Below are 113,732 nucleotides of genomic sequence, written 5' to 3'. Positions count from 1 at the left end.
CCTCGGCGGCGCCGACGTGCACGCCGAGACCTCCGGCGTCGCGCACTTCGCGTACGACGACGAGGAGACCTGCATCTCCGAGGTGCGCTACCTCATCTCGATGCTGCCCTCCAACAACCGCGAGAACCCGCCCGTCCACGAGACGAGCGACCCGGCGGACCGCCGCAGCGACGTCCTGCTGGACCTGGTCCCCGCGGACGGCAACCGTCCGTACGACATGCACAAGGTCATCGAGGAGCTCGTCGACGACGGCGACGTCCTGGAGGTCCACGAGCGCTGGGCCCGCAACATCATCTGCGCCTTGGCGCGCATGGACGGACAGGTCGTCGGCATCGTCGCCAACCAGCCCGCCCACCTCGCCGGCGTCCTCGACATCGAGGCCTCCGAGAAGTCCGCGCGCTTCGTCCAGATGTGCGACGCCTTCAACATCCCGATCATCACGCTGCTGGACGTCCCCGGCTTCCTGCCGGGCGTCGACCAGGAGCACGGCGGCATCATCCGCCACGGCGCCAAGCTGCTGTACGCGTACTGCAACGCCACCGTCCCGCGGATCTCGCTGATCCTGCGCAAGGCCTACGGCGGCGCGTACATCGTCATGGACTCCCAGTCCATCGGCGCCGACCTGACCTACGCCTGGCCCACCAACGAGATCGCCGTGATGGGCGCCGAGGGCGCGGCCAACGTCATCTTCCGCAAGCAGATCGCGGACGCCGAGGACCCCGAGGCCATGCGCGTGCGCATGGTCAAGGAGTACAAGGCCGAGCTGATGCACCCGTACTACGCGGCCGAGCGCGGCCTCGTCGACGACGTCATCGACCCCGCCGAGACCCGAGAGGTGCTCGTCAGCGCCCTCTCGATGCTCCGCAACAAGCACGCCGATCTGCCGTCCCGCAAGCACGGCAACCCGCCGCAGTAACCGCGAAGGAGATCTGCCACCCCATGACCCACGCCTCTGACACCCTGCTCCGCGTCGAGAAGGGCAACGCCGAGCCCGAGGAGCTGGCCGCGATCACCGCGATCCTGCTCGCCCGCGCCGCCGCCACGCCCCAGGACACCACGGTCCGCCTGCCGCGCCAGGCCGGCTGGCGCCGTCTGGAGCGCACCCCGGGCTTCCGCGCCCCGCACAGCTGGCAGGGCTGAGCCCCCGAGGCTCCCGCACGCACCGAAGGCCCCGCACCCGTCCAGGGTGCGGGGCCTTCGGTGCGTACGGCCCGGCCCTACGGATGCCGGCCGGGGGCCCGCCCGGCCCGCATCCGCCCGACCCGCCCAAGGCGAAGGCCCCCGCGTCGTGGACACAGGGGCCTGTCTCGTGCGGCTGCGGCGCCGCGTCCTACCGCAGGCGCGCCATGAGGGCGTGCTCGACGAGCGTGATGAGCGCGCTCTTGGCGTCCGCGCGGTGGCGGGCGTCCGTGGTGATGATGGGGGCGTCCGGGCCGATCTGCAGGGCCTCGCGGACTTCTTCCGGCGTGTAGGGCTGGTGCCCGTCGAAGCCGTTGAGGGCGATGACGAAGGGCAGTCCGCTGTTCTCGAAGTAGTCGACGGCGGGGAAGCAGTCGGCGAGACGGCGGGTGTCGACGAGCACGACGGCGCCGATGGCGCCGCGGACCAGGTCGTCCCACATGAACCAGAAGCGGTCCTGACCGGGGGTGCCGAAGAGGTACAGGATCAGGTCCTGGTCGAGCGTGATGCGGCCGAAGTCCATGGCGACCGTCGTGGTCGTCTTGTCACCGGTGTGGGTGAGGTCGTCGATGCCCGCGCTCGCGGACGTCATGACGGCTTCGGTGCGCAGCGGGTTGATCTCGGACACGGCTCCGACGAACGTGGTCTTGCCCACGCCGAAGCCGCCCGCCACCACGATCTTCGCGGAGGTGGTGGAGCGGGGAGCCGCTCCGCCGTTAGAGCTTGCGAAGTCCACTGAGCACCCTTTCGAGCAGTGTCACGTCTGGCTGGCCACCGGCAGACTCGTCGCCGCCGGGCTGGTGAATGGCGACAAGGCCCGCCTCCGCCAGGTCGGCTACGAGGATGCGGGCGACACCAAGAGGAATGGAGAGGAGTGCCGAGATCTCCGCGACGGATTTGATCTCCTGGCACAGGCGGCAGATGCGCTGGTGCTCGGGCAACTGCCCTTGCAGGCGCGCGGGATCCGCCGTGGTACTGACCAGCGCCTCGATGGCGAGCTGGTAGCGCGGCCGCGTACGGCCGCCGGTCATCGCGTACGGGCGCACCAGCGGGTTGTGGGCCTTCGGCGCCGGCTGCCGCGCGGCACGCGGAGGCGGCTGCGGAGGCATCTGGGGCTGCTGGGGCTGGCCGTACTGCTGGTAGTGGTTCTGCTCCGGGACGGGCCGGCTCGGCGCGGAGGGGAAGTTGAAGCGGTTCTGGTCGTGCCCACCCTGCGGCTGCTGCGCGCCGCCATAAGGATGTCCTCCGGGTGTTGTCACGTCTCCTCCTCCGACTCCAAGAACGCAGTACTCCCTGTGGAACCGCGCCACCGCACCCTACGGTGCGATGGCGCGAAACGCACTGCCTGTTTGCTAGTTGAGAAGGCTTCCCTGCAGTTCGGCGCGCAGGTCCGGGGTCAGGACACTGCCCGCGCGATCCACCAGAAGAGCCATCTCGTAGCCCACGAGGCCGATGTCGCACTCCGGGTGCGCCAGCACCGCGAGGGACGATCCGTCCGAGACGGACATGAGGAAGAGGAATCCCCGGTCCATCTCGACCACGGTCTGGTTGACGGCGCCACCCTCGAAGATGCGGGAGGCACCGGCGGTCAGCGAGGTCAGTCCGGAGGCCACGGCCGCCAGCTGATCGGCGCGGTCCCGCGGAAATCCGTCGGACATCGCCAGAAGAAGGCCGTCGGCGGAGACCACCACCGTGTGCGACACCCCGGGGGTGTTGTCCACGAAGTTGGTGATCAACCAGTTCAGGTTCTGTGCCGCCTGGCTCATCGGGCTCACACTAACGCTCCTGGTCATAGCTGTTACTTGACTGCTCAGTACCCGCGCTGCGTCCCTGCTGGACACCTCGCCGCAGGTTGCTCAACCTGCCGCGGACGTCCTCCGGAGCGCGGGAGACCTGGGGGCCGCCCTGCGGGGTCGTCTCCGCTGCGCCCTCGACCAGGTTGGCCTTGGGCACGCGCCGAGGGAGACCGGACGGGGTGACCCCGCCCGCCTTCGGCTCACGGAGTTTGGCGGCCTGCTGCCAGCGCTCGTCGTTGCCCGAGCGCCACGCCGTGCCACCGTCCTGGTCCTGCTCCGGCGCCGCGGCCTGCCGCTGACGCTGCGGCCGCTGCTCGAAGAGGGACCCGGAGGACTCCGCTTCCTGCTGTGCCGGCTGCCACTGCTGCTGGCTGCCGCGTCGCGGCAGGCCCGCTCCGGTCATTTGGTGACCGGTGTCGGCAGCGGCGCCCGGACGGTCGAAGCCTACGCGCTCCGCGGCCGGTTCGGGGACGGCCTGGGATTCCGATTCAGTCCCGTAATCCTGCTGGTAGGCAGCCGGATACGTGTTCTGTTCGGGCCACTCGGCCTGTCCCGACTGGGCTTCGTACCCGCCGTCGTAGCCCTGAGTGCTCGACTGCTGGTCCGCGTAGCCGTCTTCCGTATACGCGTAGTCCTGCTGCGGGTACGCCTCGTACCCCTGCTCCGCGCGCTGTCCGTCGTACGCGGGTTCGTAACCCTGCTCGGACTGCTGCTCGTAGCCCTGGTACGGCTGGTAGCCGTGCTCAGGCTGAGGTTCCGGATAGTCCTGGCCGAGCGGGGCGCCCTGGCCGTTCCGGTCGTTCTGGCCTGCGAAGCCCTGCTGCTCCTGCGAGTGGCCGACCTGGGCCTCCAGCGCCGCACGGCGCTCCTCGCGGCCGAGGGAACGGCCCACGGGGTCCATGCCGGGTCCGTCGCCCGCCTGCTCGTAGCGCGAGTCGTCGAAGCCGAGCTCCGCCGCCGTTCGCATCGGGGCGGCCTGCTGGGTCTTCTGCTCCGGAATGATCTGGGAGACCGTGAAGTCGTCGTCCGGGATGCCCTCGCCACCGCCACCGTGCGTGATGGCGTCGGGGAGCATGATGAGCGAGGTGGTGCCGGCCGCCTCGCCCGACGGGCGGAGCTGGACGCGGATGCTGTGGCGGTCCGCCAGCCGGCCGACCACGAACAGACCCATGCGCTGCGAGATCGCGGCGTCCACGGTCGGCGGGTTGGCGAGCTTGTGGTTGATGTCCGCGAAGTCCTCGGCGGTGAGGCCGATGCCCTTGTCGTGGATCTCGATCATCACGCGGCCGTCGGGCAGACGCGTGGCGTTGACACGCACCTTGGTCTGCGGGGAGGAGAACGTGGTGGCGTTCTCCAGCAGCTCGGCGAGCAGGTGCACGAGGTCGGTCACGGCCTGGCCGTGGATCTCGGCCTCGGAGACGCCGGAGAAGCTCGATGCGCTCGTACTGCTCCACCTCGGAGGAGGCGGCGCGGAGCACGTCGACGAGGGGCACGGGCTGGTCCCAGCGGCGGCCCGGCTCCTCACCCGCGAGGATGAGGAGGTTCTCGCCGTTGCGGCGCATGCGGGTGGCCAGGTGGTCCAGGCGGAAGAGGTTCTCCAGCTGGTCCGGATCGGCCTCGTTGTTCTCCAGGTCGGTGATGAGGGTCAGCTGGCCCTCGATCAGCGACTGGTTGCGCATGGAGAGGTTCGTGAAGATCGCGTTGACGTTCCCTCGCAGGAGCGCCTGCTCGGCGGCGAGCCGGACCGCTTCCCGGTGGACCTGGTCGAACGCGCGGGCGACCTCGCCGATCTCGTCCTGGGAGTCGATCGGGATCGGGTGGACCCGGGTGTCGACCTTGCCCGGGTCGGTGCGCGAGAGCTGGTCGACGAGCGACGGCAGGCGCTGCTCGGCGATGTCGAAGGCGGCGGTGCGCAGCCGGCTCATCGCACGGCCCATCTGGCGGGCCATCATGCCGGCCAGGATGAAGGCGGCGAGCAGGGCCACGACCACGATGGCGCCGTTGGTGATGGCGTCGGTACGGGCGTCGTCGGAGACCGCCACGGCGTCGTTGACGGCCTTCTCGAGGAGTTCCTTCTCGACCTCGTCGTAGCCGTCGAACTTCGAGGTGGCGGCGAACTGCCAGGCCGCCGGAGTGGTGCCGCCCTCGATGACCTTCTTCTTGGGCTCGCCGCTGGCGATCGCCTCGGTCATGCCGGTGAGGATCGACTTGTTGATCGGCGAGACCGGCGGGGACTTGAAGGGGGTGCCTGCCTGTTCGGCGGCGCCCTTGGCCTCGGCGAGCTTGGCCGCGCCCTCCTCGGCCTTCTTGGCCATGACCGTCTTCAGCCGGGTCACGTCCTCCTCGGTGCCCGCCGCGACGTACTCGCCGATGGCGATTTCCTCGAGGTAGGCGTAGGAGGAGAAGGCGACGAGCTGGGCCTTGCGGGTGTTCTCGTCGTTGCTCGGGCGCACCAGGAGGTGCGTGCCGACGGAGCGCTGCAGCGAGTTCGCCGCCTTGGCGAGCTGGATCGCGTAGACCATGCGGCCGTACGAGGTCACGTTGCCGGTGCCGAGACCGAGCTCGTTGGCGAACTGCATGAGGTAGTGCTGGACCGTGACGTAGCCCTCTTCGGTCGGGATGGGACCGAAGGAGGACGGCGGGTTCTTCTTGGGACTCTCGATCCCCGCCTGGTACGCGGTCTGACGGACGTCCGTCAGCTTGGGCTCCTCCGTGCGGAAGAGCTCCAGACGCCGTTCCATGCCCTGGTTCTTGGGCATGTCCTGGACGACCTTGTCGAAGTTCTCCTTCGCGGCGGTGGTCGCCGCGTAGGCCTTGTTGACCCGCTCGTCCTTGGTCTGGCCGTTCAGGAGCGGCTCGGCCGTGAGGTCACGCTCGTTGAGCAGTGCCTGGCTGTATTCCGAGGCCGCCTGAACGACCCGGGCTATCTGCTCGGCGTCCTGGGCCTCGTTCCACGTGTCGATGGAGCCCTTCACCTGGAAGCCGCCCATGACCAGGCCCACGAGGGCCGGGACGAGGAGGATGGCGTTCAGGCGGGTCGGCACGCGCCAGTTGCGGGGGGAGAGCCGACTGCTGCTCCCGCTCTTCACAGGCGGTTCCACGGGCACGTCGGCGGGCGACGCGGCCGCTCGCGGCGGCGGGGTGAAGTTGCCGCGCGCGGGTTCATCCGCGGGGCTTGCGTTGCTTCGCCTCACTCGACCAACAACCTCTCGGCGGTGCTACTAGCTAGTTCGTTGAATTCCAGCACGGTTGGCGGCCCTGTTCCAAACAGTTGAAATATGCCGCGCCCAGAGACTTATGCCTCACATAAAACGGACATAAAGAGCGTCCCGCTGCAAAAACCGGGGCAGTTGTGAGCACAGCGGTACCGACCGAACGCAACCCGTTGCCAAACGGCTTCAATTCTCTGTCGAAACGTTATGAACGACAGGGGCGGGCCGTGTCATACGACACAGCCCGCCCCTCCCGTGCGGCAGTTGGAGCCGCTCCGCTACTTGAGCCGCGCCATGAGGGCGTGCTCGACGAGCGTGATGAGCGCGCTCTTGGCGTCCGCGCGGTGGCGGGCGTCCGTGGTGATGATGGGAGCGCCCGGACCGATCTGGAGCGCCTCGCGGACCTCTTCCGGCGTGTAGGGCTGGTGACCCTCGAAGCCGTTGAGCGCCACGACGAAGGGCAGTCCGCTGTTCTCGAAGTAGTCGACGGCGGGGAAGCAGTCGGCGAGACGGCGGGTGTCGACGAGCACGATCGCACCGATGGCGCCGCGGACCAGGTCGTCCCACATGAACCAGAAGCGGTCCTGGCCCGGCGTACCGAAGAGGTACAGGATCAGGTCCTGGTCCAGAGTGATGCGGCCGAAGTCCATGGCGACCGTCGTGGTCGTCTTGTCACCGGTGTGCGTGAGGTCGTCGATGCCGGCGGAGGCGCTGGTCATGACGGCTTCGGTGCGCAGCGGGTTGATCTCGGACACGGCTCCGACGAACGTGGTCTTGCCCACGCCGAAGCCGCCCGCCACCACGATCTTCGCGGAGGTGGTGGAGCGGGGAGCCGCTCCGCTAGATGTTCCGAAGGCCACTGAGCACCCTTTCGAGCAGCGTTACATCCGGCGTGCCGCCGGCCTCTCCATTGCCCGGCTGGTGGATGGCCACCATGCCGGCCTCCGCCAGGTCGGCGACGAGGATGCGCGCCACGCCGAGGGGCATGGACAGCAGCGCGGAGACCTCGGCGACCGACTTGACCTCGCGGCACAGGGTGCAGATGCGCTGGTGCTCGGGGAGCAGGCCGGACAGGTGCATCGGATCGGCGGTGGTGCTGACCAGCGCCTCGATGGCGAGCTGGTAGCGGGGCCGGGTCCGGCCGCCGGTCATCGCGTAGGGACGCACCAGCGGCTGATCGCCTTCCGAGTACGAGTCTCCGTACGCATCGGGGTAGGCGGGGGGCGGGGTCATTGATCCTCCGGGCTGGACAGCAGTGGTCAGCGTGCCGTCTGACGGGGCGGCCGGTGGGGGGAACGGTATGACGGCCTGGCGGTGGTACTGGATTCCGGGGCGTGGGCCCCGGTCTCCCGGCCGGTAGTACCGTCCGGCCGGGAGCTGGGAAGTCAGCCGAGCAGGCTTCCCTGCAGTTCGGCGCGCAGGTCCGGGGTCAGGACACTGCCCGCGCGATCCACCAGAAGAGCCATCTCGTAGCCCACGAGGCCGATGTCGCACTCCGGGTGCGCGAGAACGGCCAGCGAGGATCCGTCCGAGACGGACATGAGGAAGAGGAATCCCCGGTCCATCTCGACCACGGTCTGGTTGACGGCGCCACCCTCGAAGATGCGGGAGGCACCGGCGGTCAGCGAGGTCAGTCCGGAGGCCACGGCCGCCAGCTGATCGGCGCGGTCCCGCGGAAATCCGTCGGACATCGCCAGAAGAAGGCCGTCGGCGGAGACCACCACCGTGTGCGACACCCCGGGGGTGTTGTCCACGAAGTTGGTGATCAACCAGTTCAGGTTCTGTGCCGCCTGGCTCATCGAACTCAACTATCGCTCCTGCTGGTAAGTGGGGTCGATGTGGTAACTGCCGGTCGTCTGGCTGTTGTTGCCAGCCTGACGGCCCTGCTGGATACCGCGTCGGAGGTTGGTCAGACGGCCGCGGACATCGTCCGGCGCCCGGGAGACCTGCGGACCCGCCTGGGCGTCCGACTGCTGCTGCGCGGTGCCGGCCACGAGGTTCGCCCGCGGGACCCGGCGGGGCAGCCCCGACGTCGTGATGCCGCCGGCGGCGGGCTGGCGCACGCGCTCGGCCTGGCGCATCAGCTCGTCGTTCGGCGAGGACTTCCAGCTGACGGTCGGCATGGCGCCGGTCGTCGCCGCGGCGGGCTCGGCCGCCTGCTCCTGGCCGCGCTGCGGCAGCGGCTGCTGCGGGGCCGGGGGAGCGGACTGCTGCGGCTGCTGGGGTACGGCCGGGACCTGCGCGGGGGGCTGCTGCCCCTCCTCGCGGAACCAGTTCGACTCCAGGGTGTCGAAGATCGGGCTTCGGGCGTCGCCCGGGCTCTGGGCCGGCGGCAGCGCCTCGGGCCGGTGGCCCTGCGGCAGCCGCGGCGCCTCGGGCCGCGCGGACGGCACGGGCGCGTACTCGCCGCCCGGCTGCTGCGCCTGCGGCTGCATCTCCTGCGGCTGGGGCTGCTGCGGGGCCTGGGGCCGGCGGGCGAACCCGCCGACACCGGGGCCACCGGGCCGCTGGGGCTGGTAGCCCGGGCGCTCGAACTGGCCGGTGGTGGACGGGTCGACGGGGCCCCGTACGTCCGGACGCTCGAACTGACCGGTGGTGCTGCCCGCGCCGTCGCCCTGGGGCATCGGCGCGTTGAAGTCCGGGCGGGCGAACTCGGCCGTCGAGCCGGGGCCCGAGAGCTCGTCGTGGCCGCGGGCCTGGTCCGAACCCCAGCTGGTGGTCTGCGGGCCGGGCAGTTCCGGACGGACGCCGGCGCCACCGCGCGGCGGCAGCTGAGGCCGGGGACCGCCCGGGGCGGCGGGACCGGTCGGCTGCTGGGGCTGCTGGTGCTGGGCCTGCTGCGGACGCTCGAAGCCGTTGCCCTGCGGGAACCCGGGCTGGCCGGTCGCGGGACGGGCCTGCGGGCCACCGCCGAAGCCGACGCTGGGGACCGGACCACGGGTCGGCAGCGGGCCGCCGGCGCCGAAGCCGCCCTGACCCTGGCCCGCGGTGGTCGGACCGCCCTGCTGCGGACGGGCACCGGGGGCACCGGGGCCGCCCTGAGGCCGTCCGCCCTGCGGACGCTGCTGACCGGGGGCGCCGTCACGGCCCGGCAGGGCGGTGCGCTGGCCACCTCCCGCGACCTGACCGCGCTGCGGGCCCGCGCCCACGGGAGGGCGTCCGCCCGGACCGGGTACGGAGGCCTGGGAACCGGGAGCGCCCTGGGCACCGCCCTGGCCGCCCTGACCCGGCGTCGGGCCCGGCTTCTTGCCGCCCTGGGCGACGTCCACCGGCAGCATGACGAGGGCCGTCGTACCGCCCGAGTCGGACGGGCGCAGCTGGATGCGGATGCCGTGGCGCAGGGACAGGCGGCCGACCACGAACAGACCCATGCGCCGGGAGACGGAGACGTCCACGGTCGGCGGCGAGGCGAGCCGCTCGTTGATCGCGGCGAGGTCCTCCGGGGAGAGACCGATGCCGGTGTCGTGGATCTCGACGAGCACGCGGCCGTCGGGCAGCGCGTGACCGGTGACCTTGACCTTGGTCTGCGGGGAGGAGAACGAGGTGGCGTTCTCCAGCAGCTCGGCGAGGACGTGCACGAGGTCGTTGACGACGCGGCCGGCGACGTCGGTGCCGGGCACCGAGGCCAGCTCGACGCGCTCGTACTGCTCCACCTCGGACGCGGCGGCGCGGAGCACGTCGACCAGCGGGACGGGGCGGGTCCACCGGCGGCCCGGTTCCTCGCCCGCGAGGACGAGGAGGTTTTCGCCGTTACGGCGCATGCGGGTCGCGAGGTGGTCGAGCTTGAAGAGGGAGGAGAGCTGGTCAGGGTCGGCCTCGCGCGACTCCAGTTCGGAGATGAGCGAGAGCTGACGCTGGATGAGGCCCTGCGAGCGGCGCGAGAGGTTGGTGAACATCGCGTTGACGTTGCCCCGCAGGAGGGCCTGCTCGGCGGCGAGGCGGACGGCCTCGCGGTGCACGTCGTCGAATGCCGCGGCCACCTGGCCGATCTCGTCGCGGGTGTGCACGCCGACGGACTCCACGGACGTGTCGACGTCCTGCGGGTCGGACTCGGACAGCTGCTTGACGAGCTCGGGCAGACGGTCCTGGGCGACGCGCGTCGCGGTGTCCTGCAGGCGGCGCAGCGAGCGGATCATGGACCGGGCCATGACGAAGGCGCCGACGAGCGAGACGCCGAGGACGAGGAGGATCAGCGCACCGTTGATGATGGCGTCCTGCTGGGCCTCGTTCTTCAGCTCACGGGCCTTCTGCTCCATCTCCTCGAGCAGGGTCAGCTCGATGACCTTCATCGCCTGGAGCTTGGTGCCGTCCGCGTCGTACCAGTCCAGCCAGGACCGGTTCTTCTCGCGGAGGAAGGCGTCCTGGCTGGCCAGCACGCGGCGTGCGTAGTGGTCGGCGCTGGAGATCTCGGAGTTGCTGTCGCCCAGACCCGCGAGGAGTTCCTCGGTGCGGCCCTGGTAGACGAGCTCGAAGGTGGTCTTGGCCTGCTGCTCGCCCTTCTGCGCGGAGAGGGCGTAGAGCCGGTCGTTCTCCTGCAGCTTGCCCTGCTTCTCGTTGGTGTCGGGAAGCGAGGCGGCGATGATCGCGCGCTGGATGGAGGCGTACTCCTTGGCGGCGGAGAACGCCGCCAGGGCACGCGTGCGCTTGATCATCTCCGGGTTGGAGGTGGCCTGCGCCATGTCCTGGGAGAGCGAGAGCAGCGAGACGATCATCGCGTTGTACTCGCTGACGGTCTGCTGGGCGCCGGTTGAGTACGCCTTGATGCGGATCGTCTCGATGTTCGTGAGCTGACGGCCGATCTGCAGGACGTTGTTGCGGATCGACTTGAGGGTGTCGTCCTTCTTGCCCGTGCTGTCGACGCGGTCGGTCGCGGCGTTGAAGGCCTTCGCGGCGATGTCGGTCTGCGCGCGGGCACTGTCGACCTGGCTGTTGCTCTTGCCGCCGGAGAGGGAGAGCGGACCCGCGGAGAGGTCGCGCTCCTCCTGGAGCATGGCGGCCAGGTTGGTGGCCTGTCGCGTCATCGTCGTCAGCAGCTGCATGTGTTCGAGCTGCGCGATGTCGTTGAGCGAGTCGTTGATGCGGAAGCCACCGAGCGTGGTGGCGGCGACGACCGGCAGGGTCAGCAGCGACACCAGTCGCGTGCTGATGCGCCAGTTCTGCATGGCGAGGCGGGATCCGGGCCCACTGGGGGCCTTCGGTATCGCCGCGTCCTGCTCGGTCGGGCCGGCCTTGTCCTTGGACTTGGCCTTCAGGCTCTTCGAGCGGCCCTTCGCCTTCACCGCGGCGGAGGCGTCGGGGCCTGCGCCTTCGACAGCCGGCCCGCGGTTCTGGGCGTGCTGGGGCGAGGAGCCACGGTCGGTCCCGCCGCGCGGCTCCTGCTCCGCCGCAGCGCTGCCATCCCTCTTGAATCGTCCCTGCACTAGCGTCGCAACCTCTGGACCAGGCGTCCCGCCGGGCGACCGGCGGAACGGTGTCGAGTCGTGGGGCACTTTCGGCCCCATGGTGGTCGTCGGTGACCGGCGCGTCTCCCTTTCTTTCCGCCGCACGGCGCTGAGTCGCGCCACCTGCGCGCCGGACGTAGTCCCGCGGCGGTCCCGCGAATTCCAGCACAGTGGCGGATCTCCAACAAGGTGCGCGTGTCGCCCCGGAGAGTCGGTCACGGCACGTGATCGCTGCATTACGCGATGTGCGACCGCATTCGGTCGAAATCGGACTTACGCCATCCAAACAGCGCGGCTGGCAAGGTGTCCCAGTCGCGATGATCAGGAGCGGAATGGCGCATTCAGTAGCGCAATGTCCGTTTCGGTGGGTCTCGTTGACTGACCGTTATGGCGGAAATGTCGGGTCACGGGTGAGCAAACTCACATAGTCATGGCCATTACTTCCTGGTTCGGCAGGGGATTCAGATGTTTAGCCTTGCCCCTTAAAGGGTTGGCGCCAGGGCTGGTGCGGGCGCCGGCCGACATCCACAGACCGAACCGAGGGCCCCGAACTCCGATGAAGACGACGACGATGTTCCGCAACATAGCCAACCCCCGCCGCACCACCCTCGCGCACCTCAAGGACGCCGAGGAGCTGCAGGCGGCCCCGGCCACCCCGGAGCACGCCGTCGAGCTGCCGACGCAGACCGCCAACCCCCGGCGCACGGTCCTGATGGACGCGCCGGTCGCCGTCGCCGCGCAGTAAGCCGCCCCGCACGGAACGTGAAGCGCCGCCGCCCGCCGCGTTAGCCTGGGGAACGCAGACTCCAGCCAGCGGAAACAGAGGGGCAGACGCAACACGTGCGCATCGCCAGGTTCTCCATCGACGGCAATGTCGCGTTCGGCGCGGTCGAGGGCGACCCCGCCCCCGGCAACGAAGCGTCGCTCGTGCTCGACATCATCAAGGGCATCCCGTTCGCGGACTTCGAGCTCTCCGGTACGAAGGTCCCGCTGAGCAAGGTCCGGCTGCTGCCGCCCGTGCTCCCGAACAAGGTCGTGGCCATCGGCCGCAACTACGCGGAGCACGCGGCGGAGCTCGGCAACGCCATCTTCGACGATCAAGGCCGTCCGGACGCCCCGATCACCTTCTTCAAGCCGTCCACCTCCGTGGTCGGACCGGGTGATCCGATCACCTACCCCTCCTTCTCCCAGGACCTCCACCACGAGGCGGAGCTCGCCGTGGTCATCGGCCGCATGTGCCGCGAGGTCCCGAAGGAGCGCGTCAAGGACGTCATCCTGGGCTACACGTGCGCCAACGACGTCACGGCGCGCGACGTCCAGCAGCGGGAGAAGCAGTGGGCACGGGCCAAGGGCTTCGACAGCTCCTGCCCCCTCGGCCCCTGGATCGAGACCGACCTGGACCCGGCGGACCTGACCATCCAGTGCACGGTCAACGGCCAGCAGCGCCAGCTGGGCCGCACCAGTGACATGGTGCGTTCCATCGAGGACCTGGTCGTCCACATCACCGAGGCCATGACGCTGCTCCCCGGCGACGTCATCCTCACGGGGACCCCGGCCGGAGTCGGCCCCCTCAACGTCGGCGACGAGGTCGCCGTCACCATCGAAGGCATCGGCACTCTCACCAACAAGGTGATCAAGCGTGGCTAACGGACCCGTCCGCGTACGTTTCTGTCCCTCCCCGACCGGCAACCCCCACGTGGGCCTGGTCCGCACCGCCCTCTTCAACTGGGCGTTCGCCCGCCACCACGGCGGTACGTTCGTCTTCCGCATCGAGGACACCGACGCGGCCCGGGACTCCGAGGAGTCCTACGGCCAGCTGCTCGACTCGCTGCGCTGGCTCGGCTTCACCTGGGACGAGGGCCCCGAGGTCGGCGGCCCGCACGCCCCGTACCGCCAGTCCGAGCGCATGGACATCTACAAGGACGTCGCGCAGAAGCTCCTCGACGGCGGCCACGCCTACCACTGCTACTGCAGCACCGAGGAGCTCGACGCCCGCCGCGCCGCCGCCCGCGCCGCCGGCAAGCCCTCCGGCTACGACGGCCACTGCCGCGAGCTCACCCCCGTGCAGATCGAGGCGTACCAGGGCGAGAACCGCCCCGCGATCGTCCGCTTCCGGATGCCCGACGAGCCCATCACCTTCACCGACCTGGTGCGCGGCGAGCTGACCTTCACCCCGGAGAACGTGCCGGACTTCGGCATCGTCCGGGCCAACGGCGCCCCGCTCTACACCCTGGTCAACCCGGTCGACGACGCGCTGATGGAGATCACGCACGTCCTCCGGGGCGAGGACCTCCTCTCGTCGACCCCCCGCCAGATCGCCCTCTACGGGGCACTGATCGAGCTGGGCGTCGCCAAGAGCACCCCCGCCTTCGGCCACCTGCCGTACGTGATGGGCGAGGGCAACAAGAAGCTCTCCAAGCGCGACCCCGAGGCCTCGCTCAACCTGTACCGCGAGCGCGGCTTCCTGCCCGAGGGCCTGCTGAACTACCTCTCGCTCCTCGGCTGGTCCTTCTCCAAGGACCAGGACGTCTTCTCGATCGAGGAGATGGTCCAGAAGTTCGACATCGACGGCGTGAACGCCAACCCCGCGCGCTTCGACCTGAAGAAGGCCGAGTCGATCAACGGCGACCACATCCGCCTGCTCGACCCGAAGGTCTTCGCGGACCGCTGCGCCCCCTGGCTGCAGGCCCCGCACGCCAACTGGGCCCCCGAGGACTTCGACGCCGAGGCCTGGGAGCGCATCGCGCCGTACGCCCAGACCCGCGTCGCCGTCCTGTCGGAGATCACCGCCAACGTGGACTTCCTGTTCCGCAAGGAGCCCGTCGAGGACCAGGCCTCCTGGGATAAGGCGATGAAGGGCGAGCCGGCGGCGCTGCTGACCACCGCCCGCGAGAAGCTGGCCGACGCCGACTGGTCGGACCCCGAGTCCCTCAAGCAGGCCGTCCTGACCGCCGGCGAGGCCCACGGCCTCAAGCTCGGCAAGGCCCAGGCCCCGGTCCGTGTCGCCGTCACCGGCCGCACGGTCGGCCTGCCGCTCTTCGAGTCCCTGGAGATCCTGGGCAAGGAGCGCTCCCTGGCCCGCATCGACGCGGCACTGGCCAAGCTGGCCGGCTGACCCGCAGACGGACCCCCACCGCAGGGGGCGGCCGCCCGCACCCCGGGCAGCCGCCCCCTGCGGCGTGCGGCGTCGTCACGGGCCGTGCGGCCTGGTCTGCGCGGCCGGCCGCAGGACCCCGCCCCGCAGGTGCCCCGGCGCGGCTGCTCCCGGTCCGTCACGCGGGGTTCCGCGTTCGCCCACCGGGACGCGGGGGCCGGGCGTAGGCTCGGCCGTATGCCGATCCGTGCCGTGCTGTGGGACATCGACGACACCCTCTTCGACTACACGGGGGCGGACGCGGCCGGACTCACGGCGCAACTGCGGGCCGTCCGGCTCGCGGAGAGGTACGGAACCCCCGCGCAGGCCCTCGCGCGCTGGCGGGAGATCACCGACCGGCACTGGGCGCGCTTCGCCGCCGGGGTCGGCACCTTCCAGGGCCAGCGCCAGGAGCGGGTACGCGAGTTCCTCGACCAGCCCCTGATGACAGCGGCCGAGGCCGACGCCTGGTTCGACAGCTACGTCGAGCACTACAAGGCCGCCTGGACCGTCTTCCCCGACGTCGTCCCGGCGCTCGACGCCCTCGCGGCCGACTACCGGCACGGAGTGCTCTCGAACTCCTCCACCGCCAACCAGGACCCCAAACTGCGTCACCTCGGGCTGCGTGAGCGCTTCGAGGTGCTGGTCTGCGCCGTGGAACTCGGCGTCAGCAAGCCCGAGGCGCAGGCGTTCCTCGCCGCGTGCGAGGCGCTCGGACTGCCGCCCGCCGAGGTGGCGTACGTGGGGGACCAGCCCGAGATCGACGCGCGCGGCGCCCGCGACGCGGGCCTGCTGGCCGTCTGGATCGACCGGGACGGCCTGCGGGGGCCCGGCCCCGAGGGGGCGCACCGGATCGAGGGCCTTGACCGGCTGCCGGAGCTGCTGGCACGGGATACCCGTTTTGGAGCACGGTCAGGCATCCGGTAATGTTCTTTCTGCGCCGCCGGAGCGGGCCGAAAGGCCGGACGGAGGCGCCACTCGAAAGAAAGACTCCCAGGGGCTTGACTTTCGGTGGGGTATAGTGTAATTGGCAACACGAGGGTTTCTGGTTCCCTTATTCTAGGTTCGAGTCCTGGTACCCCAGCGCAGTGCAGTAGTGACGCAGTGCTTTGCCCCCGTTGTGTAGCGGCCTAGCACGCCGCCCTCTCAAGGCGGTAGCGCCGGTTCGAATCCGGTCGGGGGTACAGATCCTTCCCGCAAGATCTCCATTGGGTAGCTCCCGGACGTCTTGATGCAGGATCGCTAGGGCCCCCGTTGTGTAGCGGCCTAGCACGCCGCCCTCTCAAGGCGGTAGCGCCGGTTCGAATCCGGTCGGGGGTACTGGTCTGGTATAGACCACATTGGGCTATGGTGTAATTGGCAACACGAAGGTTTCTGGTTCCTTTGTTCTAGGTTCGAGTCCTGGTAGCCCAGCGCAGTACAAGCAAGCCCCCGTTGTGTAGCGGCCTAGCACGCCGCCCTCTCAAGGCGGTAGCGCCGGTTCGAATCCGGTCGGGGGTACGCACAGAGGAGGCCCTCCGCGTTCGTCGCGGAGGGCCTCTTCGCTGTGCTCCGACGGGCTCGTGCCGCGGCGAGGGCGCGTGGGGCGAGCGACATAAGTACGGGCCCGGAGGCGCGTGTTCGGACGTGTGCGGCGTCGAACGCGCCCCCGGGCCCGGGGGTGAACGGTGGGATCGGGCGTCAGCCGGAGCGGCGCAGCGCCTCCGTGAGCCGGGCGGCCGCGTCGATGACGGCCTGGGCGTGCATCCGGCCCGGGTGGCGGGTCAGCCGCTCGATCGGCCCGGAGACCGACACGGAGGCCACCACGCGGTTCGACGGCCCGCGCACCGGCGCCGAGACGGACGCCACGCCGGGCTCCCGCTCGCCGATCGACTGCGCCCAGCCGCGGCGTCGTACGCCCGAGAGCGCCGTCGCCGTGAAGCGCGCGCCCTGGAGGCCGCGGTGGAGCCGCTCGGGCTCCTCCCAGGCCATCAGGATCTGCGCGGCCGAACCGGCCTTCATCGGCAGGGTCGAGCCCACCGGGACGGTGTCCCGAAGGCCGGACAGCCGCTCCGCGGCCGCCACGCAGATGCGCATGTCTCCCTGACGGCGGTAGAGCTGCGCGCTCTCGCCCGTCACGTCGCGGAGGTGGGTGAGAACCGGTCCCGCCGTGGCCAGCAGGCGGTCCTCGCCGGCCGCGGCGGCGAGCTCCGCCAGCCGCGGACCGAGGATGAACCGGCCCTGCATGTCCCTCGCCACCATCCGGTGGTGTTCCAGTGCCACGGCGAGGCGATGTGCCGTGGGTCGTGCGAGCCCTGTCGCCGCGACCAGCCCGGCGAGGGTGGCCGGACCGGACTCCAGTGCGCTCAATACCAGAGCTGCCTTGTCGAGAACGCCGACGCCGCTAGAGTTGTCCATGAAACGATATTCGCGTCTCACACTGTGAAACGCAAGTTCAATTTTTCCAAGAACCAGCGAGTCTGTATGTGCGGGTCCACGAACCACTGGGTCCGAGCCGTCGTCCGGGACGTGGGGTACGGGCGTCAGGCGCACGAATCTCTATGAAGCGCCGGCACGACCCGCCGGCCGGAGGGAAAGCGATGGGTAGGACACTCGCGGAGAAGGTCTGGGACGACCATGTCGTCCGGCGCGCCGAGGGCGAGCCCGACCTCCTCTTCATCGATCTGCACCTGCTGCACGAGGTGACCAGCCCGCAGGCCTTCGAAGGACTGCGCCAGGCCGGCCGCAAGGTCCGACGCCTCGACCTCACCATCGCGACCGAGGACCACAACACCCCCACCCTCGACATCGACAAGCCGATCGCGGACCCGGTCTCCCGGGCCCAGCTGGAGACGCTGCGCAAGAACTGCGCCGAGTTCGGCGTCCGCCTGCATCCGCTGGGCGACGTCGAGCAGGGTGTCGTCCACGTCGTGGGACCGCAGCTCGGACTGACCCAGCCCGGCACCACCGTGGTCTGCGGCGACTCGCACACCTCCACGCACGGCGCCTTCGGCGCGCTGGCCTTCGGCATCGGCACCAGCCAGGTCGAGCACGTGCTGGCGACCCAGACCCTGCCGCTGGCCCGCCCGAAGACGATGGCGATCACCGTCACCGGCGAGCTGGCCGAGGGCGTCACCGCCAAGGACCTGATCCTGGCGATCATCGCCAGGATCGGCACCGGCGGCGGCCAGGGCTACATCCTGGAATACCGCGGCGAGGCCGTCGAGCGGCTCTCGATGGAAGCCCGCATGACCATCTGCAACATGTCGATCGAGGCCGGCGCCCGGGCGGGCATGATCGCCCCCGACCAGACCACCTTCGACTACCTCCGGGGCCGGGACCACGCTCCCGTGGGCGAGGACTGGGACGCGGCCGTCGCGTACTGGAAGACCCTGCGCACCGACGAGGACGCCGTCTTCGACGCGGAGGTCGTCATCGACGGCGCCGCCCTCTCGCCGTTCGTCACTTGGGGCACCAACCCGGGTCAGGGCGCGCCGCTGTCGGCGAACGTCCCCGACCCGGCTTCGTACGAGGACGCTTCGGAGCGCCTCGCGGCCGAAAAGGCCCTGGAGTACATGGGGTTGACCGCCGGACAGCCGCTGCGCGACATCAAGGTCGACACCGTCTTCGTAGGTTCCTGCACCAACGGCCGCATCGAGGACCTGCGCGCCGTCGCCGGGATCATCGAGGGCCGCAAAGTTGCCGACGGCGTACGGATGCTGGTCGTCCCCGGCTCGGTCCGCGTCGCCCTCCAGGCCGTGGAAGAGGGCCTGGACACGGTCTTCAAGGAGGCCGGCGCCGAATGGCGGCACGCGGGCTGTTCGATGTGCCTGGGCATGAACCCCGACCAACTGGCGCCCGGCGAACGCTCCGCGTCCACCTCCAACCGCAACTTCGAGGGCCGGCAGGGCAAGGGCGGGCGCACCCACCTGGTCTCCCCGCAGGTGGCCGCCGCCACCGCGGTGCTGGGCCATCTGGCCTCGCCCGCCGACCTGTCCGCCGCCGACGCGACCGCCGGAGTCTGAACCATGGAAGCCTTCACCGTCCACACCGGCCGGGCCGTTCCGCTGCGCCGCAGCAACGTCGACACCGACCAGATCATCCCGGCCCACTGGCTCAAGAAGATCACCCGCGACGGGTTCGAGGACGGGCTCTTCGAGGCCTGGCGCAAGGACCCGGAGTTCGTCACGAACCGCCCCGAGCGCGCCGGCGCGACGGTGCTCGTGGCCGGCCCCGACTTCGGCACCGGCTCCTCCCGCGAGCACGCCGTCTGGGCCCTGCAGAACTTCGGCTTCAAGACGGTCATCTCCTCCCGCTTCGCCGACATCTTCCGCGGGAACTCGCTGAAGAACGGCCTGCTGACCGTCGTGCTCCCGCAGGAGACCGTCGAGCAGCTGTGGCAGCTCACCGAGGCCGACCCCACCGCCGAGATCACCGTCGACCTGGTCGACCGCCAGGTGCGCGCGGAAGGCGTCGTGGCCGAGTTCGAACTCGACGACAACGCCCGCTGGCGTCTGCTGGAAGGCCTGGACGACATCTCGCTCACCCTTCAGAACGAAGCGGACATCGCCACCTACGAAAGCGCCCGCCCGGCCTTCAAGCCGCGCACCATTCAGGCCTGATTCCTGCCTGATCAGCGCTTATTCACCCTCGGGTGATCAGAACGACAACACCGTGCCCCCCGCCCTCCGGCGGGGGGCACAGCCGTTTGTTGAGGCCCCGTGAGGCGACAACTCGCCCCAGATGGCACAATCTGTGCATGGAACGCGACAGTCAACTCGAGCTCTACGAACTCGTCGCGGACCGGCTGAAAGAAGCACACACACGGGTGCGCTCACTGCAAGTCCCGGAGGGCGTAAGGATGGCGCTGTCCCGGAAGCTGTTGGTCGTCACAGCCGCGGCGAAGCACGATCTCGCCGATGCGGCAAGGCGCCTGGACAGGTTGATGAAGGACCTCGACGAGGGTCGATTCCCTGAAGGCGACTGATGCGAAGGAACTCCGTAACCGCCTCCGGCGTTGCGGCACTAGGGTGATTAGCCCGTTTCGTGTTTGATTTGCGGTATATATCCGCCTAACGTGCGAAATAAGCTTGAACACATTCGTTCTGGCGATGTCTCCGAAGGGGAAGACGTGAACAAGGCGCAGCTCGTAGAAGCGATTGCCGACAAGCTGGGCGGCCGCCAGCAGGCCGCGGACGCTGTCGACGCGGTACTGGACGCGATCGTCCGCGCTACCGTCGCGGGCGACCGGGTCTCGGTCACGGGCTTCGGCTCGTTCGAGAAGGTCGACCGTCCGGCCCGTTACGCCCGCAACCCGCAGACGGGTGAGCGCGTCCGGGTCAAGAAGACCTCCGTGCCCCGTTTCCGCGCCGGCCAGGGCTTCAAGGACCTGGTCAGCGGCACCAAGAAGCTGCCCAAGGGCGGCGAGGTGTCGGTGAAGAAGGCGCCGAAGGGCAGCCTCACCGGCGGCGCCTCCGCCACGGTCAAGAAGGCCGCGGCGAAGAAGGCCACCACCGCCAAGAAGGCCGCGGCGAAGACCGCGGTCGCAAAGAAGACCACGGCGAAGAAGACCACCGCGACCGCCAAGAAGGCGGCCGTGAAGAGCACCGCCACGGCGAAGAAGGCGACGGCCACCGCCAAGAAGGCGAGCACCGCCAAGAAGGCCGCGCCCACGGCGAAGAAGACCACCGCCGCCGCGAAGAAGACCGCCCCGGCGGCCAAGAAGGCCACCGCAGCGACGAAGGCGCCGGCCAAGAAGACGGCGACCCGCAAGGCCACCGCGAAGAAGACCACCGCCCGCAAGAAGTAGGGCCACGAGTCACACACGCCGGGCCGGCTTCCCCCTGCGGGGAAGCCGGCCCGCGGTGCGTTCCGGGGCCGGCGCCCGCCCTGCGGGCGCCGCGGCCGGCCGGTCGGTTCAGAAGGTCTGCAGCGTGATCAGGGTGATCCGCAGGCCCGCGCCCTTGCCGTCCGTCTCGATCCGGACCCGTTGCCCCGGACGCAGCAGCCGCAGGCCGCCCGCGTCGAACGCCGGGGCCTCGAAGGACACCGGGGTGCCGTCGTCCAGCAGCACGCTGCCGCTGCGGGTCTGGGAGTCGTACGTGTACGCGGTCGCCTGCATACCCGCACTGTATCGGGCGGTGTGACGCCCCACACCGAGGGCGAGCGCCGTGCGCAGGTCGGCCGCGGTGTCCACGTCCCGGCGCACGCTGTCCACGTCCGTCAGCGCGATTTCCACCGCTCCCGAGGCGGAATGCCGGGCCCGCGACGGCCCTCCGAAGGACGGGGCCAATTCCACGTCCGGCGCGGCGGAAAGCAAGGTCGTCCCGATTCCGGCCGCATCCGCCAGAAATGCCCGCGGAAATACCGAGGCGTTTTCGAGCACGCGTAGCAATTCGGGGGGCCGCAGTGCCGGCAGGTCCGCGTTCATCGCCGCGACCGCGGTGCCGGGCCGTCCCGCACGCGCCACCCGCGCGCCGTGCGCCAGCGCCGCGTTGAGCCCCGCCGCCGGGACGTCCGGGACGATCCGCGCCCCCAGCCCGGCCAGTTCCGCACCCGCCCGGGCGTCGTCCGTGACGACCACCACATCCGCGACCGCGGCGCAGGCCAGCGCCCCCGCGACCGTGTCCAGCGCGAAGGCCAGAGCGAGTCCCGGACGCGAGGCCCCCACGGCGGCGGCGAGACGGCTCTTGGCCACCGACAGCGGTTTGAGGGGGACCACCAGACTCCAGACGGCGTTCGTGACGGACCCCTTCCCTGCGGTGCGCTCCGGCCCCTCCCGGGCCAAGGCATGGTCATGGCCGGGTCATGTGTCGCCCCATTGTCGCCCCGCCCGGGCAGCCCGGGAGCCCGGCGGCCTGAGCGGGGCGTACGGTGTTCTCGACAGAGACCGGGCCCGGGGTGACACTTGTCCGGCCGACGACGAGGTGCCCCGGCCGCGCTCCGGTCCTAGAGGAAGGTGTCCGAGTGTCCCGCCGCAGAATCGGCTTCTGGTACCGCCTGGCGGCGGTCATCGCAAAACCGCCGCTGGTAGTGCTGTTCAAGCGGGACTGGCGGGGAATGGAGCACATTCCGGCCGAGGGCGGCTTCATCACCGCCGTCAATCACAACTCGTACCTGGACCCGCTGTCGTACGCGCACTTCCAGTACAACACCGGCCGGGTGCCCCGCCTGCTCGCCAAGGCCGCCCTCTTCAAAGTCCCCTTCGTCGGGTCGATCCTGCGCGGCAGCGGGCAGATCCCCGTCTACCGGGAGAGCACCAACGCCCTGGACGCGTTCCGGGCCGCCGTCGACGCCATCGAACGCGGCGAATGCGTGGCCTTCTACCCCGAAGGCACCCTGACCCGGGACCCCGACATGTGGCCGATGGCCGGCAAGACCGGCGTCGCCCGCGTCGCGCTGATCACCAGGGCTCCCGTCATTCCGGTGGCCCAGTGGGGCGCCAACCTGGCGATGCCGCCGTACGCCAAGGAGAACAAGGTCCGGCTGTTCCCGCGCAAGACCCTCCAGGTGCTCGCCGGACCGCCCGTGGACCTCTCGGCCTACTACGACCGGGAGCCCACCCCGGACGTCCTCAGGGAGGCCACCGAGGCCATCATGGCGGCCGTCACCGGCCTCCTGGAGGAGGTGCGGGGGGAGCGCGCGCCCGAGCAGCCGTACGACCATCGCAACGCCAGGGCGGAACAGCGGCGCAAGGCCGCGGGGGAGGGCAAGAAGTGACACGTCCCATGAAGGCGACCGTCTTCGGAACAGGCTCCTGGGGCACGGCCTTCGCCATCGTGCTCGCCGACGCCGGCTGCGAGGTGACCCTCTGGGGCCGCCGCCGCGCCGTCGTCGACGCCATCAACACGGGCCGGACCAACCCGGACTACTTCCCGGACGTCGAACTCCCCGCGACCATCCGGGCCACCGACGACCCGGCCGAGGCCGCGGCGGGCGCCGACTTCACCGTCCTGGCCGTCCCCTCCCAGACCCTGCGCGACAACCTCGCCGCCTGGGCCCCGCTGCTGGCCCCCGACACGGTGCTCGTCTCCCTGATGAAGGGCATCGAACTCGGCACCGCCAAGCGCATGAGCGAGGTCATCGAGGAGGTGGCCAAGGTCCCCGCCGAGCGGATCGCCGTCGTCACCGGCCCCAACCTGGCCGCCGAGATCGCCGCCCGCCAGCCCGCGGCCTCCGTCGTCGCCTGCGTGGACGAGGGCGTGGCCCAGCGCCTCCAGGCCGCCTGCCACACCCCGTACTTCCGCCCGTACACCAGCACCGACGTCATCGGCTGCGAACTCGGCGGTGCCGTCAAGAACGTCATCGGCCTCGCCGTCGGCATCGCGGACGGCATGGGCCTCGGTGACAACACCAAGGGCTCGCTCATCACCCGCGGCCTCGCCGAAGCGACCCGCCTGGGCGTGGCCATGGGCGCCGACCCGCTCACCTTCTCCGGCCTCGCGGGCCTCGGCGACCTCGTCGCCACCTGCTCCTCACCGCTCTCCCGGAACCACACCTTCGGCACCAACCTGGGCCGCGGGATGACCCTGGAGGAGACCATCGCGGTCACCAAGCAGACCGCCGAGGGGGTCAAGTCCTGCCAGTCGGTGGCCGATCTGGCGGGCCGGCACGGGGTGGACATGCCGATCACCGAGACCGTGGTGGACATCGTCCACCACGGCAAGCCCACCCTCGTGGCCCTGAAGGAGCTGATGGGCCGCAGCGCCAAACCGGAACGTCGCTAACTCCTTTCCGGACGCATGAGCGGGTACTCTCATGCCGATATGAGCAGCGAGAACCTCCCCCAGACCCCTGAGCAGCAGGGCCGCAAGCCCCGCGTGGCCGTCGTGTTCGGCGGCCGCAGCTCGGAACACGCCATCTCGGTCGTCACGGCGGGCGCCGTACTGCGCTCCATCGACCGGTCCAAGTACGAGGTGCTGCCCATCGGCATCACCACGGACGGCCGGTGGGCGCTGACCGCCGACGAGCCCGCGCGGATGGCCATCGCGGACCGCAGGCTCCCGAGCGTCGAGGAGCTCGCCGAGTCCGAGGACGGCGCCGTCGTGCTCTCGGTCGACCCGGCCAGCCGCCAGGTCGTCTACACCGAGCCCGGCGCCGTGCCCAAGGCCCTGGGCGAGGTCGACGTCGTCTTCCCCGTGCTGCACGGCCCCTACGGCGAGGACGGCACCCTCCAGGGCCTCCTGGAGCTCTCCGGCATCCCGTACGTCGGCTCGGGCGTCCTCGCCTCGGCCGTCGGCCAGGACAAGGACTACATGAAGCGCGTGTTCACGTCCTTCGGGCTGAGCGTCGGCCCGTACGTGACCATCCGCCCCCGCGAGTGGGAAGCCGACCGGGACGCCGCCACGGCCAGGATCCTGGACTTCGCCGCCGAACACGGCTGGCCGCTCTTCGTGAAGCCCGCCCGCGCCGGCTCCTCCATCGGCATCACCAAGGTCGACGACGCCTCCGGCCTGGAGGCCGCGGTCAGGGAAGCCCGCCGCCACGACCCGAAGATCATCGTGGAGGCGCTGCTGCGCGGCCGCGAGATCGAGTGCGGCGTCCTGGAGTTCGAGGACGGGCCCCGCGCCAGCGTCCCCGCCGAGATCCCGCCGGTGTCCAGCCACGACTTCTACGACTTCGAGGCGAAGTACATCGACTCCGCCTCCGGGATCGTGCCCGCCCCGCTCACCCCGGAGCAGACCGCCGAGGTCCAGCGGCTCGCGGTCGAGGCCTTCGAGGCCGCGTCGTGCGAGGGGCTCGTGCGCGCCGACTTCTTCCTCACCGAGGACGGCGAGTTCGTCATCAACGAGATCAACACGATGCCCGGTTTCACGCCGATCTCGATGTACCCGCTGATGTGGGAGAAGACGGGCATCGCCTACCCCGAGCTGGTGGACCGCCTGATCCAGGCCGCCCTGCGCCGCTCCACGGGGCTGCGCTAGCGCCACGTACAGCCGCCCGCCGGCCGCCCTTCACGGGGGCGGCCGGCGGGCGGCGGTGTGCCGGAGCTGCAGTAGGAGGCGATGCCCTCGGGCACGGTCGCGGCGATCGCCGCGGACAGACCGACGAGCATTCCCGCGTCCGTGGCATGCTCCTTGTCGACCCGGACCTCCGTGTAAGCCAGCCGCATGCCGGTGGTGAAACGGAATCCGCCGTCGCCGCCCTTCTCCAGCAGCCAGGCCACGTCGTTCACATGGACGCCCTCCTGCTTCGGATCCAGCATCCGGGGGGGCTTGGCGATACCGCACCGCAGTACGATCGCCGAGCCGCCCCACGAGGCGGTCAGGTCGGACTCCGGTTCGGTCCGGGTCCGCGCCAGGCCACCCACCGTCTCCGGGAGCTCCTTGTGCAGTGCCGCACAGAACCCCGCGACGTCGGTCGGAGGCGCGGGCGGGGGTTCCACCCGGGCCTCGGAACCGCCCGGTGAGCATGCCGCCAGCACGGCGGACGCGGCCAGGGCGGCGGGCATGGCCAGGACACGGAGGGGCCGGCGGTGGAGGGACATCACCGGCCAAGAGTAGACGGGGGCTACAGATGGACCACCGGGCAGGTCAGGGTGCGGGTGATCCCCTCCACCTGCTGGACCTTGGCGACGACCATGCGGCCGAGCTCGTCCACGGTGTCGGCCTGGGCGCGCACGATCACGTCGTACGGACCCGTCACGTCCTCGGCCTGGATCACCCCCGGGATCTGGCCGATGGACTCGGCGACGAACGACGCCTTGCCCACTTCGGTCTGAATGAGGATGTACGCCTGTACCACGGAACCTCCAGGGCGGCCACGAGGGTCATTTCCCCTAATCTTCGGGTGGACCCCACACGATGGACAGGGCCGGGGGAAGAAGGGACGCCACGGTACCGCGTCGCCGTGCGCCACGGGGAGACCTGCGGGCCCGGCGCCACGCACAGCGGGGCGTACGGAGAGCAGAAGTTGACGTATCTGTTGACGGTACCCAGAGCTGTGACGGCTCGCGACCGCAAGCGGACTGGGCAAGAAGGGGCACAGCGATGAAGGGCACTGTCGGCGAGCTGGGGGAGTTCGGGCTGATCAGGGAGCTCACCTCACGTCTCACCACCACCCCGGCGGTCCGGCTGGGACCCGGCGACGACGCCGCCGTGGTGTCGGCCCCCGACCGGCGGGTCGTGGCGAGCACCGACATCCTGCTGGAGGGCCGGCACTTCCGGCGCGACTGGTCCACGGCCTACGACGTCGGCCGCAAGGCCGCCGCTCAGAACCTGGCGGACATCGCGGCCATGGGAGCCGTGCCGACCGCGCTGCTCCTCGGCCTCGTCGTACCCGCCGAACTCCCGGTCACCTGGCCCACCGAGCTGATGGACGGCATCCGCGACGAGTGCCAGGTCGCCGGCGCCGCCGTGGTCGGCGGCGACGTCGTCCGCGGGGACACCATCACCGTCTCCATCACCGCCCTCGGCGACCTGCGCAACCACGAGCCGGTCCTGCGCTCCGGCGCCCAGCCCGGCGACGTCGTCGCCGTCACCGGCTGGCTCGGATGGTCAGCGGCCGGCTTCGCCGTGCTCTCGCGCGGGTTCCGCTCCCCGCGCGCGTTCGTGGAGGCCCACCGCCGCCCCGAGCCGCCCTACCACGCCGGTCCCGCGGCCGCCGGGCTCGGCGCCAGCGCCATGACCGACGTCAGCGACGGTCTGATCGCCGACCTCGGGCACATCGCCGAGGCCAGCAAGGTCCGCATCGACCTCCGCTCGTCCGCCGTCGACATCCCGACGCAGATGCACGACATCGGGCAGGCCGTCGGCGTGGACCCGCTGCAGTGGGTGCTCACCGGGGGAGAGGACCACGCGATCGTGGCGACCTTCCCGCCCGACGTGAAGCTGCCGGCCCGCTGGAAGGTCATCGGCGAAGTGCTCAACCGCTCCGCGCTGCCCCAGGTGACCGTGGACGGCGCCCCCTGGACCAGCACCGGCGGCTGGGACCACTTCGGCGCCGAACCGGCCGGCCAGGACGGCACGCAGTGAACACCGCGCCGCCGCTGTGCCTGACCGTCGCCGGATCGGACTCCGGCGGCGGAGCGGGCATCCAGGCCGACCTCAAGACCATGATGGCCCTCGGCGTGCACGGCATGAGCGTGGTGACCGCCGTGACCGCGCAGAACTCCCTCGGGGTACGGGGAGCCTGGGAGCTGCCCGCCGAAGCCGTCACGGCCCAGTACCGGGCCGTCGTGGACGACATCGGCGTGCACGCGGTGAAGACCGGGATGCTGTCCTCCGCGGCACTGGTGGAGACCGTCGCCGCGCTGCTGGCCGACACCGCGGCCCCGGCCGTCGTGGACCCCGTCGGCGTCTCCAAGCACGGGGACGCGCTGCTCGCCGCCTCGGCGCTGGACGCCGTACGCGGCGAACTGCTGCCGCGGGCCACCGTGGCCACGCCCAACCTGGACGAGGTCACCCGGCTCACCGGCATCGTCGTGGAGTCCGAGGACCACATGCGGCGGGCCGCCGACGCCATCCTCGGCCACGGCCCCCGCTGGGCCCTGATCAAGGGCGGGCACCTCGCGGCGCACGGCGACGAGGCCGTGGACCTGCTCACCGACGGCGCCGAGGAGCGGTGGCTGCGCGCCCCGCGCCATTCCAACCGGCACACCCACGGCACCGGCTGCACCCTCGCCAGCGCCATCGCGGCCGGGCTGGCCAAGGGGCTGACCGTCCCGGAGGCCGTCACGGCCGCCAAGGAGTACGTGACCGGCGGCATCGCCGCCGGCTTCGCGCTCGGCGGCGGCATCGGCCCGGTGGACCACGCCTGGCGTCAGCGCTGACGGGCTCCGGCCCCGGCGACGGGGCCGGACAAGGCAAAAGGCCGGCCCACCAGAGGTGGACCGGCCTTCTTGGCAACCGGAAGGGGCTGCGCTACGACGGGCGTCAGCGCGAGACCTTGCCGGCCTTGATGCACGAGGTGCAGGCGTTGAGGCGCTTCGGCGTCCCATTGACCACGGCACGGACACGCTGGATGTTCGGGTTCCAGCGACGCGAGGTGCGGCGGTGCGAGTGGGAGATGTTGTTGCCGAAGCTCGGCCCCTTGGCGCAAACGTCGCAGTTGGCAGCCACAGGTCACTCCAAAGACTTCAGATGCAATTACAGTGAAACCGGCGCACCGGTTCAGAGGTCTGAAGTGGTTTGCCGGGGAAAAGGCCCGACTTCCATCGGGCAACCGGAGCAGCATACAACGACTGCGCCCGTCCTGAAAAACTACCACGGAGCCCGGCGGCCCCGCCCCACGGTCCGGACCCCACGGCCGCGGTCCTTCGTTACCCTGCGGTGAACCCTGGCCCGCACGAGGAGGAACGCCCGGTGCCGCACGAGGCTCAGCCGCAGCCCGCCGACGAGCTCGACGCCGAAGCCGTACGCACCTGGAGCTCGCTCGCCCTCGCCGCACTGGGCCGGGCCCGCGAGGACATCGACGCGATCAACGTCTACCCGGTCGCCGACGCCGACACCGGCACCAACCTCTACCTCACCGCCGAGTCCGCCGACCGGGCGCTCACCGAGACCTTCGACAACGCCGCCCCCGCGGACGCGACCGGCGCCACGGAGCCGACCTCCCTGTCCGAGGCCGTACGGGCCTGGGCGCACGGCGCGCTCGTCGGCGCCCGCGGCAACTCCGGCACGATCCTCGCGCAGCTGCTGCGCGGCGTGGCCGACGTACTCGGCGCCGAGCCCGAAGCCCGGCGCACGGGCCCCGGGGGACTGCTGGCCCAGGCCCTCACCCGGGCCGCCGAGGAGGCGTACGCGGCCGTCGCGCACCCGGTGGAGGGCACCATGCTCACCGTCGCGGGCGCCGCCGCACGGGCCGGCGAAGCCGCCTCGGCGGCCGCCGGCACCGCGTCCGACGTGGCCCGCGCCGCCTACGACGGCGCCCGCGCCGCACTCGCCGAGACCCCCGGGCAGCTCGCCGCGCTGGGCCGGGCCGGGGTGGTCGACGCCGGCGGCTGCGGGCTGGTCGCCGTGCTCGGCGCGCTCTGGCAGGCACTGTCCGGCCAGGAGCCGGCCGCCGAACCGCCGCCCGGCGGGGCCGTGGTCCCGGCGGCACCCCCTGCCGACCCCTGCGCACAGGACGAGGACGGGCCCGCGTACGAGGTGATCTACCTCCTGGAGGCCTCCGAGGCGGCGGTCGCGGAACTGCGCGCGCGCCTCGACGGACTCGGCGACTCCCTGGTCGTGGTCGGCGGCGACGGGCTCTGGAACGTCCACGTCCACGTCGACGACCCCGGCGCGGCCGTGGAAGCCGGGGTCGTCGCCGGGCGCCCCTACCGGATCCGGATCACGCACTTCGGCGACGAGCGCCGCCGGGGCCGCGGCGAACGCGCCCAGCGGGCCGTCGTCGCCGTGGTCCCCGGCGAGGGACTGGCGGGCCTGTGCGCCGAGGCCGGCGCGACCCCCGTGCTCGTGCGCCCCGGCGAGGTCCCGGCCACGGCCGAACTCCTCGACGCCGTCCGCCGCGCCCACGCCCGCGAGGTGGTGCTCCTGCCGGGCGGCGCCGAACTGCGCGCCGCCGCGGCCACCGCGGCCGAGCAGGCACGCGCCGAGGGCGTGCGGGTGGCCGTGATCCCCACCCGGTCCGCCGTCCAGGGCCTGGCCGCCCTCGCCGTCCACGACCCGGACGGCAGCTTCGACGAGGACGTGGTGGCCATGACCGCCGCGGCCGGCGCCACCCGGTACGGGGAACTGGCCGTCGCCGAACGCCGGTCCTTCACCTCGGCCGGCATCTGCCAGGCCGGCGACGTGCTCGGCCTCATCGACGGCGACGTCGCCGTGATCGGCGCGGGCCTGCCCGAGACCGCCGAGGCCGTCCTGGACCGGATGCTGGGCTCCGGCGGCGAACTCGTCACCCTGGTCCTCGGACCCGAGGTGCCGGACACCGTCGCCGACCGCCTGGAGGCCTACGTGCAGTCCGGCCACCTGGCCGTGGACACCGTCACCTACCGGGGCGGCCGGTACTCGGCGCCGCTCCTCATCGGGGTGGAATAGCCGGCTTGTCAGCGCCATGGTGTGCAATGGAACACGTGCCCGCGCTCGACGAAGACCTCAAGAAGACGCTCGGACCCGCCACCGCCAAGGTGCTGGCCGAGCAGCTCGGCCTGCACACGGCCCTGGATCTGCTCCACCACTACCCCAGGCGGTACGCCGAGCGCGGCGAGCTGACCTCGCTTGCCGAGCTGGCCGACCAGATCGACGAGCACGTCACGGTCGTCGCGCAGGTCGCCGACGCCCGCGTCCTCACCTTCAACGGCGGCCGGGGCAAGCGGCTGGAGGTGACCATCACCGACGGCAGCGGCCGGCTCCAGCTGGTCTTCTTCGGCGCCGGGGTCCACAAACCGCACAAGGAACTCCTGCCCGGCAGCCGCGCGATGTTCGCCGGCAAGGTCTCCAGGTTCAACCACAAGCTCCAGCTCGCGCACCCGGCGTACGAGCCGCTCGGCGCCGACGCCTCCGACCGGGACGCCGCCACCGCCTTCGCCAACCAGCTGATCCCGATCTACCCGGCCTGCGCCAAGCTGGAGTCCTGGAAGATCGCCAAGTGCGTGGACGCCGTACTGCCCAGCGCCCAGGAGGCCGTGGACCCGCTGCCGCCCGCCCTGCGCGAGGGGCGCGGCCTGGTCCCGCTCACCGAGGCACTGCTGAAGATCCACCGGCCGGGCACCAAGACCGACATCGAGGACGCCCGGCAGCGCCTGAAGTGGGACGAGGCCTTCGTCCTGCAGGTCGCCCTGGCCCGCCGCCGACACGCCGACGCCCAGCTTCCGGCCGTCCCGCGCCGCCCCGCCCCCGGCGGCCTGCTCGACTCCTTCGACGCCAAGCTGCCCTTCACCCTCACCGAGGGCCAGCAGAAGGTCTCGAAGGAGATCTTCGACGACCTCGCGACCAGCCACCCCATGCACCGCCTCCTCCAGGGAGAGGTGGGCAGCGGTAAGACGATGGTGGCCCTGCGGGCCATGCTGGCCGTCGTCGACTCCGGCGGGCAGGCCGCGATGCTCGCGCCCACCGAGGTGCTCGCCCAGCAGCACCACCGCTCCGTCGTGGAGATGATGGGCGAGCTGGCCGAGGGCGGCATGCTCGGCGGCTCCGACCAGGGCACCAAGGTCGTGCTCCTCACCGGCTCGATGGGGACGGCCGCGCGCCGCCAGGCCCTGCTCGACCTGGTCACCGGGGAGGCCGGGATCGTCATCGGCACCCACGCGCTGATCGAGGACAAGGTGCAGTTCCACGACCTCGGCCTGGTCGTCGTCGACGAACAGCACCGCTTCGGCGTGGAGCAGCGCGACGCCCTGCGCTCCAAGGGCAAGCAGCCCCCGCACCTGCTGGTCATGACCGCCACCCCCATCCCGCGCACCGTCGCCATGACCGTCTTCGGCGACCTGGAGACCTCCGTCCTCGACCAGCTGCCCGCGGGCCGCTCGCCGATCGCCACCCACGTCGTGCCGGCCAAGGACAAGCCGCACTTCCTCGCCCGGGCCTGGGAGCGGGTCCGCGAGGAGGTCGAGAAGGGACACCAGGCGTACGTGGTCTGCCCGCGCATCGGCGACGGGGAGGACGATCCGAAGAAGAAGCAGGCCGCGGAGGAGGCCGACAAGCGGCCCCCGCTCGCGGTCCTGGAGATCGCCGAGCAGCTCGGCCGCGGTCCGCTGGCCGGACTGAGCGTCGAGGTGCTGCACGGCCGGATGGACCCGGCCGACAAGGACGACGTCATGCGCCGGTTCGCGGCCGGCGAGGTCAAGGTGCTGGTGGCCACCACCGTCATCGAGGTCGGCGTGAACGTGCCGAACTCCACCGTCATGGTGATCATGGACGCCGACCGCTTCGGCGTCTCCCAGCTGCACCAGCTGCGCGGCCGCGTCGGCCGCGGCTCCGCCCCGGGCCTGTGCCTGCTGGTCAGCGAGATGCACGAGGCGAGCCCCGCCCGGGCCCGGCTCGCCGCCGTCGCCGCCACCCTCGACGGCTTCGAGCTCTCCCGGATCGACCTGGAACAGCGCCGCGAGGGCGACGTCCTGGGCCAGGCCCAGTCCGGAGTGCGCTCCTCGCTGCGCATGCTCGCCGTCATCGAGGACGAGGAGGTCATCGCCCAGGCCCGGGAGGAGGCCACCCGCGTCGTGGCCGAGGACCCGGCGCTGGAGCGGCTGCCGGGCCTGCGGACCGCGCTGGACGCCCTGCTCGACACCGAGCGCGAGCAGTACCTGGAGAAGGGCTGAGCGGCACGACCTATCGTTGGAGTGCCGCGGCAGACCGCCGCGCGCCCCCTACCGCCGTACCGAAGGACCCCAGATGACCCGCGTGATCGCCGGCAGCGCCGGCGGGCGACGGCTGGCCGTGCCCCCCGGCACCGGCACCCGGCCGACCTCGGACCGGATGCGCGAAGGCCTCTTCTCCACCTGGGAGTCCCTGCACGGGGTCGAAGGCGCCCGGGTCCTCGACCTGTACGGCGGCTCCGGCGCCGTCGGCCTGGAGGCCCTCTCCCGGGGCGCGTCCCACGCCCTGCTCGTCGAGGCCGACGCCAAGGCCGCCAAGGCGATCCGGGACAACATCAGGACCCTGGGCCTGCCCGGGGCCGAGTTCCGCGCCGGCAAGGCCGAGCAGATCGTGGCCGCCCGCGCGTCCGGGGACCCGTACGACGTCGTCTTCCTGGACCCGCCGTACGCCGTGGACAGCGCGGACCTGCGGGAGATCCTCCTCACACTCCGGTCCAATGGCTGGATCACGGACGACGCGCTCGTCACCGTGGAGCGCAGCACCAGGAGCGGCGCCTTCCCGTGGCCCGAGGGCTTCGAGCCGCTCCGGTCGCGCAAGTACGGCGAGGGCACCCTGTGGTACGGCCGCGCCGACTGCACCAGCGAAGACTCATGAACGAGGGAGTTCAGTTGCGCCGCGCCGTCTGTCCGGGGTCCTTCGACCCCATCCACAACGGACACCTCGACATCATCGGACGCGCCTCCAGGCTCTACGACGTCGTGCACGTCGCCGTGATGATCAACAAGTCGAAGCAGAGCCTGTTCACCGTCGAGGAGCGGGTCGAGCTGATCCGCGAGGCGACGGCCGACTACGGCAACATCCAGGTCGAGGCCTTCCACGGCCTCCTCGTCGACTTCTGCAAGCAGCGGGACATCCCGGCGATCGTCAAGGGTCTGCGCGCGGTCAGCGACTTCGACTACGAGTTGCAGATGGCGCAGATGAACCTGGGCCTGTCGGGCGTCGAGACGCTGTTCGTCCCGACCATCCCCACCTACAGCTTCCTGTCCTCCTCCCTGGTCAAGGAGGTCGCGACCTGGGGCGGCGACGTGGCCCACCTGCTGCCGGAGCCCGTCCACGCGGCGCTCCTGGAGCGGCTGCGCAACCGCTGACCGGCTGATGGGGCATCAGGCGGTGTCGGGGTCCCGCCCGGTGGCCTTACAGTCGTCCCGTCCGTCTCAGGAACCGCCCGAGGCCGAGAGAGTGCGAGCCCCCATGGACGTGCAGAAGAAGCTCGACGAGATCGTCGCGGCCGTCGGCGGCGCCCGGTCCATGCCCATGTCGGCCTCCTGCGTGATCAACCGCGCCGAGCTGCTCGCCCAGCTCGAAGAGGTCCGCCAGGCGCTCCCCGGCTCGCTCGCCCAGGCGCAGGAGCTCATCGGCGGCCGGGAGCAGATGGTCGAGGACGCCCGCCGGGAGGCGGAGCGGATCATCGGCGCCGCCCACGACCAGCGCGGTTCGCTGATCGCCGACACCGAGATCGCGAGGCGCTCCCAGGCCGAGGCGGACCGGATCCTCGACGAGGCCCGCCGGGAGGCCGAGGAGATCCGGGCCGAGGCCGACGACTACGTCGACAGCAAGCTCGCGAACTTCGAGGTCGTGCTGACCAAGACGATCGGCTCGGTGGACCGCGGCCGGGAGAAGCTGCTGGGTCGCGGCCCGGGCCTGGACGAGGACGGCTACCCGGACGAGGACGCCCCCGAGCGCAGCCACGACCCCGAGACGCAGCGGCAGCAGGCGGACGCCTACGTCGACACCAAGCTGGCGACCTTCGAGGCGGTGCTCTCCAAGACCCTGGAGGCCGTGGGCCGGGGCCGCCAGAAGCTGCTCGGCCGGGTCCCGACCGACGACCTGGGCGTGCACATGGCGGCCCAGGACGCGGCCGGCGGCCAGGGCTCCCGCTCGGCGAGCGACTCCGACTTCCTGGCCGGCCTCGCGGAGCCGGAGCCCCCGCACGCACCGGCGCAGCTCCCCGCCCGGCCGGAGCCGCTGTACGACTCGTACGCCTACCAGCAGCCGGCCGCCCAGCAGCACGACGCGTACTCCTACCAGGACCCGTACGCGGGCTACCAGCAGCAGCCGGACCCGTACTCCGGTGCGGGCACCGGCTCCACCGGAGCGGCTTACGCCGCGCACTACGACGCGCAGCAGCCCGATCCGTACGCGGCCTACCAGCAGCCGCAGCAGACCCAGCAGGCGCAGCACGCGCCGCAGGCCCAGCAGCCCTCGCTCGACGAGACCAGCTTCTTCGACACGAGCATGATCAACCTGGACCAGCTGCGCCAGTACGAACAGGGGCGCTGAACCCGGATTGGGCTCAGAGCGAAGCGCCGGGTATCCTGGCTCTTCGGTCGCGCGTATGCGCCGCGATCCGTGCTGCCCGTACGTGCGGGACATACGCAGCATTCTTCGATCTTCAGCGATCTGTGAAAGCAGGAACGGCCCTGAACACCCGCCTCGACCACCGCAACCCCCTCGTGTTCGACACGCACGAGCTGGGTCGGCGTCCTGGTGCCATGCAGCGGCTGTCCCGCGAGATCGACGCACCGGCGGACCTCGGTCTCGTCGGCGTGATCGGGGTGCCGGAAGGCGCCCCGGTGAAGCTCAACCTCCGCCTGGAGTCGGTCATGGAAGGGGTGCTTGTCACAGGCACCGTCCGTGCATCGGCGACGGGGGAGTGCGTAAGGTGTCTGGAGGCCGTCGAGCGTGAGCTCAAGGCGGACTTCCAGGAGATGTTCTCGTACCCTGACGCCGACGACCGGGGCCGCGGCAAAGCGGAGCCGGCCGACGACGCCGAGGACGACGAGGACACGCTCTTCCTCGAGGACGGTTTGTTCGACCTCGAACCCGTGCTGCGCGATGCGGTGGTGCTCGCACTGCCGATGCAGCCGGTGTGCCGGGAGGACTGTCTCGGACTGTGCCCCGACTGCGGGGTCAGCCTGAACGACGACCCGGACCACCACCACGACGCCGTCGACATCCGTTGGGCGGCATTGCAGGGACTCGTCACCGATCAGGGCGATGAGAAGGACAACATGAGCGGCACTGCGTCTGACGGAGTTCAGAGCGCCGCCGAGAAGCAGGAGAAGTAGCCGTGGCTGTTCCGAAGCGGAAGATGTCGCGCAGCAACACGCGCCACCGCCGGTCGCAGTGGAAGGCTGCGGTCCCCACCCTGGTTTCGTGTGAGCGTTGCCAGGAGCCGAAGCTCCAGCACATCGCGTGCCCGAGCTGCGGCACCTACAACAAGCGCCAGGTCCTCGAGGTCTGAGCGGCTGGTGAGAGGCGCAATGTCTGAGCTGTCCAACGCTGAGAAGCAGGCAGACAGTAACAACGCGGCCTCGTCCCACACGCTTCTGGAAGGGCGGCTCGGGTACCGACTCGAGACCGCCCTTCTGGTGCGTGCGCTGACCCACCGCTCGTACGCGTACGAGAACGGCGGTCTGCCCACCAACGAACGCCTGGAGTTCCTCGGGGACTCCGTGCTGGGACTGGTGGTCACGGACACGCTGTACACGACCCACCCGGACCTCCCCGAAGGCCAGCTGGCCAAGCTTCGGGCCGCGGTGGTCAACTCGCGCGCACTGGCGGAGGTCGGGCGCGGCCTCGACCTCGGCTCCTTCATCCGGCTCGGCCGGGGCGAAGAGGGCACGGGTGGCCGGGACAAGGCCTCCATCCTCGCCGACACCCTTGAAGCGGTCATCGGCGCGGTCTACCTCGACCAGGGCCTCGACGCGGCCTCGGAGCTGGTCCACCGGCTCTTCGACCCGCTCATCGAGAAGTCCTCGAACCTCGGGGCCGGCCTGGACTGGAAGACCAGTCTCCAGGAGCTGACGGCGGCCGAAGGTCTTGGCGTACCGGAATACCTGGTCACCGAGACCGGTCCGGACCACGAGAAGACCTTCACTGCTGCCGCCCGCGTCGGTGGTGTCTCGTACGGCACCGGCACCGGCCGCAGCAAGAAGGAAGCGGAACAGCAGGCCGCGGAGTCCGCATGGCGCGGGATCCGCGCCGCGGCGGACGAGCGGACCGCGGCGGCAGCCCCGGCGGCCGCCGCTCCGGCAGAGGTCCCGGCTTCGGCCGAGGCCGCGGACGGCGGGGTGCCGACGCCCGCCGAACCGGCGCCGGACGCCTGACCTTCCTTCGGGCACTGCCTTCGGGCATCCCTTCGCCCGCCCCTGCACCGCAGGGGCGGGCGAAGCCGTTTCCGGGCGGCCGGTACGCTCGCGGCAGCGCCCAGATCCGCACCCGACGGAGGTATCCCGTGCCCGAGCTGCCCGAAGTGGAAGTCGTACGTCGGGGACTGGAGCGCTGGGTCGCCGGACGGACCGTCGAGGCCGTCGAGGTCCTGCACCCGCGCGCGGTGAGGCGCCACCCCGGCGGCGGGGCCGACTTCGCGGCGCGGCTGCGGGGGGAGACCCTCGGGGCGCCGCAGCGTCGCGGGAAGTACCTGTGGCTGCCCCTGGCGGACCGGGACCTGTCGGTCCTCGGACACCTGGGCATGAGCGGGCAGCTGCTCGTGCAGCCCGAGGACGCCCCCGACGAGAAGCACCTGCGGATCCGGGTGCGCTTCGGCGACGACACCGGCACGGAGCTGCGCTTCGTGGACCAGCGGACCTTCGGCGGGCTCTCGCTGCACGAGACCGTCGCCGACAGCGCCGAGGGGCTGCCCGACGTCATCGCGCACATCGCGCGGGACCCCCTGGACCCCCTGTTCGACGAGGCGGCCTACCACCTCGCGCTGCGTGCCAAGCGGACCACCGTCAAGCGGGCGCTGCTCGACCAGTCACTGATCAGCGGGGTCGGCAACATCTACGCCGACGAGGCGCTGTGGCGCGCGAAGCTGCACTACGAGCGCCCCACGGGGCAGCTCGCGCGCCCCCGGAGCGCGGAACTCCTCGGCCACGTCCGGGACGTGATGAACGCGGCCCTCGCCGTGGGCGGCACGAGCTTCGACAGCCTGTACGTCAACGTGAACGGGGAGTCGGGGTACTTCGACCGTTCGCTCGACGCCTACGGGCGCGAGGACGAGCCGTGCCGCCGTTGCGGGACGCCGATGCGGCGCCGGCCGTGGATGAACCGGTCGAGCTACTTCTGCCCGCGCTGTCAGCGGCCGCCGCGCGCCGCGTCGTAGGTCTCCCGGGCGGACAGGACCGCCGTCATGCTCCCCTCCAGGTGATGGATCAGCGCGAGGAGCCGGTCCGCGACCTCGATGCCGAGGGGGGTCAGTTCGTAGTCGACGCGCGGCGGGTTGGTCGGCTGTGCCTCACGGTGGACGATGCCGTCGCGCTCCAGCGCGTGCAGTGTCTGCGAGAGCATCTTCTCGCTGACGCCCTCCACCCGGCGGCGCAGCTCGTTGAACCGGCACGGGCCCTCGCGCAGGGCGCCCACGGTCAGGCTGCCCCAGCGGCCGGTGACGTGCTCCAGCGTTTCGCGGGACGGGCAGGCGCGCGCGAAGACGTCGAACGGCTGCTCGGACTCGGAGGCATCGGTACAGACAGGGGTCTCCATAGAACAAGCGTACTCCCAGGCAGCGCTAACTCGGAGCTTGCGCTTTCGAAAAGTTAGTGGTTCTCTTTTCTCGTCGCACCACGCTCCGTGCTGCGAGGGAGTCTTCCCGAGGGAGAGATCAGCCTTGTCCGGTATCACGCACACCCCCGTCGTCTCGATCGCCTACCACTCCGGCTACGGCCACACCGCCGTCGTCGCCGAGGCGGTCCGCAACGGCGCCGCGGACGCGGGCGCGACCGTCCACCTGATCAAGGTCGACGAGATCGACGACGCCCAGTGGGAGCTGCTCGACGCCTCCGACGCGATCGTCTTCGGCTCCCCGACGTACATGGGCACGGCCTCGGGCGCCTTCCATGTCTTCGCCGAGGCCTCCTCGAAGCGCTGGTTCGGCGACGCCTGGCAGGACAAGGTCGCGGCCGGCTTCACCAACTCCGCCTCGAAGAGCGGCGACAAGCTGCACACCCTGCAGTTCTTCCAGGTCCTGGCCGCGCAGCACGGGATGAACTGGGTCAACCTGGGCCTGAAGCCGGGCTGGAACTCCAGCACGGCCTCCGAGAACGACCTCAACCGCCTGGGCTTCTTCTCCGGCGCCGCCGCCCAGTCCAACTCCGACGAGGGCGCGGACGCGGTCCACAAGGCCGACATCGCGACGGCCGAGCACCTGGGCCGCCGCGTCGCCGAGCACACCCGCGTCGTCGTCGCGGGCCGCGCGGCCCTGGCCGCCGCCGCGGTCTGATTCCCCCGGCCGCCGCTCCCGGCGGCGGCCGACAGGAGTGTCAGAAGCCGAAGTCCTGGGTCCACCAGGGGCCGCCGGCGGCGAAGTGGACGCCGACGCCCAGGGTGCGGAACTCGCAGTTGAGGATGTTCGCCCTGTCGCCCGGGCTGTTCATCCAGGCCTTCATCACGGACTCGGCGTCGCCCTGGCCGCGGGCTGTGTTCTCGCCGCCGAGGCCCGAGAGGCCGGCTCGGGCCGCGCGGTCCCAGGGGCTGTTGCCGTCGGGGTCGTCGTGGCCGAAGAAGCCGCGGGTGGCCATGTCCTTGCTGAAGGCGCCGGCCAGCGCGGCCAGCGGCGGGTTGGCGCGGACCGGGCCGCAGCCCGCCATGGCGCGCTCCTGGTTCACCAGGGTGACCACGGCCGCCTCCTCCGCGGAGTGACCGTCCAGGCTCGGCCGGGTTGCGGACGCGGTGGGGGCCGGCGTCGTGGGAGCCGGTGTCGTGGGAGCCGGGGTGGTGGGCGCAGGCGTCGTGGGGGCCGGGGTGCCGGGGGCCGGGGTCGTGGGCTCCGGTGTCGTGGGCTGCGGGGCCCCGGTCTTCCGCGGGGCCTCGGGCGAGGGGGCGGGCGCGGCCGGGCGCTCCGTGCTCTGCGCCACCTCGGGTGCGGCGGGGGGAGCGGAGGAGGTCGGCGGGGCCGACGGGGACGGGGAGCTCGACGGGGTGGGCGAGGCCGGCGGAGTCGCGGGGGTCGAAGGGGTCGACGGGGCCGGCTTGGCCGGGGCGGGCGCGGATGCGCTCGGCGTACCGGTCTGCGTCGTGCCGCGGCCCGACAGGCTCGCGAGTCCGCCCTGCTTCTGCAGCAAGGAATCACCCGGGCCGGGGGTGGCCCCGACCCCGGTCTTCGCGGCGGTGGTCTCCGTACCGCTGACGCCCACATAGGGGAACGAGTCGCCGACCGGCACCATGCCGGTGGTGACGGCCGCCGTGCCGAGGGCGACGGCCACCGAGACCCCGAGCAGGCCGGTGCGCAGGGCGGTGCCGTGCGGGCCGCCGCGGCGCGGCGGGGCGGGGAGCCGGTGACGTCCCATCGGTGTCGTGCCTTCCTGACCGGAGCAAGATCATCCCTAACCCACCCAAATGGGTGAGTTCATCGGTGCGCGACTGTACGGCATGGGGCCCTGGGGCGATGTGACCGAAAAGTGGCCGCCCGGATAGCGTTCACGCATGAATGAAGACGTCCGTCTGACCGCCTGGGTGCGCGGTCGTGTGCAGGGAGTGGGCTTCCGCTGGTTCACCAGGGAGAACGCCCTGGAGATCGGCGGGGTGGTCGGCTTCGCCCTCAACCTCGACGACGGGCGAGTGCAGGTGGTCGCCGAAGGTCAACGTGAGAATTGCCACCGGCTGCTCGACTGGCTGCGGTCCGCCGACACGCCCGGCCGGGTGGACGGAGTGACAGAGATCTGGGGGACACCGCGCGGTGGCTACGAGGGTTTCGGGATGCGGTGAGCGATCGACTGATCATGGACTCATCACATCTCCGAGCGTCCGGACCCGGTCGGAACTGGGCATTCGTCGTCGACGCGTTGCCGCGGCGGTCGATCCGTGGAAGGCTCGGAGACGAGGATGATCTCCACGCCCCTCGCGGGGGCCGGGGTGCCCGCCGATACGGGGCGTGATCGTGTTGACCGTCAAACTTTTTGGTGAGACGCTGGAAGCCCCGCGCACCCGAGCTGTTTGGCAGTGCTGGCAGTAGTAAGCGCAGTGACTGACAGTCGCTGCCGGACATCCGCGGGTGCGATTCCCTCACGACCCACACCGCTTCGGTCGGTCACTCAGTGTGGAGGACCATCCATCATGGCAAAGGCGCTTCTCGGTTACGTCGGCGGTTCCGACCCGCGACTCCTCGCCGAGATGCGACGGCTTCAGCAGCGCGTCCAGGACCTCGAGTCCGAGCTCGTACGGATTCAGTCCGAAAATGACGCGCTGAACGCGGCCGCCGCTCAGCACGACGGAGACTCGCTGCTGGACAGCATCGACATCGACGTACCCCAGGCGGAGCCTGCGCTCACCTGATCCGCGCTCATTCGTCGCTCGAATCCAGCCCCGCTTGATCTGCAAGGGACGCTCCGGCGTCCCTTCTTTCTTTGGACTCGCATCAGGGCCCACAGGGCCAGGTGGGGGTCCTGATGCCTTTGACGTCGATCGTGCCCTGCACCTTCATGGGTGAAACCGAACGTGAAAGGTAGAGTCCGGCGGCGTGCACCTCAAGTCCCTGACCCTGCGTGGCTTCAAGTCCTTCGCCTCCGCCACGACCCTGCGCTTCGAACCCGGCATCACCTGCGTCGTGGGTCCGAACGGCTCGGGCAAGTCCAACGTCGTCGACGCGCTGTCCTGGGTCATGGGCGAACAAGGGGCCAAGTCCCTGCGCGGCGGGAAGATGGAGGACGTCATCTTCGCCGGGACCACCGGACGCCCGCCGCTCGGGCGTGCCGAGGTCTCCCTGACGATCGACAACTCTGACGGCGCGCTCCCCATCGACTATGCCGAAGTCACCATCACCCGGATCATGTTCCGCGGCGGCAGCAGCGAGTACCAGATCAACGGTGACACCTGCCGGCTGCTCGACATCCAGGAACTGCTCTCGGACTCCGGCATCGGCCGCGAGATGCACGTCATCGTCGGCCAGGGCCAGCTGGACTCCGTCCTGCACGCCGACCCCATGGGCCGCCGCGCCTTCATCGAGGAGGCGGCCGGCGTACTGAAGCACCGCAAGCGCAAGGAGAAGGCGCTGCGGAAGCTCGACGCGATGCAGGCCAACCTCGCCCGCGTACAGGACCTCGGCGACGAGCTGCGCCGGCAGCTCAAACCCCTTGGCCGGCAGGCCGCGGTCGCCCGGCGGGCGGCCGTGATCCAGGCCGACCTGCGTGACGCGCGGCTCCGCCTGCTCGCCGACGACCTGGTCGCCCTGCGGCGCGCGCTCGACGCGGAGATCGCCGACGAGGCCGCCCTGAAGGAGCGCAAGGAGGACGCCGAAGCCCGGCTCGCGCAGGCGCTGCGGCGCGAGGCCGAGCTGGAGCAGGCCGTACGGGAACTCGCGCCGCGGCTCCAGCGGGCGCAGCAGACCTGGTACGAGCTGTCGCAGCTCGCCGAGCGCGTACGCGGCACCGCCTCCCTGGCGGAGGCGCGGGTCAAGAGCGCGACGGCCCCGGCGGAGGAGGTGCGCAGGGGCCGCGACCCCGAGGACATGGAGCGGGAGGCCGAGCGGATCCGCGAGCAGGAGGCGGAGCTGACGGCCGCCCTGGAAGCGGCCTCCCGCGCCCTGGAGGACACCACCGGGCACCGCGCGGAGCTGGAACGCGAGCTGGAGCAGGAGGAACGCCGGCTCCGGGACGCCGCGCGGGCCATCGCCGACCGGCGCGAGGGGCTGGCCCGGCTGACGGGACGGCTCGGCGCGGCCCGCTCCCGCGCCGGAGCGGCCCAGGCGGAGATCGACCGGCTCGACCTGGCGCGGGACCAGGCGCAGACCCGGGCCGAGGCCGCGCAGGCCGAGTACGAGGCGCTGGCGGAGGAGGTCGGCGGACTCGACGACCCGTCGGCGGAGTCGGACCACGAGGCCGCACGGGCGGAGCTGAGGGAGGCCGAGGCCGGCCTGGGCGCCGCCCGGGAGGCGCTGGCGGCGGCGGAGCGTGAGCGGGCGGCGGTGTCGGCCCGCCGCGACGCGCTGGCACTGGGGCTGCGCCGCAAGGACGGTACGGGGGCGCTGCTCGCGGCCCGCGAACGGCTGGCGGGCCTGCTCGGACCGGCCGCGGAACGCCTGTCGGTCAGCGCCGGGTACGAGGCCGCCGTGGCCGCCGCGCTGGGCTCGGCGGCGGACGCGCTGGCGGTGGCCTCCCCGTCGGCGGCGGCCGGAGCCATCCGCCACCTGCGCGAGGCGGACGCGGGCCGGGCCACCCTCCTGATCACCCCGCCGGCGCCCACCGTGCTCCCGGGCGGTGATACGGCTGCCGCGGCGCCGCTGCCCGGCCAGGGCTCCGGACCCGATGCCGCTCCGGGCCGGCCGGGCACCGCCGCCGAGGGCCGCGCCACGGGTGGCCCGGCCGTCCTGCCGGGACCGGCAGCGGTGCCCGGGCCGGCGGATCCCGCGGCCGGGCCGGGCGCATCGGCCGCGACGGACGCCGTCCCGTCCAGCAGGAGCGCGTACCAGGCAGACGCGGCCGCCCGGACGGACGGGGCCCCCGCGTGCCCCGAGGCGGTCGCGGCGTCGGTGTCCGCCGGGGACGCGGCGCCTCCTGCTCGGACCGCCGAGCCCGGGGCGTCCCGGGTCCCGGCGGTGCCGGGCGGCGCCGTCGCGGCCGGCGCCGTGGCGGCGAGTGCGGTGGCGCCCGCCGGCAGCGCGGCGCCCGGACCGGCCGGCGGGGCCGGGGGAGGCGTCCCCCACCCGGCCCCCGCTTCCGGTGGGACGGCCCCGCCCGTACCCGTCGTGGCGCTGGTGGACGGGGACGGCGAGGTGCTGCGCGCCCTGGCGTGGGTGCTGCGCGACCACGTCGTCGTCGGCACCCTCGACGAGGCCGAGGCGCTCGTCGCGCGGCGCCCGGACGCCGTGGCCGTGACCGTCGAGGGCGACCTCCTCGGTGCCCACCTCGCGCACGGCGGATCCGCCGGGGCGCCCAGCCTGATCGAGGTGCAGGCCGCCGTCGACGAGGCCGCGGCGGAGCTGACCCGGCTGGGCGCGCGGTGCGCGGAACTGACCGAGGCCCAGGGGGCCGCCCAGGCCCGGCGCCGTGACGCGGCCGCCCTGGTGGAGGAGCTGGCCGAGCGGCGGCGCGCCGCCGAGCAGGCCCGCGCCGGGGTCGCCCAGCAGCTCGGCCGCCTGGCCGGGCAGGCGAAGGGGGCCGCCGGTGAGGCCGAGCGCGGCGCCGCCGCCGCGGCGAAGGCCCGGGACGCCCTGGAACAGGCGCTCGCCGAGGTCGAGGAGTGCGCGGAGCGGCTCGCCGTCGCCGAGGAGATGCCGGTGGAGGAGGAGCCGGACAGCTCCCGCCGCGACCGGCTCGCGGCCGACGGGGCCAACGCCCGCCAGACCGAGATGGAGGCGCGGCTCCAGCTGCGGACCCACGAGGAGCGGGTCAAGGGGCTCGCCGGACGGGCGGATTCCCTCGACCGGGCGGCCCGGGCGGAACGCGAGGCCCGCTCCCGGGCCGAGCCGCCGCGCCCGCCGGCGGCACGAGGCGGAGGTGGCCCGCGCGGTGGCCGACGGCGCCCGGCAGCTCCTCGCGCACGTGGAGGTCTCGCTCGGCAGGGCCGACGAGGAGCGGGTGAGCGCCGAACGGGCCAAGGGGCTGCGCGAACGCGAGCTCGCCGACGCGCGCAACAGCGGCCGCGACCTGAAGGGGGAGCTGGACAAGCTCACCGACTCCGTCCACCGGGGCGAGGTGCTCGGCGCCGAACAGCGGCTGCGCATCGAGGCGCTGGAGGCCCGGGCGCTGGAGGAGTTCGGCATGGAGCCCCGCGCGCTCGTCGCCGAGTACGGCCCGGACCAGCCGGTACCGCCGTCCCCGCCGGCCGACGGCGAGGAGCTGCCGCAGGACCCCGAGCACCCGCGCAACCGGCCCGGCCCCTTCGTACGGGCGCAGCAGGAGAAGCGGTTCAAGGCGGCCGAACGGGCCTACCAGCAGCTCGGCAAGGTCAATCCGCTCGCCCTGGAGGAGTTCGCCGCACTCGAAGAGCGTCACAAGTTCCTCAGCGAGCAGTTGGAGGATCTCCGCAAGACGAGGGCCGATCTCCTTCAAGTGGTGAAGGAGGTCGACGAGCGGGTCGAGCAGGTGTTCACCGAGGCGTACCGGGACACGGCGCGGGAGTTCGAGGGCGTCTTCTCCCGGCTGTTCCCCGGCGGCGAGGGGCGGCTGGTCCTCACCGATCCGGACAACATGCTGACCACCGGGGTCGACGTCGAGGCCCGCCCGCCGGGCAAGAAGGTCAAGCGGCTGTCGCTGCTGTCGGGCGGCGAGCGCTCGCTGACCGCGGTGGCCATGCTGGTGTCCATCTTCAAAGCGCGCCCCAGCCCGTTCTACGTGATGGACGAGGTCGAGGCCGCGCTCGACGACACCAACCTGCAGCGGCTGATCCGGATCATGAAGGAGCTCCAGGAGAGCTCGCAGCTGATCGTGATCACGCACCAGAAGCGGACCATGGAGGTCGCGGACGCCCTCTACGGCGTTTCCATGCAGGGCGACGGGGTATCGAAGGTCATCAGCCAACGTCTCCGCTGAGGCATACAACTTCAAGAAGTGAATTCAAGGGTGCCGGTCTCTGCGGTAGTGCGAACTCAGCCCCAGCTCTTGACTTCAGAAATTGAACGCATAGGCTCGCTCCGCTGTCCCCCGGCTTCGAGTGGTGCCCGATCTTGAACTGTGCGCCACTGTGAAGACGGACGAAACCCCCACGGAGCACACCTTGACCAGCAGCACATCGCGGGCCTCGGCGCCCGGCGGCGGAGCCTCGCCCCAGCCCGACCACCTCGGCCACGTCATCTTCATCACCGCGGCCGCTGCCATGGGCGGCTTCCTCTTCGGGTACGACAGCTCCGTCATCAACGGCGCCGTCGTCGCGATCCGCGAGCGGTTCGACGTCGGCTCGGAGGCGCTCGCCCAGGTGATCGCAGCCGCGCTGATCGGCTGCGCCATCGGCGCCGCCACCGCGGGCCGGCTCGCCGACCGGATCGGCCGAATCCGCTGCATGCAGATCGCGGCCGTCCTCTTCACCGCCAGCGCCATCGGTTCGGCCCTGCCGTTCGCGCTCTGGGACCTCGCGATGTGGCGCGTGATCGGCGGCTTCGGCATCGGCATGGCCTCCGTCATCGGCCCCGCCTACATCGCCGAGGTGTCACCGCCCGCCTACCGCGGCCGCCTCGCCTCCTTCCAGCAGGCCGCCATCGTGATCGGCATCGCGGTCTCCCAGCTCGTCAACTGGGGCATCCTCAACCTCGCCGACGGCGACCAGCGCGGCGAGATCGGCGGCCTGGAGGCCTGGCAGTGGATGCTGGGCGTCATGGTCGTCCCGGCCGTGCTCTACGGGCTGCTGTCCTTCGTCATCCCGGAGTCCCCGCGCTTCCTGGTCTCCGCCGGCCGCACCGACGAGGCCAAGAAGGTGCTGGCCGAGGTCGAGGGTTCCAAGGTCGACCTGGACGGGCGCGTCCGCGAGATCGAGCACGCGATGCACTCCGAGACCAAGTCCACCTTCAAGGACCTGCTCGGCGGCCGCTTCGGTTTCCTGCCCATCGTCTGGGTCGGCATCGGGCTCTCGGTCTTCCAGCAGCTCGTCGGCATCAACGTGATCTTCTACTACAGCTCCTCGCTGTGGCAGTCCGTCGGCATCGACCCGACCAGCTCGTTCCTCTACTCCTTCACCACGTCGATCATCAACATCGTCGGCACGGTGATCGCGATGATCTTCGTCGACCGGATCGGCCGCAAGCCCCTCGCCCTCATCGGCTCCGCGGGCATGGCCGTCTCCCTCAGCCTGTGCGCGTGGGCGTTCTCCTTCACGTCCGGCACCGGCGACGACATCACCATGCCCGACGCCCAGGCCACGGTGGCCCTGGTCGCCGCGCACACCTTCGTGCTCTTCTTCGCCCTGTCCTGGGGCGTGGTGGTCTGGGTGCTGCTCGGCGAGATGTTCCCGAACCGCATCCGGGCCGCGGCGCTCGGCGTGGCCGCCTCGGCCCAGTGGATCGCCAACTGGGTCATCACCGTCTCGTTCCCGTCCCTGTCGGACTGGAGCCTGTCCGGCGCCTACGTGATCTACACCGTCTTCGCACTGCTCTCGATCCCGTTCGTCCTCAAGTGGGTGCCGGAGACCAAGGGCAAGGCGCTGGAGGAGATGGGGTAACCATCCCCGCCACCACCCCGTCTCCTCGGTACTGCCCCGGCTCAGCCCTTGAGCCGGGGCAGTACCCGTTCGCACAGCAGGTGCAGGCTGCGCCAGCCCTCGTCCAGCGGCATCCCGCCGCACAGCGGGTGCAGCACCAGGTTCCCCGCCTCACCCGCGCCCCGGCCGTACGCCACCGCCTCCTCCGGCGTGAGGACCCGGTAGACGCCCTCCGCGCGCAGCTCCGCCACTGAGCGCGCGGACGACCGTACGGCGCTGCGGATGTCCTTGGACTGCCAGGACGCGTACATCCCTGCCTCGTGGAGGAAGTGCTCCCCGTACTGCGCCCAGACCCGGTCCGGGTCCTCCGCGATGTGCAGCAGCGGGGTCTCGGCCGCGGGCATCATGCAGAAGCCCTCCGTGCCGTACTCCGCCAGCCGCGCCGTGTAGTACGCCTCCAGCTCCGGCAGGTGCGCGCTGGGGAAGAAGGGCAGCCCCAGCCGGGCCGCGCGCCGCGCCGCCGCCTGCGAGCTGCCGCCCACCAGCAGCAGCGGGTGCGGCCGGGTGAACGGCGTCGGGGTCACCCGTACCGTGCGGCCGCGGAACTCGAAGGGCTCGCCCGTCCACGCCTTCAGCAGGGTCTCCAGCAGCTCGTCCTGGAGCCGGCCGCGCCGGCCCCACTCCACGCCGTGCTGCTCGTACTCCTCGGGCCGGTAGCCGATCCCCGCGACCGTGACCAGGCGCCCGCCGCTCAGCAGGTCGAGGACGGCGATGTCCTCGGCGACCTTCAGCGGGTCGTACAGCGGGCCGATGATCGCCGACACGGTGACGGCGATGCGGCGGGTCGCGCCGAAGACCGCCCCCGCGAAGGCGAAGGGGGAGGGCAGCCAGTTGTTGTCCGTGCCGTGGTGCTCCTCGGTCTGGACGGTGTCGATCCCGCGGTCGTCCGCGTAGCGCGCCATCTCCAGCGCCGCCTTGTAGCGGGCCGAGAGGGACTCGGGGGTGCCGCCGGGGTCGACGAGATTGAACCGGGCCACGGTGATGGGCATGGAGGAGTCCCCCTTCGCCGGATGGGGTGGGCTGGCGAAGGGGGACGTTAGCTGACGCAGCGTCAGTTGGACAGGGATCCGGCGCGCTCCCGCTCCCGCTGCGGCGCGGGGGCCGGGCCGGCCGGAGCCGTGCGCGGCAGTACGGCGTACAGCACGCCGGAGGTCACGATGCCGGCCACCCAGCCGAGGCCGTTCTGCCCGATCCAGGTGGTGGCCAGCGGCCCGGCGAACCAGTCCACCTCGGTGAAGAGCAGGCCCACCACCAGGGCGAGCGCCCACGCCGTCATGGCCTGCCAGGCGAAACCGCCCTTGTACCAGTAGGCACTGGTCCGCGTGGTGTCCAGCAGCGCGGGCCCGTCGTAGTCCTTGCGGCGCAGCATGTCCACGCCGAAGACGCCGATCCACGCGGAGAAGGCCACGGCCAGCAGGGTCAGGAAGGAGATGAAGGAACCGAAGAAGCTGGTCGCCACCACCATCAGCAGGAAACCGAACACCAGGCTGATGGCCGCGTTGACGCTGACCGCCCAGGCACGCGGGACCTTGATGCCGAGGGTCTGGGCGGTGAAGCCCGCCGAGTACATGGACATCGAATTGATCAGCAGCATGCCGACGAGCGCGATCAGCAGGTACGGGACCGCGATCCAGGTGGGCAGGAGCTCGCCGATGAAGGAGACCGGGTCCTGGGCGGTGGCCAGGTCCGGGGTGCCGACGGCCATGACCGCACCCATCAGGACCATCGGGAGCACGACGATGCCGGCGCCGCCGACCGTGGCGCCGACCAGGCCCTTGGAGGAGGCGGTGCGCGGCAGGTAGCGGGTGAAGTCGGGGCCCGAGGGCACCCAGCTGATGCCGCCGGCCGCGATGGTGCCGATGCCCGCGACCATCATCGCGGTGGAGCCGGCGGGCTTGTCGAAGACGGCCGGCCAGTCGGTGGTGAAGAGCAGGTAGCCCAGGACGAGCACGCTGAAGGCGCCGAACAGGTACGTCGACCACTTCGAGCAGACCCGCAGGGCACCGATGCCCAGACCCGAGACCACGAAGGTGCAGCCCACGAAGAACAGCAGGGTGACCACGATCAGGGGGGTGTTGCTCCTGATCCCGAAGAGCAGGTCGAGCACGGTCAGCACGGCATAGGCGCCGCTGACCGCGTTGATGGTCTCCCAGCCCCAGCGGGCCACCCAGATCAGCGCGCCCGGGAAGAGGTTGCCGCGCTGCCCGAACACCGCCCGCGACAGCGCCATGCCGGGAGCGCCGCCGCGCTTTCCGGCGATCGAGATCAGGCCGACGATCCCGTACGAGACGACCGGTGCCACGGCCGCGACGACGAGCACCTGCCAGATGTTGAGCCCGTTGAAGATCACCAGACCCGCGCCCATGGTCAGCAGCAGCACGCTGATGTTGGCGGCGACCCAGGTCGGGACGAGCTCGCGGACCCGGCCGCCCCGCTCGCCGTCCGGGACGGGCTCCAGGCCGCGGGTCTCCATCGCGGAATCGGTCGTGCCGTCGGCGGGCTCGGCAGGCATGCGGCTGCTCCCTGGGAGGTCTGAGGGGAAGTCGCCCATCATCGTAGATGTGCTGCTAAAACGACAAACAGAGGCTTACGTCCCGGTGGGTGCGCCCGGGTCCCCGGCTCCGAGGTGGCCGTAACCGATACTGGTGGGGTTATGGACATCCTCATCCTTGCTGTAGTCATCGCCCTGGTCGCGGTCGGTGCGATCAGCGGGCTCGTGGTCAGCAGCCGCAAGAAGAAGCAGCTGCCGCCCCCGGCACCGCCGAGCACGCCGACCATCACTGCCCCGCCTGCCGAGCCGCAGGTGGGGGAGGACGCCGTAGAGACGGCGGAAGAGCCGCGCCGCACGATCGAGGAGGTCGGACTCCCGGGGGCCGAGGCTCCCGCCGCGGCGCCCGTGGTCGTCGAGCCCGAGGTCCCGGCCGCGCCCGAGATCGAGGTGCCCGAGCCCACCGCGGGCCGTCTGGTCCGGCTGCGCGCCCGTCTCGCCCGGTCGCAGAACTCCCTCGGCAAGGGGCTGCTCACGCTGCTCTCGCGCGAGCACCTCGACGAGGACACCTGGGAGGAGATCGAGGAGACCCTCCTCGTCGCCGACGTCGGCGTCGTCCCCACCCAGGAGCTCGTCGAGCGCCTCCGTGAGCGGGTCAAGGTCCTCGGCACCCGCACCCCGGCGGACCTGCGCACCCTGCTCAAGGAGGAGCTGCTGACCCTGGTCGGCACCGACTTCGACCGCGCCGTGAAGACCGAGAGCGGCGAGGACACCCCCGGCGTGATCATGGTCGTCGGCGTCAACGGCACCGGCAAGACCACCACCACGGGCAAGCTGGCGCGGGTGCTCGTCGCCGACGGCCGCAGCGTGGTGCTCGGCGCGGCCGACACCTTCCGCGCCGCCGCCGCCGACCAGCTGCAGACGTGGGGCGAGCGCGTCGGCGCCCGTACGGTGCGCGGCCCCGAGGGCGGCGACCCGGCGTCGATCGCCTACGACGCGGTCAAGGAGGGCATCGCCGAGGGCGCCGACGTCGTGCTCATCGACACCGCCGGCCGCCTGCACACCAAGACCGGTCTCATGGACGAGCTCGGCAAGGTCAAGCGCGTCGTCGAGAAGCACGGCCCGCTGGACGAGATCCTGCTGGTCCTGGACGCCACCACCGGGCAGAACGGCCTCACCCAGGCACGCGTCTTCGCCGAGGTCGTGGACATCACCGGCATCGTGCTGACCAAGCTCGACGGCACGGCCAAGGGCGGCATCGTCGTCGCCGTCCAGCGCGAGCTGGGCGTTCCGGTCAAGCTCATCGGTCTCGGCGAGGGCGCCGACGACCTGGCGCCGTTCGAGCCCGAGGCGTTCGTGGACGCCCTGATCGGCGACTGAGCAGGACCCGCGATCACGCCGGTGCCCCCGCCTTCCGCACGGAACGCGGGGGCACCGGCGTGATCGGGCGCCTCAGCGGCGGAACCGGTGGCAGATGTACGCCAGGGTGCCCAGCAGCAGCCGGGCCTGCGGCGGGCCGCCGGCGGAGTCGAGCGCGGGCGGCCGCAGCCAGCCGGCCTGGCCGAGCCCGGCCCGGTCCGAGGGCGGGGCGGTCACGAAGGACCCCGGGCCCAGGGCGCGCAGGTCCAGGTCGGCGTCGTCCCAGCCCATCCGGTACAGCAGCTGCGGCAGCTCCGCCGCCGCGCCGGGGGCCACGAAGAACTGCGCCCGGCCGTCCGCGGTGACGATGACCGGGCCGAGCGGCAGCCCCATCCGCTCCAGCCGCACCAGGGCGCGCCGCCCGGCCTCCTCGGAGACCTCGATGACGTCGAAGGCGCGGCCCACCGGGAGCAGGACCGCGGCGCCCGGGTGCTCGCCCCAGGCCTCGGTGACCTCGTCCAGGGTGGCGCCGGCCGGGACCGTCGGGGCGAAGGCCAGCGGATGCGCACCGGGCGCCGCGCACCGGGCGTCCCCGCAGGAGCAGTCGCGCGAGGGGGCCGCGGCGCGGGCCCCGGGGACCACGTCCCAGCCCCACAGTCCGGTGTACTCCGCCACCGCCGTGCACTCCGAGGTCCGGCCGCGGCGCCGGGTGCCGGAACGGAACTCCCTGGTGCCGCGGCTGCCGCCGATCGTGAAGCCCATGCCCATGCCCATGCCCCCTCCAACGGGTCGGACGTGCCGGTGGTTACGACGCCTCGGTGGGGACGCCGGCGGAGCCCGCCACCGTGGCCGCGCGGCGGTCCGCCGCGGGGCCGCCGGGGAGTGCCCGCCGCTGCCGCCCGGCGCACTCCTCGCCGCGCGCGCCCCGAGCGCACTCCAGTCCAACCGGTCCGTTTCACCTTGGTGTCAAGTGAATCGCGCCTGGCCGGTGGCGAGTTCATTCGAAGGGGTGGCGAATGGTGGCGTTTCTGGAAACGACCTCGCGGCAGGGGTGATCGTAGGATTACTTTCGGTACACGAACCCCGAGGCGGGCCCGTGCGTGGGTATGCCGGAGGCAATGCGTGAAGGACCTGTGAAGGTCCGTGGTGACGCTCGGCGTACCGGCCAGGGTTTCGTGTGGAAGAGGCTGAGCGGATGGGGGCGTTCCAGTGAGCGGCAACGGCGCAAGCGGAACGATCGACGGTGCTGCTGCGCGCAACGAACAGCTGACCTCGTGGTTCGTCCGCAGCGGATGGTCGAAGGGCGAACTCGCCCGTCAGGTCAACCGCCGGGCCCGGCAGATGGGCGCCCACCACATCAGCACCGACACCTCCCGGGTGCGCCGCTGGCTGGACGGCGAACAGCCCCGCGAACCCGTACCGCGCATCCTGGCCGAGCTGTTCTCCGAGCGGTTCGGCTCCGTCGTCGCCATCGAGCAGCTCGGCCTGCGCACCGCCCACCAGACCCCCTCCGTCTCCGGGGTCGACCTGCCCTGGGCCGGCCCGCAGACCGTCGAACTCCTCGGGGAGTTCTCCCGCAGCGACCTGATGCTGGCCCGGCGCGGCTTCCTCGGGACCTCGCTCGCCCTCTCCGCCGGTCCCGCCCTCATCGAGCCCATGCAGCGCTGGCTCGTCCCGGCCCCGGCCGCCGACCCGGGAGCGCGCGGGACGGGGCCGACGGGAGCCCTCGGCGGGCACCGCCCGCCCCGGCTCTCCGAACCGGAACTGGACCTCCTCGACGCCACCACCGTGATGTTCCGCCAGTGGGACGCCCAGTGCGGGGGCGGCCTGCGCCGCAAGGCCGTCGTGGGCCAGCTCCACGAGGTCACCGACCTGCTCCAGGAGAACCACCCCGCCCCCGTCATGAAGCGGCTCTTCAAGGTCGCCGCGGAACTGGCCGAGCTGGCCGGCTGGATGAGCTACGACATCGGCCTGCACCCCACCGCGCAGAAGTACTTCGTCCTCGCGCTGCACGCCGCCAAGGAGGCCGGGGACAAGCCCCTCGGCTCGTACATCCTGTCCGGCATGAGCCGCCAGATGATCCACCTGGGCCGGCCCGAGGACGCCCTCGAACTCGTCCACCTCGCGCAGTACGGCAGCCGCGACTGCGCCGGCCCGCGCACCCAGGCCATGCTGTATGCGATGGAGGCCCGCGCCTACGCCAACATGGGCCAGCCCAGCCGCTGCAAGCGGGCCGTGCGCATGGCCGAGGACACCTTCTCCGACGTCGGCTTCGCCGACGAGCCGGAGCCGGACTGGATCCGCTTCTTCTCCGAGGCCGAGCTGAACGGCGAGAACTCCCACTCCTACCGGGACCTGGCCTACGTCGCCGGGCGCAGCCCCATGTACGCCTCCCTCGCCGAGCCGGTCATGGAGCGTGCCGTCGAGCTCTTCGAGAAGGACCAGGAGCACCAGCGCTCCTACGCCCTCAACCTCATCGGCATGGCGACCGTCCACCTCCTCCAGCGCGAACCCGAGCAGGCCGCCACCCTCGTCGACCGGGCGCTCGACGTGGCGGGAAAGGTGCGCTCCGAACGGGTGAACACCCGCCTGCGCAAGACCGTGGACAGCGCCGCCCGTGAATACGGCGACGTCGCCGACGTGGTCCGGCTCACCGACCACCTCGCCTCCCGGCTCCCCGAAGCCGCGGAGGCCGTCTGACGGCCCCGTAGGCCGTTCCCCGAGGCCCCGGCCGCGGCAGTCACCCCGAGAAGCCCGATCAGGCTCCCCCAGCCAGGACGTCCGGGTCACTGCCGCGGTCGGCCATCCCCCGCGCGCCTGGACCGGCGCCGCTCCCGGGGCGGGCGCTGCCCGCCCTGGGGTCCGCCCCGTGTGCGCTCGCCGTGTTCATCGCTGCGTAACAGCACGGACCTCTTCGTCACGGCGGCGAAACATCGTGTGGCGCCGCCGGAAACCGGCCTGCGCGAATCTCATGGCCAATAACCGGCCAGTTCCTTCTGCCGCCGCTCAGGTTTTCACGGTCGCCCGCACGCGAACGTACCGACGACGAGGAGACGCCGATGGCATCAGCCATCACGACCCTCGCTGCAGACGCCCCCACGCTGTCTGCCGCGAACACCGGGTTCATGCTCATCTGCTCCGCCCTGGTCATGCTGATGACCCCGGGACTCGCCTTCTTCTACGGAGGCATGGTCCGCGTCAAGAGCAGCCTCAACATGCTGATGATGAGCTTCATCAGCCTCGGGATCGTCACGATCCTGTGGGTCCTCTACGGCTTCAGCCTCGCCTTCGGCACCGACTCCGGCTCCCTCATCGGCTGGAACTCCGACTACGTGGGCCTCAGCGGCATCGGCATCACCGAGCTCTGGGACGGCTACACCATCCCGGTCTACGTCTTCGCCGTCTTCCAGCTGATGTTCGCCGTCATCACCCCGGCCCTGATCAGCGGCGCCCTCGCCGACCGCGTGAAGTTCAGCGCCTGGGTCCTCTTCACCGCCCTGTGGGTCACCGTCGTCTACTTCCCCGTCGCCCACTGGGTCTGGGGCGCCGGCGGCTGGCTCTTCGAGATGGGCGTCATCGACTTCGCCGGCGGCACCGCCGTCCACATCAACGCCGGCGCCGCCGCCCTCGGCGTGATCCTCGTCATCGGCAAGCGCGTCGGCTTCAAGAAGGACCCGATGCGCCCGCACAGCCTGCCCCTGGTGATGCTGGGCGCCGGTCTCCTCTGGTTCGGCTGGTTCGGATTCAACGCGGGCTCCTGGCTCGGCAACGACGACGGCGTCGGCGCGGTCATGTTCGTCAACACCCAGGTCGCCACCGCCGCCGCCATGCTGGCCTGGCTCGCCTACGAGAAGCTGCGGCACGGCTCCTTCACCACCCTCGGCGCCGCCTCCGGCGCGGTCGCCGGCCTCGTCGCCATCACCCCCGCCGGCGGCGCGGTCAGCCCCCTCGGGGCGATCGCCGTCGGCGCCATCGCCGGTGTCCTGTGCGCCATGGCCGTGGGCCTGAAGTACAGGTTCGGCTACGACGACTCCCTCGACGTCGTCGGTGTCCACCTCGTCGGCGGCATCGCCGGCTCCCTGCTCGTCGGCCTCTTCGCCACCGGCGGGGTCCAGTCCGACGTGGCCGGCCTCTTCTACGGCGGCGGTCTGGAGCAGCTCGGCAAGCAGGCCGTCGGCGTCTTCTCCGTCCTCGCCTACTCTCTGGTGGCATCCGCGGTGCTCGCCTTCCTCCTCGACCGGACGATCGGGATGCGCGTCGCCGAAGACGTCGAGGTCGCCGGCATCGACCAGAGCGAACACGCCGAGACCGCCTACGACTTCAGCGGCGCCGGTGGCGGAGCCGCCGCGCGGAGCACCGCCGCCCCCCTCCCCACCGCCGCGAGCAAGAAGGTTGACGCATGAAGCTGATCACCGCGATCGTCAAGCCGCACAAGCTGGACGAGATCAAGGAAGCCCTCCAGGCCTTCGGAGTGCAGGGCCTCACGGTCAGCGAAGCCAGCGGCTACGGCCGCCAGCGCGGCCACACCGAGGTCTACCGCGGTGCCGAGTACCAGGTCGACCTCGTCCCCAAGATCCGCATCGAGGTGCTGGTCGAGGACTCCGACGCCGAAGAACTCATCCGGGTCGTCGTCAGCGCCGCGTCCACCGGCAAGATCGGCGACGGCAAGGTGTGGAGCGTCCCCGTGGACTCCGTCGTCCGGGTCCGCACCGGCGAGCGCGGCGCCGACGCGCTCTGAGGCTGACGGGAGCCCCTGGGTGACGAGCACCGAAGACACCACGGACCACACGGCCGACTCGGGACCCAGCGGATACGCCGCGGCCCGGCTGCGACTCCTCCAGGAGGAGTCGCGGTCCGGGCCCGCGCGGCGTTCCGCCCTGGCCGCACTGACCGACGCATGGCTGAACGACCTCTTCGCCACCGCCGTACGCGAGAGCGGGGTCCGCGGCGCCACCCTCGTGGCCGTGGGCGGCTACGGCAGGGCCGAACTCTCCCCGCGCAGCGACCTCGACCTCCTGCTGCTGCACGACGGCCGGGCCGAGCCCCGGGCGCTCGCCGCACTCGCCGACCGCCTCTGGTACCCGGTGTGGGACCTCGGCATCGCCCTCGACCATTCGGTGCGCACCCCCGCCGAGGCCCGCAGGACCGCCGCCGAGGACCTCAAGGTGCACCTGGGCCTGCTGGACGCCCGTACCGTCGCCGGCGACGCCGGCCTCCTCGCCGGACTGCGCACCTCCGTCCTGGCCGACTGGCGCAACCAGGCGCGCGAACGGCTCCCGCAACTGCACTCCCTCTGCCGCGAGCGGGCCGAGCGGGCCGGAGAACTGCGCTTCCTGCTCGAACCCGACCTCAAGGAGGCCCGCGGCGGGCTCCGCGACGCCACCGCCCTGCGGGCGGTCGCCGCCTCCTGGCTCGCCGACGCCCCGCGCGAAGGCCTCGCAGAGGCCCGCCGGCGGCTCCTGGACGCGCGTGACGCCCTCCACCTCGTCACCGGCCGGGCCACCGACCGGCTCTCCCTGCAGGAACAGGACCAGGTCGCGGCGCAGCTCGGGCTGCTCGACGCCGACGCGCTGCTGCGGGAGGTCTACGAGGCCGCACGCGTGGTCGCGTACGCCGCGGACGTGACCTGGCGCGAGGTCGGACGGGTCCTGCGGGCCCGCGCCGCCCGGCCCCGGCTGCGCGGACTGCTCGGCGGCCGCGGTGCCACCGCCGCCGCCCGGGCGCCCCTGGCCGAAGGCGTGGTGGAGTCCGACGGGGAGGCCGTCCTGGCCCTGGCCGCCCGCCCGGACCGCGATGCCGTCCTGGGCCTGCGGCTGGCCGCCGCGGCCGCTCAGGCGGGACTGCCCGTCTCCCCGCACGCCGTACGCCGGATCGCGCAGCAGGGCAGGGCGCTGCCGGTGCCCTGGCCGGCCGAGGCCCGCGAGCAGCTGCTGACGCTCCTGGGCGCGGGCGAGCCGACGGTGGCCGTCTGGGAGGCCATGGAGGCGGAAGGGCTGATCACCCGGCTGCTCCCCGACTGGGAGCGGGTGCACTGCCGCCCCCAGCGCAACCCCGTCCACACCTGGACCGTCGACCGGCACCTGATCGAGACCGCCGTGCGCGCGGCGGCCCTCACCCGTCGGGTGGGCCGCCCCGACCTGCTGCTGATGGCCGCGCTGCTGCACGACATCGGCAAGGGCTGGCCCGGCGACCACTCCGTCGCCGGGGAGACCATCGCCCGCGACGTCGCCGCCCGCGTGGGCTTCGACACCGGTGACGTCGCCGTGCTGGGGGCCCTCGTGCGCCACCACCTGCTGCTGATCGACACCGCGACCCGCCGTGACCTCGACGACCCGGCCACCGTCCGGTCCGTCGCCGAGGCCGTCGGATCCGTGGGCACGCTGGAGATACTGCACGCCCTCACCGAGGCCGACGCCCTGGCCACCGGGCCGGCCGCGTGGAGCGCCTGGCGGGGCTCCCTCGTGGCGGACCTCGTCGCGCGCGTCGCCGCCGTGCTGCGCGGCGCGACCCCGGCCGAACGGGAACCGGAGATCCCGAGCGCCGAGCAGGAACGACTGGCCGTGGAGGCACTGCGCACGCGCGAGCCGGTCGTGGCGCTGCGCGCCCGGGAGGAGGAAGAGGACGCGGTCGGCGTCGAGCTCGTGGTGGCGGTCCCCGACCAGCCCGGGGTCCTGCCCGCCGCGGCCGGCGTACTGGCCCTGCACCGGCTCACCGTACGGGCGGCGGACCTGCGCTCCGTGGAACTCCCGGACCGGCTGGGGGAGGTCCTGGTCCTGCGGTGGCGGGTGGCGGCCGAGTACGGGGCGCTGCCCGAGGCCGCCCGGCTGCGCACCGACCTGGTCCGTGCCCTCGACGGCTCGCTCGACGTGCCGGCGAAGCTGGCGGACCGCGAGGCCGCCTACCCCCGCCGGCGGGGCGTCGTCCCGCCGCCGCCCCGGGTCACGGTGGTCCCGGACGTCTCCTCGCTGGCCACGGTGCTGGAGGTGCGCGCCCCCGACGCCGTCGGCCTGCTGCACCGCGTCGGGCGGGCCCTGGAGACCGGCGGGGTCCGGGTGCGCAGCGCGCACGTCTCCACCCTGGGCGCCAACGCGGTGGACACCCTGTACGTGACGACCCCGGAGGGCAAACCCCTGGACGCCGCCGACGCCGCCGCCCTCGCCGCCGCCGTGGCGGCCGCCCTCGCGTAGCCGCGTGCGCCGCCGCTGCCCGGGCTCCCGAGCAGCGGCGGACCGTACCGGGTGCAGGCAGGTCCCCGGACGGGGGAAGCGCCCGATACCCTGGGGGACGACCACAACGCCCCCGACCCGAGGAATCGCGACCACCGTGTTCGATACGCTCTCCGACCGCTTGGCGAATACCTTCAAGGGCCTGCGCGGCAAAGGCCGGCTGTCCGAGGCTGACATCGACGCCGCGGCCCGGGAAATCCGTATCGCGCTCCTCGAGGCCGACGTCGCCCTCCCGGTCGTCCGCTCCTTCATCGCGAACGTCAAGGAACGCGCGCGCGGTGAAGAGGTCAGCAAGGCCCTGAACCCGGGCCAGCAGGTCCTGAAGATCGTCAACGACGAACTCGTCACCATCCTCGGCGGCGAGACCCGGCGGCTGCGCTTCGCCAAGACCGCCCCCACCGTGATCATGCTGGCCGGTCTCCAGGGTGCGGGTAAGACCACCCTCGCCGGAAAGCTCGGCCTCTGGCTGAAGGGGCAGGGCCACGCCCCGCTCCTCGTCGCCTGCGACCTGCAGCGCCCCAACGCCGTCAACCAGCTGAGCGTGGTCGCCGAGCGCGCCGGCGTCGCCGTGTACGCGCCCCAGCCCGGAAACGGCGTCGGCGACCCGGTCCAGGTCGCGAAGGACTCCGTCGAGTACGCGCGGACCAAGCAGTTCGACATCGTCATCGTCGACACCGCCGGCCGCCTCGGCATCGACGCCGAGCTGATGCAGCAGGCCGCGGACATCCGCGACGCCGTCAGCCCGGACGAGATCCTCTTCGTCGTCGACGCCATGATCGGCCAGGACGCGGTCAACACCGCCGAGGCCTTCCGCGACGGTGTCGGCTTCGACGGCGTGGTGCTCTCCAAGCTCGACGGCGACGCCCGCGGTGGTGCCGCGCTCTCCATCGCGCACGTCACCGGCAAGCAGATCATGTTCGCCTCGAACGGCGAGAAGCTCGACGACTTCGACGCCTTCCACCCCGACCGCATGGCGGGCCGGATCCTCGACATGGGTGACATGCTCACCCTCATCGAGCAGGCCGAGAAGACCTTCTCGCAGGCCGAGGCCGAGAAGATGGCGGCCAAGCTCGCCAAGGGCCCCAAGGAGTTCACGCTCGACGACTTCCTTGCCCAGATGGAGCAGGTCCGCAAGATGGGCTCCATCTCCAAGCTGCTCGGCATGCTGCCCGGCATGGGGCAGATCAAGGACCAGATCAACAACATCGACGAGCGCGACGTCGACCGCACCGCCGCGATCATCAAGTCGATGACCCCGGCCGAGCGCCAGGACCCGACGATCATCAACGGCTCGCGCCGCGCCCGTATCGCCAAGGGCTCCGGCACCGAGGTCAGCGCCGTCAAGTCGCTGGTCGAGCGGTTCTTCGACGCGCGCAAGATGATGTCCCGCATGGCCCAGGGCGGCGGGATGCCGGGCATGCCGGGCATCCCCGGGATGGGCGGCGGCCCGGGCCGGCAGAAGAAGCAGGTCAAGCAGGCCAAGGGCAAGCGCAAGAGCGGCAACCCGATGAAGCGCAAGGAAGAGGAGGCCGCAGCCGCGGCCCGCCGTGAGCAGGGCCCGCAGGCGGCCGACCCGGCGGCGGCTTCCAACTCGTTCGGCCTGCCCACCGGCGGTCAGGGCGGTCAGGAATTCGACCTCCCGGACGAGTTCAAGAAGTTCATGAAGTAGGACGCGGACAGCCGCGACGAGGGCCCCGGCCGGGAGGTGAGCAGCAGCTCACCGGTCGGGGCCCTTCCGTTCACCGGCGTGCCGCTCCTCCCCGCCCCGAAGCTCCGGGAAGCCGTTACGCCACCCGGGCGATGACGTACCGGAAGATGTTCGGCAGCCAGACGGTGCCGTCGGCTCGCTCGAAGGGGTGAAGCGCCTCGGCCAGCTCCTTCTCCGCGAGCGCGGCGTCCGACGCCCCGTCGTACAGCCCGGTCGACACGAGCCCCCGGACCGCGCTGTCGACGTCCGCGTAGCCGAACGGGCAGAACACCCGCCCCGAGCCGTCCGGCCGCAGCCCGGCCCGCTCCACCACCGCGTCCAGGTCCCCGGGCGCCGGACCGCCGCCCAGCACCGAGGGCACCGTGCAGCGTTCGGCCGGACCCCAGCCGGCGAGCACCACGGCCCCGCCGCGTCTGACCGCGGGCAGCGCCGAGGCCAGGGCCGCCGGTGCGGGGGAGAAGGCCAGCAGGGCGTCGTAGGGACGGGGCGGCGAGGGCGCCGCCGGCGGGGCCGGCAGCACCTCCAGCAGCCGTTCGCGGGCCAGCGCCCGGCGGGCCGGATCGGCCTCCACCCCCGTGGCCGCGGCTCCCCGCGCGGTCGCCAGCAGCAGGGCCAGGCCGGCCCCGCAGTCGAGGCCCAGCAGCCGGTCGCCCGGCCCGACCTCCAGCCGGTCGTAGACCGCCTCGTACAGCGGTACCAGCATCCGTTCCTGGATCTCCGCCCAGTCCCGGGCGACGAGCGTCGCGGTCGGCGTCGGTGTCATCGAAGAAGCGCTCCTGATTCCGTGTCGCCCCCCAGCCCCCGTTGCCAGGGAACTCCCCATTCGCCCCCGCGTCCAGAGGAGCGAGGCACCCGATTCACGCATCCCGTGCCCGGCGCCGTACGATTCGCGGCATGGCAAAGGCACCCGTTCTCACCCCGCAGGCGGAGGATTTCCCCCGCTGGTACCAGGATCTGATCAACAAGGCCGAGCTGGCCGACAACGGTCCGGTCCGCGGCACCATGGTCATCCGACCGTACGGCTACGGCCTGTGGGAGCGGATGCAGCAGGAGATGGACGCCCGCATCAAGGACCAGGGCGCCCAGAACGCGTACTTCCCCCTCTTCATCCCCCAGTCGTACCTGACGCGCGAGGCCGAGCACGTCGAGGGCTTCGCCCCCGAGCTCGCGGTCGTCACCCACGGCGGCGGCAAGGAGCTGGAGGAGCCGGTCGTCGTCCGGCCCACGTCCGAGACGATCATCAACGACTACTTCTCCAAGTGGGTCCAGAGCTACCGCGACCTGCCCCTGCTGATCAACCAGTGGGCCAACGTGGTCCGCTGGGAGATGCGCCCCCGCGTCTTCCTCCGCACGAGCGAGTTCCTCTGGCAGGAGGGCCACACGGCCCACGCCACCTACGAGGACGCCCGCGACTACGCCGCCCGCATCCACCGCGACGTGTACGGCGACTTCATGACGAACGTGCTCGGCATCGACGTCGTGCTCGGCCGCAAGACCGCCAAGGAACGCTTCGCCGGCGCCATCAACACCCTCACCCTCGAAGGCATGATGGGTGACGGCAAGGCCCTGCAGATGGGCACCAGCCACGAGCTCGGCACCAACTTCGCCAAGGCCTTCAACACCCAGTACCTGTCGAAGGAGGGCAAGCAGGAGCTCGTCTGGCAGACCTCGTGGGGCGTTTCGACCCGCATGGTCGGCGGCCTGATCATGTCCCACGGCGACGACAACGGCCTGCGGGTCCCGCCGCGGCTGGCGCACGTCCAGGTCGTCGTCATGGCGATCAAGGGCGACGAGGCCGTCGCCAAGGTCCGCGAGCTGGGCGACCGCCTGAAGGCCGCCGGCATCCGCGTGCAGGTCGACGACCGCGTCGACACCCCCTTCGGCCGCCGCGCCGTGGACTGGGAGCTCAAGGGCGTACCGGTCCGCATCGAGATCGGCCCCCGCGACCTGGAGGCCGGCACCGCGATGCTCGCCCGCCGGATCCCGGGCGGGAAGACCCCGGTGCAGATCGACGCACTCGTCGACCTGCTGCCCAAGGTGCTGGACGAGGACCAGGCGCAGCTGCTGCGCGAGTCCCGCGAGCGCCGCGAGTCCCGCACCTCCGACGTCGCGACCATCGAGGAGGCCGCCGAGGCCGCCGTCGCCGGCGGCTGGGCGCGGATCCCGTGGGCCGACCTCGGCCCGGAGGGCGAGGCGAAGCTGGCCGAGCAGGCCGTCTCCGTGCGCTGCCTGGTGGCCGAGGACGGGTCCGTGCCGGACGCCGACGACGCTCCCGGTACCCTCGCGATCGTGGCGCGCTCGTACTGATCACGCCGCCGGAGGCTCCCGGTCCCCGGCGTGCGGCACGTGCCGCACGCCGGGGCCGCACCTTTTTGGTCGACGTTACGTACCGACTCCTCCTGAGTTCGGCGCACCCGTCCTCGTCGGGACGCATGAGGCTGAACTGACTGGTACGTGCAAAAAATTTGGAATGGCCCGGAATCGGAACACCCGGGCACCTCGGCTCGTTGTCACGACGTGAGCACGACACCACCTGTTCTCGCCGCAGAGCTGGCGCAGGCGTGGGCCGACATTCAGCGGTACCACCCCGAGCTGCCTGACCTTGCCGCGCCCGAGTCCCTGATCGGAGAGTCCTCGTCCGCCTGCGGCGCCGAGCTCTCCTTCGAGCGACTGCTGCACGAGGCAGTCCACGGCATCGCGGCCGCCCGCGGTGTCCGTGACACCTCGCGCGCAGGCCGCTACCACAACCGCAGATTCCTCGCGATCGCCGAGGAGATGGGGCTGGACCACTCCGACGAGCCGCACGCCAGCAGCGGCTTCTCGCTGGTCACGCTCAATCCCGAGGCCAAGCGGCGCTACCGGCCCACCATGGAGCGGCTGCAGCGCGCCCTCAAGGCGCACACCGCCGCCACCGCCGCCGACACCAAGCGCACCTTCCGCGGACCGGCCGCCCGGCACGGCTCCTCGGGCGGCGGCGTGCGCGTCAAGGCGGTCTGCGACTGCGGGCGCAACGTACGGGTCGTCCCCTCCGTGCTCGCCCAGGCTCCGATCGTGTGCGGCGGCTGCATGAAGCCCTTCCGCATTCCCGAAGTCGCGATCGCGGCGGCCTCCTGACCGCCCTCCCGCCGCCGACGGGGCCACCGCCCCACGGTGAAGCGGCCGCGGACCCCCGCCCCCACCGGGGCGGCCGGTCCGCGCACGTGCGGGCACCCAGCAGCGCCTCGTCCCCGGCGGCAGTCCGTCCTGCCCGCCGGCCGAGAGCGCCGCACGCGTATGGCACAATGGCTAGCTGTACTCGACAGTCGCATAGGACCCCTCTCTCCTCCGGCTGACGCGTCCATCGGGCACCCGAGTACCGCAACCCCACGTGGCATCTCATGTGCCCAACCACGTCAAGTTCAGGAGACACCACTCCAGTGGCAGTCAAGATCAAGCTCAAGCGCCTCGGTAAGATCCGCTCTCCCCACTACCGCATCGTCGTCGCCGACGCCCGCACCCGCCGGGACGGCCGCGCGATCGAGGAGATCGGCATCTACCAGCCGACCTACAACCCGTCGCGCATCGAGGTCAACGGCGAGCGCGCCCAGTACTGGCTCTCCGTCGGCGCCCAGCCGACCGAGGCCGTTCTCGCCATCCTGAAGCTCACCGGTGACTGGCAGGCGCACAAGGGCCTCCCGGCCCCCGCGCCGCTGCTGCAGCCGGCCACGAAGGAAGACAAGCGTCGCTCCTTCGACGAGTTCGCCAAGGCCCTCGAGGGCATCGGCGAGGGCAAGGGCGAGGCCATCACGCAGAAGAAGAAGGCCGACAAGAAGGCGGACGAGGCTGAGGCCGCCGCCGAGTCGACCGAGGCCTGAGCATGCTCGAGGAGGCTCTTGAGCACCTCGTAAAGGGCATTGTGGACAACCCCGACGAAGTGCAGGTCGCCTCGCGCAACCTGCGCCGCGGGCAGGTGCTGGAGGTCCGGGTCCACCCCGACGACCTCGGCAAGGTGATCGGTCGCAACGGCCGCACCGCACGTGCCCTGCGTACCGTCGTGGGCGCCATCGGCGGCCGGGGGATCCGCGTCGACCTCGTCGACGTGGACCAGGTCCGCTGAGCAGTTGAATCACCGGCACGGGCCGGGGAGGGCATACGTGCCCGCCCCGGCCCGTCGTCGTCTGAACAGGAGAGGCACAGACAGTGGAGCTGGTAGTCGCGCGGATCGGCCGCGCCCACGGCATCAAGGGTGAGGTCACCGTCGAGGTGCGCACGGACGAGCCCGAACTGCGGCTCAGCCCCGGCGCCGTGCTGCGCACCGAACCGGCTTCGGTCGGCCCGCTGACCATCGAGACGGGCCGGGTGCACAGCGGCCGCCTGATGCTGCGCTTCGCCGGCGTCAAGGACCGCACCGCCGCGGAGTCCCTGCGCAACACCCTCCTCATCGCCGACGTGGACCCGGCGGAGCTGCCCGAGGAGGAGGACGAGTACTACGACCACCAGCTGATGGACCTGGACGTGGTACTGGAGGACGGCACCGAGATCGGCCGGATCACCGAGATCTCCCACCTGCCCTCCCAGGACCTCTTCATCGTCGAGCGTCCCGACGGCACCGAGGTGATGATCCCCTTCGTGGAGGAGATCGTCGCCGAGATCGACCTGGAGGAGCAGCGCTGCGTCATCACGCCGCCGCCCGGTCTGATCGACGACCGCGCCGAGGTCGTCTCCACCCGTGACGCCGAGGGCGACGCCTGATGCGGCTCGACGTCGTCACGATCTTCCCCGAGTACCTGGAACCGCTGAACGTCTCCCTCGTGGGCAAGGCCCGCGCCCGCGGCCAGCTCGACGTCCACGTCCACGACCTGCGGGACTGGACCCACGACCGGCACAACACGGTCGACGACACCCCGTACGGCGGCGGTCCCGGCATGGTCATGAAGACCGAGCCGTGGGGCGAGGCGCTGGACGAGGCCCTGGCCGACGGCTACGAGGCGGGCGCGCACGGCCCGGTCATGGTGGTTCCCACGCCCAGCGGGCGCCCCTTCACCCAGGAACTGGCCGTCGAGCTTTCGGAGCGGCCCTGGCTGATCTTCACGCCCGCGCGCTACGAGGGCATCGACCGCAGGGTGATGGACGAGTACGCCACGCGCATGCCGGTGTACGAGGTCTCCATCGGCGACTACGTCCTGGCCGGCGGCGAGGCGGCCGTCCTGGTCGTCACCGAGGCCGTGGCGCGGCTGCTGCCCGGGGTCCTCGGCAACGCGGAGTCGCACCGGGACGACTCCTTCGCACCCGGCGAGATGGCGAACCTGCTGGAGGGCCCCGTCTACACCAAGCCGCCCGTGTGGCGCGGCCGGGACATCCCCGACGTGCTGCTCAGCGGCCACCACGGCAAGATCGCCCGGTGGCGCCGGGACGAGGCCTTCCGCCGCACCGCGAGCAACCGCCCCGACCTGATCGAGCGCTGCGACGCCGCGGCCTTCGACAAGAAGGACCGCGAGATCCTCTCCATCCTGGGCTGGCAGCCCTCGCCGGACGGCCGATTTTGGCGCAGGCCGCAGGCCGTGGAAGAATAGGCGGCTGCTGTGTGCTCGCCGGACGCCCCTGCCACAGGGGGACCGTCGGCCGCCGAGTGGCACGGCTCCCGAATTCTCTACGGAAACCCGCACTGGCGACCTGTGGCGTCATGCGAAGAAAGCAGACGAAGAACATGTCTCACCTGCTCGATGGCGTCAACGCCGCCGCGCTCCGCTCGGACGTCCCGGCCTTCCGCCCGGGTGACACGATCAACGTGCACGTCCGCGTGATCGAGGGCAACCGCTCCCGTATCCAGCAGTTCAAGGGTGTCGTCATCCGCCGCCAGGGCGCCGGTGTCTCCGAGACCTTCACCGTGCGCAAGGTCTCCTTCAGCGTCGGCGTGGAGCGTACCTTCCCGGTCCACTCCCCGATCTTCGAGAAGATCGAGCTCGTCACCCGCGGTGACGTGCGCCGTGCGAAGCTGTACTACCTCCGTGAGCTCCGCGGCAAGGCCGCGAAGATCAAGGAGAAGCGCGACAAGTAAGGTCGCCACCGGTGTCCGGGGGCGGCCGGATAGGCTCGCCCCCGATGGACACCGAAGCACCTCACACGCAGCGCGGTCACTCTTCCCCCCGCGAGGGGCAAGGGTGGCCGCGTTCTGCGTCCTCCAGGAGCGCCCCGGCCGACCCCGGACGGCGGGCCCGCGGACGGCAGCTGACCTGGCGCCGGGCCGGGGTGCTCGGCGTGGTCTGCACGGTCTTCCTGCTGCTGCTCAGCAATTTCGTCGTCCAGCCCTTCCTGATCCCGAGCCGCTCCATGGAGCCGACGCTGAAGGTCGGGGACCGGGTGCTGGTCAACAAGCTGGCGTACCGTTTCGGGGATCAGCCGCGCCGCGGGGACCTGGTGGTCTTCGACGGCACGGGATCCTTCGTACGGGAGCGCGCGGACGGCAACCCGGTCGGCGGCCTGGTGCACGGCGCGGCCTCGGCGCTCGGGCTCGCGGAGCCCTCGGACACCGACTTCGTGAAGCGGGTGGTGGGCGTGGGTGGTGACGACGTGGTCTGCTGCGACGCGGGCGGCCGGGTCGCCGTGAACGGCGTCCCCCTGGACGAGCCGTACCTGCATCCCGGGGACGCACCCTCGGCGGTGCCCTTCCGGATCGTCGTGCCGCTGGGGACCCTGTGGGTGATGGGTGATCATCGTTCCCAGTCCCGGGACTCGCGGGACCACCTGGGGGAACCGGGCGGGGGGATGGTGCCGGTGGACAAAGTGATCGGGCGGGCCGACTGGATCGGCTGGCCGGTTTCCCGCTGGGGCGCCGTCGGCGGCGGCCATGGGTAGCCGGGGGCGGCCGCGGGGCCGACAGCAGCGGGAGCCCGAACCGGAACCCCGCGCCAGGCCGCGGGGTCGGCGGGACTGGCTCGACGAGGACCCCGAGCCGGAGCCGCGCGGAAGGGCGCGCGGCCGGCGGGAGCCCCCACGGGAGCCCGAGCCGGAGCCGGTCGTGGAGACGGGCGGCCGGGCCCAGCGGCGCCGTCTGGCCCGCAAGGTCCGGCGGCGCCGCCGCACGCGCCGGGCGGGTGAGCTGCCCCTGCTCGTGGTCGTGGCGCTGTGCATAGCCCTGCTCCTCAAGACGTTCCTGGTGCAGGCCTTCTTCATCCCGTCCGGCTCCATGGAGCAGACCATCCGGATCGGCGACCGGGTCCTGGTCGACAAGCTGACCCCGTGGTTCGGCTCCAAGATCGAGCGCGGTGACGTCGTGGTGTTCAAGGACCCCGGCGGCTGGCTCAAGGGCGAGTCGGCCCGGCAGGCCCCGGACCCGATCGTGGTCAAGCAGATCAAGCAGGCCCTGACCTTCATCGGCCTGCTGCCGTCGTCCGACGAGCAGGACCTGATCAAGCGCGTCATCGGCGTCGGCGGCGACACCGTCAAGTGCTGCGACGCCAAGGGCCGGGTCACCGTCAACGGCTCGCCGCTCGATGAGCCGTACGTGAACCCGGGCAACACCCCCTCCGACATCCCCTTCGAGGTGCAGGTGCCGGCCGGACGCCTGTTCGTGATGGGCGACCACCGGGCGAATTCGGCCGACTCCCGTTTCCACCTCGACGAGGCATTCGAGGGCACCATCGACGAGAACGGCGTCGTGGGGGAGGCCGTGGTGATCGCGTGGCCGTTCGGACACTGGACCCGTCTGGAGCAGCCCGCGACCTTCCGCATGGTGCCCGATCAGGCACGCCGTGCGGGACGCGGCCGCGGGCGACGCCGCTCGGGCACGCCGTTCGCATAGTGTGTCCTGGGTCTCCCGAGCCTTAGGGAACTCCCGCTCGTTAAGGGAGGGGAGGGCCCGTGTCCGGTTCGGCGCGGGCGGCGATCGTGAGTGAGGAGTGGATGTGGGGGACGTGGCGGTAGGCGCACGGTCCGGACGCGACGAGGGCGAGGAGCGGCCGGACGACGCCGTCGCGCACGAGACCGAGGAGGACGGCGCTCTGGACAAGCCGCACCGCTCCTTCTGGAAGGAGCTCCCGCTCCTCATCGGCATCGCCCTGCTGCTGGCCCTGCTGATCAAGACCTTCCTGGTCCAGGCGTTCTCGATCCCCTCGGACTCGATGCAGGACACCCTGCAGCGCGGGGACCGGGTGCTGGTCGACAAGCTCACCCCGTGGTTCGGCTCCGAGCCCGAGCGCGGCGAGGTCGTGGTCTTCCACGACCCGGCGAACTGGCTGTCGGGCGAGCCCACGCCGGAGCCCAACATCGCGCAGAAGGCCCTCAGCTGGATCGGCCTGATGCCGTCCGCCGAGGAGAAGGACCTGATCAAGCGGACCATCGCCATCGGCGGTGACACGGTCGAGTGCAAGAAGGGGGGACCGGTCGTCGTCAACGGCAAGGCGCTCGACGAGCCGTACATCTACCCCGGCAACACCCCGTGCGACGACCACCCCTTCGGCCCGCTCAAGGTGCCCGAGGGCAAGATCTGGGTGATGGGCGACCACCGGCAGAACTCCCAGGACTCCCGCTACCACATGGAGGACTCCACCCAGGGCTTCGTGCCGGTCGACAAGGTCGTCGGGCGGGCCGTGGTCATCGCGTGGCCGGTGACCCGCTGGTCCACGCTGCCGATCCCGGACACCTTCGACCAGCCGGGCATCGGCAACCAGGCCGCGGCCACCGCGCTGGGCCTGGGGGCCGCCGGCCTGGCGCCGGTCGGGCTCGGCCCGGGCGCGCTCGGGCTCGCCGGAGCCGTCCCGCTCGTCATGTGGCGCCGCCGGAGGCTGACCGGCGGCCGTACCGACGGGTAGGGTGCCGCCCAGGTCGACGATCCCGAGGTGGGGGCGCTGCAATGGGCGGAACAGAAGCGATACGCAGGGGCAAGGATGGCCGCGGCGGTCTCGGCAACGTGTTGTCGGGAATCGTCGTGGCCATCGGCTTTGCGCTCTTCCTCGGCGGCTTCGTGTGGGGGGCGCTCGTCTACCAGCCCTACACGGTCCCGACGGACTCGATGATGCCGACGGTACGGCCCGGCGACCGGCTGCTGGCCCAGCGCATCGACGGCGGTGAGGTGCGCCGCGGGGACGTGGTCATCTTTACTGATTCCATGTGGAGCGATTCGCCCATGGTCAAACGGGTCGTCGGCATCGGCGGCGACACCGTGAAGTGCTGCGGCGCGGGCGGCGAGCTGACCGTGAACGGCGTCCCGCTGGAGGAGCCGTACGCCGACACCAGCCGGCCGGACACCGGCCTGGCCATGCCCCCCGGGCAGGCCCCGCCGACCGGGACCCCCTTCGAGGTGACGGTCCCCGAGGGGAACCTCTTCCTGCTCGGCGACCGGCGTGCCGCCTCGCTGGACTCGCGGTCCCACCTGCAGGAGGCCGGCCAGGGCACCGTGCCCCGGTCCGCCGTCAGCGCCCGCGTCGACGCCCTCGCCTGGCCGTCCATGACCATGCTGGAGCGACCGCGGACGTACGAGGCCCTGCCCGGCGGCACCTCGGGGCACGGGCCGCTGCGGCTCCAGGTGGCGGCCGTGGTCGCCGGGGCCGTCCTGGTGGTGCTGGGAGCCGCCTACGGGCCCCTCGCACGGGTCCGGGGCCGCGGGCGGCGGGAGCGGACCGGTGTCGCCTGACGCGGCGGCCGACCGCCGGCCCCGCCAGGTGTCCCGGGTGATCCTGCTGGACCCGGCGGACCGGATCCTGCTGCTGCACGGCTTCGAACCGGCCGACCCCTCCGACGACTGGTGGTTCACCCCCGGCGGCGGACTGGAGGGGACGGAGACCCGCGAGCAGGCCGCGCTGCGCGAGCTGGCCGAGGAGACGGGGATCACCGAGGTGGAGCTGGGGCCCGTGCTGTGGCACCGCTACTGCTCCTTCCCCTTCGACGGCCGGCGCTGGGAGCAGGACGAGTGGTACTTCCTGGGCCGGACCAGCCGGACCACGACCTGGATGGGCGGGCTGACCGAGCTGGAGCGGCGCAGCGTCACCGGAGCCAGGTGGTGGACCTCCGAGGAACTTCTCACGGCACGTGAGACGGTGTACCCGACCAGACTCGCCGAACTGCTCCGCACGCTGCTCGACGACGGTCCTCCGGATGCCCCGGTGGTCCTGGCCCCGGAAATCGTTTAGGGGCGCACGGCGCTGGCGCACAATAGGGGGACGCACGGCTGAAGGGGAACATGCCATGAGTGCCGAGGACCTCGAAAAGTACGAGACCGAGATGGAGCTGAAGCTCTATCGGGAGTACCGCGACGTCGTCGGGCTGTTCAAGTATGTGATCGAGACCGAACGCCGTTTCTACCTCACCAATGACTACGAGATGCAGGTGCACTCGGTCCAGGGGGAGGTGTTCTTCGAGGTCTCGATGGCCGATGCCTGGGTCTGGGACATGTACCGGCCGGCCCGCTTCGTCAAGCAGGTCCGGGTGCTGACCTTCAAGGACGTGAACATCGAGGAGCTGAACAAGACCGACCTCGAACTGCCCGGCAGCTGATCGCCTCACCCGGAAGGGTGACGGGTCCGTCCACAGCGGCCGGGTTGTCCACCAAGATCCACACGGTGGGCGGGGACGCGGGACCGTCGGTGCCGGAGGTGGTGCCCGATGGACGCGAAGAGCGTGGCACGGCAGGCGATGGGGCGGTACGGCGAGGAGCTCGCGGCACGGCGGCTGACCGAGGCCGGAATGACCGTGATCGAGCGGAACTGGCGGTGCCGCGGCGGGGAGATCGACATCGTCGCGCGCGACGGGGACGCCCTCGTCGTGTGCGAGGTCAAGACCCGTCGCGCGGGTGGCTTCGAGCACCCGATGGCGGCCGTACGGACCGCCAAGGCGGACCGGCTGCGGCGCCTCGCCGGGCGCTGGCTCGCCGATCACGGCGGACCGCCGCCGGGCGGGGTCCGCATCGACCTCGTGGGAGTCCTGCTGCCGCGGCGCGGCGCGCCCCTGGTGGAACACGTCAGGGGGGCGGCCTGATGGGGTTCGCGCGAGCCTGCTCCGTGGCCCTGGTCGGCGTCGACGGCGTGGTGGTCGAGGTCCAGGCCGACCTGGAGCCCGGAGTCGCGGCCTTCACCCTCGTGGGGCTGCCGGACAAGACCCTCGTCGAGAGCCGGGACCGGGTGCGTGCGGCCGTGGTCAACTCCGGAGCGGCCTGGCCCCAGAAGAAGCTCACGGTCGGGCTGAGCCCGGCCTCCGTACCGAAGTCCGGCGCCGGCTTCGACATGGCCGTCGCGGCGGCCGTGCTGGGGGCCGCCGAGGTGGTCGACCCGGCGGCCATCGCCGACCTCGTCCTGATCGGCGAGCTGGGCCTGGACGGCCGGGTGCGCCCGGTCCGGGGCATCCTCCCGGCCGTCCTCGCCGCCGCCGAGGCGGGCTACCGGCAGGTGGTCGTGCCGCAGCAGTGCGCCGCGGAGGCCGCGCTCGTACCGGACGTCTCGGTGCTCGGCGTGCGCAGCCTGCGCCAGCTGATCGCCGTCCTGACCGGCGCGGCCGTGCCCGAGGAGGAGGCCGGGGAGCCGCCGGGCCGCCCGGACCCGATGCTCGCCGGACTGCTCGTCCCGGGGGCGGGCCTGGGCACGGGTCTCGCCCCGGGCCGCCCCGACGGGGACTGCGCCGACTTTCCCGACCTCGCCGACGTGACGGGGCAGCACACGGCGCGCCGCGCCCTGGAGGTCGCCGCCGCCGGAGGCCACCACCTGTTCCTCAGCGGGCCGCCCGGCGCCGGCAAGACCATGCTGGCCGAGCGGCTGCCCTGGATCCTGCCGCCGCTCACCCGCCAGGACTCCGTGGAGGTCACCGCCGTCCACTCGGTCGCGGGCATCCTGCCGCCCGGCGAACCGCTGGTCTCCCGGCCGCCGTACTGCGCCCCGCACCACTCGGCGACCATGCAGTCCCTGGTCGGCGGCGGGACCGGGGTGCCCAGGCCCGGAGCGGTCTCCCTCGCCCACCGCGGCGTCCTGTTCCTGGACGAGGCCGCCGAATTCCACAGCCGGGCACTGGACGCGCTGCGCCAGCCGCTGGAATCGGGGCACGTGGTCATCGCCCGCGCCGCCGGCGTGGTGCGGCTGCCCGCCCGGTTCCTGATGGTCCTCGCCTCGAACCCCTGCCCGTGCGGCCGGCACACCCTGCACGGCGCGGGTTGCGAATGCCCGCCCTCGGTGATCCGCCGCTACCAGGCCCGGCTGTCCGGGCCGCTGCTGGACCGGGTGGACCTCAGGGTGGAGGTCGAGCCCGTGACCCGCAGCGACCTGCTGGGCCGCGGCGGCCGGGGGGAGTCCACCGCCGCCGTCGCCGAACGGGTGCGGGAGGCCCGGGAACGCGCGGGGACCCGGCTCGCCGGAACGTCCTGGCGGCTCAACTCGGAGGTTCCAGGACAGGAGTTGAGGACCCGTTGGCAGGCGGCGCCGGGGGCGCTGGCCCAGGCCGAGCGGGAACTGGAGCGGGGGCTGCTCACCGCGCGCGGGCTGGACCGTGTCCTGCGGGTCGCCTGGACCGTCGCCGACCTGCGGGGACGCGATCGCCCCGAGGCGCTGGACGTGGCCGTGGCGCTGGAGCTGCGGACCGGCATCGCCCGCGGGACCATGTCGCTCCCGGGGGAGGGGACATGAGCGGCACACAGGACGAGGAGCTGCTGGCGAGGGCGGCCCTGACCAGGGTGCTGGAGCCCGGGGACCCCCACGGCGGGCGCTGGATCCGGGAGCACGGCGCCACCGGCCTGCTGAGGCTGCTGACCGGGCCGGAGGAGCCCTGGCCGACTCCGCCCGGGGTCGGGCCCGAGCGGCTGGCCGCCTACCGCAGGCGGGCGGCGCTGGCGGACCCCCGGCGCGACCTCGACCTGGCCGCCGCGTCAGGAGGCCGGTTCCTCTGCCCGGGGACGGCGCAGTGGCCGACCCAGCTGGACGACCTCGGGGACGAACGGCCCGTCGGACTCTGGCTGCGGGGCCGGCCCGACCTGCGTACGTGGGCGCTGCGTTCGGTCGCGCTGGTCGGAGCCCGCGCCTGCACCCCGTACGGCGCCCACATGGCGCAGACGCTGGCCGCCGGACTCGCCGAGCGCGGCTGGGTCGTGGTCTCCGGCGCGGCCTTCGGGATCGACGGTGCCGCGCACCGCGGAGCCCTCGCCTCCGGTGGGGCGACCGCCGCGGTGCTCGCCTGCGGGGTGGACGTCCCCTACCCCCGCGGACACGCCGGGCTGCTCGGCCGGATCGCCGGCCAGGGGCTGGTCCTCGGGGAGCTGCCGCCGGGCAGCCATCCCACGCCCAGCCGGTTCGTCCTGCGCAACCGGGTCATCGCCGCCCTCACGCGCGGCACCGTCGTCGTGGAGGCCGCCCACCGCAGCGGCTCCCTCGTCACCGCCCGGCGCGCCCAACGGCTCGGGCGGTACACGATGGGCGTCCCCGGGCCCGCCACCAGCGGGCTCTCGGCCGGCGTGCACGAGCTGCTGAGAGGCGAGGCCGCGCTGGTCACCGACGCGGCCGAAGTGGTCGAACTCGTCGGATCCATGGGGGAGCTGGCCCCCGAGCGGCGCGGCCCCGTGCTCGCCCGGGACCTGCTGGACCGCGACACGGCCCGGGTGCTCGAAGTCCTGCCGGCCGGACGCCCGGCGACCGCGGCCGAGCTGGCACTTGCCTCCGGCACCGGCACCGATGAAGTCATCGGCAGACTGTACGAACTTCACTCTCTGGGGTTCGTCGAACGGCAGGGCGACGGCTGGCAGTTGAGACGATGAACGGCCGGAGGGGGCGGACAATCCCCGGCCCCCCGGCGAGGCGGTCGTTGACCTGGGCAGTTCCGGTGGAAGAGTGAAAGCGATGAGAGACGCGGTCCTCCCGGTGGCAGTCGCCGGGACCGTGCGCCAGGCGCCGGTCCCGGGCCGCCCGCGCGGGCCGGGGCGCCTCTCGGCCCCCGCGCCATCCCGTACTCTTCGCGCACCGCGACACTTTCGTCACGCTACGCTCCCAAGGAATCCGGCTCCGGCAAAGGCGAAGCATGCCCCCACACACCTCAGGGTCCGACCGCGCTGCGGTGCCTCCCGCTGCCCGCGGCAGCGTGCGGTCCACCGCGCCCTCGTCCCTGGAGGTGCTGTGGCGCTCGTACAAGGACTCGGGTGACGAACGGCTGCGGGAGCAGCTGATCCTGCACTACTCGCCCCTGGTCAAGTACGTGGCCGGCCGCGTCAGCGTGGGCCTGCCGCCCAACGTGGAGCAGGCCGACTTCGTCTCCTCCGGGGTCTTCGGGCTGATCGACGCCATCGAGAAGTTCGACATCGACCGCTCGATCAAGTTCGAGACGTACGCGATCACCCGGATCCGCGGCGCCATGATCGACGAACTGCGGGCGCTGGACTGGATCCCCCGCTCGGTCCGGCAGAAGGCGCGCGCCGTGGAGCGGGCGTACGCCACGCTGGAGGCCCAGCTGCGGCGCACCCCGACGGAGAGCGAGGTCGCGGGGGAGATGGGAATCGGTGTGGAGGACCTCCACACCGTCTTCAGTCAGCTGTCGCTGGCCAACGTGGTCGCACTGGAGGAGCTGCTGCACGTCGGCGGCGAGGGCGGCGACCGCCTCTCCCTGATGGACACGCTGGAGGACACCGCCGCCGACAACCCGGTGGAGGTGGCGGAGGACCGCGAACTGCGGCGGCTGCTGGCACGGGCCATCAACACGCTGCCCGAGCGCGAGAAGACCGTCGTGACCCTCTACTACTACGAGGGCCTCACCCTGGCGGAGATCGGCAACGTGCTGGGCGTCACCGAGAGCCGGGTCAGCCAGATCCACACCAAGTCCGTGCTGCAACTGCGCGCGAAGTTGGCGGATGTGGGGCGGTGAGCTTGCGGTACCTCCGTAGAGTGGACGTGTGCCCAGGATTCGAGCGGCCTCCGTGGCCGAGCACCGGTCGATGCAGCGCGGCGCCCTCTTGGACGCCGCGCGTTCCCTGCTGTCCGAAGGCGGTACGGAGGCGCTGACCTTCCCCGCCCTGGCGGAGCGGACCGGACTCGCCCGGTCCTCCGTGTACGAGTACTTCCGCTCCCGCGCGGCCGTGGTCGAAGAGCTGTGCGCCGTGGACTTCCCCGTGTGGGCCGCCGAGATCGAGGCGGCGATGGAGCGGGCCGAGGCGCCGGAGGCGAAGGTCGAGGCCTACGTACGCAGCCAGCTGGGACTGGTGGGGGACCGGCGGCACCGGGCGGTCGTGGCGATCTCGGCCAGCGAGCTGGACGCGGGGGCCCGGGAGAAGATCCGGGCCGCGCACGGCGGGCTGATCGCGATGATCGTCGAGGCGCTGGCCGCCCTCGGGCAGGAGCAGCCCCGGCTGGCCGCGATGCTCCTCCAGGGGGTCGTGGACGCCGCGGTGCGCCGGATCGAGCTCGGTGCCGCGGAGGACCCCGAGGTCATCACGGAGACGGCCCTGGCCATCGCCCTGCGGGGCGTCCGGGGCTGAGCCCCGAGCCGTCCGGAGCCCCCGAGCCGTCCGGAGCCCCTGAGCCGTCCGGAGCGCCCGTCCCGCCCTCGGTGCCGCCCTGCGCACCGTCCGGCCGCAGCCACGGCAGCAGGCGCGGGGTGGGCCGCGTCAGGAGCGTCAGGGGGTTGAGGTACGCCTCGCCCGACAGCAGCCCCCAGTGCAGGCAGGGCGCCGGGCAGTGGGACCCCTCCGTCAGCACCGCCACCACCTGCCCCGCCGCGACCTCCTCGCCCTCCGTGACCAGCGGCCGCACCGGCTCGTACGTGGTGCGCAGACCGTTCGCCAGCGCGAGCGAGAGCACCCCGCGGCCCGCGACCTGCCCGGCGTAGTGCACCCGGCCCGCGGCGACGGCCCGCAGCTCCGCACTCACCGGGGCGGCCAGGTCCACCCCGCGGTGGCCGGCCGCGTACGGGGTCGGGGGAGGGTCCCACCAGCGCGCCACCGACAGGGGTGCCGGGAGCGGGCGGACCGCGGACGGAGCGGCGGGCAGGGCCGTGTGGGCCAGGACCAGGAGCAGGCCGAGCAGCAGTGGTGTCATGCCGTCCAATGTCCCGCGGTGCCCGGGGCGGCGGGACCGGCTGTGGACGACCCGGGCCCTGTGGACAACGGCGTCACCCGGCATACCGCCGGGTCCCGTACACTTCTTGTGGCGATCCGGGTCACCGGGTCGACTTCGCACGCCCCGGCGCCAGCCCGAAACGGCCAGGTGACAGCGTCTCTCGGTCCCCTTCATGGGGGCAGGGCGCGGTGGGGCGTCAGGAACCAAACCGAGAAACCAAGGAGATGGCCATGGCCGTCGTCACGATGCGGGAGCTGCTGGAAAGCGGCGTCCACTTCGGTCACCAGACCCGCCGTTGGAACCCGAAGATGAAGCGCTTCATCTTCACGGAGCGCAACGGCATCTACATCATCGACCTGCTGCAGTCGCTGTCGTACATCGACCGCGCCTACGAGTTCGTGAAGGAGACCGTCGCGCACGGTGGCTCCATCATGTTCGTCGGTACCAAGAAGCAGGCCCAGGAGGCCATCGCCGAGCAGGCGACGCGCGTTGGCATGCCGTACGTCAACCAGCGCTGGCTCGGTGGCATGCTCACCAACTTCTCCACCGTCTACAAGCGCCTCCAGCGTCTGAAGGAGCTTGAGGCGATCGACTTCGAGGACGTCGCCGCCTCGGGTCTCACCAAGAAGGAGCTCCTGGTCCTCTCCCGCGAGAAGGCCAAGCTGGAGAAGACCCTCGGTGGTATCCGCGAGATGTCGAAGGTTCCCAGCGCCGTCTGGATCGTCGACACCAAGAAGGAGCACATCGCCGTCGGTGAGGCGCGCAAGCTCCACATCCCGGTCGTCGCGATCCTCGACACCAACTGCGACCCCGACGAGGTCGACTACAAGATCCCGGGCAACGACGACGCGATCCGTTCCGTCACCCTGCTCACCCGCGTGATCGCCGACGCCGTCGCCGAGGGCCTCATCGCCCGCTCCGGCGCTGCGACCGGTGACTCGAAGCCGGGCGAGAAGGCCGCCGCCGAGCCGCTCGCCGAGTGGGAGCGCGACCTGCTCGAGGGTGACAAGAAGGCCGACGAGGCCCCGGCCGCCGACGCCGCCGCCGAGGCTGCTCCGGCCGCCGAGGCCGTCGAGGCTCCGGCCGCCGACGCCGAGCAGGCCTGACCCACTGAGAGCGCCCGGCGTTCACGCGCCGGGCACTCGCAGCACGGACGATGACGGCGGGGGAGCCGCGCCACGAGCGCGGCGCCTCCGCCGTTCACCCGTAGATCTACGACTTCGAGAGAGAATCACAGACTCATGGCGAACTACACCGCCGCTGACGTCAAGAAGCTCCGCGAGCTCACCGGCGCCGGCATGCTGGACTGCAAGAACGCGCTCGTGGACGCCGACGGCGACGTCGACAAGGCCCAGGAAGCGCTCCGCATCAAGGGCCAGAAGGGCGTCGCCAAGCGCGAGGGCCGTTCCGCCGAGAACGGTGCCGTCGTCTCCCTCATCGCCGACGACAACACCTCCGGTGTCATCGTCGAGCTGAAGTGCGAGACCGACTTCGTCGCCAAGGGCGAGAAGTTCCTGGCCGTCGCCAACGAGCTGGCCGCGCACGTCGCCGCCACCTCCCCGGCCGACATCGAGGCGCTCCTGGCGTCCGAGATCAAGCCCGGCCAGACCGTCACCGCTTTCGTCGACGAGGCCAACGCCAACCTCGGCGAGAAGATCGTCCTGGACCGCTTCGCGCAGTTCTCCGGCGGCTACGTGACCGCGTACATGCACCGCACGATGCCCGACCTGCCGTTCCAGATCGGTGTCCTGGTCGAGCTCGACAAGGAGAACGCCGAGGTCGCCCGCGGCGTCGCGCAGCACATCGCCGCGTTCGCGCCGCAGTGGCTGTCCGCCGAGGACGTCCCGGCCGAGAAGGTCGAGTCCGAGCGTCGCATCGCCGAAGAGGTCACCCGCGCGGAGGGCAAGCCCGAGGCTGCCATCGCCAAGATCGTCGAGGGTCGCGTCAACGGCTTCTTCAAGGACGCCACGCTGCTCGGCCAGGCGTACGCCCTGGACAACAAGAAGTCCGTCCAGAAGGTCCTGGACGAGGCCGGTGTCACCCTGAAGCGCTTCACCCGCATCAAGGTCGGCATCTGAGTCCGTCCGTACGCGACGGACACCGGACCCCGGTAGGGTCTGAAGCAGTCGTCCGCGCTTGCGCGAGGCGACCGCAGATCTGACGAGGAGGCCATTGCCGTAGAGGGAACCGCAAGGACCCACCGGCAATGGCCTTCTTCGTATGTGCACGAGGAGATCTCCATGAATCAGGGCGTGGACCCCCACACCGCTTCCGACGACAAGAGCGACCAGTACAAGAAGGGCCGCCGCTTCATGCTGAAGCTGTCGGGCGAGGCCTTCTCCGGTGGCGGAGGACTGGGCGTCGATCCCGACGTCGTCCACGCCATCGCGCGTGAGATCGCCGCGGTGGTCCGCGACGGCGCGGAGATCGCCGTCGTGATCGGCGGCGGCAACTTCTTCCGGGGCGCCGAGCTCCAGCAGCGCGGCATGGACCGGGCGCGGTCCGACTACATGGGCATGCTCGGAACGGTCATGAACTGCCTCGCGCTCCAGGACTTCCTGGAGAAGGAGGGCATCGACTCCCGCGTGCAGACGGCCATCACCATGGGCCAGGTCGCGGAGCCGTACATCCCGCTGCGCGCCGTGCGCCACCTGGAGAAGGGTCGCGTCGTCATCTTCGGCGCGGGCATGGGCATGCCCTACTTCTCCACCGACACCACGGCCGCCCAGCGCGCCCTGGAGATCGACGCCGAGGCCCTCCTCATGGGCAAGAACGGTGTCGACGGGGTCTACGACTCCGACCCGAAGAAGAACCCGGACGCGGTGAAGTTCGACGCGCTGGAGTACGGAGAGGTCCTCTCGCGCGACCTCAAGGTCGCCGACGCCACCGCCATCACCCTCTGCCGTGACAACAAGCTGCCGATCCTCGTCTTCGAGCTGCTCGCCGAGGGCAATATCGCCCGCGCCGTCAAGGGTGAGAAGATCGGCACGCTCGTCAGCGACCAGGAAACCCGGGCCTGAGCAGTCCGCTGCCGGTCCGGGCGGCCCGGACCGGCCCGCCCGCCCGCCTGAACCATCCATTCAAGACATGCAGGAGCACGTGGTGATCGAAGAAATCCTCCTCGAGGCCGAGGAGAAGATGGAGAAGGCCGTCGTCGTCGCGAAGGAGGACTTCGCCGCGATCCGTACCGGCCGAGCGCACCCGGCGATGTTCAACAAGATCGTCGCCGACTACTACGGCGCCATCACGCCCATCAACCAGCTCGCCTCGTTCGCGGTCCCCGAGCCGCGCATGGCCATCGTGACGCCGTTCGACGCGTCCGCGCTGCGCAACATCGAGCAGGCCATCCGCGACTCCGACCTCGGTGTCAACCCGAGCAACGACGGCCGGATCATCCGGGTGACCTTCCCCGAGCTGACCGGTGAGCGCCGCAAGGAGTACATCAAGGTCGCCAAGAACAAGGCCGAGGACTCCAAGGTCTCCATCCGTTCCGTGCGCCGCAAGGCCAAGGACGCGCTCGACAAGCTCGTCAAGGACAAGGAGGCCGGCGAGGACGAGGTCCGTCGCGCGGAGAAGGAGCTCGACGACACCACCGCGAAGTACGTCGCGCAGGTGGACGAGCTCCTCAAGCACAAGGAAGCCGAGCTCCTCGAAGTCTGATGAACGACTCTTCCTGGCAGCCGGAGCCGGTTCCGGCGGGTCCCGCATACGATGCGCAGGTGGGCCCGCACACTCGGCCCATGCCCATCGTGCCCGATGCCGCCGGCCGTGACTTCGACGACCGGGAAGCACGCGATCGGGGGGCCGCCCCGGACGGCGGCTCCCTGTTCCGCGCCGATACGCCGCCGCAGGAGCCCATGCCCAGCCCCCCGCCCCCGCATGCCGAGCACCCGCAGGACTCCTCACCCCCGCCGCAGAAGAAGCGCGCGGGGCGGGACCTGCGTGCCGCGATAGGGGTGGGCGTCGGTCTCGGCGCGGTCATCTTCGCCTCGCTCCTGATCGTCAAGGCGGTCTTCGTCGGCGTCATCGTCGTCGCGGTCGTCGTCGGCCTGTGGGAGCTCACCTCACGGCTGCAGGAGAAGAAGGGCATCAAGGCCCCTCTCGTCCCGCTCGCGGTCGGCGGCGCGGCCATGGTCATCGCCGGTTACGTCCGGGGGGCCGAGGGCGCCTGGGTCGCCATGGCCCTGACGGTGCTGGCCGTCCTGGTGTGGCGGATGACCGAACCGCCCGAGGACTACCTCAAGGACGTCACGGCGGGCGCCTTCGCGGCGTTCTACGTGCCCTTCCTGGCCACGTTCGTCGCGATGCTGCTCACCGCCGACGACGGGCCGCAGCGCGTGATCACCTTCCTGCTGCTGACCGTGGTCAGCGACACCGGGGCCTACGCGGTGGGCTGGCGCTTCGGCAGGACCAAGCTCGCGCCGCGCATCAGCCCGGGGAAGACCCGCGAGGGGCTCTTCGGCGCCGTGGCCTTCGCCATGGGGGCCGGCGCGCTCTGCATGGAGTTCCTGATCGACGGCGGCGCCTGGTGGCAGGGTCTGCTGCTCGGCCTCGCGGTCGCGGTCAGCGCCACCCTGGGCGACCTGGGCGAGTCGATGATCAAGAGGGACCTGGGCATCAAGGACATGGGCACCCTGCTGCCGGGGCACGGCGGCATCATGGACCGGCTGGACTCGCTGCTGCCCACCGCCCCGGTGGTGTGGCTGCTGCTGGCGGCCTTCGTCGGCACCGGCTGACCGGTTCCGGTCGGGTTATCCTGGAGGGCGCGCCGCGTGTACGCGGCGCGCCCTTTCCGTCCAGCGGCCGAGCCGCGGACCGGCCCTGCACGCGCGGGGTGACCCCCACCTCGTCGTACTGAGGAGTACCGCATGGCCCCCCGTCCCGCTCCGGGTGAGCTCACCTTCGTCGCTCCCCGCGGGGTCAAGAAGCCGCCCCGGCACCTCGCCGACATGACTCCGGCCGAGCGCCGCGAGGCGGTCGCCGCGATCGGTGAGAAGCCCTTCCGGGCCAAGCAGCTCTCCCAGCACTACTTCGCCCGCTACGCCCACGACCCGGCGGAGTGGACGGACATCCCGGCGGGCTCCCGGACCAAGCTCCAGCAGGAGCTCCTCCCGGACCTGATGAACGTCGTCCGGCACATCAGCTGCGACAACGACACCACCCGCAAGACCCTGTGGAAGCTGCACGACGGCACGCTCGTGGAGTCCGTGCTGATGCGCTATCCCGACCGGGTCACCATGTGCATCTCCTCGCAGGCCGGCTGCGGCATGAACTGCCCGTTCTGCGCCACCGGCCAGGCGGGCCTGGACCGCAACCTCTCCACCGCCGAGATCGTGCACCAGATCGTCGACGGCATGCGCGCGCTGCGTGACGGCGAGGTCCCCGGCGGTCCCGCGCGGCTGTCGAACATCGTCTTCATGGGCATGGGCGAGCCGCTGGCCAACTACAACCGCGTCGTCGGCGCAATCCGCCGGCTCACCGACCCGGAGCCCGACGGCCTGGGCCTGTCCCAGCGCGGCATCACCGTCTCCACCGTCGGCCTGGTCCCGGCCATGCTGCGCTTCGCCGACGAGGGCTTCAAGTGCCGTCTCGCCGTCTCGCTGCACGCGCCCGACGACGAACTGCGCGACACCCTGGTCCCGGTGAACACCCGCTGGAAGGTGCGCGAGGTCCTCGACGCCGCCTGGGAGTACGCCGAGAAGTCCGGCCGCCGGATCTCCATCGAGTACGCCCTGATCCGCGACATCAACGACCAGGCCTGGCGGGGCGACCTCCTGGGCCGGCTGCTCAAGGGCAAGCGCGTCCACGTCAACCTGATCCCGCTGAACCCGACGCCCGGTTCGAAGTGGACCGCCTCGCGGCCCGAGGACGAGAAGGCCTTCGTGGAGGCCATCGCCCGCCACGGGGTGCCCGTGACCGTGCGTGACACCCGCGGCCAGGAGATCGACGGCGCGTGCGGGCAGCTGGCTGCCTCGGAGCGCTAGATTCCGCTTCTGTTCGAGGTGATTCGGCCACGGGGTACCCTGTGGCCGAACCAATTGCATATTCCGACAGGGGAGCGCCACAGCGCTGAGAGTGCGGTATCCGTCATCCGCAGACCCTCTGAACCTCGCCCCGGTCATTCGGGGTAGGAAGTTCGGTCACCACTCTTGCTGTTGCGCCCTGCCCGGCGTCCGCTCGCAGAGCGCCGGGCAGGGCCGCGTCTTCTCCTGGACATCCCAGGAGGAATTCACCAATGAGCACCACCAAGAAGCTCGCGGGCGCGGCGCTCGCGGCCGCGCTGGGCGTCACCACGCTCAGCGCCTGCGGCGGCGGCGACGCCAAGGACAAGCCCGCGGGTGCGAGCGACGCCCCGAAGTCCAAGACCGTCACGCTCGTCTCCCACGACTCCTTCAACGTGACCGACGCGGTCCTCAAGGAGTTCGAGCAGCGGAGCGGCTACACCGTCAAGGTCCTGAAGTCCGGGGACGCGGGCGCCGCCCTCAACCAGGAGATCCTCACCAAGGGCTCCCCGCGCGGCGACGTCTTCTTCGGCGTCGACAACACCCTGCTCTCGCGCGCCCTCGACAACGGCATCTTCACCCCGTACGAGGCCAAGGGCCTGGCCGACGTGAAGCCCGAGTACGTGCTCGACAAGGAGCACCGGGTCACCCCGATCGACTCCGGCGACATCTGCGTCAACTACGACAAGGCCTACTTCGCCGACAAGAAGATCGCCCCGCCGCAGACGCTGGACGACCTGGCCAAGCCCGAGTACAAGAACCTGCTGGTGGTCGAGAACGCCGCGACCTCCTCCCCCGGCCTCGGCTTCATGCTCGCCTCCGTCGGCAAGTACGGCGAGGAGGGCTGGAAGGACTACTGGAGCAGGCTGAAGGCCAACGGCGTCGAGGTCGTCGACGGCTGGGAGCAGGCCTACAACGAGCGCTTCTCCGGCTCCGCCGGCGGCAAGAAGGCCAAGGGCGACCGCCCGCTGGTCGTCTCCTACGCCTCCAGCCCGCCGGTCGAGGTCCTCTACGGCGAGCCGCAGCCGGCCGAGGCCCCCACGGGCGTCTCCACCGGCACCTGCTTCCGCCAGATCGAGTTCGCCGGCCTGCTGAAGGGCGCGAAGAACGAGGAGGGCGGCAAGGCCCTGGTGGACTTCCTGATCAGCAAGAAGTTCCAGGAGGACATGCCGCTGCAGATGTTCGTGAACCCCGTGACCAAGGACGCCGCCCTGCCGGAGCTGTTCACCCGGCACGGCGTGGTGGTCGAGAAGCCGGAGAACGTCGCACCGGAGACCATCGCCAAGAACCGCGAGCAGTGGGTCAAGGCATGGACCGCGCTCGTCGTGAAGTAGGCGGTACGAAGGAGCCGGGCGCGGCGTCGGCCGGCGCCGCCCCGGTCCCCGGACCGGGGCGGGCACCCGGGCGGGGCGAGAGCGGACGGGCCACCGCCGTCCGGCTCGCCCTGATGGCCGTCCCCCTCGCCTTCTTCGGGCTGTTCTTCGCCTACCCCGTCGCCGCGATCGTCGGCCGCGGCCTCAAGACCGACACCGGATGGCAGTTCGGCCGGTTCGGCGAGGTGCTGGCCCGGCCCGACATCGCCGACGTCCTGTGGTTCACCACCTGGCAGGCGCTCGCCTCCACGGTGCTCACACTGCTGATCGCCCTGCCGGGCGCGTACGTCTTCGCGCGCTTCGAGTTCCCCGGCAAACAGCTGCTGCGGGCCGTGGTGACCGTTCCCTTCGTGCTCCCGACCGTGGTCGTGGGCACCGCCTTCCTCGCCCTGCTCGGTCGCGGCGGCCTGCTCGACGAGGTGGCCGGCGTCCGGCTCGACACCACCGTCTGGGCGATCCTGCTGGCGCACGTCTTCTTCAACTACGCCGTCGTCGTGCGCACGGTCGGCGGGCTGTGGGCCCAGCTCGACCCGCGCCAGGAGGAGGCCGCCCGGGTGCTGGGCGCCGGACGGTTCGCGGCCTGGCGCAAGGTGACGCTGCCCGCGCTGGCCCCGGCCGTGGCGGCGGCCTCCCTGATGGTGTTCCTCTTCACCTTCAGTTCCTTCGGCGTCGTCCTGATCCTGGGCGGACCCGCCTACTCCACCCTGGAGGTGGAGGTCTACCGGCAGACCGCACAGCTCCTGGACCTGTCGACGGCCGCCGTCCTGACGATGGTTCAGTTCGCCGCGATCGGCGCGATCCTCGCCCTGCACGCCTGGACCGTGCGCCGGCGCGAGACCGCCCTGCGCCTCGTCGACCCCGGCATCACCGCGCACCGTCCGCGCGGCTGGGCGCAGCGCGGCCTGCTGGGCGGCGTCCTGTTGACCGTCGGGCTGCTGATCGTGGCGCCCCTGGCCGTGCTCGTGGAGCGCTCCTTCGACACCCCCGGCGGCTACGGGCTCGGCTTCTACCGCGCCCTGCAGGACGCCGGGGCCGGCGGCGGAACCTTCCTGGTGCCGCCGCTGGAGGCGATCTGGAACTCCCTGCAGTACGCGCTGGCCGCCACGGCCATCGCCCTGGTGGTCGGCGGACTCGCGGCCGCCGCGCTGACCCGGCGCGGGGGCCGCTTCGTACGGGGCTTCGACGCGATGCTCATGCTCCCGCTCGGGGTGTCCGCCGTGACCGTGGGCTTCGGCTTCCTGATCACCCTGGACGAGCCGCCGCTGGACCTGCGGACCTCGTGGATCCTGGTGCCGCTGGCGCAGGCCCTGGTGGGCGTGCCCTTCGTCGTACGGACCATGCTGCCGGTCCTGCGCGCCGTCGACGGGCGGCTCCGGGAGGCCGCCGCCGTGCTCGGCGCGTCACCGCTGCGCGCCTGGCGGGAGGTGGACCTGCCGCTGGTGCGCAGGGCGCTGCTGATCGCGGCCGGGTTCGCCTTCGCCGTGTCCCTGGGGGAGTTCGGCGCGACCGTCTTCATCGCGCGGCCCGACCGGCCGACGCTGCCCGTCGCGGTCGCGCGGTTGCTGGGCCGGGCCGGCGAGCTGAACTACGGGCAGGCGATGGCCCTGAGCACGATCCTGATGCTGGTGTGCGCGGTGTCCCTGCTGGTGCTGGAGCGACTGCGACCCGACAAGACCTCCGGAGAGTTCTGATGACACTGCTTCAGCTGGAAGGGGTGTCGGTCCGCTTCGGCGAGCGCGCGGTCGTCGACTCCGTGGACCTGGAGGTCGCCGAGCACGAGACCGTGTGCGTCCTGGGCCCGAGCGGCAGCGGGAAGTCCACGCTGCTGCGGGTCGTCGCCGGGCTCCAGCAGGTGTCCGGGGGGCGGGTGCTGCTGGGCGGGGCCGACCAGGCCGGAGTCCCCGTGCACCGGCGGGGCGTGGGCCTGATGTTCCAGGACCACCAGCTCTTCCCGCACCGCGACGTCGGCGCGAACGTCGCCTTCGGCCTGCGGATGCGCGGAGGCGGCCGGGCGTCCTGCGCCGCCCGGGTGGCGGAGCTGCTGGAACTGGTCGGCCTCCCCGGCGCGCAGGGCCGGGCGGTGGCCTCCCTCTCCGGCGGCGAGCAGCAGCGGGTGGCGCTGGCCCGCGCGCTGGCGCCGTCGCCGCGGCTGCTGATGCTCGACGAACCGCTCGGACAGCTGGACCGGGGTCTGCGGGAGCGCCTCGTCGTCGAGCTGCGCGGGCTGTTCTCACGGCTGGGGACGACGGTCTTGGCCGTCACGCACGACCAGGGGGAGGCCTTCGCCCTGGCCGACCGGGTGGTGGTGATGCGGGACGGCCGCATCGCGCAGGCCGGGACCCCGCTGGAGGTGTGGGAGCGGCCGGCCTCGGAGTTCGTGGCGCGCTTCCTCGGCTTCGACAACGTGGTCCCGGCGACGGTGACGGGAGGCGCCGCGGCGACCGCCTGGGGCGAGGTCCCGGTGCCGGCGGCTCCCCCGAGGGGGAGCAGCGGCTGCTGATCCGCCCGGCGGGAGTGGTGCTGCGCGAGGCGGGTCTGCGCTGCGAGGTGGTGTCCCGGACCTTCCGCGGCACCCACGTGGCCCTGCTGCTGCGGCCCGAGGACGGCCCGGTCCTGGAGGCCGAGTGCGGCCTGGCGGGGGCTCCGGCCGTCGGCGACCGGGTCGCCGTGACCTTCAGCCCCGCCGAGGTCGTCGTGCTCCCTCCGGTAGCCCGGTAGCCGGTCCCGCCGTTCAGGCGGCCTTCGGCAGGACGCCGTCGCAGGCGATCTGCAGGTGCCGGGGCCCGCGCAGCACCGCGTTCTGCCGGTACGGCGGCGGGTCCTCCAGCAGGCGCGGGTTGACCAGCCTGCGGGCCAGCTCGCTCAGCGCGAGCTGCGCCTCCTGCCGGGCCAGCGGTGCCCCGAAGCAGCTGTGGATGCCGCTGCCGAGGCCCAGGTGCTGGATGTCCTTGCGGTCCGGGTCGAAGCGGTCCGGATGCTCGAACCGCTTCGGGTCGCGGTTGCCGGAAGCCAGCATCAGCCACAGCGAGGCGCCCTTGGGGATGGTGACCCCCGCGACCTCGATGTCGGAGAGCGTGGTGCGCTGCGGCAGCAGCTGCACCGGCGGTTCGTAGCGCAGCAGCTCCTCCACGATCGGGACCGACAGACCGGGGTCCTCCCGCAGCCGCTTGAGGACGTCCGGGTGGCGCAGCAGGGTCAGCATGCCGTTGGTGATCAGGTTGACCGTGGTCTCGTGGCCGGCGATCAGCAGCAGCGCGGAGGTGCTGAGCGCCTCCATCGTGGTCATCGCGCCGTCCGGGCCGTCGGCCGTCGCCAGCTGGGACAGCATGTCGTCGCCGGGGTTCTTGCGCCGCTCCTCGATCAGCCCGGCCAGGTACATGCCCAGTTCCATCCGGGCGTCCATGGTGCCCTTGCCCCGCTGGGTGGGGTCCGCGTCCGGGTCGGGGTCCAGGCTGGCGGCGAGGGTCTCCGCCCAGACGTGGAAGCGCGGTTCGTCCTCGTGGGGCACCCCGAGCAGCCGGCAGATCACCGTGACCGGGAAGGGGTACGCGAACTGGTCGACCAGGTCGACCCGGTCCAGGTTCCCGGAGGTGGCGATGCCGTCGATGAGCCCGGCGACCAGCCCGTCGAGCTCGTCGCGCATCTCGTGCACCCGGTGCGGGGAGTGCGGCGGCCCGAACGGGCGGTTCGTCATGCGCCGCAGCCGGTCGTGGTCCGGCGGGTCGAGCTTGAGGAAGGAGGGCGGCAGGGTCGTTCCCTCGTCGTCGGCCGACTGGCCCAGCGGGTCGTCACCGGTAGCCTTGAGGTTGCGCGAGTCGGAGCTGATCCGGGGGTCGTGCAGCAGGCTCTGGATCTCGTAGTACGTGCTGACGACGTACGGGCCGTTCCCGTCGTGGGACACGGGGGTCTTGCGGAGCTCCTCGTACAGCGGGTACGGATTGGCCCGGCTCGCGTAGTCGATGATCTCCCGCAGGAGGGCTTGGGTCATGGCGGGTCCTCGATCCTCGGGGGCGGTCGCGGCGCGGTCAGCGCCCGGGGTTGAAGGTCATCTTCCGGTCGGCCGGCGAGTAGCCGCTGAGTGTGATGGTCGGGCCGTGGGTCGGCACCGAGGGGTCGGGGAAGTCCGCAGGCACCGGCTTGTTGCCCTCCGGCCTGCGGTCCACCGTGGAGAACGGCGGCGGGAAGGGCGCGGTGCTCTCGATCTGCTGCTCGTAGAAGGGCAGCCAGCGGCAGTTGTCGAAGGTCACCGCGGCGATCACCCGCCCCTGGTAGCCGTAGACGGCAGCGAACCGGCGCTCGGCCAGCGAGCCCTGGGTGATGAGGATCTCGGTCCCCATCGGCGGCACTCCGACCGACTTGATGTTCACGCCGAACTGCGAGGACCAGAAGGCCGGCACCCACAGGTGGGGACGGCGGTCCGCACTCTCGCTGAGCATGTTGTGCGCGGCGGTGTCGGCCTGGGCGACGGCGTTGCCCCAGTGCTCCAGGGACAGGAACTGGTAGCCGAAGAGGGCGTGCGGGGACCGTGCCACGTCACCCGCGACGTAGATGTCGTCGGTGACGATGCCCCGGATGTCGAAGGCCCGGCAGCCCGCGTCGCAGGCGATGCCCCGGGGGCCGGCGCCCAACCCGGACCCGGCGAGCCACTCGGTGTTGCGCTGGGCGCCGAGGGAGACGACCACCACCTCGGCCTCCACGGTGGAGCCGTCGGAGAGGTGGGCGGCGCGGACCCGGCCCGAGGGATCGCCCTCCAGGGAGGTGACCATGACGCCGGTGCGCAGGTCGACCTCGTGCTCCCGGTGCATCTCGGCCGCCACCTCGCCGATCACCCCGCCGAGGGCGCCGACCAGCGGGGCCGAGCCGCGTTCGGCGACGGTCACGTTCAGGCCGCGCTCCCGGCAGGCGGAGGCGATCTCGGACCCGGTGAAGCCGGCGCCGATGACGAGCACCCGGCGGGGACCGGCGGCGAGGGCGCGCTGGAGCCCTTCGGCGTCGTCGCGGGTGCGCAGGACGAAGACGCCGTCGAGCTCGCCCTCCTCCGGGTTGGGCCAGGGCCGGGCGCGGACGCCGGTGGCGATCAGCAGCCGGTCGTACTCGACCTCTTCACCGTTGCCGAGCCGGACCCGGCGGCCGGCCATGTCCAGGCCCGTCGCGGCTACGCCGAGGCGCCAGTCGGCGTCGATCGCCCGGCGACGGGGGAGCGCCGTGTGGTCGGCCACCGCGTTGCCCAGCAGGACCTGCTTGGACAGCGGGGGCCGGTCGTACGGCTCGTGGGGTTCGTCGCCGATCATCGTGAGCGAGCCGGTGAACCCCTTGTCGCGCATGGTCTCGGCGGCCCGCAGACCCGCGAGCGAAGCGCCGACGACGACGATGCGGCCTTCGCGTTTGAGGTGCTCCAAAGCACCGTCGTGTGTGCGTTCACCGGTCACCGTGTACCTCCGGAACCGGCGCCGGCCCCGGCCACGGCGTCCTGGGACACCATGCCGGCCATGTCCTCGTCGGTGAGTTCGAGGAGGATCGCGCCGACGGGGCAGGCGGCCACGGCGCGGGCGACGTCCTCGTACTGCTCGGCCGCGGCCTGCGGGTTGTAGAGGAGCGACTCGTCGCCGTGCATGGCGAAGACGTCGGGAGCGAGGAAAGCGCACTGGGCGTATCCCTGGCAGCGGTTGAGGTCGACGACAAGCCTCATGACGGATCTGCCTTTCCCTCGGCTGTTGATCCCCGTCGCCCCCCGGGTGACCCCCGGTTCCTCCCCTGCCCACCAGCATGCACGCGGTACCCCTGGGCCGCCTGCCGGAGCACGGACGGCCAGGTCAGGAGGGGTTCAGGGCGGCCCTGAGGGGTCCGTGGGCGCGGCCGTGCGGCGCACGCGCAGGATGTAGAGGCTGATGACCAGCGCCCAGGCCGGGAAGAGCAGCTCCGACCAGGGGACGCCGGAGCCCATGACGATGAGGACCAGGCCGACGAGGGTGCCCAGCAGGGCCAGCGGTCGCGGGAAGACGCCGAGCGTCCGCCCGATCATCGAGGTCGCGAGGACGAAGACCGCGGCCATGCGCATGGAGTACGTCGCCAGCAGGGTGTAGGCGTAGTGGCGGCCGAAGTCGGAGGGCGTCTCCTCGTTCAGCACGGTGCCGGCGGCCGCGGCGGCGGCGAAGAGGGTGGCCACGAACACGAATCCGCTGCCGAGGAACACGGTCGCGATGAACCGGTCCTCCGCCTCGCCGGTGTGGGCGCGCAGGGCGCCCATGAACCAGAGGAAGAAGATGCCGGCGAACGGCACGATCTGCAGGGCCAGCTGCACCGCCCAGCGGCGGTCCGGGTCGATGGTCGCGTCGGCGGTGTGGCCGGCCGGAACGGAGGTCCGCATCAGGACGATGGCCGCGGCGAGCAGCAGGGCGAAGGCGACACCGGCCATTCCGGCCGCGCGCGGCGTCTTCAGCCGATCGGTCGTGGGCTCCATGAACCCCTCGCTCTCTCCCCCTCCCGGTCCAGCAAGCGACAGCCGTCGCCGCGTCACCACCGGGGGACGGCCGACCGGGTGAGGGAGCCGCGCGGGCGCCGCCCGGCCGGCCAGGGGTCAGCCGACCGGCTCCGGTACCGGCGCCCCCGTCTCCTCCTCGGCGCCTTCGTGCTTGCCGTACCAGGCCACCGCCACCGCGCCGGTCACCGCCATGACGAAGCCGAGGACGGCGAGCCAGGCGAGGCCGGGGCGCGACGCGTCACCGAGCCAGAGCACCCCGATGGCGCCCGGGAGCACGGTCTCGCCGACGACGAGGGCCGCGGTGGCGCCGTTCACCGAGCCGATCTGCAGGGCGACGGTGTGCAGGTACATGCCGCCGATGCCGGCCAGCAGGATGGCGTAGAGGGCCGGGTCGGTGAGCAGGGTGCCGAGGTCGAACGGGTCGACGCCGTCCAGGATGCGAACGCCGACGCCGAGCGCGCCGAAGCCGAGACCGGACAGCAGGCCGGCCAGGATCGCGGCGCCGCCGCCGAGGAGGCGGACGGCCACCGTACCGCCGACCATCAGCAGGGTGGTGATGGCCAGCAGCCACCAGTGCGTGGACATCGGCGCGTGGTGGCCGCCCTCGTGGCCCGCCGCCGTCGCCAGCAGCACCAGCGCGGTGCAGACGGTACCGATCGAGGCCCATTCCTTGCGGCTCAGCCGGATGCCCAGCATCTTCACGCTGAGCACGGCCGTGATCACCAGGTTGGCGCTGATCACCGTCTGGGACAGGAAGAGCGGCAGGAGGCGGGCGGCCAGGGCGCCGAGCCCGAAGCCGACGAAGTCGAGGATCGTGCCGACGATGAACTCCCACGTCATCGCCGCCTTGGCGGTGGACGAGAGGTTGGGGCCGCCGTGGGCGGTCACCCCGGCGGCCGTCGGGGACATCCGGGCGGCGCGGCGCGATCCGACGGCTTGCAGCACGGATCCCGTGCCGTAGCAGATGGATGCCGCGACAGCGGTCAGCAGGCCTATGAGCACCGAGGGCTCCGATCACGTCTGGCAGGTTGTGCGGTACCTCTGCCAGACGTGGGAATCGGCCCGGAAGTTGCCTCCGGGAGCTCAGCTCATCGAGGCGAGTGCACCGGGGACCTCGTCCACCGAGTCGACGAGCGCGATCCGCGACTCCATCGCCCGGCCCCGGGCCAGGGCCCGCAGCAGCGGCCAGGCCGGGAGGTGTTCGGTCCAGTGGGTGTGGCCGACCAGCACCATCGGGGCGGGCTCGCCCCGGGACCCGTAGTAGTTCGGGGTGGCGGCGTCGAATATCTCCTGGACGGTGCCGGCCGCGCCGGGCAGGAACACCACGCCCGCGGTGGACCGGGCCAGGAGCCCGTCCTCACGGGTGGCGTTCGCGAAGTACTTGGCGATGTGCGCGGCGAAGGCGTTCGGCGGCTCGTGGCCGTAGAACCAGGTGGGGATGCCCACCGAGTCACCGCCGTCGGGCCAGCGCTCGCGCACCGCGAAGGCCGCGCGCGCCCAGTCGGACACCGACGGCTCGAAGGACGGGGCCTTGGCGAGCAGCTCCAGGGCTTCCACGAGGGCCTCGTCCGGGGCCGGCGCCAGGTACGCCCCGAGGTTGGCGGCCTCCATCGCGCCGGGGCCGCCGCCGGTGGCCACGGTCAGTCCCGAGCGGGTCAGTGCCCGGCCGAGCTCCGCGGCACCGCGGTAGTCGGTACCGGCCCGGGACATGGCGTGGCCGCCCATCACGCCGACCACGCGGGCGGTGGCGAGGTGCTCGTCGAGGGCGTCGGAGACGGCGTCGTCGTGGACGGAGCGCAGCATCGAGGAGAAGACGTCGCCGTCGGTCGCGGTCTCCTGGAACCAGGCGTACGCGCCGGCGTCCGCGGTGGCCTCGTACCCGCCGGGCAGTCCCTCGTACAGCTCCTCCGGCGTGTAGAGCAGGCCGCGGTACGGGTTGAAGGGCAGGTCCGGCACGGGCGGGAAGACCAGCGCGCCGTCCGCGCGGACCTTCGCCGAGGCATCGGGCTCCATCGCGCAGCCCAGGAAGACGGCCGCCGAGGTGTCGGCGGCCAGCAGCGCGAAGGTCCGCTCCAGCAGGTTGACCGACTGGATCCGGTAGCCGCTGAGCGAGCCGCGTGCCACGACCTGGTCGAATTCGGCGAGCGTCTCGATCTCGATGTCTGCGTTGACCATTCGGCCCACCCTAAGGGCTGTACGCCTCAGCGGGTCAGCGCCAGCGACGTCAGCTGTGCCACACCCCAGCTGAGCGGTAGGCACACGGCCACGAGCGCGGTGGCCCGCAGTCCCGCCGCCGTCCGCAGGACCCTTGCGGGAGCTGCCATGTCGAGCATGGCCTCGCGCCCGGGGGCTCCGCTCCTGCGGGCCTCCACCGCGGATGTGAGAAGGGTCGCGGCGGCGCACAGCGCGACCAGGGCGGCGGCCGGCCAGGCCAGCGGACCCAGCGGAACGTGCAGCCCGCCGCGGTCCCGCAGGGCGAGCGCGGTGAGGGCCCCGGCGGCGACGGAGCACAGCACGCCCAGCGGCGGCCCGATCCGGGAGGCCTGCTCCTGCAGGGACCGCCCGGCCAGCAGCCGCAGCGCGCCGGGACGCACCGCCTGGACCAGGCTGCCGCAGGCGTACGCGAGACCCGGTCCGGCGAGGGCGAGCCCGACGGCGGTCAGCGCCCAGCCGGCCAGGATCCCGCCGCCGTCGCGGCCGGCGTAGGCCTCGACGGCGAGCCCGCAGGCGGTCAGGGCGATGCCCCAGGGCAGGGCGGTCTGCGGTGCCAGCGGCCGGTGCGGGCGCAGCGCGAGCACGGTGGCGGCCGACGCGATGACCGGGACGAGGGCCAGCAGGGTGAGGGCGGCCGCCAGGGGCAGCGGCTGCTCGGCGTGGAGCAGCCGGGCGCCGGAGCCGTCGAACGGCAGACCGGAGAGGTCCCCGCGCAGGTGGAGGAAGACGGCCAGGGCGAGCGCGCTGCCCAGGGTGCAGGCGACGGCCGTGGAGACCGCGGCCGCCAGGGACAGCCGTACGGGTCCCAGCCCGGCGGCGTCCAGTCCCTCGCGGGGCCGGGTCGCGGGGTCGGCCCGGGCGACGGCGACGGCGAAGTGCACCGTCGCGGCGAGCGGGACCAGGGCCCACAGCAGGCGGGGGAACGATCCGGCGGGCCGGTCCACGGCTCCGGCGAGCACGTACAGCAGCAGGAAGCCGGTCCCGGCGGAGGCGGCGGCGACGAGCAGCCGCCGCAGCTGGACCCCGGGCCGGGAGCCACGGGTCAGGCGGAGAGCGAGCACGCGGCCTGACCCTCCGGGGTGTCGGGGAGCGGGGAGGCGTCGCCGGTCGCGAGGCGGCCGTCGACCAGGGTCAGGCGCCGGTCGGCGACGGCCGCGGTGGCCTCGTCGGCGGTGGCCAGCAGCACGGTGATCCCGTGGGAGCGGGCGGCGGTGGTCAGCGTCCGCAGCAGCAGGTCCCGGTCGGCCCGGTGCAGCGGGGCCGTGGGCTCGTCGGCGTGGAGCACGGAGGGCACGGTGACCAGGGCCCGGGCCAGGGCCACCCGCTGGCACTCGGCGCGGGTGAGCGCGGCGGGCCGCTTGCGGGCGAAGGCCCCGATGTCGAGGCGGTCGAGCCATTCGCAGGCGGCGTGCTTGGCGCTGCGGTGGGAGGCCCCGGAGAGCAGCAGCGGCAGGGCGGCGTTCTCCCACACCTTCAGCTCGGGCAGCAGCTGGGGCTCGGGACCCAGCCAGCCGAAGCGGTCGCGGCGCAGCCGCTCGCGGGAGAGGTCCCCCATGGTGTGGACGGGGACGCTGTTGAACCAGACCTCGCCGTCGGTGGGGAGCAGCTGCCCGGACAGGCACCGCAGGAGGGTGGTCTTGCCGCTGCCCCGGGCTCCGGTCAGGGCGACGATCTCGCCCTGGCGGATGCCGAGGGAGACGTCGACGAGTGCGGGGGCACCGCCGTGCGCGTAGTGCAGGGACCGCGCCCAGAGAACGTCATTGTCCGGCGGGGCATTGTCCGGTGGGGCCACCATGGCGTACACCTCCGTCCGAGGGAACGAAACGGAGCCCTTTCGGTCACTGGCGCCGCACTGAGATGTAAAGAGACGAACCGCCGGGATGGTGACAGCACACGGCCCGGACCCCCGCGTTCTCACTCGAACGAAGGATCCGGGCCGCGTGATCGGACTACCGCACCGTCGGACCGTTCACAGCCTGCTCAGAGCTTGGTCCACGCCTCGGTGAGCACCGTGCGCAGGATGCCCTCGATCTCGTCGAAGGTGCCCTGGTCGGCGGTCAGCGGCGGCGCCAGCTGGATGACCGGGTCGCCGCGGTCGTCGGCCCGGCAGTACAGGCCGTTCTCGAAGAGCGCCTTGGAGAGGAAGCCGTAGAGCACGCGCTCGGTCTCCTCGTCCGTGAAGGACTCCTTGGTGTCCTTGTCCTTGACGAGCTCGATGCCGTAGAAGTAGCCGTTGCCGCGGACGTCGCCGACGATCGGCAGGTCGTGCAGCTTCTGCAGCGTCTTGAGGAAGGCGCCCTCGTTGTCCAGCACGTGCTGGTTGAGGCCCTCCTTGTCGAAGATGTCGAGGTTGGCGAGGGCCACCGCGGAGGACACGGGGTGTCCGCCGAAGGTGTAGCCGTGCAGGAAGGTGTTGTCGCCCTTGTAGAACGGCTCCGCGATGCGGTCCGAGACGATGCAGGCGCCGATCGGGGAGTAGCCCGAGGTCATGCCCTTGGCACAGGTGATCATGTCCGGGACGTAGCCGAACTTGTCACAGGCGAACATCGTGCCGAGGCGGCCGAAGGCGCAGATCGTCTCGTCGGAGACGAGGAGCACGTCGTACTCGTCGCAGATCTCGCGGACCCGCTGGAAGTAGCCGGGCGGCGGCGGGAAGCAGCCGCCGGCGTTCTGGACCGGCTCCAGGAAGACGGCGGCGACGGTGTCGGCGCCCTCGAAGAGGATCTGCTGCTCGATCTGGTCGGCGCACCAGCGGCCGAAGGCCTCGGGGTCGTCGCCGTAGATCGGGGCGCGGTAGATGTTGGTGTTGGGCACCTTGTGCGCGCCGGGCACCAGCGGCTCGAAGGGAGCCTTGAGGGCCGGCAGACCCGTGATGGACAGGGCGCCCTGCGGGGTGCCGTGGTAGGCGACCGCACGCGAGATGACCTTGTACTTGGTGGGCTTGCCCTGCAGCTTGAAGAACTGCTTGGCCAGCTTCCAGGCGGTCTCGACGGCCTCACCGCCGCCGGTGGTGAAGAAGACCTTGTTCAGGTCGCCCGGAGCGTAGTTCGCCAGGCGCTCGGCGAGTTCGACGGCCTTGGGGTGGGCGTAGGACCACACCGGGAAGAAGGCCAGCTGCTGGGCCTGGTTGAAGGCGACCTCGGCCAGCTCCTTGCGGCCGTGACCGGCGTTGACCACGAACAGTCCGGCGAGACCGTCGAGGTAGCGCTTGCCCTTGTCGTCGAAGATGTAGGTGCCCTCACCACGCACGATGGTGGGGACGGGTGCGTTCTCGTACGACGACATGCGGGTGAAGTGCATCCACAGGTGGTCGTATGCGGTCTTGGAGAGGTCCTGGCTCACGGGCTATCGAGTTCCCCACATGTAGGTCTGCTTCTTCAGCTTCAGATAAACGAAGCTTTCGGTTGATCGCACGCCGGGGAGCGTGCGGATCTTCTTGTTGATCGTTTCGAGCAGGTGGTCGTCGTCCTCGCAGACGATCTCCACCATCAGGTCGAAGGACCCCGCGGTCATGACCACGTACTCGCACTCGGCCATCGCGGTCAGCGCGTCGGCCACCGGGTCGAGGTCGCCCTCGACGTTGATGCCGACCATCGCCTGACGACGCAGGCCCACGGTGAGCGGGTCGGTGACGGCGACGATCTGCATGACGCCCTGGTCGAGCAGCTTCTGCACGCGCTGGCGCACAGCCGCCTCCGACAGGCCCACGGCCTTGCCGATCGAGGCATAAGGACGGCGGCCGTCCTCCTGCAGTTGCTCGATGATCGCCAGGGACACAGCATCGACCGAAGGGGACGGTTGTCTGTTCCTGGAATCTGCGCTTCGACTGACCACGAGCCCACTGTGCACGAGGAGTCGTCTGTTCCGCAAGACGGAATCGATGAAATTCGTTGTTTGGCGACTCTGATCTCACCGATTTCGTAGTTGGTGGCCTTCGGGTCTGTCGAAAGCCTCCGCCAAGAGGCTAGGCTTGGTATTCGTCTCAATCGTTGGACATGTGATCAGGAGTGTGGCTGTAGTGACCACCGAACTGCGTCGTCTGCGCAACTACATCGGCGGGGAGTTCAAGGACGCCGCCGACGGGCGCACCACCGAGGTGGTCAACCCCGCCACCGGCGAGGTGTACGCGACCGCCCCGCTCTCGGGCCAGGCGGACGTCGACGCCGCCATGGCCGCTGCCGCGGCCGCGTTCCCGGGCTGGCGCGACACCACCCCCGCCGAGCGCCAGAAGGCGCTGCTGAAGATCGCGGACGCCTTCGAGGCGCGCGCGGACGAGCTCGTCGCCGCCGAGTCGGAGAACACGGGCAAGCCGCTGGGCCTCACGGCCAGCGAGGAGCTGCCGCCGATGGTGGACCAGATCCGCTTCTTCGCGGGTGCGGCCCGCCTGCTGGAGGGCCGTTCGGCCGGCGAGTACATGGACGGGATGACCTCGATCATCCGCCGCGAGCCGGTCGGCGTCTGCGCCCAGGTCGCGCCGTGGAACTACCCCATGATGATGGCCGTGTGGAAGTTCGCCCCGGCCATCGCGGCGGGCAACACGGTCGTGCTCAAGCCCTCCGACACCACCCCGGCCTCCACCGTCCTGATGGCGGAGATCATCGACTCGGTCCTGCCCAAGGGCGTCTTCAACGTCATCTGCGGCGACCGCGAGACCGGCCGGGCCATGGTCGAGCACTCGACCCCGGCGATGGCCTCCATCACCGGCTCGGTGCGCGCGGGCATGCAGGTCGCCGAGAGCGCCTCCAAGGACGTCAAGCGCGTCCACCTGGAGCTCGGCGGCAAGGCCCCGGTCGTCGTCTTCGACGACGCCGACATCCCGAAGGCCGTCGAGGACATCGCGGTCGCCGGCTACTTCAACGCCGGCCAGGACTGCACCGCCGCCACCCGCGTGCTCGTGCACGAGTCGATCCACGACGAGTTCGTGGCCGCGCTCGCCAAGGCCGCCGTGGACACGAAGACCGGCGCGCCGGACGACGAGGACGTGCTGTACGGCCCGCTGAACAACCCGAACCAGCTGCGGCAGGTCGCGGGCTTCATCGAGCGGCTCCCCGCCCACGCCAAGGTCGAGGCGGGCGGCCACCAGGTCGGCGAGAAGGGCTACTTCTACGCCCCGACCGTGGTCTCCGGCCTCAAGCAGGACGACGAGATCATCCAGAACGAGGTCTTCGGCCCGGTCATCACCGTCCAGTCCTTCACCGACGAGGCCCAGGCCCTGGAGTACGCGAACGGCGTCGAGTTCGCCCTCGCCTCCTCCGTGTGGACCAAGGACCACGGCCGCGCGATGCGCATGTCCAAGAACCTCGACTTCGGCTGCGTGTGGATCAACACCCACATCCCGCTCGTCGCCGAGATGCCGCACGGCGGCTTCAAGAAGTCCGGCTACGGCAAGGACCTCTCCGCCTACGGCTTCGAGGACTACACCCGCATCAAGCACGTGATGACCTCGCTCGACGGCTGATCGGCCGCATCGATCACAGCAGGGCTGTGAAGGGGCGGGCAGTAGACAACATGTCTATTGCCCGCCCCTTCCGCGTTCGCCGAGGCTGTGGCCATGCCTCAACTCGCCTTCTCCCGACGCGCCGCGCTCGCCGGACTCGGAGCCGCGGGCCTGTCGGCCGCCCTCGCCGGATGCGGCGTTCCCCCCGCCTACGTCCCGGAGGGAGGACGGGTGGGCCCGGACCGCTCGGAGCGCGACCGCAGCGTCGCCTTCTCCAACTGGCCGCTCTACATCGACACGGACGAGGAGGACGAGGAGAGCCGACCGACGCTGGAGGCCTTCTCGGAGCGGACCGGCATCGAGGTCCGGTACACCGAGGAGATCAACGACAACGACGAGTTCTTCGGCAAGGTCAGCCCGGCCCTGATGAACCGCCAGGAGACCGGCCACGACCTGGTCGTGGTCAGCGACTGGATGGCCGCCCGCTTCGTCCACCTGGGCTGGGCCCAGAAGATGGACCGGTCGGCGCAGCCCAACGTCACGCGCCACCTCGACCCGCAACTGAGGTCCCCCGCCTTCGACGAGGGCCGGCTGCACACCGTCCCGTGGCAGTCCGGCATCACCGGCATCGCCTACAACCGAAAGGCCCTGGGCCGGGAGATCAGGTCCGTCCGGGACCTGTGGCACCCCGACCTCGCGGGCAGGGTGACCCTCTTCTCCGGGCTCGACGAGTCCTTCGCCCTGCTGATGCAGGGCAACGGGGTCGACGTCACGCGCTGGACCGAATCCGACTTCCACCGGATGTGCGACCAGGTCGAGGGCCTGGTGAAGAAGCGTCACGTCCGCCGCTTCACCGGCAACGACTACACCTCCGATCTCAGCAAGGGGGACGTCCTCGCCTGTCAGGCCTACTCGGGGGACGCTGTCCAACTCCGGGCGGACAACCCGGACATCGAGTTCGTGGTGCCGGAGGAGGGCGGCGAACTCTGGGCCGAGAGCCTGCTCGTCCCCAACCTGGCCCGGCACAAGGCCAATGCGGAGGCGCTCGTCGACCACTACTACGACCCGCAGGTGGCCGCACGGCTCGCGGCCTCCGTGAACTACGTCTGCCCCGTCCCCGCGGCCCGCGAGGTGCTCGCGGCCTCGGACGACAAGGAGACCGCCGAACTCGCCGAGAACACCCTGGTCTTCCCCGACGACGACATGCGGCGTCGGCTCGCCGTCGCCCGGGACATCTCCTCGGCCGAGCGGCGCACCCTCGCCCGGCGGTGGAACGCGATCGTCGGACTTTGATCACGGTCCGGCCACGGAACTGAACACGTTCAGCCTTTTGGCTGAACGTGTTCAGAAACGAGCGTAGGCTTCTTTCCATGAGCGAGAGAAGCGCCCTTGAGCGGCGGGTCCGTGCCTGGTTGATCGTCTTCGTCGTCTGCCTCGTACTCAGCGGTATCACGGCTTTTCCGCTGGTCAGTGAATTGCGTTGGGCCAACGCCCTGATCGACAACATATGGCTGCGGCGCGTGGGCGAGGGGCTGGACCGGGCCGACGCCGACTACCCCTTCCTCCTTTACGGGACGGACTGGCTCGCCTTCGCCCACCTCGTCATCGCCGTCTTCTTCTACGGCGTGTACCGCGACCCCGTCCGCAACATCTGGATCGTCGAAGCCGGCATGATCGCCTGCGCCGGAGTGATCCCGCTGGCCCTGGTCTGCGGCCCGATCCGCGGCATCCCCTTCTGGTGGAGCGTCATCGACATGGCGTTCGGCGTCTTCGGGGTGATCCCCCTCCTGGTCCTGCGCGGCATGATCAAACGGCTGGAGCACGCCGCCGCTGCGTGACCGCCGACACGACGGCGCCGAGGGCCACCGGGTTCATGTCCCGGCCCTCGGCGCCGCGCAGTCTCCGGACGGACCGGCCCGGCGCGGGTGTCACCGGCCGAACTCGGCCCGTACGGCCGTCAGCGCGTCCACCCGGTTCGTGGTGATCGCGTCGACCCCCGCCGCGACGAGCCCCTTCATCGTCCGCCGGGTGTCGGCGGTCCACGCCGACACCAGCAGGCCGTCGCGGTGCAGCGCGTCCACCAGCTCCCGGCTCACCAGCCCGAAGCGGTAGTTGAGCCAGCGCGGCGCCACCGCGTCGATCAGGACCCGCCGGGGCGGCGAGAGCGTGGTCCAGGTCAGCGCGATCTCCGCGTCCGGATCGGCCGCGCGGAGCGCCAGCATCGACCCCGGGCCCGCGCAGTAGAACGTGCGCTCGCCCGCGCCGCACTCCCGGACCAGGCCCACGACGGCACGGACCGCCTCGGGCGTGGCGCCCGGCAGGTCGAGCATCAGCCGGCCCGCCCCGGCCGTCATCAGCGCGTCGCGCAGCGTCGGAACGGCGCCCCCGGTCATCTCCTTGAGCTGGGCGGCCGAGATCTCGTCGAGCCGCACGTCGTGGTTCCACAGCCGCTGGAGCGACTCGTCGTGGAGGAGGACCGGCACCCCGTCGCGGGTCAGCCGTACGTCGACCTCGACCGCGTCCGCCCCGCGGGCGAAGGCGGAGCGGATCGAGGGCAGGGTGTTCTCACGGACGCGATAGGGATCGCCGCGGTGGCCGATGGCAGTCAGGGTGCGCATCACCCCATTCTCGGGGGGACGTCAGCGCGCGAGCCACTGCTCGGTGTACGTGTCGATCTCCGCGTTGAGCTTCGCCTTGCCGGCCGGGTCCAGGAAGGAGGCCTCGACGGCGTTCTTCGCGAGCTGTGCCAGCCCGCGCTCGTCGAGGTCGAGGAGGCGCGCGGCCACCGCGTACTCGTTGTTGAGGTCGGAGCCGAACATCGGCGGGTCGTCGCTGTTGATGGTGACGAGCACGCCCGCCGCGACCATCTCCTTGACGGGGTGTGCGTCGAGGTCGGTCACCGCACGCGTGGCGATGTTCGACGTCGGGCAGACCTCCAGCGCGATCCGGTGCTCGGCGAGGTGGGCGAGCAGCTCCGGGTCCTGCACGGAGCTGGTGCCGTGGCCGATGCGCTCGGCGCCCAGGTCGCGCAGGGCGTCCCAGACCGTCTCGGGACCGGTGGTCTCGCCGGCGTGCGGCACGCTGTGCAGGCCGGCGGCGCGGGCCGCGTCGAAGTACGGCTTGAACTGCGGGCGCGGGACGCCGATTTCGGGTCCGCCCAGACCGAAGGAGACCAGCCCCTCGGGACGCAGGTCGACGGCGAGGCGCGCGGTCTCGGCGGCGGCTTCGAGGCCGGCCTCGCCGGGGATGTCGAAGCACCAGCGCAGGATGACGCCGAGTTCCTTCTCGGCGGCCTTGCGGGCGTCCTCGATGGCCTCCATGAAGGCCTTCTCGTCGATGCCGCGGCGGGTCGAGGAGTACGGGGTGATGGTCAGCTCGGCGTAGCGGATGTTCTGCCGGGCCATGTCACGGGCGACCTCGAAGGTCAGCAGCCGGACGTCCTCGGGGGTGCGGACGAGGTCGACGACGGACAGGTAGACCTCGATGAAGTGGGCGAAGTCGGTGAAGGTGAAGTAGTCGGCGAGGGCGTCGGGGTCGGTGGGCACCTTGGAGTCGGGGTGCCGGGCGGCCAGTTCGGCCACGATGCGCGGTGAGGCCGAGCCGACGTGGTGGACGTGGAGCTCGGCCTTGGGCAGCCCCGCGATGAAGGGATGCAGGTCGGTCATGGGGGGTGCCTCCGGAGGGGCGGGGTGCGGGCAGGACGCGCTCATCGTAGGCACGGCCGTGACCGTCGGTGGCAGCGCTTAGCATGGCTGTACGAGAGAGGGGGGCTCCGTATGAACGACAGCAGTCCCGAGCCCCGGGACCCCTGGGCGCCGCCGGAGCGGCCCGTGGTGGACCTGGGCAAGGCGCGGGGTACGCCCGGCACACCGGGCGTGTCGGGTCCGCCGTCCGTGCACGACCAGCAGACGCTCGCCGGTGTGCCGGGCGGGGCGGCGACACCTGCCGGGCCCGGCCCCGGCACCCCGCCGGCCGCACCCGGCCCCGGCACACCCGGCTCCGCCTCCGCGGTCTACGGCTATCCGGCGGCGGCCCAGCCCGGCTACGGCTACCCCGGCGACGCGGGGTACCCCGGCCCCGGGCACCCCGGGCACCCCGGGCACCCCGGGTATCCCGGGTACCCCGCCCAGCAGGGGTACCCGTTCCCCGGCGCGTACCCGCCGTACGGGCGGCAGCCCAGCAACGGCTTCGGCATCACCGCGCTCGTCCTGGGCATCCTCGCGGTCGTGGGCTGCATCACCAGCTTCATAGCCGTGGCGCTCGGGATCGGGGCCGTCGTCTTCGGCGCGCTCGGCAGGGGCAAGGCCAACCGCGGCGAGGCCGACAACGGCGGGATGGCCCTGGCGGGGATCATCCTGGGCGCGGTCGGCATCGCGCTGGGCCTCTTGATGCTGTTCGCCATGTTCGCCCCGTTCCTCGACGACGGATGGGACGACCGCCCGCGCCGCGAGAGCCCGTATTCGGACTCACGGCTCCACGAACGGGTCTGAAGCCACGTTGCCGGTCGCCGCTGCCCGAGGGCGCGTGCCCGACCTGGTCCCCCGCCAGGTTCCAGGTGGGGACGGGCACCTCCGACGGCACGTGCTGCGTCGGGTCCCCGCTGGAGCCGTAGCAGGCGGCCCGCCCGTCCGTCAGGCCCGCAGCGCCGGCCCCGCCCCGAACACGGCCGCCGCGTCGGGCCGGTTGAGCCGGGAGCGGTCCGACAGCGGCGACCACATCGACCCGGCCAGGTAGCGGAAGGGGAGCTGCCGGGACCGTGCGACGGCCTCGGGGCCGGCGGTCCCGCGGCTCCGCCCCCCGTTACGCCCGGCTCGGACCTTCGCCGGCCCCGTCGCCCGCGCGCAGCCGCTCGCGGGCCTCCATCAGGGCGAAGCCCAGCAGGTTCAGCCCGCGCCAGCGCGGCGGATCCAGGGCGCGCTCGTCGTCGGCGGCCAGTCCGATGCCCCAGATCCGGTCCATCGGGCTCGCCTCCACCAGCACGCGGTCCCCGGTGCCCAGCAGGTAGGCGCGCAGCGCCGGATCGGAGGCGAACTTGTGCACGCTGCCTTCGACGACCAGGGCGAAGCGCTCCCGCTCCCAGGTCGCGTCGTCGAAGCCGCGCACCAGCCGCCCGGCCTTCTTCGCCTCGGCCGGGGTCTTCGCCCCCACGGCGGCGCGCTCGGCCTCGGGGTCCGCGAACAGTCGGGCCTTGCCGGCCATCATCCAGTGTTCGGCCGTGGCATAACGGACGTCACCGACAGTGAACGGGGACGGCCACCACTGGCTCAGGCAGCTCGGTCCGAGCTTGCCGTCGGGCCGCGGCCGGTGCCCCCAGAACGGCAGGTACTTCACCCGCTCACCACGGCTGACCTGCTTGATCAGGTCGTCGATCATCTCCATGCACGCGAGTCTGACACCCGCCACGGACACTTCGTACGGGATTTCCGGCGTGCCTCGACACATGGTCGACCGATTCCGTCGCGTAATCAAAGAGCAACAACGGAATCACTTGGCCGAGGGCATCACCTCTGCCAGGATCGGCACTCAATTCGAGCTGTAGCTCGAACTGTAGCTACGGAGAGCGTGAGAGCGTGATGGGCAACCGCTTCCAGGTCAAGGACCGCTTCGCGGACGGCGCGCAGTACATCGACGGAAAGCTCAGGGCCGGGACCTCCGGCCGGTCACACACCGTGGTCGACCCGGCCACCGGCGAGGAGGTCCTGACCTACGAGCTGGCGAGCACCGCGGACGTCGACGAGGCGGTCGCCGCCGCCGGGCGCGCCTTCCCGGGCTGGTCCGGGGCCACCCCCGGCGAGCGGTCCGACGCGCTGCACCGGCTGGCCGCCGTACTGGCGGAGCAGGCCGAGGACTTCGCCCACGCCGAGTCCCTCCAGTGCGGCAAGCCGATCAAGCTGTCCACGGAGTTCGACGTGCCCGGGACCGTCGACAACACCGCCTTCTTCGCGGGCGCCGCCCGCCACCTCCAGGGGCAGGCCGCTGCCGAGTACTCGGGCGACCACACCTCGTACGTACGCCGCGAGGCCATCGGGGTCGTCGGCTCGATCGCTCCCTGGAACTACCCGCTCCAGATGGCCGCCTGGAAGATCCTCCCGGCGATCGCGGCGGGCAACACCATCGTCCTCAAGCCCGCCGAACTCACCCCGCTGACCTCCCTGATGTTCGCGCAGGCGGCCAAGGACGCGGGCCTGCCCGACGGCGTCATCAACATCGTCACCGGTGCCGGCCGCGACGCCGGCGAGCACCTGGTGGGCCACCCCGACGTGGTGATGACCTCCTTCACCGGTTCCACGGCCGTCGGCAGGCGGGTCGCGGAGATCGCCACCGCCACCGTGAAGCGACTGCACCTGGAGCTCGGCGGCAAGGCCCCCTTCCTCGTCTTCGACGACGCCGACCTGGAGGCCGCCGCGCACGGCGCCGTCGCCGCCTCACTGATCAACACCGGCCAGGACTGCACCGCCGCGACCCGCGCCTACGTCCAGCGCCCCCTGCACGACGCCTTTGTCGCCCGGGTCGCGGAGCTGATGGAGACCGTCCGCCTCGGGGACCCCTTCTCCTCCGCCACCGACCTCGGCCCGCTGGTCTCCCACGCCCAGCGCGACCGCGTCGCCGGGTTCGTCGAACGGGCCCGCGGCTACGCCACCGTCGTCACCGGCGGCGAGGTGCCGGGCGGCGAGCTCGCCGCCGGCGCGTACTACCGGCCCACCCTCATCACCGGCGCCGCCCAGGACAGCGAGGTCGTCCAGTCGGAGATCTTCGGCCCCGTCCTCGTGGTCCTGCCCTTCGACGGCGACGACGAGGGCATCGCGCTGGCCAACGACACCCCGTACGGACTGGCCGCCTCCGCCTGGAGCCGCGACGTCTACCGGGCGGGCCGTGCCACCCGCGAGATCAAGGCGGGCTGCGTCTGGGTCAACGACCACATCCCGATCATCAGCGAGATGCCCCACGGCGGATACAAGGCGAGCGGCTTCGGAAAGGACATGTCCGCCTACTCCTTCGAGGAGTACACGCAGGTCAAGCACGTGATGTACGACAACACCGCGGTGGCCGCGAAGGACTGGCACCGCACGATCTTCGGGGACCGACAGCCGACCACCGCCTGACCAGCGGTCCACCTCCCGAAAGGCCACAGCGCATGGAGCAGTACGAGCCCGACCGCCTCTCGGCGGCGCAACTCGCCGCGATGCGGCGCAGCCTCGGCAGTGGGCGCGGCGCCCTCACCCGCCGCTCGCTGCTGCGCGCCTCCGGAGTCGGAGCGCTCACCCTCGGCGGCCTGTCCACCCTCTCCGGATGCGGCATTCCGCCCGCCAAGCGGGAGGGCGACGCGGCCGCCGTCTCCGACGACCGCTCGGCCCAGGAGAAGGAGATCGCCTTCTCCAACTGGACCGAGTACATGGACACCAGCGAGGACGAGAAGTCCCGTCCCACGCTGGAGGAGTTCACCAAGCGGACCGGGATCAAGGTCAAGTACACCGAGGACATCAACGACAACGTCGAATTCTTCGGCAAGATCAAACCGCAGCTCGCGGCCGGCCAGGAGACCGGCCGCGACCTGATCGTCGTCACCGACTGGCTCGCCGCGCGCATCATCCGCCTCGGCTGGGCCCAGAAGCTCGACCCCTCCCACCTGCCGCACGCCTACGCGAACCTGTCACCGCAGTTCCGCAGCCCCGACTGGGACCCGGGCCGCGCGTACAGCTACCCGTGGACCGGCATCTCCACCGTCATCGCCTACAACGAGAAGGCGACGGAGGGCAAGAAGGTCGACTCCGTCACCCAGATGCTCGACGACCCCTCCCTCAAGGGCCGCGTCGGCTTCCTGACGGAGATGCGCGACAGCGTCGGCATGACCCTGCTCGACCAGGGCAAGAACCCCGCCTCCTTCACGGACGCGGAGTTCGACGAGGCGATAGGCCGGCTCCAGAAGGGCGTGGACAAGAACCAGATCCGCCGCTTCACGGGCAACGACTACACCTCCGACCTCGACAAGGGCGACCTCGCCGCCTGCCTCGCCTGGGCGGGCGACGTCATCCAGCTCCAGGCGGGCAACCCGGACATCAAGTTCGCCATTCCCGCCGCCGGCTACATCACCTCCAGCGACAACCTGCTCGTCCCCGTCAAGGCCCGGCACAAGGCCAACGCCGAACGGCTCATCGACTACTACTACGAGCTCCCGGTCGCCGCGCAGCTCGCCGCCTACATCAGCTACGTCTGTCCCGTCGAGGGCGTGGGGGACGAGCTCGCGAAGATCGACGCCGAGCTCGCGCAGAACACCCTGATCGTCCCGGACAAGGCGATGACCGCCAAGTCCCACGCCTTCCGCTCCCTCACCAGTGAGGAAGAGACGGCGTACGAGGAGAAGTTCGCCAAGCTCATCGGCGCGTGACGGCCGCAGCCGCACCGCGTCCGCTCCCCACTCGACCTCTTCGCCCACCCAACCCCGGGACCATCCATGACTGACAAGACCGCGGGCGGCGACGTCCGCCTCTCCGGGATCAGCAAGCACTACGGCACCTTCACCGCCGTGCACCCGCTGGACCTGACCATCCCCCAGGGCTCCTTCTTCGCCCTGCTCGGCGCCTCCGGCTGCGGCAAGACCACCACCCTGCGCATGATCGCGGGTCTGGAGGAGCCCTCCACCGGCACGGTCCACCTCGGCGACCGCGAGGTCACCGACCTCCCGCCGTACAAGCGCCCGGTCAACACGGTCTTCCAGAGCTACGCCCTCTTCCCCCACCTGAGCATCTTCGAGAACATCGCCTTCGGCCTGCGCCGCCGCGGCATCAAGTCGGTCAGGAAGCAGGTCGACGACATGCTGGACCTGGTCCAGCTCGGCCAGTTCGCCCAGCGCAAGCCGCACCAGCTCTCCGGCGGCCAGCAGCAGCGCGTCGCCGTCGCCCGCGCCCTGATCAACCATCCGCAGGTGCTGCTCCTCGACGAGCCGCTCGGCGCCCTCGACCTCAAGCTGCGCCGCCAGATGCAGCTGGAGCTCAAGCGGATCCAGACCGAGGTCGGCATCACCTTCGTGCACGTCACGCACGACCAGGAGGAGGCCATGACCATGGCCGACACGGTCGCCGTGATGAACGGCGGCCGCGTCGAACAGCTGGGCGCCCCCGCCGACCTCTACGAGAACCCGCGGACCACCTTCGTCGCCAACTTCCTCGGCACGTCCAACCTCATCGCGGCCTCCGTGGAGTCCGCCGGCTCCGACGTCGTCGTCTCCGCCTCCGGCACCACCCTGCGGCTGCCCGCCGCCCGATGTTCGACCACGCCCAGCGCCGGCGGGAAGCTGCTGGTCGGCGTGCGCCCGGAGAAGATCTCCCTGGTCCCGGCCGAGGAGGAGCACACCATAGCCACCGGCCGGAACCGGGTCACCGGCCGGATAGCCGCCTCCTCCTTCATCGGAGTCTCCACCCAGTTCGTCGTCGACAGCCCGGTCGGCCCCGAGCTGGAGGTCTACGTCCAGAACATCGAGCGCGACGGCCGCCTGGTGCCGGGCGCCGAGGTCGTCCTGCACTGGAACCCGGAGCACACCTTCGGCCTCGACGCGGACATGGACATCGACGCGGGCATCGAGACGGTCGAGGAGAGCGCGTGACCGCCACCGCCGCGCCGCCCCAGGCGCCCGCCCCCGCCGGACCCCCGGTCCACAAGCCGTCCGTGCGCAAGCGGCTGGTGCCCTACTGGCTGCTGCTCCCCGGCATCCTGTGGCTGCTGGTCTTCTTCGTCCTGCCGATGGTCTACCAGGCCTCCACCTCGGTGCAGACCGGCTCCCTCGAAGAGGGCTTCGAGGTCACCTGGCACTTCCGGACGTACTGGGACGCCTTCACCGAGTACCTGCCGCAGTTCCTGCGCTCCCTGCTGTACGCCGGAACCGCCACCGCGCTGTGCCTGCTGCTCGGGTACCCGCTGGCCTACCTGATCGCCTTCAGGGCGGGCCGCTGGCGCAACCTGCTCCTGGTCCTGGTGATCGCCCCGTTCTTCACCAGCTTCCTGATCCGCACGCTGGCCTGGAAGACGATCCTGGCCGACGGCGGCCCGGTGGTCGCCGGCCTCGACGCGATCGGCTTCCTCGACGTCACCAGCTGGCTCGGCATGACCGAGGGCGACCGGGTGCTGGCCACGCCGCTCGCGGTCGTCTGCGGCCTGACGTACAACTTCCTCCCCTTCATGATCCTGCCGCTGTACTCCTCGCTGGAGCGCATCGACACCCGCCTGCACGAGGCGGCGGGAGACCTCTACGCCCGGCCCGCCACGGTCTTCCGGAAGGTGACCTTCCCGCTCTCCATGCCGGGCGTGGTCTCCGGGACCCTGCTCACCTTCATCCCGGCGAGCGGCGACTACGTGAACGCCGAGCTGCTCGGCTCCACGGACACCCGGATGATCGGCAACGTCATCCAGTCGCAGTACCTGCGGATCCTCGACTACCCGACGGCGGCCGCGCTGTCCTTCATTCTCATGGCCATCGTGCTGATCATGGTCACCATCTACATCCGCCGAGCGGGGACGGAGGACCTGGTCTGATGCGCACCCCCCTCACCTGGCTGCGGCGCAACCTGGTCGTGATCGCGGGCCTCGCCACGCTCGCGTACATGATCCTGCCGAACGTCGTCGTCACCGTCTTCTCCTTCAACAACCCCTCCGGGCGCTTCAACTACGCCTGGCAGGAGTTCTCGCTCGACGCGTGGAAGGACCCCTGCGGCGTCGCCGACATGTGCGGCTCCCTCGGGCTCTCGCTCCAGATCGCCCTGTGGTCCACGATCGCCGCGACCGCCCTGGGCACCGCGATCGCCTTCGCGCTGGTGCGCTACCGCTTCCGGGCGCGCGGCGCGGTCAACTCGCTGATCTTCCTGCCCATGGCCATGCCGGAGATCGTGATGGCGGCCTCGCTGCTCGCGCTCTTCCTCAACATGGGCATCCAGCTCGGCTTCTGGACGATCCTGATCGCCCACATCATGTTCTGCCTCAGCTTCGTCGTCGCCGCCGTCAAGGCCCGCGTCCTGTCCATGGACCCGCGGCTGGAGGAGGCCGCCCGCGACCTCTACGCGAGCCCGGTGCAGACCTTCCTGCGGGTGACCCTGCCCATCGCGGCGCCGGGCATCGCGGCGGGCGCGCTGCTCTCCTTCGCGCTCTCGTTCGACGACTTCATCATCACCAACTTCAACTCGGGCAACACCGTCACCTTCCCCATGTTCGTCTGGGGATCGGCCCAGCGCGGTACGCCCGTGCAGATCAACGTCATCGGCACGGCGATGTTCGTCATCGCGGTGCTGGTGGTCCTCGCCGGCCAGACGGTCGGCAACCGCCGCAAGAAGGCACAACCGAAGTAGTTCCGCAGTTCCGCGGTTCCGTAGGGAGATGGAAGACATGGCCCCAGTCGCCATGCGTAGTGTTGCGACATCCCTTTCCGAAGCGAAGCCGGTCTCGTACTGGCTGGACGACCCCGGCCGGCCCGACCCGCAGCCGGCGCTCACCTCCGACGAGCGCTGCGACCTGCTGGTCATCGGCGGCGGCTACAGCGGCCTGTGGACGGCGCTCATCGCCAAGGAGCGCGACCCGGGGCGGGACGTCGTACTGATCGAGAGCAAGGAGGCGGGCTGGGCCGCCTCCGGCCGCAACGGCGGCTTCTGCGCCGCCTCCCTCACCCACGGGCTGGGCAACGGCATCGCCCGCTGGCCCGGCGAGCTGGCGAAGCTGGAGGAGCTGGGCGCCCGCAACCTCGACGCGATCGAGGAGGCAGTCGCCCGCTACGGCATCGACTGCGACTTCGAGCGGACGGGCGAGATCGACGTCGCCACCGAACCCCATCAGGTCGAGGAGCTGCGCGAACTCCACGAGGAGGCGCTCCGCCTGGGCCTGGCCGGCGGGTCCGTATGGCTCGACCGCGACGCCGTGCGCGCCGAGGTCGACTCCCCGACCTTCCTCGCGGGCCTGTGGGACCGCGACGGCGTCGCCATGCTCAACCCGGCGAAGCTCGCCTGGGGCCTCAAGCAGGCCTGCCTCGACCTCGGGGTGCGGATCTACGAGAACACCCGCGGCCTGAAGCTCGCCCCGGCCGGACGCGGGATGACCGTGGAGACCCCCTACGGCACGATCCTCGCCCGCCGGGTCGCCCTGGGCACCAACATCTTCCCGTCGCTGGTCCGCCGGATCCGCCCCTTCACCGTGCCGGTCTACGACTACGCCCTGATGAGCGAGCCGCTGGACCAGGCGCAGCTGGCCGCGATCGGCTGGAAGAACCGCCAGGGCCTGGGCGACAGCGCCAACCAGTTCCACTACTTCCGGATCACCAAGGACAACCGGATCCTGTGGGGCGGCTACGACGCGATCTACCCCTACCGCGGCAGGCTCGACTCCGAGTACGACCACCGCCCCGAGACCTACCTCCGGCTCGCGGAACACTTCTTCACCGCCTTCCCCCAGCTGGAGGGCCTGAAGTTCAGCCACGCCTGGGGCGGTGCGATCGACACCTGCTCGCGCTTCTCCGCCTTCTTCGGGACGGCGCACTCGGGCAAGGTGGCGTACGCGGCCGGCTACACCGGCCTCGGCGTGGGTGCCACCCGCTTCGGCGCGGAGGTGATGCTGGACCTGCTCGACGGGCTCTCCACCGAGCGCACCCGGCTGGAGATGGTGAGGTCCAAGCCGATGCCGTTCCCGCCGGAGCCGTTCGCCTGGACCGGGATCGCGCTCACCAAGTGGTCGCTGGCCCGCGCGGACGCCCGCGGCGGCCACCGCAACCTGTGGCTGAGGGCGATGGACAAGCTGGGCCTCGGCTTCGACAGCTGAGCCGCCCGCGCGCCCGGGCGCGCCCCGGCTTCCCGTCTCCGGGCGCGCTCCGTCTCCCCACCCCCCGCCTCCCCGGCCCGCCCGGCCGTTCGGCGTGTGACCCGGTTCACCACCACGGGGTGGCGCAACCCGCGTCATAGCCGGGCCCGACCCCGCTCTCTGCAGGTGAGAACGGCTCACCTACAGGGAACGGAGGCCGGGCGATGACGACCCCGGGGGAGAAGACTGCGGTGGAGTGGCTGGCCTCGGCGGCGCCGGATCCCGACGCCTGCCGACGGGCGTGGGAGCGCGACCCCCTCGGGGTCGCCCTCCTGCCCGCGGGACGGCTCTGGGACGTACTGGTCCTGCCGGGGGAACTGGGGCGGGCCACCCTCGACGTGCTCGCCCTGCTCACCGACCGGCCCGGCCCGGTGCTCGCCGACTTCGGTGCGTCGCGGCTGGGCTTCTTCGTGCCCGCGGGCACCACCTCCCACTGGATCGGCACAGGCGTACGGGGGGCGGGGCGCGGGGCGTGGATCGTGGTCCCGTATCCGGGCCGGGCGACCGGGGGAGTGCGGTGGGCGGTACTCCCGGACGGGGAGGGGACCCTGACGGACCCGGTCCTGCTGGAGCTGGCCATGCACGAGGCGGCCGCACGCGCGCTGGTGGGGGAGTGCCGCAACCCTTGACAAGGGGATTGGTCTGGACCATCTTGGGCGCCGCTGTTCCCCTTCCAGCAGCCTGACTCCATCCCCCCATGTCCCGGAGGCAGTTGTGCGCAGAACATGGTCCTTCCTCACGGCCGCCGCCCTCGCGGCGGCCGGCTTCCTCGCCGCGGGCCCGCCGGCCGCGGCCGCGGACGCCGACCTCGTCCGCAACGGCGGCTTCGAAGCCGGACTCGACGGCTGGAGCTGCTCGGGCGCCGGCGGAACCGCCGTCACCACACCCGTCCACGGCGGGAGTTCCGCCCTGCGGGCCACCCCGGCGGGCCAGGACAACGCCCGCTGCTCCCAGACCGTCACCGTCCGGCCGGACTCCACGTACACGCTCGGGGCCTGGGTGCAGGGGGCGTACGTCTACCTCGGCGCGAGCGGGACCGGCACCACCGACGTGTCGGCCTGGACGCAGACCCCGGGTGCCTGGAAGCAGCTGACGACCACCTTCCGCACCGGCCCGTCCACCACCTCGGTCACCGTCTACACCCACGGCTGGTACGGCCAGCCCGCCCACGTCACCGACGACGTCACCCTGGTCGGCCCGGACCCCGGAGGCCCCGGCCAGCCCCGGCCCCCGGCCGCCCCCACCGGCCTGACCGCCTCGGCGGCCTCGGCCGGCTCGGTCGTACTGTCCTGGACTGCGGTGCCCGGCGCCACGTCGTACGTCGTCCACCGCGACGGAGCCGCGCCGCTGCCGGTCGCCGCCGCCCCGGCCACCGTGACCGGCCTCGCCGCCTCCACCACCTACACCTTCCGGGTCAGCGCGGTGAACGCGGCGGGCGAGTCCCCGCAGAGCGCTCCCGTCTCCGCGACGACCACCGGCGGCGGGGGCGGAGGCGGCGGCCTCCCCGCCCACGCGCTCGTCGGCTACCTGCACACGAGCTTCGCCAACGGCTCCGGCCACGTCCGCATGGCCGACGTGCCCGCCTCCTGGGACGTCATCAACCTCGCCTTCGGCGAACCGACCTCGGTGACCTCCGGCGACATCCGGTTCCGGCTCTGCCCGGTCACGGAGTGCCCCGGCGTCGAGTCACCGGCTGAGTTCAAGGCGGCCGTCAAGGCCAAGCAGGCCGCGGGCAAGAAGGTGCTGATCTCCATCGGCGGGCAGAACGGCCAGGTCCAGCTCCCCACCACCACCGCCCGCGACACGTTCGTCTCGTCCGTCAGCAAGATCATCGACGAGTACGGGCTCGACGGCCTGGACATCGACTTCGAGGGCCACTCGCTCTCCCTGGCCACCGGGGACACCGACTTCCGCGCCCCCACCACGCCGGGCATCGTCCACCTGATCTCCGCCGTGAAGTCCCTGAAGGCCCGCTACGGCCAGGGTTTCGTCCTCACCATGGCTCCGGAGACCTTCTTCGTCCAGCTCGGGTACCAGTTCTACGGCTCCGGGCCCTGGGGCGGTCAGGACCCGCGCGCCGGCGCGTACCTCCCCGTCATCCACGCCCTGCGCGACGACCTCACCCTGCTCCACGTCCAGGACTACAACTCCGGCCCGATCATGGGCCTCGACAACCAGTACCACTCCATGGGCGGCGCCGATTTCCACATCGCCATGACCGACATGCTGCTCACCGGCTTCCCGGTGGCCGGCAACACCGGCCGTGTCTTCCCGGCCCTGCGTCCCGACCAGGTCGCGATCGGGCTGCCCGCCACCCCCAACGCGGGCAACGGCCACACTTCGCCGGCCGAGGTGACCAAGGCCCTGAACTGCCTGACGAAGAAGGCCGACTGCGGCGCCTACCAGACCCACGGCACCTGGCCCGGCCTGCGCGGCCTGATGACCTGGTCGATCAACTGGGACCGCTTCGGCGGAGGGGAATTCAGCCGGAACTTCGACGCGTACTACGGCAGGACCGCCTGACCGCCAGCAGCAGCGGCGTGCACATCAGCAGGCTGGCCAGCACGTCCAGCGGCCAGTGGAACCCCCGCAGCACCAGCCCGACGGCCGTCGCCCCCGTGAGCACCAGGGCGGCGGCCGCCGGCCACCGCCGGCCCAGGCGCGGGCGCAGCAGCAGGGCCGCGCCCGCGTACGCCACGAAGGCCGTCGCGGTGTGGCCCGAGGGGAAGTAGCCCGCGGCCCACGGCTCCAGCGGGCCGGGGCGGGCGGTCCACTCCTTCAGCGGGACGACGAGGGCGGGCACCAGGGCCATCGCGGCCACCGCGGCCGCGGCGCCGCGGCGGTTCCCGCGCAGGGCGGCGTACGCGGCGGCGAGCAGCAGCACGGGCAGTGCGACCGGGATGTTCCCGAGGTCGGAGAGGCCCTCGGTGACCGCGTCGGGGACGGTGCGCACCAGCGCGTCGCTCAGCCGGGCGTCCCAGGACAGCAGTGGGCCCCGCACCAGGACCTGCCAGGTGATCAGGGCGAAGAGGAGGATGCAGAGCGCGGAGGCGGCGATGCCGCCGGAAAGGGTGGCCGGCCGTCCCGGAACAGGGGGGATGGTTCCGGGACGGCCGCCCGGACCGGGTTGCCGGACGCCCCGGGGGGTTTGGGGCGGTCGGCTGTCCGATCGGTGAGGAGTGTGCGCGAACGCATGCCCGGCACGGTGCTGGGGAAGCCCGGTACCGGTATCGCCCCCGGTTTCCCGGGAGCGGGCTGTTTCACTCATCTGCAGAAACCGTACGGCAGTGGAAGGGGGACCGACAGCAGGAACGCGCTCCCGCCATCGGCCCCCCACAGCTTCTTCACAGCGCCCGCCCGTTACCGTCGGTACGGGTGAGGGCGCTGCGCTCGGACGTTCTAGACGTTCGAGCGGGTGGTCGTATCGACCGCGGCTCAGATCTCCGTGCCGATGGCTGCGAACGCGGCCTCGATCAGGTCCAGGCCCTCGTTCAGCAGGTGCTCGCCGATGACGATCGGCGGGAGGAAGCGGAGCACGTTGCCGTAGGTGCCGCAGGTCAGGACGAGCAGGCCCTCGGCGTGGCAGGCCTTGGCGAGCGCGCCGGCCGCCTCGGGGAACGGGGTCTTGGAGACCGGGTCCTTCACCAGCTCGATCGCGATCATGGCGCCGCGGCCGCGGATGTCGCCGATGATGTCGTACTTCTCCTGCATGGCGGTCAGACGGGCCTTCATGACGGCCTCGATCTTCTTCGCCTTGGCGTTGAGGTCGAGCTCCTTCATGGTCTCGATGGAGCCGAGCGCACCGGCGCATGCCACCGGGTTGCCGCCGTAGGTGCCGCCCAGGCCGCCCGCGTGAGCGGAGTCCATGATCTCGGCGCGGCCGGTCACGGCGGCGAGCGGCAGACCGCCCGCGATGCCCTTGGCGGTGGTGATCAGGTCGGGGACGATGCCCTCGTCCTCACACGCGAACCACTGGCCGGTGCGGCAGAAGCCGGACTGGATCTCGTCGGCGACGAAGACGATGCCGTTCTCGTTGGCGAACTTCACGATGGCCGGCAGGAAGCCCTTGGCCGGCTCGATGAAGCCGCCCTCGCCGAGGACCGGCTCGATGATGATCGCGGCGACGTTCTCGGCGCCGATCTGCTTGGTGATCTGGTCGATCGCCTGGGCGGCGGCCTCGGGGCCGCAGTTCTCGGCACCGGTGGGCCAGCGGTAGCCGTAGGCGACCGGGACGCGGTAGACCTCGGGGGCGAACGGACCGAAGCCGTGCTTGTACGGCATGTTCTTGGCGGTCAGCGCCATGGTGAGGTTCGTGCGGCCGTGGTAGCCGTGGTCGAACACGACGACGGCCTGGCGCTTGGTGTACGAACGGGCGATCTTGACGGCGTTCTCGACGGCCTCGGCGCCGGAGTTGAACAGCGCCGACTTCTTGGCGTGGTCGCCCGGGGTCAGCTCGGCGAGGGCCTCGCACACCTCGACGTAGCCCTCGTACGGGGTGACCATGAAGCAGG

Annotated in this window: 105 protein-coding genes, 5 tRNA genes and 5 pseudogenes (2 of these 115 running past the window's edge); 79 read left to right on the top strand and 36 right to left on the bottom strand. The window is 71.6% G+C overall.

Annotated features, from left to right (window positions below):
- A protein-coding gene (locus AC2RP6_RS13580; RefSeq protein WP_486446454.1) for an acyl-CoA carboxylase subunit beta crosses the window boundary here: on the top strand, positions 1–916 show its 3' portion. It extends 668 nt beyond the left edge of the window; 916 of the gene's 1,584 nt are visible here — the last part of the coding sequence; the start codon falls outside the window, past its left edge; its stop codon occupies positions 914–916.
- Between the two features lie 23 nt (positions 917–939).
- The gene (locus AC2RP6_RS13575; RefSeq protein WP_486446453.1) at positions 940–1,140 is read left to right on the top strand and encodes an acyl-CoA carboxylase subunit epsilon; all 201 of its coding nucleotides are present in this window, start codon (positions 940–942) and stop codon (positions 1,138–1,140) included.
- Between the two features lie 190 nt (positions 1,141–1,330).
- Here the strand turns inward: AC2RP6_RS13575 and AC2RP6_RS13570 are convergent, their stop codons facing one another.
- From AC2RP6_RS13570 to AC2RP6_RS13535, 8 genes and pseudogenes are all read right to left on the bottom strand, one after another.
- Positions 1,331–1,915, bottom strand: coding sequence for a GTP-binding protein (locus AC2RP6_RS13570; protein WP_007266770.1), 585 nt, complete (start codon positions 1,913–1,915; stop codon positions 1,331–1,333).
- Positions 1,896–2,438, bottom strand: a complete 543-nt coding sequence (locus tag AC2RP6_RS13565; RefSeq protein ID WP_078848680.1) for a DUF742 domain-containing protein — start codon at positions 2,436–2,438, stop codon at positions 1,896–1,898. The genes AC2RP6_RS13570 and AC2RP6_RS13565 overlap by 20 nt, the downstream gene beginning before the upstream one ends.
- 93 nt (positions 2,439–2,531) lie before the next feature.
- Entirely contained in the window at positions 2,532–2,945 is a 414-nt protein-coding gene (locus AC2RP6_RS13560; RefSeq protein WP_030037347.1) for a roadblock/LC7 domain-containing protein, read from the bottom strand.
- 10 nt (positions 2,946–2,955) lie between these two features.
- Positions 2,956–6,169, bottom strand: a pseudogene (locus AC2RP6_RS13555) (sensor histidine kinase).
- Between the two features lie 296 nt (positions 6,170–6,465).
- The gene (locus tag AC2RP6_RS13550) at positions 6,466–7,047 is read right to left on the bottom strand and encodes a GTP-binding protein (RefSeq protein ID WP_046776286.1); all 582 of its coding nucleotides are present in this window, start codon (positions 7,045–7,047) and stop codon (positions 6,466–6,468) included.
- Positions 7,028–7,420, bottom strand: coding sequence for a DUF742 domain-containing protein (locus tag AC2RP6_RS13545; protein WP_030037344.1), 393 nt, complete (start codon positions 7,418–7,420; stop codon positions 7,028–7,030). The genes AC2RP6_RS13550 and AC2RP6_RS13545 overlap by 20 nt, the downstream gene beginning before the upstream one ends.
- 152 nt (positions 7,421–7,572) lie before the next feature.
- Positions 7,573–7,986 carry a roadblock/LC7 domain-containing protein gene (locus AC2RP6_RS13540; RefSeq protein ID WP_030846990.1) on the bottom strand — a complete coding sequence of 138 codons (414 nt, stop codon included), beginning with the start codon at positions 7,984–7,986 and terminating at the stop codon, positions 7,573–7,575.
- A gap of 9 nt (positions 7,987–7,995) precedes the next feature.
- Positions 7,996–11,607, bottom strand: coding sequence for a nitrate- and nitrite sensing domain-containing protein (locus AC2RP6_RS13535; RefSeq protein WP_486446452.1), 3,612 nt, complete (start codon positions 11,605–11,607; stop codon positions 7,996–7,998).
- A 577-nt stretch (positions 11,608–12,184) separates the two neighbouring features.
- Between AC2RP6_RS13535 and AC2RP6_RS13530 the strand changes: the two genes are divergently transcribed.
- The 9 genes from AC2RP6_RS13530 to AC2RP6_RS13490 all read left to right on the top strand — a co-directional run bounded on the left by AC2RP6_RS13530 (position 12,185) and on the right by AC2RP6_RS13490 (position 16,261).
- Positions 12,185–12,373, top strand: a complete 189-nt coding sequence (locus AC2RP6_RS13530; protein WP_359129343.1) for a hypothetical protein — start codon at positions 12,185–12,187, stop codon at positions 12,371–12,373.
- Between the two features lie 95 nt (positions 12,374–12,468).
- A complete protein-coding gene (locus tag AC2RP6_RS13525; protein WP_486446451.1) occupies positions 12,469–13,275 on the top strand; it encodes a fumarylacetoacetate hydrolase family protein in 807 nt (268 codons plus the stop codon).
- Positions 13,268–14,743 (top strand): glutamate--tRNA ligase, encoded by a 1,476-nt coding sequence (gene gltX / locus AC2RP6_RS13520; RefSeq protein WP_486446450.1) that lies wholly within the window; start codon positions 13,268–13,270, stop codon positions 14,741–14,743. Before AC2RP6_RS13525 ends, gltX begins: the two co-directional genes overlap by 8 nt.
- A gap of 216 nt (positions 14,744–14,959) precedes the next feature.
- Positions 14,960–15,688 (top strand): HAD family hydrolase, encoded by a 729-nt coding sequence (locus AC2RP6_RS13515; protein WP_486446449.1) that lies wholly within the window; start codon positions 14,960–14,962, stop codon positions 15,686–15,688.
- Between the two features lie 85 nt (positions 15,689–15,773).
- Positions 15,774–15,845, top strand: a tRNA-Gln gene (locus AC2RP6_RS13510).
- A gap of 27 nt (positions 15,846–15,872) precedes the next feature.
- A tRNA-Glu gene (locus tag AC2RP6_RS13505) sits at positions 15,873–15,945 on the top strand.
- A 63-nt stretch (positions 15,946–16,008) separates the two neighbouring features.
- Positions 16,009–16,081 (top strand) — tRNA-Glu (locus AC2RP6_RS13500).
- A 21-nt stretch (positions 16,082–16,102) separates the two neighbouring features.
- Positions 16,103–16,174: transfer RNA gene (locus tag AC2RP6_RS13495), tRNA-Gln, on the top strand.
- Positions 16,175–16,188: 14 nt separating this feature from the next.
- Positions 16,189–16,261, top strand: a tRNA-Glu gene (locus AC2RP6_RS13490).
- 180 nt (positions 16,262–16,441) lie between these two features.
- Here AC2RP6_RS13490 and ndgR read toward each other — a convergent pair.
- Positions 16,442–17,158 (bottom strand): IclR family transcriptional regulator NdgR, encoded by a 717-nt coding sequence (gene ndgR / locus AC2RP6_RS13485; protein WP_007266782.1) that lies wholly within the window; start codon positions 17,156–17,158, stop codon positions 16,442–16,444.
- 182 nt (positions 17,159–17,340) lie between these two features.
- Between ndgR and leuC the strand changes: the two genes are divergently transcribed.
- The 4 genes from leuC (at position 17,341) to AC2RP6_RS13465 (ending at position 20,549) form a co-directional block, all read left to right on the top strand.
- A complete protein-coding gene (gene leuC / locus AC2RP6_RS13480; RefSeq protein ID WP_486446448.1) occupies positions 17,341–18,765 on the top strand; it encodes a 3-isopropylmalate dehydratase large subunit in 1,425 nt (474 codons plus the stop codon).
- Between the two features lie 3 nt (positions 18,766–18,768).
- Positions 18,769–19,362, top strand: coding sequence for a 3-isopropylmalate dehydratase small subunit (gene leuD, locus AC2RP6_RS13475; protein WP_387116958.1), 594 nt, complete (start codon positions 18,769–18,771; stop codon positions 19,360–19,362).
- A gap of 137 nt (positions 19,363–19,499) precedes the next feature.
- The gene (locus tag AC2RP6_RS13470; protein ID WP_030009267.1) at positions 19,500–19,727 is read left to right on the top strand and encodes an SCO5555 family protein; all 228 of its coding nucleotides are present in this window, start codon (positions 19,500–19,502) and stop codon (positions 19,725–19,727) included.
- Positions 19,728–19,871: 144 nt separating this feature from the next.
- Entirely contained in the window at positions 19,872–20,549 is a 678-nt protein-coding gene (locus AC2RP6_RS13465) for an HU family DNA-binding protein (protein ID WP_486446447.1), read from the top strand.
- A gap of 309 nt (positions 20,550–20,858) precedes the next feature.
- On the opposite strand, the pseudogene cofC reads toward AC2RP6_RS13465, so the two are convergent.
- A pseudogene (cofC, locus tag AC2RP6_RS13460) lies at positions 20,859–21,527 on the bottom strand (2-phospho-L-lactate guanylyltransferase); the annotation flags it as partial.
- Positions 21,528–21,706: 179 nt separating this feature from the next.
- On the opposite strand from cofC, the gene AC2RP6_RS13455 reads away from it, so the two are divergent.
- Genes AC2RP6_RS13455 through AC2RP6_RS13445 form a run of 3 tightly spaced genes read left to right on the top strand, consistent with a single transcriptional unit; the run spans position 21,707 to position 24,663 of the window.
- The gene (locus AC2RP6_RS13455; RefSeq protein ID WP_486446446.1) at positions 21,707–22,459 is read left to right on the top strand and encodes a lysophospholipid acyltransferase family protein; all 753 of its coding nucleotides are present in this window, start codon (positions 21,707–21,709) and stop codon (positions 22,457–22,459) included.
- Complete coding sequence (locus AC2RP6_RS13450) at positions 22,456–23,466, top strand: NAD(P)H-dependent glycerol-3-phosphate dehydrogenase (protein ID WP_486446445.1); 1,011 nt, start codon at positions 22,456–22,458, stop codon at positions 23,464–23,466. The genes AC2RP6_RS13455 and AC2RP6_RS13450 overlap by 4 nt, the downstream gene beginning before the upstream one ends.
- Before the next feature lie 39 nt (positions 23,467–23,505).
- The gene (locus tag AC2RP6_RS13445; protein ID WP_486446444.1) at positions 23,506–24,663 is read left to right on the top strand and encodes a D-alanine--D-alanine ligase family protein; all 1,158 of its coding nucleotides are present in this window, start codon (positions 23,506–23,508) and stop codon (positions 24,661–24,663) included.
- On the opposite strand, the gene AC2RP6_RS13440 is transcribed toward AC2RP6_RS13445, so the two are convergent.
- Complete coding sequence (locus AC2RP6_RS13440; RefSeq protein WP_486450324.1) at positions 24,660–25,226, bottom strand: DUF3515 family protein; 567 nt, start codon at positions 25,224–25,226, stop codon at positions 24,660–24,662. The two genes, AC2RP6_RS13445 and AC2RP6_RS13440, sit on opposite strands and share 4 nt — an antisense overlap.
- A 23-nt stretch (positions 25,227–25,249) precedes the next feature.
- Positions 25,250–25,483 carry an Lrp/AsnC family transcriptional regulator gene (locus tag AC2RP6_RS13435; protein WP_030028650.1) on the bottom strand — a complete coding sequence of 78 codons (234 nt, stop codon included), beginning with the start codon at positions 25,481–25,483 and terminating at the stop codon, positions 25,250–25,252.
- A gap of 245 nt (positions 25,484–25,728) precedes the next feature.
- Between AC2RP6_RS13435 and AC2RP6_RS13430 the strand changes: the two genes are divergently transcribed.
- Positions 25,729–26,712, top strand: coding sequence for a thiamine-phosphate kinase (locus AC2RP6_RS13430; protein ID WP_486446443.1), 984 nt, complete (start codon positions 25,729–25,731; stop codon positions 26,710–26,712).
- Positions 26,709–27,509, top strand: coding sequence for a bifunctional hydroxymethylpyrimidine kinase/phosphomethylpyrimidine kinase (gene thiD, locus AC2RP6_RS13425; RefSeq protein ID WP_486446442.1), 801 nt, complete (start codon positions 26,709–26,711; stop codon positions 27,507–27,509). Before AC2RP6_RS13430 ends, thiD begins: the two co-directional genes overlap by 4 nt.
- 103 nt (positions 27,510–27,612) lie before the next feature.
- On the opposite strand, the gene rpmB is transcribed toward thiD, so the two are convergent.
- The gene (gene rpmB / locus AC2RP6_RS13420) at positions 27,613–27,798 is read right to left on the bottom strand and encodes a 50S ribosomal protein L28 (RefSeq protein WP_007266795.1); all 186 of its coding nucleotides are present in this window, start codon (positions 27,796–27,798) and stop codon (positions 27,613–27,615) included.
- 243 nt (positions 27,799–28,041) lie between these two features.
- Between rpmB and AC2RP6_RS13415 the strand changes: the two genes are divergently transcribed.
- The 9 genes from AC2RP6_RS13415 to mutM all read left to right on the top strand — a co-directional run bounded on the left by AC2RP6_RS13415 (position 28,042) and on the right by mutM (position 37,102).
- On the top strand, positions 28,042–29,718 hold the full coding sequence (locus tag AC2RP6_RS13415; RefSeq protein WP_486446441.1) for a DAK2 domain-containing protein: 1,677 nt from the start codon (positions 28,042–28,044) through the stop codon (positions 29,716–29,718).
- Between the two features lie 26 nt (positions 29,719–29,744).
- Positions 29,745–31,937, top strand: a complete 2,193-nt coding sequence (gene recG / locus AC2RP6_RS13410; RefSeq protein ID WP_486446440.1) for an ATP-dependent DNA helicase RecG — start codon at positions 29,745–29,747, stop codon at positions 31,935–31,937.
- A 73-nt stretch (positions 31,938–32,010) separates the two neighbouring features.
- Positions 32,011–32,589, top strand: coding sequence for a 16S rRNA (guanine(966)-N(2))-methyltransferase RsmD (gene rsmD / locus AC2RP6_RS13405; RefSeq protein ID WP_486446439.1), 579 nt, complete (start codon positions 32,011–32,013; stop codon positions 32,587–32,589).
- A 14-nt stretch (positions 32,590–32,603) separates the two neighbouring features.
- Positions 32,604–33,083 (top strand): pantetheine-phosphate adenylyltransferase, encoded by a 480-nt coding sequence (gene coaD / locus AC2RP6_RS13400; RefSeq protein ID WP_391697840.1) that lies wholly within the window; start codon positions 32,604–32,606, stop codon positions 33,081–33,083.
- Positions 33,084–33,186: 103 nt separating this feature from the next.
- Positions 33,187–34,275 carry a DivIVA domain-containing protein gene (locus AC2RP6_RS13395; RefSeq protein ID WP_486446438.1) on the top strand — a complete coding sequence of 363 codons (1,089 nt, stop codon included), beginning with the start codon at positions 33,187–33,189 and terminating at the stop codon, positions 34,273–34,275.
- Between the two features lie 140 nt (positions 34,276–34,415).
- Positions 34,416–35,063 (top strand): YceD family protein, encoded by a 648-nt coding sequence (locus tag AC2RP6_RS13390; RefSeq protein ID WP_486450323.1) that lies wholly within the window; start codon positions 34,416–34,418, stop codon positions 35,061–35,063.
- 2 nt (positions 35,064–35,065) lie between these two features.
- Positions 35,066–35,239 (top strand): 50S ribosomal protein L32, encoded by a 174-nt coding sequence (gene rpmF / locus AC2RP6_RS13385; protein WP_003965982.1) that lies wholly within the window; start codon positions 35,066–35,068, stop codon positions 35,237–35,239.
- A 19-nt stretch (positions 35,240–35,258) separates the two neighbouring features.
- Positions 35,259–36,104, top strand: coding sequence for a ribonuclease III (gene rnc / locus AC2RP6_RS13380; RefSeq protein ID WP_486446437.1), 846 nt, complete (start codon positions 35,259–35,261; stop codon positions 36,102–36,104).
- Positions 36,105–36,232: 128 nt separating this feature from the next.
- A complete protein-coding gene (mutM, locus tag AC2RP6_RS13375; protein WP_486446436.1) occupies positions 36,233–37,102 on the top strand; it encodes a bifunctional DNA-formamidopyrimidine glycosylase/DNA-(apurinic or apyrimidinic site) lyase in 870 nt (289 codons plus the stop codon).
- On the opposite strand, the gene AC2RP6_RS13370 is transcribed toward mutM, so the two are convergent.
- Positions 37,075–37,479: a winged helix-turn-helix transcriptional regulator gene (locus tag AC2RP6_RS13370; protein WP_486446435.1), complete on the bottom strand. Its 405-nt coding sequence runs from the start codon at positions 37,477–37,479 to the stop codon at positions 37,075–37,077. The genes mutM and AC2RP6_RS13370 overlap by 28 nt on opposite strands.
- A 133-nt stretch (positions 37,480–37,612) precedes the next feature.
- Here AC2RP6_RS13370 and AC2RP6_RS13365 point away from each other — a divergent pair, with 133 nt between their 5' ends.
- On the top strand, positions 37,613–38,215 hold the full coding sequence (locus AC2RP6_RS13365; protein ID WP_486450322.1) for a flavodoxin family protein: 603 nt from the start codon (positions 37,613–37,615) through the stop codon (positions 38,213–38,215).
- A 40-nt stretch (positions 38,216–38,255) separates the two neighbouring features.
- Here the strand turns inward: AC2RP6_RS13365 and AC2RP6_RS13360 are convergent, their stop codons facing one another.
- A complete protein-coding gene (locus AC2RP6_RS13360) occupies positions 38,256–39,281 on the bottom strand; it encodes a CAP domain-containing protein (RefSeq protein ID WP_486446434.1) in 1,026 nt (341 codons plus the stop codon).
- 136 nt (positions 39,282–39,417) lie between these two features.
- Here AC2RP6_RS13360 and AC2RP6_RS13355 point away from each other — a divergent pair, with 136 nt between their 5' ends.
- The 4 genes and pseudogenes from AC2RP6_RS13355 (at position 39,418) to AC2RP6_RS13340 (ending at position 46,077) form a co-directional block, all read left to right on the top strand.
- Positions 39,418–39,699 (top strand): acylphosphatase, encoded by a 282-nt coding sequence (locus AC2RP6_RS13355; RefSeq protein WP_030032600.1) that lies wholly within the window; start codon positions 39,418–39,420, stop codon positions 39,697–39,699.
- Positions 39,700–40,047: 348 nt separating this feature from the next.
- Positions 40,048–40,266: a hypothetical protein gene (locus AC2RP6_RS13350; protein ID WP_030032603.1), complete on the top strand. Its 219-nt coding sequence runs from the start codon at positions 40,048–40,050 to the stop codon at positions 40,264–40,266.
- A 184-nt stretch (positions 40,267–40,450) separates the two neighbouring features.
- Positions 40,451–44,459, top strand: a pseudogene (locus AC2RP6_RS13345) (AAA family ATPase).
- A 184-nt stretch (positions 44,460–44,643) separates the two neighbouring features.
- Positions 44,644–46,077, top strand: coding sequence for a sugar porter family MFS transporter (locus AC2RP6_RS13340; protein WP_486446433.1), 1,434 nt, complete (start codon positions 44,644–44,646; stop codon positions 46,075–46,077).
- 41 nt (positions 46,078–46,118) lie between these two features.
- Here the strand turns inward: AC2RP6_RS13340 and AC2RP6_RS13335 are convergent, their stop codons facing one another.
- Complete coding sequence (locus tag AC2RP6_RS13335) at positions 46,119–47,105, bottom strand: LLM class flavin-dependent oxidoreductase (protein ID WP_486446432.1); 987 nt, start codon at positions 47,103–47,105, stop codon at positions 46,119–46,121.
- A gap of 62 nt (positions 47,106–47,167) precedes the next feature.
- A complete protein-coding gene (locus AC2RP6_RS13330; protein WP_486446431.1) occupies positions 47,168–48,628 on the bottom strand; it encodes a purine-cytosine permease family protein in 1,461 nt (486 codons plus the stop codon).
- A 141-nt stretch (positions 48,629–48,769) separates the two neighbouring features.
- Between AC2RP6_RS13330 and ftsY the strand changes: the two genes are divergently transcribed.
- Entirely contained in the window at positions 48,770–49,984 is a 1,215-nt protein-coding gene (ftsY, locus tag AC2RP6_RS13325; protein WP_486446430.1) for a signal recognition particle-docking protein FtsY, read from the top strand.
- A gap of 72 nt (positions 49,985–50,056) precedes the next feature.
- Here ftsY and AC2RP6_RS13320 read toward each other — a convergent pair whose 3' ends face one another.
- A complete protein-coding gene (locus AC2RP6_RS13320) occupies positions 50,057–50,725 on the bottom strand; it encodes a bifunctional DNA primase/polymerase (protein WP_486450321.1) in 669 nt (222 codons plus the stop codon).
- Positions 50,726–51,172: 447 nt separating this feature from the next.
- Here AC2RP6_RS13320 and nsdA point away from each other — a divergent pair, with 447 nt between their 5' ends.
- The 5 genes from nsdA to ffh all read left to right on the top strand — a co-directional run bounded on the left by nsdA (position 51,173) and on the right by ffh (position 58,858).
- The gene (gene nsdA / locus AC2RP6_RS13315) at positions 51,173–52,663 is read left to right on the top strand and encodes a transcriptional repressor NsdA (RefSeq protein ID WP_486446429.1); all 1,491 of its coding nucleotides are present in this window, start codon (positions 51,173–51,175) and stop codon (positions 52,661–52,663) included.
- 359 nt (positions 52,664–53,022) lie between these two features.
- Positions 53,023–54,366, top strand: coding sequence for an ammonium transporter (locus AC2RP6_RS13310; RefSeq protein WP_486446428.1), 1,344 nt, complete (start codon positions 53,023–53,025; stop codon positions 54,364–54,366).
- Positions 54,363–54,701, top strand: a complete 339-nt coding sequence (locus AC2RP6_RS13305) for a P-II family nitrogen regulator (RefSeq protein WP_030844530.1) — start codon at positions 54,363–54,365, stop codon at positions 54,699–54,701. The genes AC2RP6_RS13310 and AC2RP6_RS13305 overlap by 4 nt, the downstream gene beginning before the upstream one ends.
- 19 nt (positions 54,702–54,720) lie before the next feature.
- Positions 54,721–57,150, top strand: a complete 2,430-nt coding sequence (locus tag AC2RP6_RS13300; protein WP_486446427.1) for a [protein-PII] uridylyltransferase — start codon at positions 54,721–54,723, stop codon at positions 57,148–57,150.
- 136 nt (positions 57,151–57,286) lie between these two features.
- The gene (ffh, locus tag AC2RP6_RS13295; RefSeq protein WP_486446426.1) at positions 57,287–58,858 is read left to right on the top strand and encodes a signal recognition particle protein; all 1,572 of its coding nucleotides are present in this window, start codon (positions 57,287–57,289) and stop codon (positions 58,856–58,858) included.
- A gap of 115 nt (positions 58,859–58,973) precedes the next feature.
- On the opposite strand, the gene AC2RP6_RS13290 is transcribed toward ffh, so the two are convergent.
- Positions 58,974–59,660, bottom strand: coding sequence for a methyltransferase type 11 (locus AC2RP6_RS13290; protein ID WP_486446425.1), 687 nt, complete (start codon positions 59,658–59,660; stop codon positions 58,974–58,976).
- 131 nt (positions 59,661–59,791) lie between these two features.
- Here AC2RP6_RS13290 and proS point away from each other — a divergent pair, with 131 nt between their 5' ends.
- The 18 genes from proS (at position 59,792) to AC2RP6_RS13200 (ending at position 74,306) form a co-directional block, all read left to right on the top strand.
- The gene (proS, locus tag AC2RP6_RS13285) at positions 59,792–61,204 is read left to right on the top strand and encodes a proline--tRNA ligase (protein WP_030650933.1); all 1,413 of its coding nucleotides are present in this window, start codon (positions 59,792–59,794) and stop codon (positions 61,202–61,204) included.
- 210 nt (positions 61,205–61,414) lie between these two features.
- Positions 61,415–62,011: a hypothetical protein gene (locus AC2RP6_RS13280; RefSeq protein ID WP_030031959.1), complete on the top strand. Its 597-nt coding sequence runs from the start codon at positions 61,415–61,417 to the stop codon at positions 62,009–62,011.
- Positions 62,012–62,313: 302 nt separating this feature from the next.
- Positions 62,314–62,751 carry a 30S ribosomal protein S16 gene (rpsP, locus tag AC2RP6_RS13275; protein WP_030031059.1) on the top strand — a complete coding sequence of 146 codons (438 nt, stop codon included), beginning with the start codon at positions 62,314–62,316 and terminating at the stop codon, positions 62,749–62,751.
- 2 nt (positions 62,752–62,753) lie between these two features.
- A complete protein-coding gene (locus AC2RP6_RS13270; protein WP_030011889.1) occupies positions 62,754–62,993 on the top strand; it encodes an RNA-binding protein in 240 nt (79 codons plus the stop codon).
- Between the two features lie 83 nt (positions 62,994–63,076).
- On the top strand, positions 63,077–63,628 hold the full coding sequence (gene rimM, locus AC2RP6_RS13265) for a ribosome maturation factor RimM (RefSeq protein WP_486446424.1): 552 nt from the start codon (positions 63,077–63,079) through the stop codon (positions 63,626–63,628).
- Entirely contained in the window at positions 63,628–64,449 is an 822-nt protein-coding gene (gene trmD, locus AC2RP6_RS13260; RefSeq protein ID WP_486446423.1) for a tRNA (guanosine(37)-N1)-methyltransferase TrmD, read from the top strand. Before rimM ends, trmD begins: the two co-directional genes overlap by 1 nt.
- A gap of 134 nt (positions 64,450–64,583) precedes the next feature.
- Positions 64,584–64,934, top strand: coding sequence for a 50S ribosomal protein L19 (gene rplS / locus AC2RP6_RS13255; protein ID WP_030823745.1), 351 nt, complete (start codon positions 64,584–64,586; stop codon positions 64,932–64,934).
- A gap of 44 nt (positions 64,935–64,978) precedes the next feature.
- Positions 64,979–65,731: a signal peptidase I gene (gene lepB / locus AC2RP6_RS13250; protein WP_486446422.1), complete on the top strand. Its 753-nt coding sequence runs from the start codon at positions 64,979–64,981 to the stop codon at positions 65,729–65,731.
- 163 nt (positions 65,732–65,894) lie between these two features.
- Entirely contained in the window at positions 65,895–66,677 is a 783-nt protein-coding gene (gene lepB, locus AC2RP6_RS13245; RefSeq protein ID WP_486446421.1) for a signal peptidase I, read from the top strand.
- A 112-nt stretch (positions 66,678–66,789) separates the two neighbouring features.
- Entirely contained in the window at positions 66,790–67,686 is an 897-nt protein-coding gene (lepB, locus tag AC2RP6_RS13240; protein WP_486446420.1) for a signal peptidase I, read from the top strand.
- A gap of 41 nt (positions 67,687–67,727) precedes the next feature.
- Positions 67,728–68,507 carry a signal peptidase I gene (gene lepB, locus AC2RP6_RS13235; RefSeq protein WP_486446419.1) on the top strand — a complete coding sequence of 260 codons (780 nt, stop codon included), beginning with the start codon at positions 67,728–67,730 and terminating at the stop codon, positions 68,505–68,507.
- Positions 68,497–69,003, top strand: a complete 507-nt coding sequence (locus AC2RP6_RS13230) for an NUDIX hydrolase (protein ID WP_486446418.1) — start codon at positions 68,497–68,499, stop codon at positions 69,001–69,003. Before lepB (AC2RP6_RS13235) ends, AC2RP6_RS13230 begins: the two co-directional genes overlap by 11 nt.
- A gap of 55 nt (positions 69,004–69,058) precedes the next feature.
- Entirely contained in the window at positions 69,059–69,367 is a 309-nt protein-coding gene (locus AC2RP6_RS13225; protein WP_008737534.1) for a DUF2469 domain-containing protein, read from the top strand.
- 108 nt (positions 69,368–69,475) lie between these two features.
- Positions 69,476–69,847 carry a YraN family protein gene (locus AC2RP6_RS13220; RefSeq protein ID WP_486446417.1) on the top strand — a complete coding sequence of 124 codons (372 nt, stop codon included), beginning with the start codon at positions 69,476–69,478 and terminating at the stop codon, positions 69,845–69,847.
- Positions 69,847–71,478, top strand: a complete 1,632-nt coding sequence (locus AC2RP6_RS13215) for a YifB family Mg chelatase-like AAA ATPase (RefSeq protein WP_486446416.1) — start codon at positions 69,847–69,849, stop codon at positions 71,476–71,478. Before AC2RP6_RS13220 ends, AC2RP6_RS13215 begins: the two co-directional genes overlap by 1 nt.
- Entirely contained in the window at positions 71,475–72,599 is a 1,125-nt protein-coding gene (gene dprA, locus AC2RP6_RS13210; RefSeq protein WP_486446415.1) for a DNA-processing protein DprA, read from the top strand. Before AC2RP6_RS13215 ends, dprA begins: the two co-directional genes overlap by 4 nt.
- A gap of 260 nt (positions 72,600–72,859) precedes the next feature.
- Positions 72,860–73,696: an RNA polymerase sigma factor WhiG gene (gene whiG / locus AC2RP6_RS13205; RefSeq protein WP_403934741.1), complete on the top strand. Its 837-nt coding sequence runs from the start codon at positions 72,860–72,862 to the stop codon at positions 73,694–73,696.
- A 70-nt stretch (positions 73,697–73,766) separates the two neighbouring features.
- On the top strand, positions 73,767–74,306 hold the full coding sequence (locus tag AC2RP6_RS13200) for a TetR/AcrR family transcriptional regulator (protein WP_486450320.1): 540 nt from the start codon (positions 73,767–73,769) through the stop codon (positions 74,304–74,306).
- Here the strand turns inward: AC2RP6_RS13200 and AC2RP6_RS13195 are convergent.
- Entirely contained in the window at positions 74,260–74,865 is a 606-nt protein-coding gene (locus tag AC2RP6_RS13195; protein WP_486446414.1) for a M23 family metallopeptidase, read from the bottom strand. The two genes, AC2RP6_RS13200 and AC2RP6_RS13195, sit on opposite strands and share 47 nt — an antisense overlap.
- Positions 74,866–75,116: 251 nt before the next feature.
- Here AC2RP6_RS13195 and rpsB point away from each other — a divergent pair, with 251 nt between their 5' ends.
- From rpsB to AC2RP6_RS13150, 9 genes and pseudogenes are all read left to right on the top strand, one after another.
- Positions 75,117–75,992, top strand: coding sequence for a 30S ribosomal protein S2 (rpsB, locus tag AC2RP6_RS13190; protein WP_486446413.1), 876 nt, complete (start codon positions 75,117–75,119; stop codon positions 75,990–75,992).
- Positions 75,993–76,127: 135 nt separating this feature from the next.
- Positions 76,128–76,964: a translation elongation factor Ts gene (gene tsf / locus AC2RP6_RS13185; RefSeq protein WP_350987711.1), complete on the top strand. Its 837-nt coding sequence runs from the start codon at positions 76,128–76,130 to the stop codon at positions 76,962–76,964.
- 162 nt (positions 76,965–77,126) lie between these two features.
- Positions 77,127–77,906 (top strand): UMP kinase, encoded by a 780-nt coding sequence (gene pyrH / locus AC2RP6_RS13180; RefSeq protein WP_136231792.1) that lies wholly within the window; start codon positions 77,127–77,129, stop codon positions 77,904–77,906.
- An 82-nt stretch (positions 77,907–77,988) separates the two neighbouring features.
- Positions 77,989–78,546 carry a ribosome recycling factor gene (gene frr, locus AC2RP6_RS13175; protein ID WP_030028670.1) on the top strand — a complete coding sequence of 186 codons (558 nt, stop codon included), beginning with the start codon at positions 77,989–77,991 and terminating at the stop codon, positions 78,544–78,546.
- Positions 78,546–79,622 (top strand): phosphatidate cytidylyltransferase, encoded by a 1,077-nt coding sequence (locus AC2RP6_RS13170; protein ID WP_486446412.1) that lies wholly within the window; start codon positions 78,546–78,548, stop codon positions 79,620–79,622. Before frr ends, AC2RP6_RS13170 begins: the two co-directional genes overlap by 1 nt.
- 132 nt (positions 79,623–79,754) lie before the next feature.
- Positions 79,755–80,870: a dual-specificity RNA methyltransferase RlmN gene (gene rlmN / locus AC2RP6_RS13165; protein ID WP_030651000.1), complete on the top strand. Its 1,116-nt coding sequence runs from the start codon at positions 79,755–79,757 to the stop codon at positions 80,868–80,870.
- A 251-nt stretch (positions 80,871–81,121) separates the two neighbouring features.
- Positions 81,122–82,222 carry a thiamine ABC transporter substrate-binding protein gene (locus AC2RP6_RS13160; protein ID WP_486446411.1) on the top strand — a complete coding sequence of 367 codons (1,101 nt, stop codon included), beginning with the start codon at positions 81,122–81,124 and terminating at the stop codon, positions 82,220–82,222.
- 113 nt (positions 82,223–82,335) lie between these two features.
- A complete protein-coding gene (locus tag AC2RP6_RS13155; protein WP_486450319.1) occupies positions 82,336–83,952 on the top strand; it encodes an ABC transporter permease in 1,617 nt (538 codons plus the stop codon).
- Positions 83,952–84,979, top strand: a pseudogene (locus AC2RP6_RS13150) (ABC transporter ATP-binding protein). Before AC2RP6_RS13155 ends, AC2RP6_RS13150 begins: the two are co-directional and overlap by 1 nt.
- Before the next feature lie 13 nt (positions 84,980–84,992).
- Here the strand turns inward: AC2RP6_RS13150 and AC2RP6_RS13145 are convergent.
- From AC2RP6_RS13145 to AC2RP6_RS13100, 10 genes are all read right to left on the bottom strand, one after another.
- Positions 84,993–86,249: a cytochrome P450 gene (locus AC2RP6_RS13145; RefSeq protein WP_486446410.1), complete on the bottom strand. Its 1,257-nt coding sequence runs from the start codon at positions 86,247–86,249 to the stop codon at positions 84,993–84,995.
- Positions 86,250–86,286: 37 nt separating this feature from the next.
- On the bottom strand, positions 86,287–87,660 hold the full coding sequence (locus AC2RP6_RS13140; RefSeq protein WP_486446409.1) for an NAD(P)/FAD-dependent oxidoreductase: 1,374 nt from the start codon (positions 87,658–87,660) through the stop codon (positions 86,287–86,289).
- 26 nt (positions 87,661–87,686) lie between these two features.
- Positions 87,687–87,950 (bottom strand): ferredoxin, encoded by a 264-nt coding sequence (locus tag AC2RP6_RS13135; protein WP_486446408.1) that lies wholly within the window; start codon positions 87,948–87,950, stop codon positions 87,687–87,689.
- Between the two features lie 135 nt (positions 87,951–88,085).
- The gene (locus AC2RP6_RS13130) at positions 88,086–88,721 is read right to left on the bottom strand and encodes a hypothetical protein (RefSeq protein ID WP_486446407.1); all 636 of its coding nucleotides are present in this window, start codon (positions 88,719–88,721) and stop codon (positions 88,086–88,088) included.
- 117 nt (positions 88,722–88,838) lie between these two features.
- A complete protein-coding gene (locus tag AC2RP6_RS13125; protein ID WP_486446406.1) occupies positions 88,839–89,744 on the bottom strand; it encodes a DMT family protein in 906 nt (301 codons plus the stop codon).
- Positions 89,745–89,825: 81 nt separating this feature from the next.
- Positions 89,826–90,917: an LOG family protein gene (locus AC2RP6_RS13120; protein ID WP_486446405.1), complete on the bottom strand. Its 1,092-nt coding sequence runs from the start codon at positions 90,915–90,917 to the stop codon at positions 89,826–89,828.
- Positions 90,918–90,943: 26 nt separating this feature from the next.
- A complete protein-coding gene (locus tag AC2RP6_RS13115) occupies positions 90,944–92,017 on the bottom strand; it encodes a hypothetical protein (RefSeq protein WP_486446404.1) in 1,074 nt (357 codons plus the stop codon).
- Positions 91,999–92,751 carry an ABC transporter ATP-binding protein gene (locus AC2RP6_RS13110; RefSeq protein WP_486446403.1) on the bottom strand — a complete coding sequence of 251 codons (753 nt, stop codon included), beginning with the start codon at positions 92,749–92,751 and terminating at the stop codon, positions 91,999–92,001. Before AC2RP6_RS13110 ends, AC2RP6_RS13115 begins: the two co-directional genes overlap by 19 nt.
- Before the next feature lie 185 nt (positions 92,752–92,936).
- Positions 92,937–94,298, bottom strand: coding sequence for an aspartate aminotransferase family protein (locus tag AC2RP6_RS13105; protein WP_486446402.1), 1,362 nt, complete (start codon positions 94,296–94,298; stop codon positions 92,937–92,939).
- 3 nt (positions 94,299–94,301) lie between these two features.
- Entirely contained in the window at positions 94,302–94,805 is a 504-nt protein-coding gene (locus AC2RP6_RS13100; RefSeq protein ID WP_030651035.1) for an Lrp/AsnC family transcriptional regulator, read from the bottom strand.
- Between the two features lie 169 nt (positions 94,806–94,974).
- Here AC2RP6_RS13100 and AC2RP6_RS13095 point away from each other — a divergent pair, with 169 nt between their 5' ends.
- The 3 genes from AC2RP6_RS13095 (at position 94,975) to AC2RP6_RS13085 (ending at position 98,231) form a co-directional block, all read left to right on the top strand.
- On the top strand, positions 94,975–96,414 hold the full coding sequence (locus tag AC2RP6_RS13095) for a gamma-aminobutyraldehyde dehydrogenase (RefSeq protein WP_486446401.1): 1,440 nt from the start codon (positions 94,975–94,977) through the stop codon (positions 96,412–96,414).
- Between the two features lie 93 nt (positions 96,415–96,507).
- Entirely contained in the window at positions 96,508–97,686 is a 1,179-nt protein-coding gene (locus AC2RP6_RS13090; protein WP_486446400.1) for a polyamine ABC transporter substrate-binding protein, read from the top strand.
- Positions 97,687–97,763: 77 nt separating this feature from the next.
- Complete coding sequence (locus tag AC2RP6_RS13085; protein WP_486446399.1) at positions 97,764–98,231, top strand: hypothetical protein; 468 nt, start codon at positions 97,764–97,766, stop codon at positions 98,229–98,231.
- Between the two features lie 90 nt (positions 98,232–98,321).
- Here AC2RP6_RS13085 and AC2RP6_RS13080 read toward each other — a convergent pair whose 3' ends face one another.
- Both AC2RP6_RS13080 and AC2RP6_RS13075 read right to left on the bottom strand, forming a co-directional pair.
- A complete protein-coding gene (locus tag AC2RP6_RS13080; protein ID WP_486446398.1) occupies positions 98,322–99,011 on the bottom strand; it encodes a glycerophosphodiester phosphodiesterase in 690 nt (229 codons plus the stop codon).
- A gap of 21 nt (positions 99,012–99,032) precedes the next feature.
- On the bottom strand, positions 99,033–100,058 hold the full coding sequence (locus AC2RP6_RS13075) for an adenosine deaminase (RefSeq protein ID WP_486446397.1): 1,026 nt from the start codon (positions 100,056–100,058) through the stop codon (positions 99,033–99,035).
- A gap of 111 nt (positions 100,059–100,169) precedes the next feature.
- On the opposite strand from AC2RP6_RS13075, the gene AC2RP6_RS13070 reads away from it, so the two are divergent.
- Complete coding sequence (locus AC2RP6_RS13070) at positions 100,170–100,883, top strand: DUF4190 domain-containing protein (protein ID WP_486446396.1); 714 nt, start codon at positions 100,170–100,172, stop codon at positions 100,881–100,883.
- Positions 100,884–100,893: 10 nt separating this feature from the next.
- On the opposite strand, the pseudogene AC2RP6_RS13065 reads toward AC2RP6_RS13070, so the two are convergent.
- Together AC2RP6_RS13065 and ybiA are read right to left on the bottom strand one after the other, a co-directional pair.
- Positions 100,894–101,165 (bottom strand): annotated as a pseudogene (locus AC2RP6_RS13065) (hypothetical protein); the annotation flags it as partial.
- Positions 101,166–101,193: 28 nt separating this feature from the next.
- Positions 101,194–101,772, bottom strand: a complete 579-nt coding sequence (ybiA, locus tag AC2RP6_RS13060; protein WP_486446395.1) for a riboflavin biosynthesis intermediates N-glycosidase — start codon at positions 101,770–101,772, stop codon at positions 101,194–101,196.
- 194 nt (positions 101,773–101,966) lie between these two features.
- Between ybiA and AC2RP6_RS13055 the strand changes: the two genes are divergently transcribed.
- The 8 genes from AC2RP6_RS13055 (at position 101,967) to AC2RP6_RS13020 (ending at position 111,744) form a co-directional block, all read left to right on the top strand.
- Complete coding sequence (locus tag AC2RP6_RS13055; RefSeq protein WP_486450318.1) at positions 101,967–103,496, top strand: gamma-aminobutyraldehyde dehydrogenase; 1,530 nt, start codon at positions 101,967–101,969, stop codon at positions 103,494–103,496.
- A 32-nt stretch (positions 103,497–103,528) separates the two neighbouring features.
- On the top strand, positions 103,529–104,779 hold the full coding sequence (locus AC2RP6_RS13050) for a polyamine ABC transporter substrate-binding protein (protein WP_486446394.1): 1,251 nt from the start codon (positions 103,529–103,531) through the stop codon (positions 104,777–104,779).
- Positions 104,780–104,845: 66 nt separating this feature from the next.
- Entirely contained in the window at positions 104,846–105,994 is a 1,149-nt protein-coding gene (locus AC2RP6_RS13045) for an ABC transporter ATP-binding protein (RefSeq protein ID WP_486446393.1), read from the top strand.
- Positions 105,991–106,920, top strand: a complete 930-nt coding sequence (locus AC2RP6_RS13040; RefSeq protein ID WP_486446392.1) for an ABC transporter permease — start codon at positions 105,991–105,993, stop codon at positions 106,918–106,920. The genes AC2RP6_RS13045 and AC2RP6_RS13040 overlap by 4 nt, the downstream gene beginning before the upstream one ends.
- Positions 106,920–107,726: an ABC transporter permease gene (locus AC2RP6_RS13035; RefSeq protein ID WP_486446391.1), complete on the top strand. Its 807-nt coding sequence runs from the start codon at positions 106,920–106,922 to the stop codon at positions 107,724–107,726. Before AC2RP6_RS13040 ends, AC2RP6_RS13035 begins: the two co-directional genes overlap by 1 nt.
- Before the next feature lie 37 nt (positions 107,727–107,763).
- Complete coding sequence (locus AC2RP6_RS13030; RefSeq protein WP_486450317.1) at positions 107,764–109,182, top strand: NAD(P)/FAD-dependent oxidoreductase; 1,419 nt, start codon at positions 107,764–107,766, stop codon at positions 109,180–109,182.
- Between the two features lie 203 nt (positions 109,183–109,385).
- The gene (locus tag AC2RP6_RS13025; RefSeq protein WP_486446390.1) at positions 109,386–109,850 is read left to right on the top strand and encodes a hypothetical protein; all 465 of its coding nucleotides are present in this window, start codon (positions 109,386–109,388) and stop codon (positions 109,848–109,850) included.
- Between the two features lie 85 nt (positions 109,851–109,935).
- Positions 109,936–111,744: a chitinase gene (locus AC2RP6_RS13020; protein ID WP_486446389.1), complete on the top strand. Its 1,809-nt coding sequence runs from the start codon at positions 109,936–109,938 to the stop codon at positions 111,742–111,744.
- On the opposite strand, the gene AC2RP6_RS13015 is transcribed toward AC2RP6_RS13020, so the two are convergent.
- A complete protein-coding gene (locus AC2RP6_RS13015) occupies positions 111,704–112,222 on the bottom strand; it encodes a phosphatase PAP2 family protein (protein ID WP_486446388.1) in 519 nt (172 codons plus the stop codon). The two genes, AC2RP6_RS13020 and AC2RP6_RS13015, sit on opposite strands and share 41 nt — an antisense overlap.
- Positions 112,223–112,656: 434 nt before the next feature.
- On the bottom strand, positions 112,657–113,732 hold the 3' portion of the coding sequence (gene gabT / locus AC2RP6_RS13010; RefSeq protein ID WP_030651090.1) for a 4-aminobutyrate--2-oxoglutarate transaminase. It continues 271 nt past the right edge of the window; the window shows 1,076 of its 1,347 coding nt (coding positions 272–1,347); its start codon lies off the right edge, out of view — the gene reads right to left on this strand; the stop codon is at positions 112,657–112,659.

Source organism: Streptomyces sp. WAC03905, assembly GCF_057371075.1.
This window is presented reverse-complemented; position numbering and strand designations above follow the sequence as displayed.

Coding starts and splice junctions, on each gene's coding strand:
- whiG (WP_403934741.1), top strand. CDS start 72,860: ATGCCCCCACACACCTCAGGGTCCGACCGCGCTGCGGTGCCTCCCGCT.
- AC2RP6_RS13130 (WP_486446407.1), bottom strand. CDS start 88,721: ATGGAGCCCACGACCGATCGGCTGAAGACGCCGCGCGCGGCCGGAATG.
- rlmN (WP_030651000.1), top strand. CDS start 79,755: ATGGCCCCCCGTCCCGCTCCGGGTGAGCTCACCTTCGTCGCTCCCCGC.
- AC2RP6_RS13225 (WP_008737534.1), top strand. CDS start 69,059: ATGAGTGCCGAGGACCTCGAAAAGTACGAGACCGAGATGGAGCTGAAG.
- tsf (WP_350987711.1), top strand. CDS start 76,128: ATGGCGAACTACACCGCCGCTGACGTCAAGAAGCTCCGCGAGCTCACC.
- AC2RP6_RS13045 (WP_486446393.1), top strand. CDS start 104,846: ATGACTGACAAGACCGCGGGCGGCGACGTCCGCCTCTCCGGGATCAGC.
- ftsY (WP_486446430.1), top strand. CDS start 48,770: ATGGACATCCTCATCCTTGCTGTAGTCATCGCCCTGGTCGCGGTCGGT.
- AC2RP6_RS13170 (WP_486446412.1), top strand. CDS start 78,546: ATGAACGACTCTTCCTGGCAGCCGGAGCCGGTTCCGGCGGGTCCCGCA.
- AC2RP6_RS13530 (WP_359129343.1), top strand. CDS start 12,185: ATGAAGACGACGACGATGTTCCGCAACATAGCCAACCCCCGCCGCACC.
- dprA (WP_486446415.1), top strand. CDS start 71,475: ATGAGCGGCACACAGGACGAGGAGCTGCTGGCGAGGGCGGCCCTGACC.
- AC2RP6_RS13090 (WP_486446400.1), top strand. CDS start 96,508: ATGCCTCAACTCGCCTTCTCCCGACGCGCCGCGCTCGCCGGACTCGGA.
- AC2RP6_RS13470 (WP_030009267.1), top strand. CDS start 19,500: ATGGAACGCGACAGTCAACTCGAGCTCTACGAACTCGTCGCGGACCGG.
- AC2RP6_RS13290 (WP_486446425.1), bottom strand. CDS start 59,660: ATGACACCGACGCCGACCGCGACGCTCGTCGCCCGGGACTGGGCGGAG.
- rsmD (WP_486446439.1), top strand. CDS start 32,011: ATGACCCGCGTGATCGCCGGCAGCGCCGGCGGGCGACGGCTGGCCGTG.
- pyrH (WP_136231792.1), top strand. CDS start 77,127: ATGAATCAGGGCGTGGACCCCCACACCGCTTCCGACGACAAGAGCGAC.
- rplS (WP_030823745.1), top strand. CDS start 64,584: ATGTCTCACCTGCTCGATGGCGTCAACGCCGCCGCGCTCCGCTCGGAC.
- AC2RP6_RS13050 (WP_486446394.1), top strand. CDS start 103,529: ATGGAGCAGTACGAGCCCGACCGCCTCTCGGCGGCGCAACTCGCCGCG.
- lepB (WP_486446422.1), top strand. CDS start 64,979: ATGGACACCGAAGCACCTCACACGCAGCGCGGTCACTCTTCCCCCCGC.
- AC2RP6_RS13545 (WP_030037344.1), bottom strand. CDS start 7,420: ATGACCCCGCCCCCCGCCTACCCCGATGCGTACGGAGACTCGTACTCG.
- AC2RP6_RS13155 (WP_486450319.1), top strand. CDS start 82,336: ATGGCCGTCCCCCTCGCCTTCTTCGGGCTGTTCTTCGCCTACCCCGTC.
- AC2RP6_RS13305 (WP_030844530.1), top strand. CDS start 54,363: ATGAAGCTGATCACCGCGATCGTCAAGCCGCACAAGCTGGACGAGATC.
- AC2RP6_RS13160 (WP_486446411.1), top strand. CDS start 81,122: ATGAGCACCACCAAGAAGCTCGCGGGCGCGGCGCTCGCGGCCGCGCTG.
- AC2RP6_RS13135 (WP_486446408.1), bottom strand. CDS start 87,950: ATGAGGCTTGTCGTCGACCTCAACCGCTGCCAGGGATACGCCCAGTGC.
- AC2RP6_RS13195 (WP_486446414.1), bottom strand. CDS start 74,865: ATGACACCACTGCTGCTCGGCCTGCTCCTGGTCCTGGCCCACACGGCC.
- ybiA (WP_486446395.1), bottom strand. CDS start 101,772: ATGGAGATGATCGACGACCTGATCAAGCAGGTCAGCCGTGGTGAGCGG.
- leuD (WP_387116958.1), top strand. CDS start 18,769: ATGGAAGCCTTCACCGTCCACACCGGCCGGGCCGTTCCGCTGCGCCGC.
- AC2RP6_RS13030 (WP_486450317.1), top strand. CDS start 107,764: ATGGCCCCAGTCGCCATGCGTAGTGTTGCGACATCCCTTTCCGAAGCG.
- AC2RP6_RS13395 (WP_486446438.1), top strand. CDS start 33,187: ATGGACGTGCAGAAGAAGCTCGACGAGATCGTCGCGGCCGTCGGCGGC.
- AC2RP6_RS13560 (WP_030037347.1), bottom strand. CDS start 2,945: ATGAGCCAGGCGGCACAGAACCTGAACTGGTTGATCACCAACTTCGTG.
- trmD (WP_486446423.1), top strand. CDS start 63,628: ATGCGGCTCGACGTCGTCACGATCTTCCCCGAGTACCTGGAACCGCTG.
- AC2RP6_RS13145 (WP_486446410.1), bottom strand. CDS start 86,249: ATGACCCAAGCCCTCCTGCGGGAGATCATCGACTACGCGAGCCGGGCC.
- AC2RP6_RS13445 (WP_486446444.1), top strand. CDS start 23,506: ATGAGCAGCGAGAACCTCCCCCAGACCCCTGAGCAGCAGGGCCGCAAG.
- AC2RP6_RS13055 (WP_486450318.1), top strand. CDS start 101,967: ATGGGCAACCGCTTCCAGGTCAAGGACCGCTTCGCGGACGGCGCGCAG.
- AC2RP6_RS13215 (WP_486446416.1), top strand. CDS start 69,847: ATGGGGTTCGCGCGAGCCTGCTCCGTGGCCCTGGTCGGCGTCGACGGC.
- AC2RP6_RS13430 (WP_486446443.1), top strand. CDS start 25,729: ATGAAGGGCACTGTCGGCGAGCTGGGGGAGTTCGGGCTGATCAGGGAG.
- rpsB (WP_486446413.1), top strand. CDS start 75,117: ATGGCCGTCGTCACGATGCGGGAGCTGCTGGAAAGCGGCGTCCACTTC.
- AC2RP6_RS13220 (WP_486446417.1), top strand. CDS start 69,476: ATGGACGCGAAGAGCGTGGCACGGCAGGCGATGGGGCGGTACGGCGAG.
- AC2RP6_RS13200 (WP_486450320.1), top strand. CDS start 73,767: ATGCAGCGCGGCGCCCTCTTGGACGCCGCGCGTTCCCTGCTGTCCGAA.
- AC2RP6_RS13080 (WP_486446398.1), bottom strand. CDS start 99,011: ATGCGCACCCTGACTGCCATCGGCCACCGCGGCGATCCCTATCGCGTC.
- rnc (WP_486446437.1), top strand. CDS start 35,259: ATGTCTGAGCTGTCCAACGCTGAGAAGCAGGCAGACAGTAACAACGCG.
- AC2RP6_RS13075 (WP_486446397.1), bottom strand. CDS start 100,058: ATGACCGACCTGCATCCCTTCATCGCGGGGCTGCCCAAGGCCGAGCTC.
- AC2RP6_RS13440 (WP_486450324.1), bottom strand. CDS start 25,226: ATGTCCCTCCACCGCCGGCCCCTCCGTGTCCTGGCCATGCCCGCCGCC.
- AC2RP6_RS13310 (WP_486446428.1), top strand. CDS start 53,023: ATGGCATCAGCCATCACGACCCTCGCTGCAGACGCCCCCACGCTGTCT.
- AC2RP6_RS13320 (WP_486450321.1), bottom strand. CDS start 50,725: ATGGGCTTCACGATCGGCGGCAGCCGCGGCACCAGGGAGTTCCGTTCC.
- AC2RP6_RS13355 (WP_030032600.1), top strand. CDS start 39,418: ATGAATGAAGACGTCCGTCTGACCGCCTGGGTGCGCGGTCGTGTGCAG.
- AC2RP6_RS13515 (WP_486446449.1), top strand. CDS start 14,960: ATGCCGATCCGTGCCGTGCTGTGGGACATCGACGACACCCTCTTCGAC.
- AC2RP6_RS13110 (WP_486446403.1), bottom strand. CDS start 92,751: ATGGTGGCCCCACCGGACAATGCCCCGCCGGACAATGACGTTCTCTGG.
- proS (WP_030650933.1), top strand. CDS start 59,792: ATGGCAAAGGCACCCGTTCTCACCCCGCAGGCGGAGGATTTCCCCCGC.
- ndgR (WP_007266782.1), bottom strand. CDS start 17,158: ATGGACAACTCTAGCGGCGTCGGCGTTCTCGACAAGGCAGCTCTGGTA.
- AC2RP6_RS13370 (WP_486446435.1), bottom strand. CDS start 37,479: ATGGAGACCCCTGTCTGTACCGATGCCTCCGAGTCCGAGCAGCCGTTC.
- AC2RP6_RS13120 (WP_486446405.1), bottom strand. CDS start 90,917: ATGGTCAACGCAGACATCGAGATCGAGACGCTCGCCGAATTCGACCAG.
- AC2RP6_RS13085 (WP_486446399.1), top strand. CDS start 97,764: ATGAGCGAGAGAAGCGCCCTTGAGCGGCGGGTCCGTGCCTGGTTGATC.
- recG (WP_486446440.1), top strand. CDS start 29,745: ATGGAACACGTGCCCGCGCTCGACGAAGACCTCAAGAAGACGCTCGGA.
- AC2RP6_RS13335 (WP_486446432.1), bottom strand. CDS start 47,105: ATGCCCATCACCGTGGCCCGGTTCAATCTCGTCGACCCCGGCGGCACC.
- AC2RP6_RS13270 (WP_030011889.1), top strand. CDS start 62,754: ATGCTCGAGGAGGCTCTTGAGCACCTCGTAAAGGGCATTGTGGACAAC.
- AC2RP6_RS13575 (WP_486446453.1), top strand. CDS start 940: ATGACCCACGCCTCTGACACCCTGCTCCGCGTCGAGAAGGGCAACGCC.
- leuC (WP_486446448.1), top strand. CDS start 17,341: ATGGGTAGGACACTCGCGGAGAAGGTCTGGGACGACCATGTCGTCCGG.
- lepB (WP_486446419.1), top strand. CDS start 67,728: ATGGGCGGAACAGAAGCGATACGCAGGGGCAAGGATGGCCGCGGCGGT.
- AC2RP6_RS13025 (WP_486446390.1), top strand. CDS start 109,386: ATGACGACCCCGGGGGAGAAGACTGCGGTGGAGTGGCTGGCCTCGGCG.
- AC2RP6_RS13350 (WP_030032603.1), top strand. CDS start 40,048: ATGGCAAAGGCGCTTCTCGGTTACGTCGGCGGTTCCGACCCGCGACTC.
- AC2RP6_RS13070 (WP_486446396.1), top strand. CDS start 100,170: ATGAACGACAGCAGTCCCGAGCCCCGGGACCCCTGGGCGCCGCCGGAG.
- AC2RP6_RS13540 (WP_030846990.1), bottom strand. CDS start 7,986: ATGAGCCAGGCGGCACAGAACCTGAACTGGTTGATCACCAACTTCGTG.
- AC2RP6_RS13035 (WP_486446391.1), top strand. CDS start 106,920: ATGCGCACCCCCCTCACCTGGCTGCGGCGCAACCTGGTCGTGATCGCG.
- AC2RP6_RS13330 (WP_486446431.1), bottom strand. CDS start 48,628: ATGCCTGCCGAGCCCGCCGACGGCACGACCGATTCCGCGATGGAGACC.
- AC2RP6_RS13360 (WP_486446434.1), bottom strand. CDS start 39,281: ATGGGACGTCACCGGCTCCCCGCCCCGCCGCGCCGCGGCGGCCCGCAC.